The organism is Bradyrhizobium sp. 154 (assembly GCF_023073875.1).
In the GTDB taxonomy this organism is placed as follows: Bacteria; Pseudomonadota; Alphaproteobacteria; order Rhizobiales; family Xanthobacteraceae; genus Bradyrhizobium.
Genome location: NZ_JADPKG010000112.1, coordinates 109941 through 225283 on the forward strand (window position 1 = coordinate 109941; position 115343 = coordinate 225283).

Sequence of the window (115343 nt, forward strand, 5' to 3'; positions counted from 1 at the left end):
TCGACGTCGTCGCGCGCATCATCGGCGATCGCTTAAGCAACAAGCTCGGACAGCCCTTCGTGGTCGAGAACCGCGCCGGCGCCAACGGCATGATCGCGGCCGAAGGCGTCGCGCGCGCGGACGCGGACGGCTACACTATCCTCGCTTGCAATTCGTCCACAATCACGCTCAACAAGACGCTGTTCAGGGATATCCGCTACGATCCGGAGAAAGACTTCGCGCCGCTCACCACCGTGGTCTCGGCGCCGCTCGTGCTCGTCGTCAATCCCGAGAATCCCAAGACGGCGAACATCAAATCGGTGGCCGATCTCGTCGCCGCCGCGAAGGCCGCGCCCGGCGCGCTCGCCTACGGCTCGGGCGGCAACGGCAACCTCGCCCATCTCGCCATGGAGCTGCTCAGCCAGAAGGCCGGCATCAAGATGATCCATGTGCCCTATCGCGGAGGTTCGGCGTCCGAGGTCGGCCTGCTCGCTCAGGAGGTGCTGGCGGTGTTTGATCCGCTCTCCGCGGTGCCGCTGGTGAAGGCCGGCAAGCTGCGCGCCCTCGCGGTGTCCTCAGCCGAGCGGCTGCCGTCGCTGCCTGATGTGCCGACCGTCGCGGAAGCCGGCTATCCCGGCTTCGACATCTCGTTCTGGGTCGGCTTCTTCATGCCGAAGGCGACACCCGCCCCGATCCTTGAGACGCTGCACCGGGAGATCATCACTGCTGCCAAGGATCCGTCGGTCGAGGATAAGCTCGGCTCGCAGGGCGTGGTCTCGGTGCTCAGCCCGACTGAGTACGCCGCCAAGATCGCGAAGGAGACCAAGGAGCTCGCCGACGTCGTGGCGGCCGCGAGCATCAAGGCGGAATAGGGAGGCTTGCGTTTGCGCATGATCGCGCTGCGGGCCTCCCTTAACCGCTTCCGCTTGCTGGAAGGTCGGCGCGTAGCGCCGGGTGAGGGCATTTTCCTCTCGGGGACTCCCAATGCGGAGACACCCTCTCCCCAACCCTCTCCCGCAAGCGACGACAAGCCGGTCTGAGCGGCGCGCCTATTCGCCGCTGGCCAGTCGCTTCAGCCGATCAAGCAGCGGGCGTTGTCCTGCGTTGATCCTCTCCTTCGCCTCTTCGAGCGCGAACCATTCGGCACGGTCGACCTCCGGGAAGGTCTGCCGTTTGCCGCTGCGTGGCGGCCATTCAATCTCGAACGTGTTGCTACGCATGCTGCGCGTGTCGATGTCGAACTCGGCTGCGAACGCGGTGACGAGCTTGCCGCCGCGCTGCCTGACCTCTCCAAGCGCGATCAGCGGCACGGACAGCTCGAGTCCAAGCTCCTCGGCAAACTCCCGCCGCGCGGCGATTTCCGCATCTTCTTCGCCCGCATACTCCCCCTTCGGGATCGACCATGCACCGAGATCCTTGTTGCGCCAGAACGGGCCTCCGGGATGAACGAGGAGAACCTCGAGTCTGCGGCCCTTCCGATAGGCGATGATTCCGGCGCTCTTCGATGGCATCGCAGTTCCGTGGCGGCGGTCTGTCCTTCTCTCGGGAAAAAGTGGAACAGAGCGTTTTAACGCAAGTTAGTAGCCAATGTTCATTTGATAAAATGGAGTGAACCATGATCCGCCTGTTGGCAACCACCGCCTTAGGGCTGGTGCTGGCGAGCGCCGCTCTTGCGCAATCGCCAAGCACGACCACGAAGTCCGAGCAGACACCGCAATCCCAATCAAATTCCACCGCGCCGTCCACCACCTCGCCATCGGGCGCGGCTGACAAGCAGTCGACCACATCGCAACCGCAGCAATCACCGCCGACAGGAAGCTCGGCGCAGAATGCGCAGACAAGCGCACCGCCTTCCGGGTCTGCGAACTCCGGTTCCGGCACCTCAAATGCTGCCAACAGCGCGGACACGTCCACGCGGCCGCAGAGCGGCGCGGCAGGCTCGAACACGGCCGGCAACCAGCCTGCGACGCAGCAGGGCGCCAACCCGCCACCGGCGAACACGAACCAGGCGCAGGATCGGTCCAATCCGCCGCCGGCCAATCAGGCTCAGCAGGCGCCCGCGGCATCTGGGGCCAACCAGGCGCAACAGTCGCCGAATGCGCCAGCCAGCAATCAGGCGCAGGGCGAGCGGTCCGGCACCAATTCACAGGCGGCCGCTCAGACCGACGTCAACCTCAACAAGCAGCAGGAGACCAAGATCAGTACCTCGATCTCGCGCCTGAACGTGCGGCCGCTGACCAGTGTGAATTTCTCGCTGAATGTCGGCACCGTGGTGCCGCGCGACGTGCATCTCTCGACATTGCCGCCTGACGTCGTCGAGATCGTGCCGCAATATCGCGGCTACAGCTTCGCGCTGGTGAAGGATCAGATCGTCGTGGTCGATCCGGCGACCTACAAGATCGTGACGGTGCTGCCATATTCGGGGCAGTCCACCGCAACAACGACGACCACGCGCGAGCGTAGCGCCAGCAAGTTCTCAGATCGCGATCGTGAAGCGATCCGCAAGCATGTGAAGACCCGCACCGAAGGACGGAGCGAACGGCAGACCACCGGCAGCACGGCACGCACCGAGATTCGTGTCGGCGACCGCGTTCCTGAGAGCGTCGAGGTGGAAGAATTTCCGAGCACCGTCTATCACGATGCGCCGGACCTGCGGGAATATCGCTACATCCACCGTGACACGCGCACCTACGTCATCGAGCCGCGCGAGCGTCGCGTGATCGAGGAGATCGACTAGCCTCCCGCCGATCGGAAGTCGCTCTGTCGAGCGACTTCCGAATCAGAGCATCAGCCCGAAGTCCGTTCGCGCGCCGCGAAACGGATAGCGCGGGTCTTCGCGCTCTTTCCGGCCGCGCGTGCTGCAATCATGCTGCGCGCGTTGCCGTGAGCCGAAGTGTTCTTCCGGAGCAAGGTCGCGAACCGCTTGCGGGCGCGGTTCGCGGTCAGCCGTGCGGCAAGCTGTTCGCCCTTGCGAATGATGGTCGTGACCGAAGGCGTCAGGTTGACCGGAACCCAGGCGACATCCCTGGCTTTCGAGAGGCTGCCGACGCCTTCGCACGGCGCTTCGCGCGGCAGGTCGATCCGAATCGCAAGCGCTTCCGCGCGCTCGGTCCAGTCGTCGGCCCTGGTCCCGGTGATGATGCGGACATAGTCGCGTGTCTCTCGCGGCAGCTCGCTCTCCTTCGCAAGCCACTTCTGGATGCGGCCGGGGCCTGCGTTGTAGGCGGCGGCTGCGAGGCCCAGATTGCCGAAATCGTCACGGAGCTTGCGCAGGAATTTTGCCGATGCCGGCAGCGCCTTCATGGGATCGAACGGATCGTCGAGCCCGACTTCGGCGGCGGTCTCGGGCATGAATTGCGCGACGCCCTGCGCGCCGGCGTGGCTAACCTCGTTGGACTTGAAGCGGCTCTCCTGCCAGATGAGGCGCGCGAAGAACGGCACCGGAATGCCGCTGGTTTCGGCTGCCTCACGAAGCGCGTGGCAGAACCGGTCTGTCGGTGAAACGGGCCCCTCGGCGACGGTTTCGCTCGCGCGTGGCGGATCGCTCTTCTCCTCATAGGCCGCGCGTGCATTGGCGAGCTCGATGGCCTGCACGCTGGCAAGGAAGAGCTCGACCACCGGAACAAGTGGCAAGGCATGATTGTTCTGAAGAACAGTGGTGTCGAATGTTGATGTTTGCCGGGACGCCGACGGATCGAGATCGCACATCAGAATTAGAAATGCGGCGCAAGCCGCGACGACAAATCGCATTACTGGGGCAACCTCGAACTGTGGGGTGAGCGGCCAGCGATGCGCCGGCGATAAGGAGTTCTTAACCGCGCGATTGCGGCAAAGCTGCGGTCTTATGGGTTCCGTCGGTGCTACTACGGTGTTCCTGATGAGAAACTCTCCGCGGCTTTGCGGATCGCTGTTGCGAGCTGGGAAGAGCGATCATGGTGCGATGGATGCTTGGCGCGGTGATGTCGCTCTGGTTGCTCTGCCCGGCATTCGCGGGCAATTTCGACGCAGCAGCGGTGAACGATGCTGCGCGTCCTGAAAAGCAGCCGGCGACCGACAAGATCAACGCTTCGGTGTTGAAGCTTCAGATCCTGCTCGATCGTGCCCAATTCTCTCCCGGCCAGATCGACGGCAAATTCGGCGAGAACGCGCAGAAGGCGCTGAAGGCATTCGCCGAGCAGAACGGGATCGCATCCGACGCGGGCATAGCACCGGAGCTCTGGGAGAGGCTGAGCACGGCGAGCGAAGGTCCTGTCGTCGTCGACTACAAGATCACCGAAGCAGATGTGAAGGGGCCGTTCCTCAAAAAGCTGCCGGCCAAGCTCGATGACATGAAGTCGCTGGAGGCGCTGAGCTACACCAGTCCGCTCGAAGGGCTCGCGGAAAAATTCCACATGAGCGAGGAGCTGTTGAAGGCGCTCAATCCAAGAAAGGCCTTCGACAAAGCCGGCGAGACGATTGTCGTGGCCAATGTTCCGGCGCGACGGGAGCTTCCGCGGATTGCGCGGGTCGAGATCGACAAGACGAACGCAACACTGAAGGCGTTCGACGAGACCGGTCGTCTCATCGCGTTCTATCCGGCGTCAATCGGCAGTCCGGACCGCCCGACGCCAACGGGGACGTTGAAGGTAACCGGCACCAACGAGCAGCCGACCTATCACTACAATCCCGAGTACAAGTTCAAGAGTGTCAAATCCAAAAGGCCGTTCGACATCAAGCCGGGGCCGAACAATCCGGTGGGTTCGTACTGGATCGGCTTGTCGGCGCAGGGCTACGGCATTCATGGAACGGCAGAGCCCGACAGGGTCAGCAAGTCCGCGTCTCACGGCTGCATCAGGCTCACCAATTGGGACGCTCGTGTGCTCGGCGAGAACGTGAAGCGCGGTACACCCGTCGTCTTCCTCGATGCGCCGACGGAATCCTCCTCCAAGCAGCGGAGCAGACCGACCGGCGGGCGGACCTCGAACTGATCTTTGGGAAAATCCTTGCGCATCGCGATCTCGGCGGCGTCGCCGGGCCGCAGCACGGTCTGGAAGGCCGGTTGCGGCCTCGTCATGATGTCGTAGAGCGAGGTGGCCTTGATCGGCTTGCCCCTCAACTCGCGGACGCAGTCGGCGAGCGTGCCGCTGTAGACGAGATAGGGCGGGCCTCGGTCCTTCTGCCTCTACCCTTTCGCCGACGGCCACTTCTTCGGCTCGGCCGGCGCGTCATAGGCGATCGCCGATCCCTCTTTGAACATGCGCTTGGACCCTGAACGCTAAAGAATTGGTTCAGATCGGCCGGCAACGAAGGCGAGCAGGGTGCCGTTGGCCTTGGCCGGCGGCACGCAGATGGCGCCCCCGCTGCGCATGGCTGCCGAACCGAGCGCCTTCTCGGTTGCCGCGAGGTCGCCGCTGATGAGCACCAGCGCCGCGCCGCCGCGCTCGGAGAGGCCCGCGAGCGGCACGCCGGGATAGCGTTTGGCGAGCTGGTCCAGCGTCAGGTAGACGAAGTCGGCGCGATCGCCGCCGGAGGGCACGGTGACCGCGCCGTCCGCCTCTGCCTTCGGCTCGCGGTCGATCAGTTGGCCGAGGTGCGCAGCTTCTTTCGCGGGCTCAGGCGTTGCGATCAGCGTCTGCTTGATCCGCCTGGCTGCATTGGCATGCTTCATCAATTCAGGAATCCACACCGTCTCGCGGGTCTTGTGCTGGCAGGCGAAGATGCGGACGCCGCCCGGCGCCTCCACGGTCGGCCACATGAAGGTGCGGAATTTTGCCGCCGAGACCGTGCCATTCGGCAGCGTCACGGGCCGTTCGAAATCGGTCGGGCCGATCGGCTCCAGGCCCCGTGCACGGATCTCTTCGGCACCTGCGGCCGAATCGACCGCGGTGAAGGCGATGCGCTCGATGCCTTCGCCGTGCTTGTCGAGGAAAGCGCGCGCCGGGGCATTGAGCTCGGTCGTAGCGAGCACGCCGAGCAGCTCCATATAGTCGGGATCGAACATGATGGTGTAGTTGCCCGTGCCCATATGGACGCTGTGGGTGCCGCGCGGGGAGACGGTGAAGCCGAGCTGCCGATAGTTCTCGGCGGCCTTGTCGAGGTCCTTCACCATGACCACGGCGTGGTCGATACCGGTGACGTTCTTGAGGGCCACTGTTCTTTCCCCGATTGCGAGCTGAATTGGGCCGCTCCGGCGGCTGCCGGTCATGTCTACGCCTGATAGACGGTCAAGTCATTTTCAATTCAGCGAAACATGCGGAAATTTCATTCTGCGAAATGCTGTCGATGCGCGGCGGCATCAACGGGCCTGCTCGATGTAAGCGGCGAGGATGGCGCGCTCCTCACTGGTCATCTCGGTGATGTTGCCCGGCGGCATCGCATTGGACCAAGCCGCGACGCGGCCGATCAGCCGGATGTTGCGATGGATGTGCTCGGGCGCGTCGAGCAGTATCCCTTTCGGTGCGGCGACGATACCGGCCCAGACCGGCTCGGCGGCGTGGCACATGCTACAGCGGGACATCACGATCTCCTCGACATTGGCGAGCGTCGGCTGCGCCGGCAGGGCGCTGGTCTTGACGTCGCGCGGTCCGGCGGCGGAGAGGAACAGGATCGCGATCACGCCAACCGCTGCCACGCCCCACACCCACCACGGCGATTTGCGCCCCGCATGCCGCGCGTTGAAGAAGTGGCGGATCACGGGGCCGAGTGCCAGGATGATCGCGACGATGATCCAGTTGAAGCGCGTGGCGTAGAGCAGGGGATAGTGGTTGCTGATCATCAGCACGACCACGGGTAGCGTCAGATAGTTGTTGTGGACCGAGCGTTCCTTGCTGGCCTTGCCGAGCCTGGGATCAGGCGCCTGTCCCGCGATCAGGCTGGCTACGATCTTCTTCTGGTTCGGGATGATCAGCGCGAAGACGTTGGCGACCATGATGGTGCCGATGATCGCGCCGATCTGGTTGAAGGCGCCGCGGCCGCTCAGCACATGCGTGAAGGCGTAGGTCAGCGCGACCAGGAACAGATAGCCGCCGATGGCAAAGGGCAGCTCGCGCCGCGCAAGCCCAGTGCGACAGGCAGCCTCATAAAGCAGCCACGCCAGCGCGAGGCTGAAGAAGCTGAACAGGCCCGCCTGGAATGGCGTAAGGTCGAGGATCGATCTGTCGACCAGGAACAAATCGGCCTCGAGATAATACACCACCACCATCAGCGCGAAGCCGGACAGCCAGGTGGTGTAGGCCTCCCATTTGAACCAGGTCAGCTCGTCCGGCATCTGGCTCGGTGCGACCAGATATTTCATGATCCGATAGAAGCCGCCGCCATGGACCTGCCAGGCTTCGCCCTGCACGCCGTCAGGCAGGTCGCCCGGCGGGTCGCTCTTGGGCCTGAGACCGAGGTCGAGGGCGATGAAGTAGAAGGAACTGCCGATCCAAGCAATCGCCGCCACCACGTGCAGCCAGCGCAGCAGCAGGCTCGCCCATTCCGATATGACGGATCCCCACATGATCACCCCGATCAGTCGCGACACCAATGCCGCAGCTTTGAACAACCGGCAATCGCGCCCCACCAATGTGTCGCACCGATCAGCCGCATTTTCCAGTACGATGGGCCGCGGCTGATGCCCATCGTGCGGGCATGAACTGATGTCGGATTCGGCAGGCGCATGACCTGCCGCAGAACGTTTGCGGATCGTCGCATGTTGACGTTGAGACGCGCAGGCCGGGAGAAAGACGTGAAAGACAGAATATGGTCCGTTGCGATGTTCGCGGGATTGCTGGTCGCGGCTGCCACCAGCGCACAAGGTGAGCCGGTGCTGCAGGGCAAGGATGCCTACGGCGATTGGCGGGCCGACAAGCCCGGCACGGTCAGGTTGATCCGGCCACAGGATCTGGTCAGGCCCGGCGCGACGCGCTCCGTTGCGAGCTCGTCGCGTGTGGTGCCGCGCCCACCGGAGGCCGCGCTCCGGGTCCCGGCCGGATTCAAGATCGAGCTGTTCGCCGAAGGCCTGCGCGCGCCGCGCATCGTGCGGGTCGCGCCGAATGGGGATGTCTTTGTCGCGGAGACACGGGCCGGCACCATCCGCGTGCTGCGCGCGGGCGATGGCGGCAAGGCCGCGACCAACGAGGTGTTTGCCGGCGGCCTGAGGCAGCCGTTCGGCATCGCCTTCTTTCCGGACGGTGACAACCCGCAATGGGTCTATGTCGCCAACACCGACAGCGTCGTTCGCTTTCCCTACCAGGCCGGCGATCTCAAGGCACGCGGCAAGGCGGAAACGATCGTGGCAAGCCTGCCGCATGACGGCGGACATTCCACCCGAGACATCGTGTTCACGCCCGACAACAAACGCATGCTGGTGTCGGTTGGCTCACTCAGCAACGTCGCCGAGGGCATGGGCACGCCGCCGGGTGGATTGGAGGCGTGGTCGAAAGCGCAACCGCTTGGCGCTGCCTGGGCCAGCGAGACGGAGCGCGCCGCCGTGCTGGCCTTCAATCCCGATGGCAAGAAGCGGAAGATCTACGCCACGGGCCTCCGCAATTGCGTTGGTCTTGCGATCCAGCCGCAGACTGGCCTGCCCTGGTGCTCGACCAACGAGCGCGACGGCCTCGGCGACGATCTCGTGCCCGATTACGTGACCAGCGTGAAGGAGGGCGGCTTCTACGGCTGGCCCTGGTTCTATATCGGCAACAATGAAGACCCGCGCCACGCCGGCGCGCGGCCGGACCTCAAGGACAAGGTGACCGTCCCCGACGTGCTGATCCAGCCGCATTCGGCCTCGCTCGGCATGACCTTCTATCAGGGCACGCAGTTTCCGCCCGAGTACCAGGGCGACGCCTTCGCCGCCGAGCACGGCTCCTGGAACAGATCGAAGCGCACCGGCTACAAGGTGATCCGCATCCGCATGAAGGACGGCAAGCCGACGGGCGAGTACGAGGATTTCGTCACGGGGTTCGTCGTGAGCGACACTGAAGTGTGGGGACGGCCGGTTGGCGTTGCCGTGGCGAAGGACGGATCGCTGCTGGTGTCGGAGGATGGCAACGGCACGATCTGGCGGGTGACGTATTCGCGCTGAGCGCGCCGCGTGACGCTGCCCCCTCTTCCCTTGTGGGAGAGGGTGGCTCGCCGCGAAGCGGCGTGACGGGTGAGGGGTCTCCATCCTCACGAACGGTTGGGCGATTGGAGAGAACCCCTCATCCGGCGCTTCGCGCCACCTTCTCCCACAAGGGGAGAAGGAGAAAGAGAACCCTACCCCCGTCTCACGCTCGCACCGCCATCCACCGGCAGCGTCACGCCGGTGATGAAGCTCGCTTCATCTGAAGCCAGGAACAGCGCGGCATTCGCGACGTCCCATCCGGTGCCCATCTTCCTGCGCAGCGGCACCTTGCTGTCGCGTTCGGCTTCGACTTCGGCGCGGGTCTTGTGCCATTCGCGGGCGCGGGTATCGACGGCCATCGGCGTGTTCATCAGGCCGGGCAAAATGACATTGGCGCGGATGCCGTATTCGGCATTCTGGTAGGCGAGCTGTTCGGTGAAGGCGATCATCGCCGATTTCGTCGCCTTGTAGGCGACGTAAGGGTAGGTCGTGATCGCCGCCATCGAGGAGATGTTGATGATGGCGCCGCCTCTCTGCGTGCGCATGATCGGGATCACCTCTTTCGCGGCGAGAATGCAGCTCTTCAGATTGATGGCGACGACGCGGTCGAACGCTTCTTCGGTCAGTTGCAGCAATTCTGCATCGCCGCCGGCGAGGCTGACGCCGACATTGTTGTGCAGCACGTCAATCCGGCCCCAGCGCGATTGCGCGTCCGCGACCATCGCCTTGATGTCGGCGGCTTTGGTCACGTCGGCCTTGAAGGCTGCGGCTGTGCCCTGCTTCGCCGTGATCATCGCGACCGTCTCCTGCGCCGAGTCCAGATGATGATCGACGCACAAGACCTTGGCACCCTCCCGCGCGAACGTGAGCGCAGTGGCGCGGCCGTTGCCCATGCCCTCGCCCGGGCTCTGCCCCGCGCCGACGACGATCGCAACCTTGTCCTTCAAGCGCATCTCGGTTTACTCCCGGGCCCGGATCCTGTTGATCCAATATTTTCGTGCAGATTAGCAATCGCCTCGACCGGAGAGAAGGGCGCCGCTCCCGCTTTCATGTCATTGACATCACATGCGATTGCATGTTGCGGCCGGCCGACCGCGCATGGCTGACCCCAGCGGTTCAGGAACCGTTCTGAGGTCGCAGCGTTTGTTGCGGAGCCTTTCCCGCGCTAGGCTCTGTCCCGGGGCTTCCCAACCGCCAGTGGCTTGCCGATGAATCTGCTCGATCCGCAAGGGCCTGTGGCTGCGGCCAACAGCACCATCCTGATCGATTCCGTCTTCATCATGCTCGTGATCGTGGTGCCGACCATCGTTGCGATACTCGGCTTCGCGTTCTGGTTTCGCGCGTCCAATCCGAAAGCGCGCTACCAGCCCGACTTCGTCTATTCCGGGCGCGTCGAGATGGTGGTGTGGGCGATCCCTGCGCTCACTGTCATCCTGCTCGGCGGCGTCGCCTGGATCGGCTCGCATCAGCTCGATCCCGCGGCACCCGTGCCGGGCACCGGCAGCCCGGTGCGCATCCAGGCCGTCTCGCTCGACTGGAAATGGCTATTCATCTATCCGGATCAGCGCATCGCCACCGTCAACACGCTAACGGTACCAGCCGGCGCCGAGCTGAACTTCCAGCTGACGTCGTCGAGCGTGATGAACACGTTCTTTATCCCGCAGCTCGGCAGCATGATCTACACCATGAACGGCATGGTGACGAAGCTGAACCTGCGCGCCGACCACGAGGGCAGGCTCCAGGGCCTGTCGGCGCATTTCTCCGGCGACGGCTTCCCCGACATGATGTTCGACGTCAACGTGATCTCGCCGCTCGCGTTTCCGGATTGGGTGGCGGGCACGGCGAAGACCGATGCCGTGCTGAATGAGGACAGCTACAGGACCCTGATGCAGCAGGGAATCGAGAAGAGCCGGCCGACTTATCGGCTCGAGGATCCGCGCCTGTTCGATCTGATCGCAACCCAGCACATTCCGCCGGGTCCTGGGCCGGAGCTGGCATCCGAAGCCGGCCGGTCGCACAGTGGAGGCCACGATGCTCGGTAAGCTCGATTGGTCCGCCATTCCGTTCGATCAGCCGATTCCGCTCGTCGCCGGCGCGGTGGTGCTGGTCGCCATCCTGGGCGTGCTGGCCTGGGTCGTGGTGAGGGGGCATCTGCCCTATCTCTGGAGCGAATGGATCACCAGCGTCGACCACAAGCGCATTGGCGTCATGTATGTGCTGCTGGCCTCGGTGATGCTGCTGCGCGGCGGCAGCGACGCCATCATGATGCGAATCCAGCAGGCGGTCGCCTACCAATCGCAAGGCTATCTCCCGCCCGAGCACTACAACCAGATTTTTTCCGCGCACGGCACCATCATGATCTTCTTCGTGGCAATGCCGTTCGTGATCGGGCTGATGAACCTGATCGTGCCGCTCCAACTCGGCGTGCGCGATGTCGCGTTCCCGACGCTCAATTCGGTCGGGTTCTGGCTGACCGCGACCGGCGCACTGCTGGTCAATATCTCGCTCGTGGTCGGCGAATTCGCGCGCACCGGTTGGCTCGCCTTTCCGCCGCTGTCGGAACTGTCCTACTCGCCCGGGGTCGGCGTCGATTACTACGCCTGGTCACTCCAGATCTCCGGCGTCGGCACGCTGGTCGCCGGCATCAATCTCGTCACCACCGTGCTGAAGCTGCGCACCAAGGGCATGAACTATCTGCGCATGCCGATGTTCTGCTGGACCACGCTGGCCTCGAACCTCCTCATCGTCGCCGCGTTCCCGATCCTCACCGCCACGCTGGCGATGCTCTTGCTCGACCGTTACCTCGGCTTCCACTTCTTCACCAACGAGGCCGGCGGCAACGTCATGATGTTCATGAACCTGATCTGGGCTTGGGGGCATCCCGAGGTCTACATCCTGGTGCTGCCGGCCTTCGGCATCTTCTCCGAGGTGGTTTCGACCTTCTCCGGCAAGGCGCTGTTCGGCTATCGCTCGATGGTGCTCGCCACCATGGCGATCTGCGTCATCTCCTTCATGGTGTGGTTGCATCATTTCTTCACGATGGGTGCCGGCCCCGACGTCAACGCCATCTTCGGCATCGCTAGCATGATCATCGCGGTGCCGACGGGGGTGAAGATCTACAATTGGCTGTTCACGATGTATGGCGGCCGCATCCGTTTTGCGACGCCGATGCTGTGGGCGGTCGGCTTCATGGTGACGTTCATCGTCGGCGGATTGACGGGCGTCCTGCTCGCGGTGCCGCCGGCCGACTTCATGCTTCACAACAGCATGTTCCTGGTGGCGCACTTCCACAATGTCATTATCGGCGGCGTGCTATTCGGCGCCTTCGCCGGCTTCGAATATTGGTTTCCGAAGGCGTTCGGCTTCCGCCTCGACGAACGCTGGGGCAAGGCTGCGTTCTGGTTCACCTTCCTCGGCTTCTTCATCACCTTCATGCCGCTCTATGTCGCCGGCATGCTCGGCATGACGCGGCGCATGCAGCATTACGATGTCGCGGCCTGGCGGCCCTGGATGCTGGTGGCGGCGGTGGGCATGGCGGTGCTGACGATCGGCGTGATCTGCCAGATCGTGCAGATCGTGGTCAGCATCCGCAACCGCGAGGCCTTGCGTGACCGCACCGGCGATCCCTGGGACGGCCGCTCGCTGGAATGGGCGACCTCGTCGCCGCCGCCGGTGTTCAATTTCGCCTTCCATCCCGACGTGCGCGGCGAGGACGCCTATTGGGAAATGAAGGCGCATGCCAAGCAGCAACTGCTCGAGCACGAAGAGCCGGAATATCAGGACATCGAGATGCCCCGGAATTCTCCCACCGGCTTCGTCTGCGCGTTCTTCGCCACCATCATGGGCTTTGCGCTGATCTGGCACATCTGGTGGATGGTGATCCTGGGCGGCCTGGGTGCCTTCGCGACCTTCGTCGTGTTCGCCTGGCGCGACCATGACGAATACGTCATCCCGGCCGATGAGGTCGCCCGCATCGACCGCACCAATCTCGAGGAGCGGCGCAGCCTCGTCAGCATGGCGGGGGCAGTCTGATGTCGATGACCGCCACGGCCGGCCGCGCCCACGCCGATCCCCATCACATCGGGCTCATCATCGAGCATCCCGGACCCGCGCCGAAGCGGATCGTGACCGCCTACGGCTTCTGGATCTTCCTGCTCTCCGACATCGTGATGTTCTCCTGCTTCTTTGCGGCCTATGCGGTGCTGGCCGGCCAGACCGCCGGCGGCCCGAAGGGCTCGGAGATCTTCGAGCCGAAGAACGTCGCGATCGAAACGGTCTGCCTGTTGCTGTCGAGCTTCACCTGCGGCATGGCCAGCATTGCCGCCGACGTGCGCAACCGGTTCTGGTTCTACCTTGGCATGGCCGTGACCTGTGTGCTCGGCCTCATATTCCTCGCCATCGAGTTCCGCGAATTCGCCGACCTCGTCGCCCGTGGCTATGGCCCATCGCGCAGCGCGTTCCTGACCGCGTTCTTCTCGCTGGTCGGGTGTCATGGCCTGCACGTCTCGGCCGGAGTGCTGTGGCTGCTCACCATGATGGCCCAGGTGTTCGCCAAAGGCTTTCGCGCCGACATATTGCGGCGGATGATGTGCTTTGCGCTGTTCTGGCACGCGCTCGACATCATCTGGGTCGCGGTGTTTTCCGTGGTCTACCTGCTCGGGAGCGCGCCATGAGTGATCAGACCCATGGGTTGGTGAAACACGACCTCGCGCCCGGCGAGGAAGAGCAACACAGTGTCGGCACCCGCATCCTCGGTTACGTCGTCGGTCTTGTCTTGGCCCTGCTGCTCACGGCGACGTCGTTCTTCATCGCCGGTACGGATCTGGTCTGGCAGCCGTCGATTCCTGTTGCGCTGATCGTGCTCGCGATCGCACAGATGGGCGTGCATCTCGTGTTCTTCCTGCACATCACCACAGGTCCGGACAACACCAACAACGTGCTGGCGCTCGCCTTCGGGCTTCTGGTCGTCTTCCTGGTGGTCGGAGGAACGGTCTGGATCATGGCGCATCTGAACGCCAACATGCCACCGATGGACCACATCATGCAGATGCGGAGTTAGGACCCGCCCAAAAAGAAAGAGCCGCTTGGATGGCAAGCGGCCCAAGTCTAGGGAGGAAACGCCCGAGCAAGGCAATCGGACCGAAGCCGGATTGCTGCCAAAGGAAACGCTCGCGCAAGGCGCTTGCGTACGCATACAAATGACGCAACTCCCGATAGACTTCAATTCCGGATCAATACGGTCTTGGACTACTACTCACGGATGTGTGAAGGAATTGTTCACTTCGGCCGACGGCAATTATAGGCCTTGCGGAAGCCGGCGGCCTGGGCGTCGTCCTCCGAGCAGAACCAGCGGTCGGGCTTAGTCGTCGCCGGATAGCTCGGACAGCCCCGCAAATGATAGATGCCGATATTGCCGGTGACGCGTGCGCGCACCGCGAGCTTGCCCTTGATGCTGCAACTCGGCGGCATCGTCAGCTCCTCCGGGAACAGCACGGCGCGGATTTCCTTGTCCCGGTCTGGGCGGCACGCGGCGCCGAGAAGCGCGCCATCCCTCTTGCCGGCGCGGAAATCTTGCGGTGCAACAAAGCAGCCCTTCCAGATCCCAGCGGCCGCCGTCTTGGCCTCGGTGGCCGCCGGTTTGACGTTGGCCTTGATCGGCTCGCGCGCGAGGGCAAAGCCGAGCTTGATCAACTGCTCGTTCAAGCTGGCTTTGTCGCCCTCGGCCGTGCAGATGGCGCGGTGCCGCTTGCCAAAACTCTTTTCCGGTCCGACGTCGTCGCAGCGCACCGTCCGTTTTCCGATCAGTTTCGTCAGCTGGTCGCGGGCCTCGATGCCGCAGCTCCAGGAATCGGCGTGCTCGTCGATGCAGACCTGATCAAGCTCGGGCGCATCAACGCCGTCGAGCCGATAGGTGACGTCGCCGACCTGGATGGAGTTGCCGTCGCGGGCTGTCGCGGCGGCAGTCAGCGCGGAGGCTGGTCCGGGCGAGACCAGAAGTCCGGACAAGGCGAAAAATGAAGCGAGCGCAAAAGCGCGGGCGGGGGCAAAGAAATTTCGGAAGGACATACGATCTCGCTATCGATGGCTCGTGCGGCCCTGTTCCTAGCATCCGGATGTGGCGAGACCAATGGTCTGCGCCCTGCGAAGTGCGACATTCCGGCCTCGCGGCTTTACTCAGCCGTTGCTCTGATCCTATCGTTCGCCGGCCTCGCGGACCGCAGGGCCGAATCGCCCGGAAAGCGGCGAGGGGAGGAAAAGGTTGCAATGAAAGACCCCGTGGACGTCCTGATCATCGGCGCCGGCGCTTCCGGCGCGGCGGTGGCGTGGTCGCTGGCCGAGACCAAGATGCACATTCTCTGCCTGGAGCAGGGCGGCTGGATGAATCCGGCGGAATATCCCAGCACCGGGCGGGACTGGGAAGCCAAGTTCTACGGCGAATGGTCGTCGAGCCCCAACGTCCGCGGGCGGCCCGAGGACTATCCGATCAACGACGACAATTCGCCGATCAAGGTCGTCAACTACAATGCAGTAGGCGGCTCGACGGTCATGTACACCGCGCACTGGCCGCGGCTGCATCCCTCCGATTTCAAGGTGAAGACGCTCGATGGCGTCGCCGACGACTGGCCGATCGACTACGATGCGCTGACCCCGTTCTTCGAGGAGAACGACCGGATGATGGGGACCTCCGGCCTGTCAGGCGATCCGCTTTCGCCGCTGACGCATCCGCCGATGCCGCAACAGCCGCTGGGATTGTCCGGCGCCATCATCGGCAAGGCCATGAACAAGCTCGGCTGGCACTGGTGGCCGTCTGACACGACGGTCGCGACAATGGACTATGAGGGCCGGGCGCGCTGCATCAATCTCGGCCATTGCACGCCGGCCTGCGCGCAAGGCGCAAAGTCTTCCACCGACATCACCTATTGGCCGCATGCGATCCGTGCCGGCGTCGAGCTGCGCACCCATTGCCGCGTGCGTGAGATCACCACCGACGAGACCGGCATGGCCTCGGGCGTGGTCTATTACGACAAGGACGGCATCGAGCAATTTCAGCCCGCCCACGTCGTCATCATCGCCTGCAACGGCGTCGGTACGCCGCGATTGCTGCTGAACTCGGCCTCGGGGCGTTTTCCGAATGGACTTGCCAATTCGTCCGGGCTCGTCGGCAAGAACCTGATGTTTCACCCCTATGCGCAGATCTACGGCTATGTGAAGGAGCCGACGGACAGCAACCGCGCGCCGCCGACCTGCCTGTGGAGCAAGCAGTGGTATGACACGGACCTGTCGCGCGGCTTCGTGCGCGGCTACGGCGTGCAGTTCGTACGCGGGGCAGGACCGGTGTTCGAGGCCGTCGTCAGCGAGCAGAAGGGCATTTTGCCCTGGGGCGCCGACCATCACCGCGTCTTCCGTAAGCTCAATGGCCATCGGCTGGGTTTCTCCGCGATCTGCGAGGACCTGCCCGAAGAGCATAATCGCGTCACGCTCGATCCGGTGCTGAAGGACAGCCACGGCATTCCCGCACCGAAGATCGATTATACGATCAGCGAGAACAGCCGGAAGATGATGGAGCATGCGCTCGCCCGCGGCCGCGAGGTTCTCGAAACGGCGGGCGCGACCGACATCTGCATCAATTCGCCGATCCCGTGGGGCGGCTGGCACCTGCTCGGCACCGCGCGGATGGGCACCGACCCCGAACGCTCGGTCGTCAACGAATGGGGCCGCACCCACGACGTCAAGAACCTGTTCATCGTCGACGGCAGCATCTTCGTCACTTCGGGCGGGGTAAACCCGACCTCCACCATCCAGGCCCTCGCGCTTTATATCGCCGATCAGATGAAGCAGCGCCTCGCCAATTTGTTCGATTGAGGGCCCGTGATGGATGCACTGAACCCGCCACGAATTCGCTGCACCTCTCCCGCTTGCGGGAGAGATCGCCGCGCTCGAAGAGCGCGGCGGGCGAGGGCTCTCCCCTCTCGAGGAGTCTCTCTGCGGAGATACCCTCTCCCCAACCCTCCCCCGCAAGCGGGGGAGGGAGCAGACCTTCATCGCGGCGTTAGAAGAGCGCACAATGACTGATCAACTCTCCCTCACGCCGCGTCAGCGCGGCGACCTCCGCACCATTGCCGCGATGATCATTCCGGCCAGCGAAGAATACCGGGTCCCGGGCGCCGACGATCCCGCGATCCAGGCCGACATGTTGGCCACGCTCGGCCGCGACACCAAACAGGTGGCGGCGGCGCTAGATCATTTGGCGCGGCTCGCCGGAGCGCCGCTCGTCGAGCTCGATGCCGCCAGGCGCGATGCGGTGGCGCAGGATTTTCGCAAACATGGCGGTGTCGCCGCCGCAACGCTCGTCCGCGTCGTGCTGCAATGCTATTACCGCGACGACCGCGTGCTGGGCTCGCTCGGGCTCGAGCTGCGCGCACCATTCCCCAAGGGCCATGTGCTCCCGGATGGAGACTGGTCGCTGCTCGATCCGGTCAAGGCGAGAGGCGGCTCGCTGAGGCGGGCACCCTAGCAGCCCAGCCTTGCGCCGCGGTCGGGCCACTTGCGCGAGAGAGAACAGGCCACCATCTGTGTGAGCCTCAAGGACTCTTGCCATGTTGGACTTCACCTCAGATGTCGCCGATGACGCATCGTCATCGCGAACGACGGCGTCTGCTCCGGTCGATGACCGGGCTCTGCTGGACGCCTATTCCAATGCCGTGATCGACGTGACCGACCGCGTCGGCCCTGCGGTCGTGCGTGTCGAGACCGGGCCGAAAGTGCCGAACGGCCGCGAGCGCGGCGGGCTCGGCTCGGGCACCGTGATCTCGCCTGATGGACTCGTGCTCACCAACAGCCATGTGGTCGGCTCGTCAAAAGAGATTCGGCTGCGCGACGTTGAGGGGCACGTCGGCGACGCCCAGGTGCTCGGTGTCGATCCCGACACTGACCTCGCGCTCTTGCGCGCCAACGGCGTGCGCCATTTGCCTTATGCCGCGCTTGGCAACTCCAAGAGCCTGCGGCGGGGCCAACTCGTGATCGCGATCGGCAATCCGCTCGGCTTCGAGTCGACCGTGACCGCCGGAGTCGTCTCGGCGCTCGGCCGCTCGATCCGCTCGGTCAGCGGGCGCACCATCGAGGATGTGATCCAGACCGATGCCGCGCTCAATCCCGGCAATTCCGGCGGACCACTGGTCTCGTCGAATGCCGAGGTGATAGGCATCAACACCGCCATCATCAACGGGGCGCAGGGCATCTGCTTTGCGGTCGCCAGCAACACTGCGCAGTTCGTGCTGTCGGAGATCATCCGCCACGGTTATGTCCGCCGCGCCTATATCGGCGTTGCCGGGCAGACCGCGCCGGTCCCGCGGCGGCATGCGGTGCTGGCCGGTGTCGAGAACAAGATGGGCGCGCTCTTGATGCAAATCGAGCCGGACGGCCCGGCGGCGAAGGCGGGCCTGTTGCCCGGTGACGTCGTGATCAGGCTCGACGGCATCGAGATCAACGGTGTCGACGATCTGATCCGCGTGCTCGACCGCGACCGGATCGGCCGGCGGTTGTCCATGGACGTGCTGCGGCTCGGCCGCCTGCGGGCGATCGATATCGATCCGATCGAACGCAAGCCAGCGCGCTAGCGCGGTTCCCCTTGGGCGAGGTACGACGGTGTCATGCCTTGTCCTCGGAAGCCCGCCGCATGATGCCGGCACATCAAAGCTACGACATCATCGGCGCCCGTGCCGGCGGCATGACAGCTGCGGCCGTCGCTGCGGGCCGAAGGGCTGCGCGTGGACGCGCGGCCAAACTGTCAGTGATGTGTCCGAACAGGCGTCAGCCATGTCTGCGGTCTAAACACTTCGCGGGCGATGATACTCAGTGTGTGGCGAGGCGCATTCCACCATCTCCGTCGTTGCGAACGTAGCGAAGCAATCCAGAGTCTTTCCGCGGGGGTTAGTCTGGATTGCTTCGTCGCAAGGGCTCCTCGCAATGACGCGGGGCGAGAGCTTCGCGCTCTCGCCACTACTCGGCCGCGGCGGCAAAGCGGCTGTTCTCCAGCTCCGCTTCCAGCCGCGCCGTCTCGGTCGAGGCAAGTTTGATATTTGCTTCCTTGACGTGGCCGAAGCCGCGGATCATTTCCGGCACGCGCGCAAGCCGCACCAGCAGCGGGATCTGCTCTGCCTTCAGTCCCGCGATCCGCTGATCGATCATGCCGAGATAGTCCTCAATCAGCTTGCGCTCTGTCTTGCGCTCATCGGTACGGCCGAACGGATCGAACGTGGTGCCACGCAGGTACTTGAGTTTCGCGAGAACGCGGAAGGCGTGGATCATCCAGCCGCCGAACTCCTGCTTTTGAAGCCGGCCCGTCTTGTCGCGTTTCGCGAAGATCGGTGGGGCAAGATGGTATTTCAGCGTGAAGTCGCCGTCGAATTTTTCCGACACCTTCTTGGCGAAGCTGCCATCAGTGTAGAGCCGTGCGACCTCATACTCGTCCTTATAGGACATCAGCTTGAACAGGTTCTTTGCGACTGCCTCGGTCAGCTCGGTGGAGCCCGGCGTGGCCGCGCTCTCCGCCTTGCGTACCTTGGCGACGGCTGCGAGGTAGCGCTCGGCATATGCCCTATTCTGATAGCCAGTCAGGAACTCGGCGCGGGTCGCGGTGATGTCGTCGAGCGACTTGGTCGGTGCGGCCGCCCTGTTCTTGAACTGGAGCACGCTGCGCACCCGCGACATGTCGTGGGCGGCGAGACGGCCCCAAGTGAAGGCGAGCTTGTTCATCTCGATCGCGGTGCCGTTGATCTCGAAGGCGCGGAGCAGGGCCTCCAGCGACAGCGGGATCGCGCCCTTCTGGAAGGCGAAGCCGAGCATGAAGGGATTGGTGGCGATGCTGTCGCCCATCAGCGCGGCGGCAACGCCCGTCGCGTCGATGATGTCGAGATTCTTGTCCCCGACGGCATCGCGCAGCACCGTCTGCATCGTTCCCATCTCGAAATCGAGATCCGGGTTTTGCACGAAGCTCGCGGTCGGCTGCAGATCGGCGTTGATGTAGGCCTTGGTCACGCCGCGCTCGGCGCGGCTCAGCGCGGTGGCACCGGCCGAGACGATCATGTCGCAGCCGAGGATGACGTCGGCGCCGCCGGTCGTGATGCGGACGGCGGAGATATCCTCCGGCTTCGGCGCGATACGGACATGGCTCATCACCGCGCCGTTCTTCTGCGACAGTCCGGTGAAATCGAGCGCCGAGCAGCCGCGGCCCTCGACATGGGCGGCCATGCCGAGCAGCGCGCCGATGGTGATGACGCCGGTGCCGCCGATGCCCGTAACGAGGATGTTATAAGGGCGGTCCAGCTCGCGCATTGGGGGCAGCGGCAGGTCGGCGAACAGTTGGCCGGAATCGACCGCTGACGTCTTCATGCGCTTCAGGCTGCCGCCATACACGGTCACAAAACTCGGGCAAAAGCCCTCGACGCAGGAAAAGTCCTTGTTGCAGTTCGACTGGTCGATCTGGCGCTTGCGGCCGAACTCGGTCTCCAGCGGCTGCACCGAGACGCAGTTGGAGGCCTGCGAGCAGTCGCCGCAGCCTTCGCAGACGAGCTCGTTGATGAAGGCGCGCTTGGCGGGATCGGGATAGAGCCCGCGCTTGCGGCGGCGGCGCTTTTCTGCCGCGCAGGTCTGGTCGTAGATGATGACCGTGAGGCCCTTGATGTCGCGCAGCTCGCGCTGCACGGCGTCGAGCTCGCGGCGGTGGTGGATGGTCGCGCCTTGCGGGAAGTAATTTCCTGGCGGATACTTGCTCGGATCGTCCGAGACGATCGCGAGGCGCTTGACCCCTTCGGCCCAAACCTGATGCGCGATTTGCGCGACGTTAAAGCTGCCTTCGGCTGGCTGGCCCCCGGTCATGGCGACGGCATCGTTGTAGAGAATCTTGTAGGTGATGTTGATGCCGGCAGCCGAAGCGGCGCGGAGCGCCAGAAGTCCGGAATGCGTATAGGTACCGTCACCGAGATTCTGAAAAATGTGCTTCTCGGTGGTGAAGGGCGATTGGCCGATCCAGTTCACGCCTTCGGCGCCCATATGCGAGATCAGATCGGTGCGGCGCGTCGGCATGCTCAGGGCCATGCCGTGGCAGCCGATGCCGGCCATGGCGCGGCTTCCTTCGGGCACGCGCGTCGAGGAGTTGTGCGGACAGCCCGAGCAGAAGAACGGCGTGCGCGCAAGCTTGATCGGCGTGATGGTGGTAACAGGGTTGTCAAACGCCTCGAGCCGCGCGAGGCGCTGCTCCAGCACCGGGCTGTGATGGCCGAGCTTACGTAACCGCGCCACCAGCGCAGAGGCAACGATGGTGGGCGTCAGCTCGCCCTCGCTCGGCAGCAGCGGCGCGCCGCGCTCGTCGCGCTTTCCCGTGACAGTCGGGCGTTTCGAGGCATCGATGTTGTAGAGGATGCGCATCAGCTGGTCTTCGATGAAGCCGCGCTTCTCCTCGACCACGAGCACGTCCTGAAGACCCTCGGCGAAACGCTTGGCGCCGCTCTCTTCCAGCGGCCAGGTCATCGCAACCTTGTAGATGCGAAGGCCGAGGTCCTGCGCGTCCTTGTCGGTGATCCCTAAGTCGGCGAGCGCTTGGCGCAGATCGAGATAGGCCTTGCCGGTCGCGACGATGCCGAGCCGAGCCGGCTTGGAATCGAGCACGATACGGTCGAGTTGGTTGGCTCGGGCGAAAGCCTGCACCGCTTCCATCTTCGGCCCGAACAGGCGCCTCTCGGCCTCCAGCGGCGGATCAGGCCAGCGGATGTTGAGACCGCTGGCCGGCATCTCGAAATCGTCGGGAAGCCTGATCTGGATGCGCTCGGGGTCGCTATAGATCGAGGCCGAGCTCTCGACAGTTTCGCTGATGGCCTTGAAACCGACCCAGCAGCCGGAGAAGCGCGACAGCGCAAAGCCATAAAGGCCGAGGTCGAGATAATCCTGAAGCGTGGCGGGATTGATCACTGGGATCAGCGCTGCCGCGAACACCTGCTCGCTCTGATGAGCCAGCGTCGAGGACTGGCAGCCATGATCGTCACCGGCCAGCGCCAGCACGCCGCCATTGAGCGAGGTGCCAGCGGCGTTGGCGTGCTTGAGCGCATCGACCGAGCGATCGACGCCGGGGCCCTTGCCGTACCAGATGCCGAACACGCCATCGACCTTGGCGCCGGGAAACAGCCCGACTTGCTGGCTGCCCCAGACCGCGGTCGCCGCGAGGTCCTCGTTCAGGCCGGGCACGAAGGCGATGTCATGCTGCTGCAGATGCGATTTCGCGCGCCACAGCGCGTGGTCATACATCCCGAGCGGGGAACCGCGATAGCCCGAGATGAAACCGCCGGTGTTAAACCCCTGAAGCCGGTCGCGTTCGCGCTGCAACATCGGCAAGCGGACCAGGGCCTGGGTGCCGGACAGGAAGATCCGCTTCGATTCGAGCCGGTATTTATCGTCCAGCTCGACCTGCATTAGCGTCATTTCGGAAGTCCTCGTCTTCTTGCTCGGCGCGGGTCTGTGCTGCGGGAGGGATTGCGCGGCGCGACGCGAATTGTGACAGTCAAAGCATGGGTCGGCGAAGTCAATATCGCTGGCCGCATCCGTGGCGCTCCTGCTAGTCATGGCTACTTGTGGAGAACACCATGGCTGCAAACGCATTCGACACCGAGATCACTGAGACGGCCCAGGCGTTGATCGGACCGTGGCGCCGGCCGCGCCAGATGCTGCAAGCGCAAACTTACGAGGCGCACGCCTCGATCCATGACGACGCCACGGCGCAGAAGCTCGGCTTCAAGGGCGGCACTATCGAGGGGCCCACGCATTTCAGCCAGTTCGCACCGCTCGGCGAACGGCTGTGGGGGCGCGCTTGGTTCGAAACGGGGTGCCTCTCCGCGCATTACCGCAGCGTCTGCTATGAGGGTGAGGAGGTGCAGGCAATCCTGTCGAAGCCGCTGCCGGCTACCCGCCAGTGCCAGATCCAGATGGTCAAGCGCGACGGCACCGAGGTGCTGCGCGGCACCGCCTCGGTCGGCGAGCCGCACGTAGCGACCGCGCTCGAGACGCGCCTTGGCGAGCTCAAGCCGCTGACCGATCCCGTGATCCTGCGCGACGTGAAGGTGGCGCAGACCAGCAAACGGCAGACTGTCCGCATGGCATTTGATCAGAATATGGGCGATCTCTACCCGTTCTCGCTGCGGCAGAAACTCGCGGTCATCACGGAGAGCTCTCCGTACTACTCTGGCGCCGACAATCCATGGCGCAAGCCTATCATCCCGATCGAGATGCTCAGCGTGCTGTTCCAGTACCGCTCCAAGGACGATCCGCTGCCGGCCAAGGGGCCCGCGGTCGGCCTGTTCGCCGATCAGGAGATCCGCCTGCTGCAGGGCCCGCTCTTCGTCGGCGAGGACTATGAGGTGGAGCGCGAGGTGGTCGCACTTTCCGGCAGCCGGCGAACCGAAAGCGCCTGGGTCAAGACGCGCGTGTTCGACAAGGCGAATGCACAGGTCGCCACCATGCTGCTGAACATGGCGACGCTGAAGGAGTCGTACGCGCCATACGAGGACGAGTATCGGCAGCTGTATGGGGCGGGAGGGTAGCGGCGAGCGGTGGCGTCCGCCTCTCCCGTGAGAACGGGAAGCAAGACCAGAGAGCGTCGCTTCGAATGGCACGGCGCTTGCACAAGTTTGCGGCACAGCGTTCGGGCAAGGGGGCATCATGCTGAACTCAACCAAGCCGGCACGGGGAATCATCAATGCCGAGCCCGAGCCGATCGAGCTCGACTGGCTCGTCACCGCGCTCCTCATCATCGACATGCAGCGCGACTTCTTGGAGCCAGGCGGTTTCGGTGAGACGCTGGGAAACAACGTCAGCCAGCTCGCGCGCGCGGTGAATCCGATCGGCGCGGTGCTGAAGGCGGCGCGCGACACCGGCATGCTGGTGATCCACACCCGGGAAGGCCATCTGCCGGATCTCTCCGACGCACCGCCGGCGAAGCTCGAGCGCGGCGCGCCGTCCTTGCGCATCGGCGATCCCGGCCCGATGGGGCGTATTCTCATTCGCGGCGAGGCCGGGCACGATATCATTCCCGAGCTCTATCCGCTTGACAGTGAGATCGTGATCGACAAGCCGGGCAAGGGTGCGTTTTACGCCACCGAGCTCGGCGACGTCTTGGAGAAATACGGCATCGAAAACTTGCTCGTATGCGGTGTCACCACGGAGGTCTGCGTCAACACCACCGTGCGCGAGGCCAATGACCGCGGCTATCGCTGCATCGTGATCTCCGACGGCTGCGCATCTTACTTTCCCGAGTTTCACGAGATGGGCCTAAAGATGATCAAGGCTCAAGGCGGCATCTTCGGCTGGGTCGCGGATTCGGCCGCCATCCTGGTGGCGATGAAGACTTTGACGGGCTAGACGACGGCCAGTTTCAGATTCGTTATGACCTACGGCCGCACCGCCGGCGTCTCCATTGGCAAGCCGCGCGCCCGCGACATCAGATAGAGCTCGAGCGCAACGAGCTCGGGCGAGCCGTAATCATAAGCCTGGGCGCGCACGCCGGTCATGCAGCTGCGCAGCCGTCGCTCCAGTGAACCCAGCGTCTGCCATTCCAGGCGATAGAGTGGATATCCGGTCGGCTGTCCCTGCGTGATCGGCGCACCGGCGAGACGTTTATCGAAATTGTCGTCATGGCAGTTGGAGCAGGCAAGATTGAGCTGGCCCTCGCGCTGCATGAACAGGTCGCGGCCCTGGTCGACGAAGGGTCTTACTTGCGGATCGTCGCCGGCGGTGATCGGAACGCCGCGCGATTGATGGGCGACGAAAGCGGACAACGCCAGCAGGTCGCGGCTCTCGTATGGCAGTGGCGTAGCCTGCTGGTGGTTGCTGCGGCAGAGATTGATGCGTTGGTCGAGCGTGACGGGGCGGCCGAGCGCCTTGTCGAAGGCGGGATAGCGCGCCGCGACGCCCTTCATGCTGCCGCGGGCATCGCCATGGCAGTCGGCGCAGGAGTTCTGCGCACGGCCGGTCTTCTTCCCCCACAGCGCCTCGCCGTCGAGCACGAATAGCATGCCCGGATTGGAGGTGTCGTCATCCTGCATCGCGCGCGTGTCGGGTCCCATGAAGGAATAACCGGAGCGACGCGCCTCGGGCGGGATTTCACCGGCGAGCAGGGCAGGGACCGTGGCGGTCAGCGCCACCGCTATCGCGCGCCAAAACCTCATTCGACTAGGATGGACACCGATGCGGTGGACGAATAGCCGTTGTCGCCGATCCATTCGAATTCGAACTTGCCGCTGTCCTTGGCGACCGTGAAGAACGACAGATAAGGGTTCGCGGCGATCGCCGGGAACAGATCCGCGCGGAAGATCTCGGTGCCGTTGTAGCGGCACGTGAAGCTCTGGATGATGTCGCGCGGCACCAGCGCGCCGGCTGCGGTGTGGCGGAAGCCGGTCTCCATGATGTGTGAAGTCAGCGTGCGGATCTCGATGATCTCGCCGCGTTTGGCCTTGGCCGGAACATTGATGAGCGCTGCCATCAGTTCATCTCCTCTGTGCAGGCGGCCAGCGTCACGACGACGTCGGCGGCGACCTGCCAGAAGGTGTCGTCGGAAAGGCGCGCGATCGCGACCACCTTCTGGCTGTCGGCGAGCCGGATCCGAGTCGAGACCTGGGCGCGGCCGGAGGAGGGACCGAGATGGAAATTGCCAATGTTCGGCTGCGGGTTCTTCTCGTTGAAGACGTGGATGCTCTTGACGTAGTCCGCGTCCGTCATTGGACTTGCGACGCTCACCGTCAACGGCACGGTATTGCCGTTCTCGACCAGCGGCGGGATGTCGAGCTTGATTTTGCCGGTGCGAATCTGTGCCTCACCGACGACGTTGCGGATCGCGGTGTTGAGCATTGGCGGTGTCGCCTCGACTGGCCGCAGCGTGACGATCGGGATCGTGCCGGCGGCCGTCAAGCTGCCGGCGAGGCTTAAGAATTGTCGTCGCGTGGTTGGCATGAGCGATCCTAGTCTCGGAGCGTTGCAAGATAGGCCACGATGTCCTCGATCTCGACGGCCGATAATATCGGCTCGCCGGCGAAATTGCGCCCGACGCGCACAAGCCCGTCATGGCGATAATAGGACGGCATGATGGTCTGCGGGTTGAAGCGCGAGGCATCGACCAGACGAAGCCGCAACTGACTCGCCGTCCACCGGTTCCCGGCACCGGTGAGATCGGGCGCGAGATCGCCCTGGAACGGCGTTTCCGGGAATGGACCGGAATGGCAGAGGATGCATGTCGTCGTGCGCGCCAGCACCAGCGCGCGGCCGCGCACGGCATCGCCGGGCGAGCCGGTGAGCGAAGCCGGAATGCCGTCGCCGATGATTGTGTAGGGCGCGAGGCTTTCGGCTTTCGCAACACCCGCGAGTGCAAGACTTGCTGCGACCAGCGCAGCGACAGTCAAGCGATTGTGTGAAGAGAAATCTAGCCGCGAACCCCTTTTACCTCTCCCGCTTGCGGGAGAGGTCGCGCCGAAAGCGCGGGTGAGGGCTCTTTCCTCTTGGGGGTTCTTGATTGCGGAGACACCCTCTCCCCAGCCCTCCCCCGCAGGCGGGGGAGGGAGCGCACCGTGTTCGTGGCTGGCAAGCGGACCGAATCTCATCCAAAGGTGTCCGCCGTGATGCTTTGAAACCAATGCTCGGCCTCAATCGCCTCGCGCGCACGCAGCTCGCGCGGCGCGTCAACGGGGCTGGTCGCGCCGCCTTCGACCTCCGCAAAGATGTCGCCCTTCGGCTGGTAATTGCCGGCAAGCGAAAAGCCGTAGCCGGGAGCGACAATGTTGTAGCAGACGCCGGTCAGCCGTGGCGTCTCCGGCGCACGGCCGGCAAGGAGGTTCACGATGGCAGCGGCGCAAGCCCTGCCTTGCGCGCTTGCAGCGGAAGCCGATTTGGGAATGCCGCCGCCGAGGCAGGCGTCGCCAATGACGTGGACATTCTTGACGAGCTTTGATTCGAAGGTGACGGGATCAATCGGGCACCAGCCGGTCGCGTCCGCAGCGCCTGCGATTTCGGCAATGCGCCCGGCGCGCTGCGGCGGAATAACGTTGGCAACATCAGGGGTGTAGTTGCCGAATTCGGTGACGATGGTTCTGGTTGCGGCATCGACCGAGGTGACGCGACCGCCTTGCGACAGCGCGACGCGATCGATCATATCGCCGTAGAGCTCCTTCCATGCCTTTTCGAACAGCCGCTGCTGTGAGAAACTGTCCTTGGCGTCGAGGATCAGCACCTTCGAGCGCGGCTTGTTCGTCTTGAGATAATGCGCAATCAGGCTGGCCCGCTCGTAAGGTGCTGGCGGACAGCGCAAGGGATTGGCGGGAATTGCGATCGCGACGGTGCCGCCGTCCGCCATCGCCTCCAATTGCCTGCGCAGCAGCAGGGTCTGCGCACCCGCCTTCCAGCCGTGCGGCATCTTTTCCGATGCGGCGTCGTCGTAGCCGGGCAGCGCTTCGACATGGAAGTCGATGCCTGGGGATAGCACGAGATGGTCATAACCGAACGCTTCCCCATCGGCCGCCGTCACGCTGCGCTTTTGCGTGTCGATGGTCGTCGCAGCCTGGGCGACGACGCTGATGCCCTGGGCGGTGAGCTTGTCGTACCCGAACTGCTGCGCCTCGATCTCGCGCAGGCCCGCGATCACCTCGTTGCTGAAGGGGCAGGAGATGAAGATATTGTTCGGCTCGATCAGGGTCACCTGCAATTTCGTATCGACACGCTTGAGCGCGCGGGCACAGGCCGCGCCGCCAAAGCCGCCGCCGACCACGACGACGCGGCCCGCCGATTGCGCCCGCAGGATCGAAGGTGCGGCGAGCGATGTGGCCGCAGCGGTGATGCCGAGGACGGCATTCCGCCGTGTCACCGGCGCATTCATGAGACTTGTCCGGAAAAATGCTGCGGCTGCCGTTGTGGCAGCCGCAGCGCTCTCTTAGGCGAAGGTGATGTTCTGGTCGCGCAGCGGCACCGAGCGGATGCGCTTGCCCGTTGCCGCGAAGTAGGCGTTGAGCACCGCCGGCGCCGCGACGCCGATGGTCGGCTCGCCGACGCCGCCCCAGAACCCGCCGCTCGGCACCATCACAGTTTCGACCTTCGGCATCTCGTTGATGCGCATCGAGTTGTAGGTGTCGAAGTTGGTTTGCTCGATCTTGCCGTCCTTGACGGTGCAGCCGCCGTAGAACAGCGCGGAGAGGCCATAGACGAAGGAGCCAGCGATCTGCCGCTCCACCTGCGCCGGATTGACGACATAGCCGGGATCGGTGGAGGCGACGATTCGATGCACCTTGATCTTGCTGCCATCGGTCACCGAGATTTCGGCGGCGCCGGCGACATAGCTGCCATAGCCCATGACCTGCGCGATGCCGCGATAGACGCCCTGCGGCGCGGGCGTGCTCCAGCCGATCTTCTCGGCAACGGCGTTAAGCACCGGGAGGTGCTTGGGGTGATTGCCCATCAGCTTGCGGCGGAATTCGAGCGGGTCCTGGCCTGCGGCCTCGGCCAGCTCGTCCATGAAGCATTCCATATAGATCGCGTTGTGATTGACGTTGACGCCGCGCCAGAAGCCGGGCGGGACGTGCGGGTTACGCATCGCGTGCTCGATCAGCAAGTTCGGCACCGAGTAGCCGAACGCGGCCTCGCCGGATTGGGCGACGCCCTGGAATGCGGCCGGATCCATGCCATTCTGCAACGCTTCGGGGCGCAGCGAGAACAGGATCGATTGGCCGGACAGGCGGTAGTGCAGCGCGACCAGATTGTTGTTGGCGTCGAACGCGCCGGTCATCTTGCACTGGGTGATCGGGTGATACTTGCCGTGCGCCATGTCCTCTTCGCGCGACCACAACAGCTTGATCGGTGTGCCCGGCATCTGCTTGGCGATCATGACCGCCTGGCGGACATAGTCGGTCTGGCCGCGCCGGCCGAAGCCGCCGCCGAGCATCACCTTGTGCACGTCGCACTTCTCCGCCGGCAATCCCGACGCCTCCAGCACCGCCGCGAACGCAGCCTCGCCATTCTGCGTGCCGCACCAGACCTCGCATTTGTCCGCGGTGTAGAGCGCCGTGGCGTTCATCGGCTCCATGGTGGCATGGTTCTGGTACGGGTAGCTATAGACGGCCTCGATCTTCTTGGCGGCACCGGCGATTGCCGCTTTGGCGTCGCCGTTCTTGTTGCCGACATAGGCCGGCTGCGCGTCGTCGAGGCCTTCAGCCAGCCATTTCGCAATGGACTCGCTGGAGACCTTGGCGTTGTCGCCCTCGTCCCAGACGATCGGCAGCGCCTCCAGCGCGGTCTTGGCGTGCCACCAGGTGTCGGCAACCACGGCAACCGCGGTATCGCCGACCTTGACGACCTTCTTGACGCCCTTCATGCCGGAGACCTTGGCTTCGTCAAAGCTCTTCAGCTTGCCGCCGAACACCGGGCAGTCCTTGATTGCGGCGTTCAACATGCCCGGCAGCTTGACGTCGATGCCGTAGATCATGGCGCCGGTGGTCTTGTCGGCGGTGTCGAGCCGCTTCACGCCCTTGCCGATCAGCTTCCAGTCCTTCGGATCCTTCAGCTTGACGTCCGCCGGTGGACTAAGCTTGGCCGCAGCCTCGGCGACCTTGCCGTAGGTCGTCGTCCTGCCCGAGGGCGTGTGGGTAATGACGCTGTTCGCGGCCGTGCATTCGGATGCCGGCACTTTCCACGCATCGGCGGCGGCCTGGATCAGCATCACGCGCGCGGTGGCGCCACCCTTGCGGACATAGTCCTGCGAGGAGCGGATGCCGCGGCTGCCGCCGGTCGAGAAATCGCCCCAGACACGCTTGCGGGCGACGCTCTGGCCCGGAGTTGGATATTCGGTCGTGACCTTGGTCCAGTCGCATTCGAGCTCCTCGGCGACGAGCTGGGCGAGGCCGGTCAGCGAGCCCTGACCCATTTCCGAACGGGCGATGCGGATCACGACCGTGTCGTCCGGCCGGACCACGACCCAGGCGCCGACCTCAGGCGAGCCGTCGGCGGCGCGGACCACGGCGGGGCCGCCGAACGGGATGTCGAGGCCGATTGCGAGGCCGGCGCCGACCGCGGCCGTGCCGATGACGAAGGCGCGGCGGTTGAGCCGCGGCGAAACATGCTTATTCATGTGGGATTTCCTTACGCGCTTGCGATCGTGTGAATCGCCTCGCGCACCTGGGCGAAGGTGCCGCAGCGGCAAATGTTGGTGATGGCCTCGTCGATGTCGGCGTCGGTCGGCTTCGGCTTCTCGTTCAAGAGCGCGGCCACCGCCATAATCATGCCGCTCTGGCAATAGCCGCATTGCGGCACGTCCTGGGCGATCCAGGCTTCCTGCACCTTGTGCAGCGAATCTCCGGAGGCGAGCCCTTCGATCGTGGTGATCTTCTTGCCCTCGGCCTCACTGACGGAAACGCCGCAGGAGCGCATCGCCACGCCATCGATGTGAACCGTGCAGGCGCCGCATTGTGCAATGCCGCAACCGTATTTGGTGCCGGTCAGGCCAGCGTTCTCGCGGATCGCCCAGAGCAGCGGCGTATCCGGCTCGACGTCGAGTGTGAAAGTTTTTCCGTTGATTGTTAGATTTGCCATCGCAAGTCCCCTGATTGGCCCAATCCACCGATTGAACTCAGGGACGCAATGTGTCGGGCAAACTGGAACTGTTCAAATCAACAGTCCGAGGGTATCTGTTGCGCTGCCGCTCGAGAGGATGGACCGGAGCGCTGTTTTGCCTCATCCCTTCTCGATCGATTCGGGTTGACGCCTCTTCGGTGGGCGCCAATCCGCGGCTGAAGGCGACGTCCGGCCGTGAACGCCGGTTCCGGGCCGGACCGCCGCCGCACAGCGGCGACAGTTTGTCCCTTTTGCGGGATGCAAGACGCAGGCACTTTGGTACACTGCGCCGCCGCCAACAGGAGTTCCATGAACGTGCCGAGTCCCTGCAACGTACTGATGCTCTACCCGCTGTTCTCGGCAGAGTCCTTCTGGAGCTTTGGCGAATCCTGCAAAGTGCTGGGCGTCAAGCGACCTGCCGCCCCTTTGGGCCTGATCACCGTCGCCGCAATGCTCCCCAAGAGCTGGACGGTCCGGCTGATCGATTGCAACACGGCGCCTTTCAGCGACGACGATCTCGCTTGGGCCGACGTCGTCTTCACCGGCGGAATGCTGCCGCAGCAGGCCGACACGCTGCGCCTGATCGAGCTCTGCCGCGCCGCCGGCAAGCCGGTGGTCGTCGGCGGTCCCGATCCCACCTCGAGCCCCCACATCTATGAGCGGGCCGACTTCCGGGTGCTCGGCGAGGCCGAGAGCGTCATCGACGAATTCATTGCGGCCTGGGACAACGGCGCCCGGTCCGGCGTCTTCACCGCGCCGAAATTCCAGGCCGACGTCACCACGACGCCGGTTCCGCGTTTCGACCTGCTCAAGTTCGAGGACTACCTCTATCTCGGTGTGCAGTATTCCCGCGGATGTCCGTTCACCTGCGAGTTCTGCGACATCATCGAGCTCTACGGACGCGTGCCGCGGACCAAGACCAACGAGCAGATCCTGCGCGAGCTCGATATGCTCTACCAGATGGGCTATCGGGGCCATCTCGACTTCGTCGACGACAACTTCATCGGCAACAAGAAGTCGCTGCGGCTGTTCCTGCCCCAGCTCGCCGAATGGCAGCGCGCCCACGGCTATCCGTTCGAATTCTCCACTGAAGCCTCGGTCAACCTCGCCGACGATCCGGAGCTCCTGGAGCTGATGGGGGCGGCCAATTTCTTTGGCATCTTCGTCGGCATTGAGAGCCCTGATCCGGCGACGCTGGTCGCGATGCGGAAGAAGCAGAACACGCGGCGCAATATCGCCGAGAGCATCCACAAGATCTACGCCGCCGGCATTCTCGTCACCGCGGGCTTCATCGTCGGATTCGACAACGAGAAGGTCTCGATGGCGGAGGCGATGATCGATTTTATCGAAGAGGCAGCGATCCCCGTCAGCATGGTCGGCCTGCTCTATGCCTTGCCGAACACGCAGCTGACGCGCCGCCTGGAGCGGGAAGGCCGGCTACACCCGGGCCACGATGTGGCGCCGACCATCGGCGCCGATCAGTGCACGGCGGGGATCAACTTCGATCCGGTGCGCCCGCTGCGCGACATCCTGACGGATTACAAGCGGGTACTCGAGCACATCTACAGCCCTTCGGCCTATGCAGGACGCGTCGACCGCCTGATGACGCTGCTTGACCGTTCGCGGCAGCGCCACGAGCTCGCGGAAGGCGACAAGCGCGCCAAGCTCGGCGCGATGGAAACGGTGCACCGTGTGGTCACCGCCCTTCCCGAGGCCCGCGGGCCGCTGTGGCAGACCTTCATGAACTGCGCCAAGCGCGATACCTCATCGGCGCGCATCGCCGTGCAGATGATCGCCGCCTACGCCCATCTCGGACCGTTCTCGCGCAAGGTCATCGCTGCCATCGATGAGCGCCTGGCGGCGCTGGACAACGAAACCGTCACTCCGGCGACTGCCGACGTGACGGCGGCTTGACCCCTGGGCTCGGGAGCTTACTTCACCGCCAGACGCAGGAAGCTCATCACGCTGCCGAGCGCGGCAAAGCCTGCGCCGAGCGCCAGCGCCAATGTCGCGCCGTCGTGGCCCGCGAGCGCGAAGCAGGCCGCGGCGAGCGCCGCGCCCGTGGTCTGCCCGGTCAGGCGCGCGGTGGCGACGATGCCGGAGGCGCTACCGCTGCGATGCGGCGGCGCGCTCGACATGACCGCCTTCATGTTCGGCGCCTGGAAGAAGCCGAATCCCATGCCGCAGATCACCATCCGCCAGATGATGTCGGCAATGGCGGGATTGGCCGGCAGCATCGCCAGCAGCGCCATGCCGAGGCCGAGCAGCACGAGGCCGATGCCGCCGAGCAGCCCGACCGCGTGGCGGTCGGACAGGCGCCCGGCGATCGGCGCCATGATGCCGACCACCAGCGGCCATGGCGTCATGAAGAATCCGGTCTCGACCTGCGAGCGCCCGAGCACGTCCTCGAAGTAGAACGGCAGCGAGACGAAGGCGAGGCCCTGCACGGCGAATGAGCACACCGCGGTTGCCGCCGACAGCGCGAACATCGGCCGGCTGAACAGGTCGATCGGCAGCATCGGCGCGGGATGGCCGGCATGGCGGCGCGTCAGGATGATTCCGAGCGCGAGCGCCGAGACCAACTCGATGCCGACGACCACCGGCGACAAATTATGCGCGGCGCTGCCGATCCCGGTGATGAACAGGCCGAGACAGGCGGACGCCAGCATCGCGCCGAGAAAGTCAAAACCGTGGTCGGCGCGCGGAGTCTTCGGCAGCATTGCAAAGCCGATGCCGATCGCGACCAGGCCGAACGGGATATTGACGGCGAACAGCCATGGCCACGGGCCGAGCGCGAGGATCGCCGACGCAATGGACGGCCCGAAGGTGAAGGCGGTCGCAACCACCAGCGCGTTGTGGCCGAAGCCGCGGCCCTGCATCCGGCCGGGATAGACGAAGCGGACCAAGGCAGTGTTGACGCTCATGATGCCGCTGGCCCCTAGGCCTTGCAGCGTGCGCGCGACGAGCAGGCTGTCCAGCGACCAGGCCACCGCGCAGAACAGCGAGGCGATGGTGAACAGGATCAGGCCGCCGAGATAGATGCGCTGGTGCCCGACGATCTCGCCGAGCGCCCCGAGCGGCAGCAGCGTCGCCACCAGCGCGATCTGATAGACGTTGACGACCCAGACCGATTGCTCCGGCGTGACATGCAGGTCGGCGGCAATGGCGGGCAGGGCGATGTTGGCGATCGCGGTGTCGAGCGAGGCCATCGCCAGCGCGGTGAAGATCGCGGCGATGGCCCAGCGCCGCTGCGCGGCCGGCAGGCCATCGGAAATGGTGTGATCGGGCTTGCGCGCTGCGGCAGGTAACGTGATTGTCATTGCGTTATTGTCATTGCCTTGCGCATTGCACCGGCGGCGTGTTGATGGGCTTTCGGCATGTACTACGGCCGGGCCGCCTGCCACAGAGACAAGCACGCATGCTGTGTATGCGCACGCCCGCAGCTGGGCGCTCAGACAAAAAGTGCGAAAACAACCCCATGCACAGTAGGGATGGGTTTGATCGACAAGGGGTTTTCCAACTGCACCGGGACGACATCTGCCGTCGCAGCGACGTTGACACGTCGGGCAAAACACCGGCAGGATGCTATCCTGCCATCGATGGGCACAGGCGCGCATTGGTTCGCTGGAATGCGCGGTCCGCTTCGCGAGCAGCATATCCGATCATCTCGTCGCCATGCGCCCGACTGATCGGATGGTCGCTGTCGTCAGCTGATCCGAACAACCATCTTCCCGAGGGCGGAGCGCGTCGTCATCGCCGCGAAGGCATCCCGGAATTCCTCGAAAGGGAAAACCTTTCCGACAACCGGAATAAGCGTCTTGTTGCTGAGCCAGTCGAACAATTGGGCAACCGAACGGTCTCGTACCTCCGGCTCTCGACGGCCGATCTGGGCCAGGTCCACGCCCAGCAGCGCACCCCCTTTCAGGAGGGGCAGATTGAACCGCAGCGCCGGAATGGTCCCTGAGGCAAAGCCGATCACGAGGTGCCGGCCGTTCCACGCGATCGACCGAAACGCCTGAAGGCTCAGGTCGCCGCCGACCGGATCATAGATGACATCGGCGCCGTGACCGCCTGTCAGCTCGCTGAGCTCGTCGCGCCACCTCTCACCCGTGTAGTCCAGGGCGGCATCCGCGCCGAACCTGATCGCAAACCTTCGCTTGTGATCGGTCGATGCCGCCGCGATCACCCGCGCGCCCAGCAACTTTCCGACCTGAACGGCGGCTATGCCGACGCCGCCCGCAGCACCTAGAACCAGAAGTGTCTCGCCCCTGACCAGCTTGGCCCGCGCACTGAGCGCATAGAGCGCCGTGAGATAGTTGGCAAAGAAGGCGGCTCCCGTTTCTGGATCGATGCCATTCGGCGTCACGAAGAGGTCTGCGGCCCGAACGCAAATATAGTCTGCAAGGCCGCCGTTTCGGACCATCCCGATGACCGGCGTCCCTCGTGCAAAGCCCACCACATCGGAAGCCGCCTCATCGACGACGCCCGCAAATTCCGAGCCGGGCGTAAAGGGCAGAGGGTCCTTGGTCTGGTAGAGGCCCTGCACCTTCAAGCCGTCCACGAACCCGACCGCGGCCGCCTGGACCCGAACCCTGACGTGCCCTGGCGACAGCTCCGGCCTCGCGACCTCCTTGATGGCGATGTTTTCAATGCGATCGTAGTTTTCGACGACAACTGCTCTCATGACTCATTCCCAAACCTGGCGTCGGGCGAGGACGAAGCTCCGCTGCCGCTCGAAAAGCAAATGGTATTGTTCGCTTCCTATTCCGGCAATAGCGCCCATCGCTTGCCTTCGAACTTCATCAAACGGACCTTCTTGATCAGGCGATAATCAGTCTTGCTGTTTTCGAGAGCGATTCCGGGAAGGAGCACGGGAACGCGAAAATCGACGCTCGTCGCTCTCGCCATGATGTTCTTGCGCGTAAGGTGCGGGCCTGCCTGTTCGAGGATCTTCACCAGGCACCAGGCCTGAGCGTAGGCGCAGACGTTGAGGTAATCGTTGACGTCGCCCTGCGGATGGTACTTCGACATCCAAGCCCGCCAGTCCTTCATCTCCTGATCGTGGGCCCATTGCGGGTCGCTGGCGTCCTTGAGATATGCCGAACTCACGATGCCTTGGGCGGCTTCGTAACCCGCCGGCGCCAGGACTCCCGCGACACTGCTCGCCGTCTGAGCGACGAAGGTCGCCGGCTTCCAGCCCAGTTCGTAAATCCCCTGATGATCTGGGCGCATCCGCCGAGACGGACCAGACTTGCGGCAATGCGCTGATGCGATCCGTGCCCGCATGCATGATTTAATTTGACTTTTGTATAGCGTCAAAATTATATGGTTAATACATTTAAATATTTAATAATTATAAGCGGTTATTTCGATCTAAGCGTGTTTTGGGCGAGGACTGAAACCATGCGAACAGGCCGAAGTATTCGCCGCAACGGACTCGCTGTCGAACGAGGCCTGATCCATGCGCCGACCAATTGATACTGCACCGAGGAACGGAGAAGGCATCTGGGTGGAAGATGCGACCGGGGCTGTTGAGGTCGGCCATTGGTCATCGGAGGCGGGCAAATGGGTCTGGCAGGACGGCTCTCCCATCAATCCTGCGCCGACCCATTGGTGTCCGGCGATCGAGGAAGCCGATCCAGAGGAGGAACGATCGGGCAGTTGGCTGGTGGCGGTGGCAATTTTTGTTCCTATCATCCTCGTTGGCGCTTCCCTGCTCGGTGTGTTCGAGCCCTTCAATGCGCAAACGTTTCCGGACATGACGCGCATCGGCAGTGAGAGCGCCCTCAGCCTCGATCAGCGGCCGGAAATCACGACCGGATCGCTAGCTCCCCTTCAGAACGAAACGGCCGGAGCCCTGATGCACGCGGAGCCGGCAAGCGTGGTTCGAGCTCAGCAGCGGCTGGACGAAAACGCTCCGCGCGTTGAAGCACTCGCCAATCAGCTGGCCGAGGCGCACCGAGAGCTCGACGAGACAGTCCAGCGCACGCAGGCGGCGGAAATCGCCGCGGAGGAGCTGCAGAAATCACTTCAACAGGAGCAAGCCCACAGCGCCGCGCTCGTGAACGAACTTGCCGAAGCGCGCCGCGAGATCGATGCTGGTAAGGCACAATCCCGAAAGGCGGACGAAGTGGCCGCGCAGCAGAGAGAGGCGGCGGCGGGCGAGATCGCAGAACTGCAGCAGTCCCTTCAGCAGGAGCGGCAAAGAAGCGGCCTGCTCGTGAAGCAGGCGAACACCGCGCAGGCAGCGGCGGCGAGCGCTGAGCAACAACGCCACGAGGCGCAGGCACGCGCCGCCGCACTCGCGAGCGAACTCGCCGGAATACCTCGCGGATCGCTCATGGCGGAAGCTGCGGCAGCGGAGCAAAGCGAGGCGGCGGAGCGGGAGATTGCGGAGCTGCGGCAGTCTTTGCAAGACGAGCGGCAGAAGAACGCCGACCTCGTCGCCGGGACCAAAGCAGCGCAAGCGATGACGGCCAATGCCGAACAACAACGGCGCGCTCTCGAAGAGGCCCAGGCGCATGCAAGCGCGCTCGCGAGAGAACTTGCGGAAACGCGCCGTGAGATCGAAACGCGGAACGTGCAATTGCGCGAGGCGGCCGATGCGGCCTCGCAGCAGAGACAGGCAGCGACGCGCGAGATTGCCGAGTTGCGGCAGTCGCTGCAACAGGAGCGGAGCGCGGTCGAAGCTCGGGAAAGAGCCGGCGCATCGGCAAGGGGCCTGACCGATGTGCGCCTTCCGGTGGAGCAAACGAATGAAGGCGTCATCTTGCCGGCGAGGCAGAACGTGGAAGTGACCGTACCGGAGCCGCCGACAGCCGCAAATCAAAACGAGGCGGAGGCCCGATTGATCCCGCGCGCCAGGGCATTGCTCGACCAGGGAAATATCGGTGCAGCGCGGATTGTCCTCGAGCTCGCGGCTGAGAAGGACATTGCGCAGGCAAGCTTCATGCTCGCGGAGACATATGATCCGGCGGTCTTATCCGCCTGGGGGACTTATGGAACGCGCGGCGAAGCGGCCAAGGCTCGAGAACTCTACGCGAAGGCACACCGGGGCGGTATTCGCGAAGCGAAGGAACGGCTGGATGCGCTGCGGCGCTGAGAATCGGCCCGTTGCATTTCGGCGGGACAAAAGGTTGCGACAGATGATCCAGAAGGGAACGACATGAACAGGGTGCCAAATTCAACCTCGTTGCTTCTGCTCGCCGCGCTGACGACATTCGCCTCGATGCTTCAGCCGGCTCGCCTGGAAGCGCAAACCGGAAAAAGCGCCAGGGCCGAGGCACAAATGGTCCGACGGCCGCTCCCGCTAGAGAACGAAAAAGACCGGATGAACGCCTGGACGGTCGGGCTCGCCAGCGGCCTGCTCGAGGGCGCGCCGATCCGCCTCGCCGCAGAAATGGCTCGCGTCGTCGATGACGGAGCAGACCTGCATCTCCTGCCGATCGTCACCCGGGGCGCCACCGACAATCTGAATGCGCTGCTCTATTTGCGTGGCGTGGATACCGCCATCATCAATTCCGACGCACTCGAAGAGTACAAGGTTCAGGCACCGCAGATCCGAAGCCGCATCACGTATCTGCTCAATCTCTTCCCATCCGAGCTGCACATTTTCGTGCGACCGGAAATCGCGAGTCTGCAGGATCTTGCCGGCAAGAAAGTGAACTTCAACACTCTGGGCACCGCAGCCGCCTATTCAGGACCACTGATCTTCAGCCGCCTCGGCATCGATGTCGACAAGACATTCATTCCGCATCAGGTTGCCTTGGAACAGATGCGCAAGGGCGAGATGTCGGCCGTCGTGTTCATCACATCGAAACCGGTCGACGCCTTCGTAAAGGGCCGCTGGGAGGCTGGATTCAAGTTCCTCCCGGTCCCTTACGACAGCAAGTTCGAGGACTATTATCTGCCCGCGAGCCTTGACGCCAATGAGTATCCCAATCTGATCAGGCAAGGCGAGCGGGTCTCGACCATCGCGGTGCCAACAGCGCTCGTTGCCTTCAACTGGCCGCAACGTTCGAATCGCTACCAACGCGTGGCGCGCCTTGTCGAGTACCTGTTCTCGCGAATCGACCGCCTGCAGGCTCCAGGCTTCGATCCGAAATGGCAGTCGATCAATCTCGCGGCAGAGGTTCCAGGGCTCACCCGATTCCAAGCTGCGCAGGTATGGCTGGATCGCAAGGCTCGCAGCGTACAGGCGAGGCCATGAAGACTGCCGCTCCTCCGATTGCCCTCGCCCTGAACGTCGCCTGTGGAATCGCTTACGCGCAAAACACGAGCGATCCCATGGAAACACTTCGGGCTTGTTCGGCGATGGAGGGGGCAGCCCGGCTGGAATGTCTACAAGATCTGTCCCGCAAGATTCCGCCGCCCGGCCGGCGGGCGTCGGACGATAGCTGGCTGGTCAGCGAGACCACTTCGCCGGTCGACTATTCACCGATCGTCACCGCCACCACCTCTTCCATTGGCGGCTCGGATGGCGCGGCGATGCAACTCGCAATCCACTGCCGCAAAGGCCGGACGGAAGTCATGGTCGCAGGACCGACGGTGTCGCGCAATGCAAACGAATACGTCGTCTCCTTTCAGCTCAATGCGGAGCCGCCAATGCAACTCACGGCAGCCTCGCCGTCATTCGGCTCTGGCGTTGCTTTCGGCGGCGACGTCGTGCAGTTGCTGAGGTCGCTACCCGATGACGGTTACATCGATGTGCGTCTTTCCACCCGTACTGGCGCGGTGCAAGAGGGACACTTCCTGCTCAGCGGATTCAAGAATGTGCGCAAAAAAATGGGGGCTGCATGCAAATGGCCACATGCCGTCGCCAGACCAGGAAGGTGATGGTCAGGGAACGGGAGACACGAGATGATTAATCCAAAGTTGACGATGGCAGTCATCAGCGGCCTGGCGATGCTGCTTCTGATCGGACCAAGCGCGCAGGCGCAGCAGGACAACCAGTGGCTCCCGCAGGCGAGTGCGAACAGTCACGCGAGCTACCCGAAGCATCCGGCTCGACAGAAGCCGGCGAGAAAGCCGGAGCATAACCACACAAGCAAGCAGGCCGCTGCGAACAACACGATGATGACGCAGGCAACAAAAACCGAGAGCGCCAGCAAGCCGCACCGGCTGATCCTGCAGGTCAATTCCAACGAACCTGCGATGATGAACCTCACACTCAACAATGCGACCAACGTCGCGCAATACTACCGCGATCGCGGTGAACCAGTATCGATCGAGGTTGTCACCTTTGGTCCAGGTCTTCACATGCTGCGTGACGACACCTCGCCGGTGAAGCCTCGGATCGAGGTGCTAGCGATGAGCAATCCCGAAATCGCCTTCAAGGCTTGCGGCAACACGCAGGAAAACATGCGTAAGGCGGAGAACAAGGACATAAGCCTGATTCCACAGGCCACGCTTGTCAAATCCGGTGTCGTCCGCGTCATGGAGCTGCAGGAACAGGGCTGGAGCTACGTCAAACCGTGAGGTCCGCCCGCAACCCAGGGCAATCCCATATGGCAAGCAGCATTCTTTGCGGCCCTTCCTTCGAGACCCCCCGCTTTGGCGGGCTCCTCAGGATGAGGCGGAGTGTGCGGCAGCAGTTTCAACGGGCCCGATGCCAATTAGCCTCATCCTGAGGAGACCGCTGGAAGCGGTCGTCTCGAACGACGAGGCGCTTGCTCAAGCCGCTCCAAGAGATCATATGCGACAGCCCTGCCAGCAAACCGGACCCCGCATGCATTCGCGGGCCGAGCGGATTCAGCAGCCCGCCCTTAAAACTGATATCTCCGCAAGCCCCCGTCCACCGGGATCACCGTGCCCGTGATGTAGCGCGCCACCGGTGATGCCAGGAACACCGCGAGCGCAGCGAGATCTTCCGGCTCGCCCCAATAGCCGACCGGGATCTCTTCCTCGGCAAAGCGCTCGCGATAGTCCGGCGGGTAGTTGCGGCGGATCTGCTCGCTCATGATGCGGCCGGGCGGGATGCAGTTGATGGTGATGCCGTGCGCGCCGATCTCGCGTGACAGGCCCTTGGCCCAGGCATGCACGGCGGCCTTGGCGGCGAAGGCGGCGTTCAGGCCCTCCGGCTCGGACTTGCCGGTGATATTGACGATGCGGCCCCATTTGCGTTCGATCATCTGCGGCAGCAGCGCGTGCGCGATGCGGCGGTAGCTGGTGAAATTCAGCGCGATCGCCTCGTCCCATTTGCTGTCGGGCGCATCAACGGGCAGCGGACGGCTGCCACCGGCATTGTTGACGAGGATGTCGACATGGCCGAGCTCGCTCACGGCGAAGGCCGCGATGTTCTCGGCGGCGTCCTTCGCCATCACGTCCTGCTCGAACGGAGCAATCAACCCGCCGCCGACTTCTTTCACCAGTTCGGCGAGAAGGTCGTTCCGCCGCGCCACGCCCACGACGCGCACGCCTTCGGCAGCAAGGCCCTTGGCGATGGCGCGGCCGATGCCGATGCTCGCGCCCGTGACGACAGCGGTTTTCGATTTGAGCCCGAGGTCCATGGTCACACGCTTTCTTAATTGCTTCTGGCTGTTGCTTTCGTTTCCTGCCCGGTCCTGCGGGCTTTGCGAATTGCCCGACCGGGACGAGCAGTGGTAACCAGAAGCTTCGGCGAAGGAAATACGAAAAAGAAAAGGCGCGAGCGATGGTTTGGGACCCGCAGCAATATCTGAAGTTCTCCGGCCACCGGCTCCGGCCCGCCCTAGACCTGTTGATGCGGATTCCGGATTTCGCTCCGCGCGCGATCGCCGATCTCGGCGCCGGCGCCGGCAACGTGACCAAACTGATTAGGGAGCGTTGGCCTGAGGCCACCGTGACGGGAGTCGAGGGCTCGGCCGAGATGGTCGCGGCCGGCCGCAAGACCGCGCCCGAGGTGGAATGGTCGCATGAGGATCTCGGCCATTGGCGCCCTGCCCAACAATACGACTTGATCTATTCCAATGCCGCACTGCACTGGCTGCCCAATCACGCGGCGCTGTTTCCGTCGGTGATGGAGAAGGTGACCCCCGGCGGCATGCTCGCGGTGCAGATGCCGCGCAACTTCACCGCACCGTCGCACGTGCTGATCGGCGAGACCGCGCTGAATGGTCCCTGGCGGTCCAAGGTCGCGCATCTCGTTACGCCACCGCCGGTCGAAGCGCCGGCCTTCTATCATGATCTGCTTGCACCGATGTCGGCCTATATCGACATCTGGGAGACGGAATATCTGCAGGTGCTCGAAGGCGAGAACCCCGTGAAGGAATGGACCAAGGGGACCTGGCTGACGCGCTATCTCGATGTGTTGCAGGGCGATGAGAAGGCCGCGTTCGAAGCGGCCTATGGGATGCGCGTTGCCAAGGCCTATCCGAAGAATGCGGCGGGGCAGACGCTGTTCCCGTTCCGGCGTCTCTTCATGGTCGCCCAGCGCAAAAGCTGATGGCGCTGCCGCAATGCGGCATAAGCGCTCGTTTCCTTGCACTGTAGCGGCTCCGGGTTGCGCACCCGGCTGCCGTCAAGTTAGCTTGGCTGCGGCAAATTGGGCTTAGGTCTAGTTGTTCGGGTGGCAGATTGCTGCCACTACTGACCTGAAAAACAAAAAGAACCCGGCTTTCGAGGTTGTTGGGAGGTTACTTCATGCGCAAGCTGCTTCTTGCGGTCGCCGCCACGGCCATTCTCGTGGCCTCCGCCGCTGCCCAGGCCCAGAACCCCGTCGTCATCAAGTTCAGCCACGTCGTTGCCAACGATACTCCGAAGGGCAAGGGCGCGCTGAAATTCAAGGAGCTCGCCGAGAAGTACACCAACGGCAAGGTCAAGGTCGAAGTCTATCCGAACTCCACGCTATACAAGGACAAGGAAGAGATCGAGGCGCTCCAGCTCGGCTCGGTGCAGATGCTCGCGCCGTCGACCGCGAAATTCGCGCCGCTCGGCATCAAGGAGTTCGAGGCGCTCGACTTGCCGTGGCTGTTCAAGGACGACCAGACCTATGCCAACGCGATGAAGGGTACGGTCGGCAAGTGGCTGTTCCAGAAGCTCGAGGCCAAGGGCATCACCGGGCTCGCTTATTGGGACAACGGCTTCCACATGGTCTCCGCCAACCGGCCCCTGATGAAGCCGACCGATTTCCAGGGCCTCAAGTTCCGCATCTCGGGATCGAAGATTGCCGACCAGTATTTCCGCCTGGTCGGCTCGATCCCGCAGATCATGGCGTTCTCCGAAGTCTACCAGGCGCTCCAGACCGGCGTGGTCGACGGCTGCGAGAACACGGCGTCCAACTATCTGACGCAAAAGTTTTACGAGGTGCAGAAGGACATCACCGTGTCTTATCACGCGCATCTGCAATATGCCGTCATCGTCAACTCGAAATTCTGGTCGGGCTTGCCGCCCGACATCCGCACCCAGCTCGACAAGGCGATGGCGGAGGCGACCGATTACACCAACTCGATCGCGCGCCAGGAGAACGAGGACGCGCTGGCCGAGATCAAGAAGACGGGCAAGACGACGCTGCATTACCTCAGTGACGCCGATCGCAAGGCGTGGCAGGAGGCGATGCAGCCGACCTACAAATGGGCGAAGGGCCGGGTCGGGCAGGAGGTGCTCGATCTCCTCGCCAAGGAACTCGACGTCAAGATGAACTGACGGCCGCGGCCTAATAAGGACAATAACAACGGTCGGGGGTGATCGCACTCCCGGCCGTTTCGCTCTTGAATGGACGAGCCAATGCTGGGGGGACCAAGTTGCTGCGGGTGCTGAATCGTTTTCTCAACCATCTCGAGGAATGGCTGATCGCGACGATGATCGCGGCTGCGACGTCGCTGATCTTCGTCGCCGTGCTGCACCGCTACGGGGCAGGGCTGTCGATCGATATCGCCAAATGGGCCGAAGCCCGCAACCTGGCTTTCCTCGCCGTACCCGCGCGCGCTGCGTTCGTGTGGCTTGCCTCGCTCGACCTGTCCTGGGCGCAAGAGCTCTGCATCTACATGTTCATCTGGATGGCGAAGTTCGGCGCGGCCTACGGCGTGCGCACCGGCATCCATGTCGGCGTCGACGTGCTCGTCAACATCCTTCCGGGCGGATCGCGCCGTCGCGTTATCACCTTCGGTCTGTTGTGCGGCGCGCTCTTCACCGCCATCGTGGGCTATTTCGGGGCCGCGTTCGTCGGCCAGATGTGGCAGACGGGCCAGCAGTCCAACGATCTCGAAGCGCCGATGTGGATGGTCTATCTCACCATTCCGCTCGGCTCCGGCCTGATGTGCTTCCGCTTCCTGCAAGTGGCGTGGTCGTTCTACCGCACCGGCGAGCTGCCGCATCACGACATGGCGGGCGTCGAGGGCGTCGAAGCGGATCCGGTGCATCCGGCCCCGGTCACCCCCAGCCAGGTCGCCCGGGACGAGCGCAGCCCGCTCGGCTGGATCCTGATGCTGCTGCCGATTCTGATCGTCGCCCTGTGCTTTGCGCATGCCGGCCACATCATCACGCTGCCGCAAGGCCTGCGCGTCGCCATCGTGTTCGCGCTGCTGCTGTCATTGATGCTGACGGGCATGCCGATCTCGATCGCGCTTGGTCTGACCGTGCTCAGCTTCATGTTCACGCTGACCGACGTGCGCACGGAATCGGTGGCGCTGAAGCTGTTCACCGGCATCGAGAATTTCGAGATCATGGCGATCCCGTTCTTCATTCTCGCCGGCAACTTCCTGACCCATGGCGGCGTGGCACGCCGGATGATCACGTTCGCGACCGCGCTGGTCGGCCATTGGTACGGCGGCCTCGCACTCTCCGGCGTGGTCGCCTGCGCGCTGTTCGCGGCGATTTCCGGCTCCTCGCCGGCGACCGTGGTGGCGATCGGCTCGGTGATCCTGCCTGCGATGGTCGCGCAAGGATTTCCCAAGCGGTTCGGGGCGGGGGTGATCACGACCTCCGGCTCGCTCGGCATTCTCATTCCGCCGTCGATCCCGATGGTTCTCTACGCCGTCTCCACCAACAGCTCGGTGGGCAAGCTGTTCATCGCCGGCATCGTGCCGGGGTTGGTGCTGGCCTCGCTGCTTGGGGCGACGACATTCTATCGGGCCTGGCGCAACGACTATCCGCGGATGCCGAAGGCTACGTTCCTTCAGCGTCTCGACGCATTTCGCAAATCGATCTGGGGCATTTTGCTGATCGTCATCGTGATCGGCGGCATCTATAGCGGCCTGTTCACGCCGACGGAAGCTGCCGCCGTCAGCGCGGTCTACGCCTTCATCGTCGCAGTGTTCATCTACAAGGATCTGAAGCTGCGCGATGTGCCGCGGGTGCTGCTGTCGTCGGCGAACCTATCGGCGATGCTGCTCTATATCATCACCAACGCGGTGCTGTTCTCGTTCCTGATGACCTACGAGAACGTGCCGCAGGCGCTGGCACAATGGATGATCGACCAGGGCTTGGGCTGGATCGGCTTCCTGCTGCTCGTCAACCTCCTGCTGCTGCTGGCGGGCAACGTGATGGAGCCGTCCTCGATCATCCTAATCATGGCGCCGATCCTGTTTCCGGTCGCGGTCAAGCTCGGCATCGATCCGATCCATTTCGGCATCCTGATGACGGTCAATATGGAGGTCGGGCTGTGCCATCCGCCCGTCGGCCTCAATCTCTACGTCGCATCAGGTATCGCCAAGATGGGCATCACCGAGCTCACCGTCGCGGTGTGGCCCTGGCTCCTGACCATGTTGGGATTCCTCGTGGTGGTGACGTATTGGCCAGGTCTGTCGTTGTGGCTGCCAAGGCTGCTGGGGATGTAGCTGATAGCCCTCTCCTTGCGGGAGAGGGTGGCTCGCCGCGCAGCGGCGAGACGGGTGAGGGGTCTCTCTGCGCGTGAGGCTCGCGCAATCGAGTTCGCGGAGAGAGACCCCTCATCCGGCGCTTCGCGCCGCGGTCTTTCACACAAGGGACGAAGGGAATGAGGCACCGTCCGGGAGGAGAGCAACATGGCTGAAGCCAACAACGAGTCGAAACACGCTTCTCCCTCTGTCATCGCGCAGCATGACGCCATGCTGAACGCGCTGCCGTTTTCAGACACGCGCGATTTCGACGATGCCGCGCGCGGCTTTCTCGGCACGATCGAGAACGCGACAATCACAAATCCGCAAGGGCGGACGGTCTGGAGCCTGGAGCCTTACGGCTTTCTCTCTGCTGAACGGGCGCCGCCCACCGTCAATCCGAGCCTGTGGCGGCAGTCGCGGCTCAACATGCATCACGGCCTGTTCGAGGTCGTGCCCGGCGTGTATCAGGTGCGCGGGCTCGACATCGCCAACATGACGCTGATCGAGGGCGACAGCGGCGTCATCGTCGTGGATACCCTGACCTCGATCGAGGGCGCGCGCGCCGCGCTCGATCTCTACTTCAGCCATCGTGGCAAGCGCCCGGTCGCGGCCGTCATCTTCACGCACACCCACACCGATCATTGGGGCGGCGCGCGCGGCGTGCTGGAGGAGGAGGCGCTGGCGACTAGCCGCGTGCCGATCATCGCGCCGAACCTGTTCATGGAGCACGCCGTCTCCGAGAACATCATCGCCGGACCGGCGATGCTGCGCCGGGCGCAGTACCAGTTCGGTCCCTTTCTCGCGAAGGGCGTGCGCCGGCAGGTGGATTGCGGGCTCGGCAAGTCGATGGCGGCGGGATCGGTCGCACTGCTGCGCCCGACCGATTTGATCATGGCGACCGGCGAGACGCGTGTCATCGACGGCCTCGAGTTCGAATTCCAGATGGCGCCGAACAGCGAAGCGCCGGCGGAGATGCATTTCTTCGTCCCGCGCTACAAGCTGCTGAACCTTGCCGAGAACTGCACCCACAATTTCCACAATCTGCTGCCGTTCCGTGGCGCCGACGTGCGCGATGCGCTGGCCTGGTCGAAATATCTGGGCGAGGCCCTGCTGCTTTGGGATGACAAGGCGGAGGCGATGTGCGGCCAGCATCACTGGCCGGTGTGGGGGCGGGAGCGCATCGGCACCATGATCCGGCAGCAGCGCGATCTCTACAAATTCGCGCACGACCAGACCATCCGCCTGATGAACCACGGCCTCACCGCCGCCGAGATCGCCGAGACCATCCAGCTGCCGAAGAGCCTTGAGTCCGCCTGGCACGGCCGCGGCTATTACGGCCACATCCGGCACAACGTGAAGGCGATCTACCAGAAATATCTCGGCTGGTACGACGCCAATCCGGTCAATCTCGATCCGCTGCCTCCGGTAGAATCAGGCAAGAAGTATGTCGAATACATGGGTGGCGCGGATGCCATCCTGGCGCGGGCACGGACGGATTTCGACAAGGGCGAGTTTCGTTTCATCGCGCAAGCGCTCGGCCATCTCGTCTTCGCCGAGCCGGACAATCAGCCGGCGCGCGCGTTGCTGGCGGATACGCTCGAGCAGCTCGGCTATGCCGCCGAAAGCGCGACCTGGCGCAACGCCTATCTGTTCGGCGCGCAGGAGCTGCGAAACGGCATGCCGAAGGCGCCCCAGCGCCCGCCAATGCCGCGCGAAACGCTGGCCGCATTGCGCACCTCGCAGCTCTGGGACCTGCTCGGCATCCGCCTCAACGGCCCGAAAGCGGAAGGCAAGCACATCGTGCTGAACTGGAGTGTTTCCGACACCGGCGAGACCTTCGTGCTCAATCTGGAGAACTCTGCGTTGACCTATGCCGAGGGCGTGCAGGCGGAGCGCGCGGATGCCAGCTTCACGCTGGCACGCGCGACGCTCGACGAAGTCATTGCAAAACAGACGAGCTTTCCGGAGGCGGTCGCCGCCGGCAAGATCAAGCTATCAGGCAATCCGATGCGGCTCGCCGAGCTGATGGGCCTGATGGATGAATTCCCGCGCATGTTCGAGATCGTCGAGCCGAAGCGGGCGTTGGTGAGCTAGGCGCGCGGTCTGTTGGCTCTGACCTCTTTCCTTCTCCCCTTGTGGGAGAAGGTGGCGCGAAGCGCCGGATGAGGGGTCCGTTTCCGCGGAGAGATTTTTCCTTGGCGAGGCCAACCCCTCACCCAAGCGAGTGTGCCGCGTGGGTCTTGAGCCCTCTCCCACAAGGGGAGAGGGCACTTCGACCAGCAGCGTTGCTTGAGGCGCTACTCCGCGCTGCTCACCAGCTTGATTCGCGGCGCCTGTGCCTCGGTCAGGCTGCGATACGCCGCGAGATAGTCCAGTGCCATGCGCCGCGCCGTGAAGCGGGTCTCGAACTGCTTGCGGATTGCAGTGCGGTCCAGTTGCGCGAGGCGTTTGACCACTCCCGCTGCGCTGATGACGTCCTCGACGATGAAGCCGGTGAGGCCCTCGTCGATGATCTCCGGCACCGAGCCGCGGTTGAAGGCGACCACCGGCGTTCCGCACGCCATGGCTTCGATCATCACCAGACCGAACGGCTCCGGCCAGTCGATTGGCAGCAAGAGACCGAGCGCGCCGCTCAAAAAGTCCGATTTCTCGTGATCGCTGATCTCGCCGATGAACTCGACCAGCGGATTGTTCTCGATCATCGGCCGGATCAGTTCGTCATAATAATCCTGGTCGGCGCGATCGACCTTGGCGGCGATCTTCAGCGGGATGCCGCAATGCGTCGCGATCTTGATGGCGCGGTCGACGCCCTTCTCGGGCGCGATGCGGCCGAGCACGGCGAGATATTCCTGCTTGACGGGTTTCGGCGTCAGCAGATTCTCTGGCAGGCCGTGATGAATGGTGGTGACCCAGTTCGCCTGCGGCACGGGCCGCCGCTGCGCATTGGAGATCGAAATAACCGGCATTTTCGAGAAAGTGTTGAAGACCGGCTGGTGCTCCGGCAGGTCGAGACGGCCGTGCAGCGTGGTCACGAACGGCGTTGGCTGCCGGTAGAACAGCGACCAAGGATAGTAGTCGAGGTGGAAGTGGAGGAAGTCGAACTCCTCGTCGTCACATTTCTGCCGCACGCGCTCCAGCAACACCATGTGCAGCGCATTGGGATCACGCACGGAACCATCCAGGCGGAGCGCCCGCGGCCATAATGCATCCAGCTTTGCCGAGGTTTGCGAGTCGCCGCTGGCGAACAGCGTCACATCGTGTCCAAGGGCCACCAGCTCTTCCGTCAACCAATGCACCACCCGCTCGGTGCCGCCATACAGTTTGGGTGGAACAGCCTCCGTCAACGGAGCAACCTGCGCGATGCGCATCTCACCATCTCCTCTGTGCGATCATGTATTGAAACCCCCCGCCTGTACGGCACCGGCAATGCCAGACAAAGGAACGTTCCCGCACCTGCGAAGTTCCTCCCTCCGAACGTTACATATTCGACACGTCAGGGGGACGTCTCGATGCTGCCACTACATCTTCTCAGATCGTCCGCATCCGCATGTCGTGATCGCCGGGCCCGGGAACCGAGGCGAAGTGGTCGCTGTTCACTCGACCAGTAACGAATTGAAAATCAGCATAACGGGGCGATAGCCATATGGATCAGCTTTCTGGATACGCGCGCAGGCCATTTGCCTTTGTCTTGCGCTATCTCCGGCGTCGTCTCGCGTCACACCTGGTGATTCTGACCGCTGTCGTGGCAGCGGTTGCCTGCTCCGTGGGCACCCAGTACGGCGTCAAATCCCTGGTCGACAGCCTGTCCGCCGGACCATCTCATGGCGGGAGCGTATGGCTGGCATTCATTCTGCTCATGTCACTGATCGCCGCCGACAACTTTCTGTGGCGGATCGCGAGCTGGACGGCGAGCTTCACCTTCGTCCGGGTCACCGGTGATTTACGCCGCGACATATTTCGTCATCTGACCGGCCACGCGCCGAGCTATTTCTCCGATCGCATGCCGGGCATGCTGACGAGCCGCATCACGGCGACTTCCAACGCGGTGTTCACGGTCGAGAACATGTTCGTCTGGAACGTGCTGCCGCCCTGCATCGCCACAATTGCGGCAATCACCCTGATCGGAACCGTGAGTCCGTATATGGCGCTGGGCCTGATCGTGATCGCCGGCGGCATGGTGGTCGCGATGTTCCACTTGGCCGCCGCCGGCAAGCCGCTGCATGATGATTTCGCCGACAAAGCCGCGGTGGTCGACGGCGAGATGATCGACGTGATCAGCAACATGCCGCTGGTGCGCGCCTTCTGTGGCATCAGCCACGAGCATGAGCGGTTCGATGCGACGGTGAACCGGGAGCTCACCGCGCGGGGCCGCAGCCTGCGGTACCTGGAGAAGCTGCGGATCACACATGCCGGCGTAACCGTCGTGCTGACCGTGGCGCTGATGGCCTGGGCGATCACGCTGTGGCAGAAGGGCGAGGCGACCACCGGCGACGTCGTGCTGGTCTGCACCCTCGGCCTGTCCATTCTCAATGCGACGCGCGATCTCGCGGTGGCGTTGGTCGACGTCACCCAGCACGTCGCGCGGCTGACCGAGGCGATCGCCACCCTGCTGGTGCCGCACGAGCTGCGCGATCACCCCGAGGCCGAGCCTCTGGTCAAGAGCGGCGCCGCGATCGCGTTCAATAACGTCACCTTCGGCTATCCCGGCGGCGAGAAGATTTTCGAGCGGTTCAGTCTACGCTTGCAACCCGGCCAGCGCGTCGGCCTGGTCGGCCAGTCCGGCGGCGGCAAATCGACCCTGTTCACGCTGCTGCAGCGCTTCTACGACGTCGATGAGGGTAACATCACCATCGATGGCCAGGACATTTCCAAGGTGACGCAGCTGAGCCTGCGCGAGGCGATCTCAGTCGTGCCGCAGGACATCTCCCTGTTCCACCGCTCCATCCGCGAGAACATCCGTTATGGCCGGCCGAACGCCACTGACGACGAGGTGCTGCGCGCGGCGATCGCGGCGCGCTGCGATTTCGTCGAGAGCTTGCCGGAAGGTCTCGATACCATGGTCGGCGACCGCGGTGTGAAGATGTCGGGCGGCCAGCGCCAGCGCATCGCGATCGCGCGCGCTTTCCTCAAGGACGCGCCGATCCTGCTGCTCGACGAGGCGACCGCAGCGCTCGACAGCGAGTCGGAGGAGGCTATCCGCGAGGCACTGTCGCGGCTGATGCGCGGCCGCACCGTGGTTGCGATCGCGCATCGCCTGGCGACGCTGCGCAATTTCGATCGCGTGGTCGTGCTCAAGGCCGGCAAGATCATCGAGGATGGCGCGCCCGACCGGCTGATGCAGGGTCACGGCCCCTACCGTGAGCTGGTGACGCAGGAGATGAGCCGGCTCGCGAAGGTCGCCGCGTAGATCGAGCAGTCGCGTTCGCGTTGGTTGCGTTTCGAATCAAGGCGCAGGGGAGCAGCTCATGGCAGCCGAAACCGTAACCCAGATCATTTCCGTGTCCCAGACGGTGGAGGCCGTCGCGGAGCAGACGTTCTACATTCCGATGACGGGACCCGCCGCCCGGCCGCGGCGGTCCCTCAAGCACGACGATACCTTCGTCGTGCTCGACAGCCACGGCGACATCGGCGCTTCGGCGGGCGGGCCGGACGGGCTGTTTCACTACGACACGCGCTACCTGGCGCGGCTGGAGCTCGTGCTCGACGATCTTCAGCCGCTGCTGCTCGGCTCGAACCTCCGCGACGACAATTCGGCGTTGACGGTCGATCTCACCAATCCCGACATCTACCGTCAGGGCCGCCTCGTGTTCCAAAAGGATCTGCTGCACATCGTGCGCACGATCTTCCTGTGGCGCGGTAGCGCTTATCAGCGCATCGGCGTGCAGAACCACGGCGACGCACGCGCCAGCTTCGAGCTGACGCTGCTGTTCGACAACGACTTTGCCGACCTGTTCGAGGTCCGCGGCGAGCGGCGCCCGCGCCGTGGCACCGGTACGAGCCGCTTGTTAGGTCCGACCGACGTGTTGTTCGAGTATCGCGGCCTCGACGAGGCCGAGCGCATCACTGGCCTGCATTTCGATCCGCGTCCGACGCGGCTGTCGGTCAATGCTGCGACTTGGCAGCTCGAGCTCGACCCGCACGAGGCCAGATCGCTGTTCGTTGCCGTCTCCTGCAACCGGCCCGTGACCGAAAAGCCGGCGCGATTCTTCCCCGGCCTCTTGGCGCACCGCCGCGAGATGCGGCAGTCGACCATGGGCGCCGCTAGCATCGAGACCTCCAACAACATCTTCAACGAGGTGCTGTGCCAGGCCATGGCCGACCTCAACATGCTGATGACGGAGACGCCGCAAGGGCGTTATCCCTATGCCGGCATTCCCTGGTACTCGACGACGTTCGGCCGCGACGGCCTGATCACCGCGCTCCAGATGCTCTGGGTCGATCCGCGCGTCGCCAAGGGCGTATTGCGGCGCCTTGCGCACTTCCAGGCGAAGGCGGTCGATCCGCTCGCCGACGCCGCGCCCGGAAAGATCCTGCACGAGATGCGCGGCGGCGAGATGGCAGCGTTGGGCGAGGTGCCGTTCTCCCAATATTACGGCAGCGTCGATTCGACCGCGCTATTCGTCCTGCTCGCGGGAAGCTATTTCGAACGTACCGGCGACGAGGCCACGTTGATCGAGCTGTGGCCGGCGATCGAGGCCGGGCTCGCCTGGATCGACGGCCCCGGCGATCCCGATCAGGACGGTTTCGTCGAATACCAGCGCGCGACGGAGAAAGGACTCGCCAACCAGGGCTGGAAGGATTCCTACGACGCGATCTTCCATGCTGACGGCCAGCTCGCGGAAGGCAACATCGCGCTCGCCGAAGTCCAGGGCTACGTCTACGCGGCCAAGCAGTCGGCGGCGCGCTGTGCTCTGCGGCTCGGCAAGCCGGACCGCGCGCGCCAGCTCGAGGCCGAAGCCAAGGCGCTGGCCGAGCACTTCGAGAAGGCGTTCTGGTGCGAGGAGCTCGGCACCTATGCGCTCGCCCTCGACGGCAAGAAGCGCCCCTGCAAGGTGCGGACCTCGAATGCCGGGCAGGTGTTGTTCAGCGGCATGATCCGCGAGGACCGCGCCCGTCTGGTCGCCGCCGATCTGATGCGGCCGCATTTCTACTCGGGCTGGGGCATCCGCACCGTCGCGCAAGGCGAGGTGCGCTACAACCCGATGTCCTATCATGACGGGTCGATTTGGCCGCACGACAACGCGCTGATCGCGCTCGGGCTCGCGCGCTACGGCCTCAAGCATTCGGTGGCGCATGTCTTCAAGGGGCTGTTCGACGCGGCGACCTATATGGATTTGCGTCGGCTGCCCGAATTGTTCTGTGGCTTCCGGCGTGAGAAGCGGCGCGGTCCGACGCTGTATCCGGTCGCCTGCGCGCCGCAGGCCTGGGCCAGCGCGACGCCGTTCACGTTGCTGGAGGCGGCGCTCGGCATCGAGTTCGACGTGGCGCGCGGGGAGATTCGCCTGCGCAATCCGCATCTGCCGGCGTTCCTGAACGAGGTGATCCTGCGCGATGTGCGGCTGGGCGAGTCCAGCGTGGATCTGCGCGTCAGCCGCCACGCCGATGACGTGGCGCTGGAAGTGTTGCGCACGCGCGGCCAGATCCAGGTCTCGATCGTGCTGGCGCGCTAGCGGCGTGCCGTGAGGAGGGTGTGATGCGTGCCATCGGAGCGCTGATCATGGGCGTAGCCATCGTCGCGGGCCTGGCGGCTGCGCCCTCGCACGCCGCGGAGGATCAGCCCGCGAGCCAGAGCGAAGCGAATGCGCCGCCGCCGGCACAGCCGCCGGCCTCGACCGTTCCGGTCACTCCGAAGGATGCCGCCCCGCCGCCCTCGGTAACCATCATCGGCGCGAGCGAGGCGCATGGCGTCCTCGGCCGCGACGTGCGCAGCGCCGCCGGCGAAGACATGGGCCGTATCGTCGACGTCATCGTCGATCGCACCGGCCATGTGCGCGCGGCGGCGATCGATTTCGGCGGCTTTCTCGGCGTCGGCAGCCGTAAGATCGTGGTGGACTGGAACGCGCTGCGCTTCGGCAAGATCGCCAACAAGAAGGACAGCATCACGCTGGAATTGACCAAAGCGCAGGTCGCGGCCGCGCCGGAATACAAGGAAGACACGCCGATCGTGGTGCTCGGCGCGTCCGGCAGCCTTCAACCGCTGCAAGCGATTCAGTGAGGTGCCCGGAGGGCTGACCGCCTGTGCTGTTGTCGAGCAAGCCGAAACATGCAGATCGCGACGGCCCCGTTGAGCAGGACCACGTCGCCGCGCTACCGGCTGTAGGCCTTCCGGCACCGTCGCGCCAGAGCCTGCGCGGGCTCGACTGGTTCATCTTCTTCCTCGCCGATGTGCAGACCGGATTTGGTCCGTTCATCGCGGTTTACCTCACGACGCAGAAATGGACCCAGGTCGAGATCGGCCTCGTGCTGTCGATCGGCGGCATCGTCGCCCTGATCGGGCAGATGCCGGGCGGGGCAATCATCGATGCGGCGAAATCGGAACGGCTGGTGGCCGCGCTTGCGATTGCCACCATCGGCTGCTGCGCGCTGGCCTACGCCGCGATGCCGATCTTCCCAGTGGTGGTGACCGCCGCCACCCTGCATGCGATGGCGAGCTGCGTGCTGGGGCCGGCGATTGCCGCGATCAGCCTCGGCCTCGTCGGTCCGCTCGCGATCGGCGAGCGTCTTGGCCGCAATGCGCGCTTTGCCTCGCTCGGCAACGGCGTCGCGGCGGCAGTAATGGGCACCGCCGGCTATCTGCTGTCGAGCCGCTCGGTATTCCTGGTCACCTTCCTGCTCGCGATCCCGACCCTGATCGCGCTTTCGCGCATCCGCGAGCACGAGGTCGACATCGCGCGCTGTCACGGTGAGATGCCGCCTGAGGCAGCCGATCGCGGCGACACCAATGTCTGGCACCTGATTCAGCAGCGTCCGCTGATCGTGTTCGCGCTGAGCGTGCTCTTGTTGCAGCTCGCGAACGCGGCGATGATGCCGCTGATGGCGAGCGCGGTGACGGCCCGGTCGAGCCAGTGGGCGACGGTGCTCGTCGCCTTTTGCATCGTCGTCCCGCAGGCGATCGTGGCGCTGCTGTCGCCGACCGTCGGGCGCAAGGCACAACTCTGGGGCCGGCGGCCGCTGCTTCTGATCGGATTCGGCGCGTTGACGATTCGCGGTCTGTTGTTCGCAACCGTGCGCGATCCCTATCTACTCGTGCTGGTGCAGGTGTTCGACGGCCTCACCGCGGCCGTGTTCGCGGTGATGATTCCGCTGATCGTCGCCGACGTTGCCTTCGGCAGCGGTCACTTCAACCTGGCGCAGGGCATCGTCGGCACTGCGACCGGCATCGGTGCGTCCTTGAGCACCGCGCTTGGCGGCTATGTCAGCGACAAGTTCGGCAACGCCACCGCATTCATCGGACTATCCGGGGTCGCCGCGACGGGGCTTCTGCTGATTCTGTTCGTGATGCCGGAGACGCGGCGCGCGGGTATGACTGCAGCACCGGATCGTCCATCCTGGTGATGCTCAATTCGTTGCCGGCGTAGCGCCCACGCCGGCCACGCAAGCGTGCCAGCCGAAAGCGTCGAACAGTCGCCCCAGCACGGCCGTGCCGACCAGTCCGCCACAGAAATAGCAGGCAAGATAGGTGCCGCCGGCGATGCCGCGGTTGTCGGAGGCCGCCTGTCCGACGAAGCCGATATGGACGCACTGCCGATTGCGGCGGACTGAGAGCCTTGTTCGTCATTGTTTTGCGCGATGGCGATTTCGCAGGCGCGCGGTCCGGGCTATTGTCGCCATGTCTTCGTCGCGAGGCTTGCAATTGGTTGGTGAAAAAGATCTGGAGGCGTCGCTCGATAGGCTGCGCGCGAACGCGGCGGGACCGGTCGCAGGCGTGTTCGGTCCGGCCTCACTGACCTGGCAGATCGACCGGGAAGCCGTCATCTTCCTCGGCGCCGGCCGTGCGCTGCTGCTGCAACTGGCGCATCCATGGGTCGCGGCGGCGATCGCCGAGCATTCGCGCACTCTTGCCGATCCGATCGGCCGCTTCCATCGCACTTTCGACGTCGTCTTTACCATGGTGTTCGGCTCGCTGGACCGGGCGCTGCGGTCGTCGCGGCAGTTGCACCGGCGCCACAGCATGATCGTCGGCGAGATGCCCGAGACCGTCGGTCCGTTCGCGGCCGGCTCGCGCTACTGCGCCAACGACATTCCCTCGCTCCGCTGGGTCCATGCGACGCTGGTCGAGACCGCGCTGATGGCGCATGATCTGGTGCTGCCGCCACTCTCGGCGGAGGAGCGCGAGCGCTATTGGAGCGAGGCCCGGCTGTACGGCGCCCTGTTCGGACTGACGGGGGATGATCTGCCGGCGGACTGGTCGGGCTTTGCAGCCTACACCAAGGCGATGGCGCAGTCGGACACGCTGACCGTCAGCCCGGCGGCGCGCGAGATCGCGGAGCAGATCTTCAGCGGCGCCCGTCCCTGGTTGCGGCCGCCGCGATGGTATCGCGCGCTCACGGCGAGGATGCTGCCGGAACGCTTGCGAGCCGGCTTCGGATTTGAGCTCGATGAGCGGGACATCACAACTGCCGATCACGCGCTGAAATGGATACGGCGTGTCTATCCGAGATTGCCCGACAGGCTGCGCTATGTCGGGCCCTATCAGGAGGCGCAGGCGCGGCTGCGCGGCGAGCCGCAGCCCGACTGGCTGACCCGATGCCTCAACAGAGCCTGGATCGGGCGGCCGCAGATGGATGTGCGGGGGAAGTAGAGTCTCAAAGCCAAGTGTGTCCGGTCGTGCCGTTCACGGGGTGCCGTTATTCCTCCGTCATTCCGGCGGTACGATGGATTCCGGGCTGGCGCCAAGAGGCGCGCCCTGGAATGACAGTGTCGCCTCACACCGACGCCAGCTTCCGGTATAGCGCGCTGTAGCTGCCGGCCGAGATGCTCCAGGAGAACGATCGTCCCATCGCGCTGCGACGCATGGTATCGAGCTGGTCCTGCGCCATGAACGCCTCGAACGCGCGGCGGACGCCGCCGAGGAAGGATTCACGCGAGGGTCTTGAGAACAGGAAGCCGGTCTCGCCGTCAGTGATGGTTTCGGCAAGGCCGCCGGTCTGGTGTCCGATCGGCAGCGAGCCGAAGCGCTGCGCGTACATCTGGCTGAGCCCGCATGGCTCGAAGCGTGAGGGCATCAGGGTGAAATCGCTGCCGGCGAAAATACGGCGGGCCTGGGCGTCGTTGAAGCCGATCACGACCCCGATGGCGTCGGGGCGGCGCCGGTGCGCGTCGATCAAGGCTTGCTCGAGCGCCGGCTCACCGGAGCCGGTGACCACGATCTGCCCGCCGGCATCGACGATCTCGTCGGCGGCCGACAGCACGAGGTCGATGCCCTTCTGGTGCACAAGGCGGGCAACGATGCCGAACATGGGACCGCGTGAGACCGCAAGCCCGAACTGCTTGCGCACGTAGTCCGCATTCGCTTTCTTGCCGACCCAGTCGCCCGCGCCGAATTGCTGGGCGAGCTGTGCGCAGGAGCGTGGGTCCCAGCTCTCGTCGATGCCGTTGAGGATGCCGGTGAGCTCGGCCGCGTCGGAGCGGACGCGAAGCAGGCCTTCGAGGCCGCAGCCGTATTCGGCCGTCGTGATCTCGCGCGCATAGGTACCGCTGACCGTGGTGAGGTGAGAGGCATAGACCAGCCCCGCCTTGAGGAACGAGACCTGGTCGTAGAATTCGACGCCGTCAATGTGGAACGAGCTCTCCGGAGCGCCGATCCGCCGCAGCGAGTCCTTCGGGAAGAGACCCTGATAGGCGAGATTGTGGATGGTCAGGATCGACGGCAGCTTGGCGCCGCGCCAGGCGAGATAGGCCGGCACGAGCGAGGCCTGCCAGTCATTGGCATGGATCAGGTCTGCTGCCCAATTCTTGTCCAGCGTGCCCATGGCCAGCTCAGCGGCGGCCGAGGCAAGGCGCGCGAAGCGGATGTCATTGTCGGGCCAGTCGCGCCCGGATTCGTCGCCATAGGGATTGCCGGGCCGGTCGTAGAGCTGTGAGCACAACAGCACGTAGACCGGCAGGCCATCCTTGGTCGCGGCCCGTCCGAGCGAGCAGGCCGGCATCTCCGCAAATGCCGGACAGCGGCCAACGATTTGAATGTGCGTGAGTTGCTCGATGATGTCGCGATAGCCGGGCAGCATGATCCGGATATCGGCAAAGGAGCGAAGGGCGCGAGGAAGGGCCGCGGAAACGGCGCCAAGTCCGCCGACGCGGACGAAGTCGTCCATCTCTGTCGTGACGAACAAGACCCTCAAGAACAGCTGCCCTCTGCCGAGCCCGCTTGCCTCTATGCAAGAACGGGTCCAGTTGCCGTCACACTCAAATCCCCGCCCACGCGGCCTGACCGTTCGGTAAAGACTTTCCTACTCAGCCGCCGCCCTCTAGGGTCGGCGCATCAACAACAAAGAACACTGAAGGTTCCATGGGGCTCCGCGGATGCAGCTAGCAGATAAGCATGAGGGGAAGACGACAAAGGCCTTTGCGGGCCTGCGGGTCCTGGATTTTTCGACCACGATTGCCGGTCCCCATTGCACGCGGATGCTCGCCGATATGGGCGCTGAGGTCATCAAAATCGAGAGCGACGGCGGAGAGACGATGCGGACCCGACCACCGCTCCGCAAGGGTTGCAGCACCACGTTCGGCCAGCTCAATGTCGGCAAGAAGAGCGTGGTGCTCGACCTCAAATCCGAGGACGGCAAGGAGGCGGTGCGCCGGCTGGCCGCGACATCAGACATCCTCGTCGAGAACTTCCGCCCGGGGGTGATGCGCCGGCTGCGGCTCGACTACGACAGCATGCGTCAGATCAACCCAAGGCTGATCTACTGCTCGATCTCCGGCTACGGCCAGACCGGGCCCTCGGCCGAACTGCCGGCCTATGCGCCGGTGATCCATGCGGCCTCGGGCTACGACATGGCGCATCTCGCCTACCAGCCCGGCCGCAGCCGTCCCGACTATTGCGGCATCTACCATGCCGACGTCGTCACTGGCACCTACGGCTTCGGCGCGATCGCGTCCGCGCTCTATCAGCGCACCGTGACGGGCCTTGGCCAGCATATCGACGTTTCCATGCTGGAAACGATGCTGTCGCTGACGCTGACCGAGTTGCAGAGTTCGCAATTCGCCGTGAAGCCGCCGCCGCGCCCGATGTTCGGGCCGACGGAGACGGCCAGCGGCTACGTCATGATCACAATCGCCAGCGAGAAGACCTTTCGGGGTCTGATGGAGGTGATCGGCCGCCCCCAATGGATTTCCGATCCGCGCTTTTCGACCTACGCCGCGCGCCGCGAGAACTGGGCCGAGATGATGGACGGCGTCGAAGCCTGGTCACGGCAGCTCACGACCGATGCATGCCTTGCCGCGCTCGGCGCGGCCGGCGTCCCCGCCTCGGCCTATCGCACCGTGTCCGAAGCGCTGGCTGATCCGCAGCTCGCGCAACGGCAGGCGCTGTCCGAGGTGCGGGATGAAGGCGGCTCCTTCCAGGTGCTCAATTTGCCGTTCCGGATGTCGGGCGCGGACACCGCGCCAGCCGAGACGATGGCCGTGCTCGGCGAGCACACGGATGCGCTGCGCGCCGAGATCGGCCTTGCGAGCGATGCGCCAATTCCGTCAGGCAAAACGGCCGCGACGCGCTGAACGCAACGCGCCGCGGCATGCGGCGCTCGAACCCTCGTGCGTTCCTCTTGCCGTGGCGGACATTTGTCGCCAATCTCGCTCCCGAGTCATTCAACGATCCGAAACATCGGACGAGGGATCCTGGGAGGAATCATGACGAAGGCGGCTGCACTCGCACGCAAGCGCGTGCCGATTTTCCTCGTCGCGGCATTTGCTCTGGCCGCGCCTGCGCAAGCGCAGAAATCGGGCGGCAGCATCACCGTCGGACAGGAGTTGGAAATTGCAGGGTTCGATCCGCTCAAGGTCGGCGTCTACGACACCTCCACCTTCACCGCGGCCGCCGCAATCTTCGACACGCTGACGACGCTCGATGAGAAAGGGGAGGCCGCGCCAAAACTGGCGGTGTCCTGGACCCATTCCGATGATTACAAGAGCTGGACCTTCAAGCTGCGCCAGGGCGTGAGATTCCATGACGGCACGCCGTTCAACGCGCAGGCTTTCAAGGAGAATTTCGACCGGCAGAAGGACCCCGCCAACAAGTGCCGCTGCGCCTTCTACATCACCAACGTCAAGGAGGTGCTGGCGCCCGACGAGTACACCATCGTCTATAATCTCACCGATCCGGCCGTGAACCTGCCGGCGACGATAACCATCCAGAGCCAGAACAACGTCGTGCATTCGCCGACGGCCTGGAAGACCAAGGGCGACGACTATAATCGCAATCCCGTCGGCACCGGCCCCTACATGCTGAAATCCTGGACTGCGGGCGACCGCATGGTGCTGGAAAAGAACCCCGATTACTGGGACAAGGGCCGTCCCTATCTTGACCGCATCATCCTAAAGCCGCTGCCGGACGCGCAGTCGCGCTTCGCCTCGCTGCAATCCGGCGAGGCCGACATCATCTGGGACGACGAGAACGACGCCGACAACATCATGAGGGCGCAGAAGGATCCCAAGCTCACCGTGCACACCTACAAGGGCTCGGGCGCGCAGGTCTATGCCTTCAACACCAAGGTCGCGCCGTTCGACGACGTCCGCGTGCGGCAGGCGCTGGTGATGGCGATCGACCGTCCAAAAATGTCGCAGGCGATCAGCAACGGCCTGAGCCGACCCGCGAGCAATCCCTATGGCGACGGCTCCTGGGTCAAGTGCAAGGACGACGGTGCGCTGCCGTTCGATGTCGAGAAGGCCAAGGCGCTGCTCAAGGATTATGGCAAGCCGGTCGAGTTCAAGATGCTGGTGACCGCAACGCCGCGTGGTCGCATGATCGGCCAGGTGCTCCAGCAGTTCTGGAAGCGCGTCGGCGCCAACATGGAGATTGAGCAGGTCGACCAGGCCACCATTCCGTCGCGCGCCTTCGCCCGCCAGTTCCAGCTGACGCCATGGCGCATCGTCGATCTCGCCGATCCCGATCCGCAGATGTATGCGAATTTCCGCAGCGGCAGCCCACTCGCGCTCGCGGGCTTTTCAGATCCCGAGCTCGACCGGCTGCTCGATCATGCCCGCGTCACCGCTGATCCGGCACAGCGCACAGAGGATTATTGCGCGATCAGCCGCCTGATCAACAAGGAGGCGATCTGGTTCTGGACGTTCCAGAACACCTATTACGCGCTGTCGAGCGCCAAACTGAGAGGCTTTCCAAAAATCTACAACGGCGTGATCGACGTCTCGAGCACCTGGCTGGAATGAAAGCGCGATGCTGAACTTCGTCGTTCGGCGGCTCCTTGCCATCCTGCCGGTTCTGCTGGCCGTCTCGTTGCTGACCTTCCTGATCGCATCGCTGCTGCCGGGCGATCTCGCTTTGGTCATCCTCGGCGACCAGGCGACGCCGGAGAACGTTGCGGCGCTGCGCCGTGACATGGGGCTCGACCAGCCGCTGTGGTGGCGTTACCTGAGCTGGCTCGGTCATGTGTTGCAGGGCGATCTCGGCCGCTCCTTCCGCACCGGACAGACGGTGCTCCAGGCGGTGGCCGAGCGCATCCCGGTCTCGCTCCAGCTGATGCTGATGGCGGAGTTCATCGGGCTCCTGATCGGCGTGCCGCTCGCGATCGCCTGTGCCGCGCGCGCCGGCGGCGCCTTCGACCGCTTCATGACCGGCAGCGCCTTTGCCATGCTGTCGATGCCGTCCTTCCTGACCGCGATCCTCCTGATCTATCTGTTCGCGGTCGAGCTGCACTGGCTGCCGGCGACCGGCTATGTGCCGTTCACGGAGGCGCCGCTGGCCAATCTGCGCTTCTTCGTGCTGCCCGCGCTGACGCTGGCGCTGGCGGAATGGCCGGGCATCATGCGCGTGCTGCGCTCCGACATGATCGCGACCTTGCAGGAGGACTATATCGCGTTGGCCAAGGCCAAGGGCCTCAAGCCAGCGCGCATTCTGTTCGTGCATGCGCTCAAGCCGTCGTCGCTGACGCTGGTGACGGTGACCGGGATCAATATCGGCCGCTTGCTCGGCGGCACGCTGATCGTGGAATCGATCTTTGCGCTGCCTGGCATCGGCCGGCTGCTGGTCGGCGCGATCTATACCCGCGATCTTGTCATTCTCCAGGGCGTGGTGCTGCTGGTCGCCTGCGGCTTCGTGCTCGTGAACTTCATCGTCGACATGCTCTACGCCGTGCTCGACCCCAGGATTCGCCATGGCCACGCTTGAGCTCTCGATGCAGGGGGATGCGACGTCCGCGCCCGCTCGCGGCAGGCATAAGTTCGGCCTGCTGTTTTGGCTCGCGAGCGGCTGGCTCGCGATCGTTCTTGCGCTCGCGATCCTCGCGCCGGTGCTGCCGCTGCAGAACCCGACCGACATGGACATGCTGGAGCGCCGCGCGGCGTTCTCCGGAGAGCACTGGCTCGGCACCGACGGGCTCGGCCGCGACGAGTTCGCTCGCCTGATCTTTGGCGCGCGGGTGTCGCTGACAGTCGGGCTGATCGCGCCGATGATCAGTCTCGTTTTCGGCGGCGCGCTCGGCCTGCTCGCCGGCTATTTCCGCGGCCGGTTCGAGATGCTGGTGGTCGGCAGCATGGACGTGTTGCTGGCCTTTCCGCCGCTGATCTTCGCGCTGGCCGTGACCGCCTATCTCGGCCAATCCGTCCCCAATCTCACCTTGATCCTCGGCGTGCTCGGCATTCCCGCCTTCATGCGGGTGGCACGCGCGGCAACGCTGACGCTGGCGCGGCGGGAATTCGTGATTGCAGCAGAGGCGCTCGGCGCCAGCCATGCCCGCATCATCTTGCGCGAGCTGCTGCCGAACGTGATCCTGCCGCTGCTCGCCTTCTTCCTGCTCGGTGTCGCCGTCACCATCGTGGTCGAGGGCGCGCTGTCCTTCCTCGGTCTCGGCGTGCCGCCGCCGATGGCGAGCTGGGGCAGCATGATCGGCGAAGGACGCGACAGTCTCGACATCGCGCCGCGGCTCGCCTTCCTGCCGGCGGCGGCGCTGTTCCTGACCGTCCTGGCCTTCAACCTTGTCGGCGATACCTTGCGGGCGCTGACCGACCCGCGTCAGGGGGCATTGTGAGCGCGCCGCTCCTGAGCATCGAGCACGTCGCGGTCGAGCTGCCGACACCGCGCGGCAATCTGCGTGCTGTGGATCACGTCGACCTGTCGCTGGCGGCCGGCCGCACGCTCGGCATCGTCGGTGAGTCTGGCTGCGGCAAGACCATGCTGTCGCGCGCGGTGCTCCAGCTGCTGCCGAAGAAGGCGAAGCTCACCGGCCGGGTGATATTCGACGGCGAGGATCTGGTGCGGCTCGATGCGGAACGGCTGCGGCGCTTGCGTGGGCGCGATCTGGCGGTCGTGTTCCAGGATCCGATGACCTCGCTCAATCCGGTGCTCACCATCGGCACCCAGCTGATGGAGACGATCCAGGAGCATCTCGAGCTGGATGCCGCGGCGGCACGGAAGCGCAGCATTGAGCTGCTGGCGGCCGTTGGCATTCCGGCACCGGAGCAGCGGCTCGCGCAATACCCGCATCAATGCTCCGGCGGCATGCGCCAGCGCATCGCGATCGCGATCGCGCTGTCCTGCGAACCGAAGCTGCTGATCGCGGACGAGCCCACCACGGCACTCGACGTGACCATCCAGGCGCAGATTCTCGATCTCCTGGCGCGCGAGCAGCGCCGCCGTCACATGGCGATGATCATCATCACCCATGATCTCGGCGTGGTCGCCGGCCGGGCCGACGAGGTCGCCGTGATGTATGCGGGCAGGGTGGTGGAGCGCGCACCGACGTCGGCGCTGTTCAAGCGCATGCATATGCCCTACACCGAGGCGCTGCTGGCGGCGATTCCGAAGTTGGACACCGCGCCGCATACGCTGCTGCCTGCGATCTCCGGCCGTCCGCCGGACCCGACACGGCCGCTGCGTGGCTGCTCCTTTGCGCCGCGCTGCCGCTATGCCGCGGGGCGCTGTCACGAGGCCAAGCCCGAACTGAAGGGCGCGGAGATGCCGGAGCATCTCTATGCCTGCTTCTATCCGATCCGGATGGCCGAGGGGATCGGCGCATGATGCAGCTTGCCGTGCGCCCCGAGCCGCTGCTGAACGTCGACAATCTCGTCGTCGAATATGGTCTCGGCAACAAGACGGTGCATGCCGTCTCCGGTGTCAGCTTCGAGGTCGCGCGCGGCGAGACGCTGGGGCTGGTCGGTGAATCCGGCTGCGGCAAGTCGACGCTGGGGCGTGCGGTCCTGCAATTGCGTCGCGCCAGGTCCGGGCGCGTGATGTTCGACGGCCAGGATCTGACGGCGATGGAGGGCGAGGCGCTGCGCAAGATGCGCCGCCGCGTGCAGCTGATCTTCCAGGATCCGATCGCCTCGCTCAACCCGCGCCGGCGTATCGGCGACATCGTCGCCGAGCCGCTGATCATCGCCGGCGTCAAGGATGCTGCCGAGCGCAAGCGGCGCGTTCACGAGGTGCTCGTCGCGGTCGGGCTCGATCCCGATATCGTGGCGGGCCGTTTGCCGCATGAATTCTCCGGCGGGCAGTGCCAGCGCATCTGCATCGCGCGGTCGCTGGTGCTCAATCCTGAGTTCATCGTCTGTGACGAGCCCGTCTCGGCGCTCGACGTCTCCATCCGCGCGCAGATTCTCAATCTGCTGGAGGAGATGAAAGCGCGCTTCGGCCTGACGCTGCTGTTCATCGCGCATGATCTCGCGGTGGTCAAAGCGGTCAGCGACCGTGTCGCGGTGATGTATCTCGGCCGGCTCTGCGAGGTCGGGCCGTCGGAGCAATTGTTCGCAAGGCCTGCGCATCCCTACACGGACCTGCTGTTGCGGGCGATCCCGGTGCCGGATCCGGACGTGCGTCCCGCCGAGAGTGTGGCGACCGGCGAGCCGCCATCGCCGATTGCGCCGCCGTCCGGCTGCCGCTTCCGCACCCGCTGTCCGCGCGCCGATCAGCAATGCAGCGCGCAGATACCGGAGTTGCGCGAGGTCGCAATCGGCCAGTTCGCGGCTTGCCATCATCCGCGGGCCTAAACTAAGACGACTTCGGGGTTTGTCTCGTCGCGTCGGCCATGGCATGGTGGCGCGACAACAAGAACATGCCGGGAGGATGTCGATGAAGAGCTTCAAGGTCGCCGATTTCAAGGCGCCGCTGCAGGAGGTCGACGAGCCCACGCCGCAGCCGTCGGGTACCCAGGTTCTGATCAAGGTCAAGGCGGCCGGCGTCTGCCACAGCGACCTCCACATCTGGGAGGGCGGCTACGATCTCGGTCACGGTCGTAAGCCGCTGTCGCTGAAGGACCGTGGCATCAATTTGCCGCTGACGATGGGCCACGAGACGGTCGGCGAAATTTTGGCGTTCGGTCCCGACGTGAAGCCGACCGACCAGGGCGACCTCAAGCTCGGCGATGTCGGCCTGGTCTATCCCTGGATTGGTTGCGGCAAATGCGCCACCTGCCTCGGCGGCGACGAGAACATGTGCCTGACGCCGCGCTCGCTCGGCGTCTATTGCGATGGCGGTTATGCCGATCACATGCTGGTGCCGCATCCGCGCTATCTGCTCAATCTCCGGGGGCTCGATCCCGCGACAACCGCCCCCTACGCCTGCTCGGGCGTCACCACCTACAGCGCGCTGAAGAAGGTCGAGCAGCATTTCGACACGCCGATCGTGATGTTCGGCGCCGGCGGCCTTGGCCTGATGGCGCTGTCGCTCTTGAAAGCGATGGACGGCAAGGGTGCGATCATGATCGACATCGATGCGAAGAAGCGCGAGGCGGCGGAAAAGGCCGGTGCGCTCGCGACCGTCGATCCCAAGGCGTCGGATGCGCTGGAGCAACTCGCCAAGAAGGCGGGCGGTCCGATCCGCGCCGTGATCGACCTCGTCGGCAACGCCGCGACGACGCAGCTCGGCTTCGACTGCCTGACCAAGGGCGGCAAGCTCGTCATCGTCGGCCTGTTCGGCGGCGGCGCGACCTGGGCGCTGCCGCTGATTCCGATCAAGGCCGTGACGATCCAGGGCAGCTATGTCGGCAATTTGCGCGAGACGCAGGAATTGCTCGATCTGGTGCGAACGAAGAAAGTGCCACCGATCCCGGTGACGCCGCTGCCGCTCGCCAGGGCCAACGACGCGCTGGTGCAATTGCAGCAGGGCGCGGTGGTCGGGCGCACCGTGCTGACGCCGTAGTTTCACATCGTCGTTCCGGGGCGATGCAAAGCATCGAACCCGGAACCTCGAGATTCCAGGTTCGGTCCTGCGGACCGCCCCGGAATGACATCCCTGGATCAGGAACGTCCATGTCCGCAAATAACGCCTTCCACATTGCCGTGCTGGCCGGTGACGGCATCGGACCCGAAGTCATGGCGCCGGCGATCGAGGTGCTGCGCAGGATCGAGCAGAAATCGGATTTGAGCTTCCGCTTCACGGAGGCCCCGGCCGGCGCCAACAATTATCTCGCGACCGGAAAGTCGATGCCCGACACCACGATCAAGCTGTGCGAGGAGGCGGACGCGATCCTGCTCGGTGCCTGCGGGCTGCCGTCGGTGCGCTACCCCGACAACACCGAGATTGCGCCGCAGATCGAGCTGCGCTTCATCTTCGATCTCTATGCCGGCGTGCGTCCGGCGCGGCTCATTCCGGGCGTGCCGAGCCCGATCGTCGGCGCCGAGCAACGCGGCATCGATCTCGTCGTGATCAGGGAGTCGACCGAAGGCCTGTTCGCCTCGATGGGCAAGGGCATCGTCACCCATGAGGACGCGCGCGAGACCATGGTGATCACGCGCAAGACGTCCGAGCGACTGTTCGAGTTTTCGTTTCGCCTTGCCGAGCGGCGCAGGGCGCGCGGCAAGCCCGGTGCACTCACCTGCGTCGACAAGGCGAACGTGTTTAAGGCTTTTGCCTTCTTCCGCGGCATCTTCGACGAGATCGCCAAGACGCATCCGGAGGTGAAGACCGACCGGCTCTATGTCGATGCCTGCTCGGCGATGCTGGTGAAGCGTCCCTGGGATTTCGACGTGATGGTGATGGAGAACATGTTCGGCGACATCGTCTCCGACATCACCGCGAGCCTGATCGGCGGCCTCGGCATGGCGCCGTCGGCCGATATCGGCGACAAGTACGCGGTGTTCCAGCCCTGCCACGGTACCGCGCCCGACATTATGGGGCAGGGCAAGGCCAATCCCACCGGCATGATCCTGTCGGCGGCGATGATGCTGGACTGGCTCGCCGACAAGCACGGCATCGAGAGCGCGGCTGAGGCCGGCGAGACGATCGAGCGTGCGGTGGACCAGGTCTATGCCGGCGGCATCAAGCCGATGGAGTTCGGCGGCAGCAACGGCACGGCGGACATTACGAAAGCGGTGCTCGCGGCGCTGTAGCCAAAGAAAGGGCCCCCTTGGGGCCCCTTTGTCGTTCACCAGCGGCGCCAGTGGTGGTGACGCCAGCCCCACGGACGCGGACCGTAGAAGCGCGGACCGCCGTAAAAACCGTAGGCGCGGTAATAGTTCGGACGCCACCAGCAGCGGCCCCAGGGGTTACAGACCCAGCGCACCTGTTCGACTTCAGCGGCCGGGCCGCTCGCAATCTTGTCCGCCTGCGGAATGCCGTTCGGCATTGCCGCGAGCGCGGGGCCCGAGGCGAGCGCCGCACCGCCCAAGGCAGCCAGACCAAGCACAGCAAATTTGAGTGTCATCGCAATCTCCCTCATTGGTGGCGGGAGAACTTTCGACAGATCAACTGGTTGCTGATGCATTGAAAAGCGCGAGGAATTTAATCTTCCTGAACGTCGGTTCAGCTTCAGCGCCCCTGGAACTTGGGCCTGCGCTTTTCCATGAAGGCCTGCCGGCCCTCACGAAAATCCTGGGAGTCCATGCAGGCGTTACCGATCGTCTTGATCGTGTCCATGTCGCGCTGGCTCTCGTCCTTCAGAACTTGCGCGATGGTGATCTTGGCGGCCTTGATTGCGAGCGGCGCGTTTTCGGAAATGGTCTGCGCGATTCCCATGGTCTCGCCCCAGAGTTGATCGTCGGGGATCACGCGCTCGACGAGGCCGATGCGCAGCGCCTCGGAGGAATCGATGCGCATGCTCGTGTACATCAACAGGCGCGCCCAGGACGGGCCGACCAGCGACACCAGGTGCCGCAAGCCTTCATAGCCATAGGCGATGCCGAGCCTGGCCGCGGGAATGCCGAACTGGCTGTCGTGCGAGGCGATGCGGATGTCGGCAAGCATCGCGACCTGCATGCCGCCGCCGAGGCAAAAACCCTGGATGCAGGCGATGGTCGGCTTGGGATAATCAGCGAGCAGCGCGCGCTGGGCGGCGCTGCGCTTGGCGTACTCCTCGGACGCCGCCGCGTTGTGCCGCGTCTTCTCGAACTGGCTGATGTCCGCGCCCGACACGAACGCCTTGCCGCCGGCACCGCGGAGGATCACGACGCGCACGGTCTCGTCGTCGCGCAGGCTGGTCAGCGCCTCGCCAAATCCCTCCCACATCTCCAGCGACATCGCGTTGCGTTTGTCGGGATTGTTGAAGGTGATCACGCCGACGCCGCCGGTCGTGTGCTTGAGGATCTTGCGGTCGGCGTAAGCGGTTTCTGTCGTGTCGGTCATGTCGGACATCGCGCGCTCGCTGTCGTTGGCGAGGCAATGTGCGGCGCGGGCGCCGCCGCGGTCAACCGGGTAGGGCGAGGTGTATTGCATCCGCCTGTGCTGCGATCGCATGGCGCGGCGAGGGGGCAGCAAAACCCGCGGGCGAGTGGCAGTAATTGCATGAAAAAGGAGCGGTCATGCCGCCCCGAGAAGGCCGCGCGCACCCCGCGCGGGCTCAGATACAGCCAATCCGCTCGTTCAATCCGGCCGCGCCCCGTGACGCGACGGATTGAACATCGGCCGTTGAGGCCAGAGCGTCGATCGAATCAGGCTTCGTTCGCTGCGATCGATTCCATCAGCGAGACGAGCTGACGCTGCACCGTCTGGTCCTTGATCTTGCTGTAGGCGCGCAGCAGCCGGAGGCTGAAGGCGCTGTCGAGGAAGAGCAGGCTCTCCACTTCGCGCGCCTTGTTGTCGCCGTCATAGAAGAAGGTCACAGGCACGTCGAGGGCGGTGGCGATCTGCTGAAGCCGCGCCGCACCGACGCGATTGACGCCCTTCTCGTATTTCTGGACCTGCTGGAAGCTGACGCCAAGCTTCTCGCCGAGCTCGGCCTGCGAGATCTTCATCTCGACGCGCCGCAGACGGATCCGCTTGCCAAGCTCAATGTCCGGCTTGCCGGCACTGCGCTGCTTCATTCTCTTCGCCGCTGTTTTCATACTTCTCACCGTTGTTCTTCGGTTGAAAATCCCCCGAAGAGCTGGGTCAGGGGTTCGCCCATATACGAGTCGTTGAATTCATGCGGATGCACGAACTCTTCCTTAAACCACGGGAAGCGAGCCGGATTGAAAGCCTCGATCAGCCAGTCAATCATGTGCCGCACGCGCGGAATCCGGCCGCTACCGGGATGGTAGGACAGCCAGATGTCCAGCGGTCGGTTCAGCTCGACCTCCAGTGGAATCAACTTCCCGCCAAGCGCAATGGCGTAGCTCGGAAATACGCCGATTCCGGCGCCATTCGCGACCGCCCAGTAGTTAGCGCTCGAGACGTTGGTCTTCATGACCAGAAGGTCACGCTCCGACACGCCCGGGAAGAAACTCTCGAAAGATTCCTTGGCGGCGAGCTGGTCGGCGAATTGGAGCACCAAGCGGTGCTTGATCAATTCGGCTGCCGAGCGCGGCGCGCCATGTTTTGCGATGTATTTCTCCGAGGCCCAGAACATCAGATGCATACGGCCGAGCCGCACCAGCTTGACGTCGAGGGCCGAGGGACGCGACAGATGGATGGCGACGTCGGCCTCGTGGCGGGAGACGTCGGCCGAACGCATCGCGCAATGCAGGTCGACCAGGATCTTCGGATAGGCTTGCTGGAATTCAACCAGCCGCGGTGCGAGCCAGAACGTCCCTAGTCCCTCGGTGACGGCGACGCGGACTTCGCCGGACAGGGCATTGGCCGTCGAATCGCTGGTCCGCAGCACGTCGAAGGCCGCCGCCTCCATGCGCTCGACGGCGGAGACCACCGTCGCACCTTCGTCGGTCAGATGGGTGCCGTGGACGTCGCGGGTGAACAGGGTGGTGCCGGTCTGACGCTCGAAATCATCGATCCGGCGACGGACGGCGTTGATCGACAGCGACAGGCGTTCGGCCGCCGAGCGGAAACTTCCACATCGGACGACTTCCAGGAATATGCGGGCCGCGTCCCAATCGGAGAGGCCGCTGATATTTGTTTTTGGGCGTTCTTCCAGCGGAACGCCCCTTTCCGCCAAGGAGTGCATACAATTCCCTTCGGTTTGCTAAACTGGCAGAATCTGGCGCAAACTACAACCACGGCGGGTTGCGGGGTGATGAGTTTTGAACGTCATCCTTACTGCGGCGCGAGCGGTATTTGAGTGCTGCCGGGGTTGGAATCGGGCAGACTGTTGCTCGTTTGAGGGGTCATTGCGTGAGTTCCGTTGCGAGCCTTGAGATGGCTGCGGGATTGTCGGAGCTGTCCGCAATGGACGTTCATGCGCGCGAGCCGTTGCCATCGTCCCGGATGGATCAATCGCTGCACACCAGACGTTTGGTCCCGGATCGCTCCGATGGTTGCCGGTGGCGTCGTGGGACGATGTTGGCGGGAACCGCGGTTTCACCGCAGAGACACACTGAAATCGTGTTCAGAGGCTCAGAGGCCTCATGTTATCCTTGTCGCTCCACGGGGGCCGAAGGGGTCGTCACAACCACGTCTCGCAGGCCGATTTAACGGAAAGAACGCCGGTGTCGCATTCAGACGAACATTTGCAGTCGGTGCTGGAAACGCTCGAGGAGTGCCGCAGGGTTCTCAATGCGAGCAACAGCCGCGAGTCGGCCGAGCTGCTGTCCATTGTCATTCTCGACGTCAGGATGAAGCTAAAAGGCATTGACGATGCCGATCTCAAGGCATTGTGCGACGAAATGCTGCGGAGCGCTGCGAGCGAACCGCCGTCCCCTTCCAAGCAGACGCAGGTCCAGCCCCGGCGTCCGCTGCTCCGCGTGGTGAAGTAGCCGCGCCGCCGAGTCTCGCTTTTCGGCGAGATTTGAGCGCATCCCGATGCCGCATCTGTGATCAGGGGCGGCATCGGGAGGAGCCCTGGATTTCGCGCACCTCTGTTGCGCATTCTTAGCCATCGGTTACACCAGAGCCGGTTCGGTCCGGTCCGCGCGCGTTCCCCGCGCCTCGTGCCGGGCCTGAGATGGCTCCGACTGCATCATGCAAAATGTTTCGATTCCGGCGGCGCTGATTGCCGGCCTGGTCAGCTTCCTCTCGCCGTGCGTCCTGCCTTTGGTCCCGCCCTATCTGATCTATCTTACGGGCGCCACGATCGAGCATGTCGAAAGCGACCAGCCGGCCGCGGCGTCCAAGCGCGCGATCATGATGTCGGCACTCCTGTTCGTGCTTGGCTTCTCGACCGTGTTCGTGGCGCTCGGTGCCAGTGCCTCGCTGATCGGAGGCCTGATCCGCGCCTGGTCGGCCGAGCTGTCGATTCTCGCAGGCATCGTCATCATCATCATGGGCCTGCACTTCCTGGGACTGACGCGGATCGGCCTGTTGATGCGCGAGGGCCGGCTGCCGATCCCGAAGCCCGTCGGGCTCTGGGGCGCCTACATCATGGGGCTCGCCTTTGCGTTCGGCTGGACGCCCTGCATCGGCCCGATCCTCGCCGCGATCCTGTCGATTGCCGCGGCCGAAGCGACGGTCACCAAGGGCGCGGGCCTGCTCGCTGTCTATTCCGCGGGCCTCGGCATTCCCTTCTTGATCGCCGCCCTGATGATCGAGCAGTTCTCCGCGCTGTTCGCACGGATGAAGGGCCAGCTCGTCAACGTCGAGCGCGCCATGGGCGTATTGATGGTGATCACCGGCATCGGCTTCCTCACCGGCGCGGTGTCGAACGTGAGCATCTGGCTGCTGGAGACGTTCCCGGCGTTGCAGACGATCGGGTAGATTGGCTATTTCTCGCTGCAGGTCAGGCAACCGCCCGACTGATGAAAGCCTGACATCAGCTCTGTGAACATGAAGACGGCGCTGAGACGAAGCAAAGACGCTACGGAGTTTGTACGATCCGAGCGTTTTCGTTTTCGCGCTTCTCAGCAGGGGTCGCAACGCTCTGATCAACAGAGCGAGGACGCCCGCCAGGCGGCGAAAGCTTTTGCTTCGAGGATCTGCACATGGTTGATTCTCATCGCCGATGCCCCTTCATTCCGTTCACCGCATCTCATCCAGCGCGCACGTCACCGTGCAGACGACGCCGCGCGGCAGGAAGTCGACGGTTGCCTCGCCGCCGAGCTGGTCGCGCGCGCTGCGCTCGATCAGGCGCGAGCCGAAGCCGCGTTGCACTGGGGCCGTCACCGGCGGTCCGCCGATCTCGGTCCAGATCAGCCGCAGCCGCGGCTTCGGCGCATCGGCGATGACCTCCCAGTCCAGGGTCACCCGGCCGGTCTCGTTGGACAGCGCGCCGTATTTCGCGGCGTTGGTGGCGATCTCGTGCACGATCATCGACAGCACCACGGCGAGCCGCGGCGACAGCGGCACAGCCGGGCCGGCCATGCGGATGCGGTCGGGCTTGGCGAGCAGGAACGGCTGAATTGCGCGGGCAATAACGCCTCTCAGCTCCGAGCCCGCCCACTTCTCCTGGCTCAAGAGATTGTGCGCTTCGGCCAGCGCGCCGAGCCGTCCCTCGAACTTGGTCCGCTCGTCCCGGCTGGCGCTGCGGAAGGTCTGCACCGCGATCGCCTGCATCAGGGCCAGCGTGTTCTTGACCCGGTGGTTGAGCTCCTCAATCAGCAGATTGTGCAGCATCTCACCGCGCGCAATCGTGGTCGCCATCCTGACTGCGAAGGTCAGGCCGGTCAGCAGCAGGATGCCGCCGATCAGGCTGGTGATGGCGATGTTGTGCCAGAGCGGCGCGATCAACGAGCTCTCGGCGACGCCAGCCACGACCGTCCAACCGGTTAGGTGCGACCTGGTAAAAGCTGAGGAGAGCGCGATCCCGTCGAGCGAAACGGTCGAAAGGGCTGCCTCCGACGTCCGAGACATCGCATCGTATAGCGCGCCGGAAGCCTGCTTGCCGACCGTCTCGGCAGGGTTCGGTGCGCGCGCGAATACGACGGCCTTGGTGTCGAGCAGGGCCACTGTCCAAAGCCGGTCGGGGCGCTGCTTCTCCAGCAGCTCCTGAAAGATGCTGATCGGCGGGCTGAAGCAGAGATCGTAGATCACCTCGCCATCGCGCAATACCGGGACCTCGACGGTGAGCACCTGCCGCCCGTTGATCGCGCCGGTGAACAGGTCGGAATATTGCGGCGACCTGGTTGCGAATACCTTTTCGATGATCTCCAGATTGCCGCGCCGCGGCAGGCTCGCGATGTCGTCCGTCGTCGAGGAGAACAACAGCCGGCCCTTGCGGTCGGAGATCAACACGAGACCGCCCTTGCCATACTGGTCGAGGAAGCCGAGCGCGATGCGGCGGAAGTTCTGGAAGTCGTCGTTGCGCAGCGAATTCGTCAGCGCCAGGACCTGCAGGCCGCCGGTCATCCGCTGCACTTCGGAGTCCAGCACAAGGCGCATGCTGCGCACGTTCTCCAGCACGCGGCTGGTCGCGTCAGTTCGATCCTGCTTGTAATTGTAGACGGCGATGCCGACCGCGAAAATGATCAGCGGCAACATCGTTCCCGCGACCAGGAGAGCGAGTCGGACCGGCAGGGTAAGCTTTGACAAACGCGGGCGTCCCGATTCCAGCGCAGCGGCGCTAGATTATGGTTTTGGCAAGACCATAAGGGCAGCACTTCTCCGGCGCCACGATTTTTCGCATCCGCGAGCAGGCCGGGAGATTTTGGGATGCAGCCGGGGCGGGGGTCAGATCATCGCGATCGCGGTCAATAGCAGGCACGTGGCGTAGACAGCCGCCAGACTGAGCCCGGCGATCCGGGCCTCTCGATGCGATTTCATGCGGTCAACTCCAAGTGGGCGGCCGCCGCTGGCGACAGCCGCCGGAGGTCACGTCGTGATCAATCGATTTCCTGAACGACCGTGCGTGAACCCGGATCCACCAGCATCACGCGATCGCCGAAATAGACATAGCGGTACTTCGTCAGCGACGGCCCCCAATCCGCCGGAACGGCCTCAAGCTCGACGTCACCCGGCACCGTCGCGCCGACGACAATCTTTTCCTTCGTCGTCAGCGGACGGACGCGGTGCTCGGTGATGTAGGATTTGATCTTGGTCCGGTATTGCGGCTCGATCTGAACTGTCGCCGCGTGACCGGTTCCGGTGGTGGTCACCACAGTGGACTGCGCGAAAGCGCTGGTCGAAATCAGGACCGCCGCAGCGGACAGCAGGAACAGTTTTTTCATCTCGTTCTCCTCAAAAGAATTAAGTGTGCCACCAACAACTTGGGGTGAGCGAGGTTCCCAGCCCAGGGAACAAGTTGCCGCTTTTTCCCGTTGTAAATTGACCGGGCCAAACTGCCCGGAAGTTGGAGGAGGAAAACATGAAGCTGAAGATTGCGACCGCAGCACTGATGGTTGCTGCTTTCTCCATGCCAGCGTTCGCGGCCGACGAGTTCTACGTCGTCCAGGACGTCAAGACCAAGAAGTGCACTGTCGTCGATAAGAAGCCGACAGACGCCTCCATGACCGTCGTCAGCCCTTCGGGCACGGTCTACAAGACGCGTACCGAGGCTGAGAGCAGCATGAAGACCGTCAAGGTCTGCACATCCAATTAGGGAGAGTGTTGATGCCCGTATTTATTCTCTGGGCCGTGCCGGCGATCGTTGTGATCGGCGGCGGCATCTATCTGATTGGCCACATGCACTAGGCCTCTCGCGGGAGGCGGGCGGACCTCTGCGTGCAGCGCACAGGCCCGCAAGCCTTCCGCTTTTACGAGAGCCGGAAGTGGCGCATGCGGCCTTGCGCCAGCAGGAACGCGAGTTGCAGTGCAACAGATCGCGCAGGCGCAGCTCTGCGACGAAGAGGAGCGACAACGTACGCGAAATGACTTCCGTCCCGCCGTAGTTTTTCATACGCTCCCCGAACGCCGGCCGTAAGCCGGCCGCGCTCACGCCCCGGCCACAGGGGCGGAGCATCAAAGGGAGGGGAGACGATGAAGCGAAGGTCATTTCTCGCTGGTATCGGTGCGACCGCTGCGGCGGCTACGATCGGCATGCCGTCGATCCTCAGGGCGCAAGCACCGATCACGCTGAACGGCGCCGTCCAGTTCAACGACGATCATGCCTTCAACCGGGCGCTGATCCGGTTCGAGGAGCTGGTGAGGAAGTACTACGGCAAGCCCGTCAACTTCACGCTGCACAAGAACTCCTCGCTCGGCCTCGAGAAGCAATATTTCGAGTATATGTCGCAGGGCAAGGCGGTCGATTACGGCATCGTCTCGCCGGCCCATATGTCGACCTTCGCCAAGGCGGCCCCATTCATCGATGCGCCCTTCGTGTTCAAGGGCATCGAGCACATGAACAAGGTCGTCGAGGCCAATATCCTGACACCGATCGCCGACGAGGTCGCGGCGAAGGCCGAGGTCGTTCTGATCGGTTATGCCGGCGGTGGCATCCGCAACATCTTCGCCAACAAGCCGCTCAAGAATCTCGCCGATCTTAGGGGTCTCAAGGTTCGCGTGCAGGGCGCGCCGATCTGGTCGAAGACGTTTGCGGCGGTCGGCATGAGCCCGACGGTGATCGCCTATAACGAGATCTACAACGCGATTCAGAATGGTGTGATATCGGCCGGCGAAAACGAGGCGGCCGGCGTCGAAGCGATGAAGTTCTATGAAGTGGCCCCGCATCTCAGCCTGACGCAGCACGCGGTGTCGATCCGGCCGATCTGCTTCTCGGTGAAGACGCTGAAGACCTTGCCGAAGGATCTGCAGGACGCGATCATGAAGGCCGGCAAGGAGGCAGGCGACTACGGCCGTCAGCTCGAGTCGAGCGAAGAGGTCGTCAAGCTCGACACGCTCGAGAAGGCCGGCAAGCTCAAGCGCGTTCCCTTCGAGGAGCGCGACGCCATGAAGAAGCTCGCCGATCCCGTGATGGCCACCTACGCCAAGGAAATTGGTGCCGAAGCCATTTTCGAGAAGATCAACGTCGTCTGAGGTCGCTCTGTCCGCCGACATTAGTCCGGGCAGGCCCCGCTTCTTGCCCGGAAGGCGGATGAACTGCCGCAGGGAGCCCCAATGTCTGAAATGCCCGTCCCGTCCACACCGTCGTTGTGGCGTCGCGTCACGGCGGCCTATGGGAAGCTGCTGGAATTCCTGCTGGCCGCCAGCGTCGGTATCCTGGTTCTTCCGGTCACGCTGCAAATCATCTCGCGCTACACGCCCTTCATTCCTTCCTACATCTGGACGGAGGAGATGGCGCGGTTTCTCTTCATCTGGACGATCATGATCGGGGCCATGGTCGGTGTGCGGGAAGCGCAGCATTTTGAGGTCGACGTGTGGCCCAATCTGTCGCGGCGATCGGAGGCCGCGGTGCGGATCCTCGCCCGTCTCGGCGTGCTGGCATTGGCGCTGGTGTTCCTATTGGCCGGCATGGAGTTTACCCGCTTCGCCTGGAACAGAACTTCGGAATTGGCCGATCTGCCGCTTTGGTTGATTCACATTGCCTGGCCCGTGACCGGCGCGACGTGGATCGTCTTTGCAGGCGAACAGATCATTGATGAAATGCGCGTTCTGGTTGGGGCGGGGCGATGAGCGGCAATGTACTCTCTGCTGGACAGGCCGCGATGGTGCTGTTCGGGGTTTTCATCGGCCTGCTCATCGTGCGCGTGCCGGTCGCTTTCGCGCTCGGCCTTGCCTGCGTGCCGATCCTGCTGATCGAGCCGCACCTGTCACTGATGACGCTCGCGCAGGAGACCTTCAACGCGTACAATTCATTCATCCTGCTCGCGGTCCCGTTTTTCCTGCTGACGGCGAATCTGATGAGCATCGGCGGCATCACCGACCGCCTGGTGGCGCTATCGCGATCGTTGGTCGGGCACTGGCCGGGATCCCTGGCGCAGATCAACGTCGTGCTGTCGGTGTTCTTTGCAGGAATCTCCGGGTCCTCCACCGCCGACGCGGCGAGCCAATCAAAGATCTTCATCGATGCACAGACCAAGGAAGGCTACGATCTCTCCTTTTCCATCGCCATCACCGCGGTTTCTGCGGTGCTGGCTGTCATCATCCCGCCGTCGATCCTCATGATCGTCTGGGGCGGGCTGATCTCGACCTCGATCGCGGCGATGTATCTGGCCGGCATCGTGCCGGGCCTGCTGATCGCGGGCGCGCAGATGGCAACGGTGCACGTCTATGCCGTGCGCCGCGGCTACCCGACCTATCCGAAGGCGACCTGGGTCGAGATGCGATGCGCCATTTGGCGGTCGATACCAGCGCTGATGACTCCGTTCATCATCGTCGGCGGCATTCTGCTCGGGTGGTTCACTGCAACCGAGTCCGCCTGCGTCGCGGTGCTCTATTCCGTCGCGCTCTCGGCGTTCTTCTATCGCGAGACAGGCCCGCGCGAATTATACAAGGCCCTGCTCGATACCGGGCGCCTTTCCGGCGTGGCGCTGTTTTGCGTCGGCACCGCGAGCGCGTTTGGCTGGCTGCTTGCCTATTACAGGATCCCGCAAGAGCTGCTGGCCAACGTCTCGACATGGGGCATGGGCAGCGTCGGGGCCGGCTTCTTCATCGCCTTCTGCTTCCTGGTGGTGGGCTGCTTCCTCGACGCCATCCCGGCGATCATCATCGTCGGCACGGTGCTGGAGCCGCTGGCTAAATCCGTCGACCTCCATCCGGTCCAGTTCGCGATCATCTCCATCGTCTCGCTGGCCTTCGGACTGGTGACGCCGCCCTATGGTCTATGTCTGATGATCGCCTGTTCGATCGCGGGCGTGCGGCTGCGTTATGCTCTGAAGGACACGGTGATCATGCTGATTCCGATGCTGCTCGTGCTGGCGGCGCTCATCGTTTGGCCGAGCGTGTCGCTGTTCTTGCCGCGTCTGATCGTGCCGGAGATGCTCAAATGAGCGTCTGATGGCGCGATCCCGCGGCCAAGGCCGCGGGATCCATTCCATCCCTTACAGATTGCTCTCGGTGATCGCGGCGTAGACCATGCTGCGCAGCTCGCGACGGATCGGATAGGCGCTCGAGGGCAATACCTGCGTCATGAAGATCGTGATCAGCTCTTCGGCGGGGTCGATCCAGAACGAGGTCGTCGCCGCGCCGCCCCAATTGTATTCGCCGGGGCTGCCGGCGATCAGCGTGTCGGCCGGGCGCATGGTCACGGCAAAGCCAAGGCCGAAGCCGATTCCGTTATAGGCAGCTTCCGAAAACAGCGAGCGTGACACCTCGGGCAGGAAGCGTCCGCCCGGAATGTGGTTGCTCGTCATCAGCGCCAGCGTCTTCGGCCCGATCAGCCTGACGCCGCCGAGCTCGCCACCGTTGAGCAGCGCGCGGCAGAAGGTGAGATAATCGGCGACCGTCGAGCACAGCCCGCCGCCGCCGGAGATGAAGGAGGGCGGCGACAGGAACGAGCTGGTTGCCGGATCATCCTGGAGCGTCAGGCCCTCGCGCCGCTGGCCGGCATGGAACGTCATTCCGCCGCCTGGATCGGCGGAATAGCAGGCCGCGAAACGATGCGCCTTCGAGGCTGGCACGTGGAAGTCGGTGTCGGTCATGCCGAGTGGATCGAGGATGCGCGCTTTCAGGAACTGCTCGAACGGCATGCCTGAAATCTTGGCGACGAGATAGCCGAGCACGTCGGTCGCGACCGAGTAGTTCCAGGCCTCGCCCGGCGAGAACTCCAGCGGGATCTTTGCAAGGCTCTCGATCATGGTCTGGAGCGTGCCGGACTTCTCGACCTCCCCGATCTTCTCGGCGCGATAGGCGGCATCAACATTGGAGCGCTGCTGGAAGCCGTAGGTGAGGCCGGAAGTATGGCGCAGGAGGTCGACGATCAGCATCGGCCGGGACGGCGGCCGGGTCAGGAAGGCCGGGTAGGTGCCGGCGACGAATACGCCGAGATCCTTCCATTCCGGAATGTACTTGGCGACAGGCTCGTCGATCGCGACGAGACCTTGCTCGACCAGCATCATGAAGGCGATGCTGGTGAGCGGCTTCGTCATGGAATAGATGCGGTAGATGGTGTCGTCCTTGACCGGCACTTTGCGCTCGACGTCGGCAAGGCCCTGAACCGAGCTGTGTGCGACCTTGCCGCGGCGGTAGACGAGGAGATGCGCGCCGGGGAACCGGCCCGCGTCGATGTACCGGTTCTTCAGATGCGTATCGACGCGGTCCAGTGCGGTCTTAGACATGCCGACGCATTCGGGCGAGGCGGGTGTGGGCGCGAGCATCTGTTCCTCCGGGCAGTTTTTGTCGCTCCGTTGATAGCCGAAATGGCGGGCTCATTCCAAGCTGGTCGCGCTTAACGCCGGGCGGCCGGTTAGTGTAGGCTCCAACCTGGAACGCCTCCAAGCAGCCCAAGAGATCCCAACGGGCCAACGAGAAAACGCAGGCAAACGCACCATGACCCAGTTCAACGAGACCGAGCTCACCGAAGCCGTCGTCCGGAGCTTTGACCAGACACCCGACCCGCGCGCGAAATTCCTGCTCCAGGAATTGGTGAAGTCGCTGCACGATTACGTGAGCAAGACCGGTCTCACCTTCGAGGAGTGGGAATACGCCATCGATTTCCTGACCCGCACCGGCCAGAAATGCACCGACACCCGCCAGGAGTTCATCCTGCTATCCGACGTGCTCGGCGTCTCCATGCTGGTCGACGCAGTCAATCACCGCGACCGCGAGGGCGCCACCCAGACCACGGTGCTCGGCCCGTTCTACGTCGGCGAGCACAAGGTGACCGCGCACGGCACCGACATCTCGCCGAACAATCAGACCGGCGAACGGATGTTCGTGCAGAGCCGCGTCACCGATCTCAAGGGCAAGCCGCTCGCGAATGTCCCCGTCGACGTCTGGCATGCCGACGATGACGGCTTCTACGATTCACAGAAGCCGAACTATGACGAGGTCGGCGCCTCAGCGCGGGCGCGCTTCATCACCGATGACGACGGCCGGTTCTTCTTTCGCACCATCCTGCCGTGCAGCTACCCTATCCCGACCGACGGTCCGGTCGGCGAGATGATCATGCAGACCAACCGCCACCCGATGCGCCCGGCGCATGTCCATTTCCTGGTCAATGCAAAGGGTTATGAGCCGCTGATCACCCACGTCTTCATGGATGGCGACAAATACCTGGATTCCGACGTGGTGTTCGGTGTGAAGGACGATCTGGTGGCCAAGGTCGAGCCGCGCAACGACCTTGAGATGCCCGACGGCACCAGGGCGAACGGGCAGTGGCACCTGATGAGCTATGAATTCCACCTCAAGCCGGGCGGCGGTATGGCGCCGAAGCCGCTGGGGACGAAGGCGGAGGAGCCGGCCTGACGGTCAGGCGCGAGCAGCGCGCGCCGCCTCTCAGCGCCCGATGAAGGCCGCCAACTCGTCAGGCGTCCCCATCGGAAAGGCTTCTTTCATGAAGTCGAGGAAGGCGGATACGCGCGCGCTCAAGAGCCGCCGCGATGGATAGAGCGTCCACAACGCGATCTCTGGTCCGTCGATGTTGCCCCAATGCACCAGCGTGCCGGCAGCCAGGTCGTGACTGACCAGTGACACGGGAAGGCGCGCGGCGCCGACGCCCGCCCGGACTGCATCGCGGACCATGACGAGCGATGACAGGCGAAGGACCGGATCAACCGTGATGCGCGATCGTCCGCCTGGCACCGTCACCTCCCAGGTTGTTAGCTGGTCGCCCGCTCCGCGCATGACAGCCGGCACAGCGATACCGTCCCGCGGTCGCTTCAAATCCGGGCTCGCCACGACCACTAGCCGGTCGCGCAGAAAGATCCGGCCCACAAGGCTCTCGTCCGGAGCCGGATTGACCCGAATGACGAGGTCATACCCTTCCTCCACCATGTCCACGGAGCGATCTTCCGTCGTGACCTCAAGACGGACCTCCGGATATCTGAGCGCGAACCCGGCCGCGAGATTCCCCATTGCAGTTTGCGAAAACAGCAAAGGCGCGCTGATCCGCAGGCGACCCCGCGGCCTGTCCCCACCCGAAGCGATTGCCGCGGCCGCCTCGTCGAGCTCGACGAGCAATGCCCCCGTCCGCTCGTAAAGGGCGCGTCCTTCCTGCGTGAGTTTCAGGGCGCGCGCGCCGCGCTCGAACAGGCGCAGGTCGAGCGCGGCCTCCAGCTCGGCGACCCGTCGGGACAGGGTGGCTTTCGGGCGCCCGGCGGCCCGTGCGGCGCGTCCGAACCCGCCGTGTCGGGCGACGAGGTTGAAATCGGCGAGTGCGAGCAGGTCCATCGTTCCACCAGTGAGACGGTCAGTCTACATATATCGTCTATCGGTTCAAATGTGGATCACTAATTTCCCTTGTGTCTTCTGCACCCAACCCGGAGTGATCCCATGACCATCCTCGTTACCGGCGCAACCGGCACCATTGGCCGCCACGTCGTCGAACAACTCGTCAAGCGCGGCGCCGATGTCCGTGCTCTCGCCCGCGATCCTGCAAAGGCAAACCTCCCGACAGGCGTCAATGTCGTGCAGGGCGACCTGCTCGATGTCGACGCGCTCCGCGGCGCGTTTAGCGGAGTCTCGACCCTGTTCCTGCTCAACGCAGTGGTGCCGGATGAATTCACGCAGGCGCTGATTGCGCTCAACGTGGCCCGCGAGGCCGGCGTCGAGCGGGTCGTCTACCTCTCGGTGATCCACAGCGATCGCTACGTGAACGTGCCGCACTTTGCCGGCAAGTTCGGTGTCGAGCGGATGATCGAGCAGATGGGCTTCAACGCCACCATCCTGCGCCCCGCTTACTTCATGAACAACGACGTCACGATCAAGGACGTGGTGACCGGATACGGCATCTATCCGATGCCCATCGGGAGCAAGGGACTCGCCATGATCGATGCACGCGACATCGGCGAGATCGCCGCCATCGAACTGATCCGTCGAGAGCGAGCCGCAGCCTCGCTGCCGCTCGACCGCATCAATCTCGTCGGTCCCGAAACGCTGACCGGCGCGAAAGCCGCCGCCGTCTGGTCGGAGGTTCTGGGTCGCACCATCGCCTATCCCGGCGACGATACCGCCGGCTTCGAGAAGAATCTCAGGCAGTTCATGCCGAGCTGGATGGCCTTCGACATGCGGCTGATGAGCGAGCGTTTCCTCACCGAGGGAATGGTGCCCGAGGCCGGCGACGTCGAGCGTCTGACCGCGCTGCTGCGCCGTCCCCTGCGCTCCTATCGCGACTTCGTCTCCGAGATCGCCGCCTCCGCCTGACGATACGGCACGCCCCAATCCTCACAAGGAATTCGATCATGATCGCTTCGACCGGCGCCGTTCCGGCGAATCCGGAGGGCGCAGCGAAGATACTGGTACTTGGCGCCACCGGCGCCACCGGCCGGCTGATCGTCAGCCAGGCGGTGGCGCGGGGGTACGAGGTCACCGTGCTGGTGCGTTCCGCCGAAAAGGCGAGTGACATCACGGGGGCGAGGAGACGCCCGCGACGAAACAGTTTTGCTCGAAGCCCTCGAAGGCCGTGACGCCGTCGTCAGTGCGCTGGGTACACCGGTAAGCCCGTTCCGCAAGGTAACGCTTCTCTCGAGCGCGACGCGCGCGCTCGTGAGCGCGAGTGAAGGCCAAACATGTCTCCCGTCTGGTTTGCATTACGGGGATCGGCGCCGGCGACGGCGCCGGGCACGGCGGCTTTCTCGCCGACAATGTGATCTTTCCGCTCCTCCTGAAGAAGGTGTACGCCGACAAGAACCGGCAGGAAGCCATCGTCAGAGACAGCGGGCTGGACTGGGGTCCTGGTTCCTCCTTCCGCCCTGAACAACAAGCCCGGCCGCGGCTCGGTGCGGGCCCTGACGGATCTTTCGGACTTCCATGGCGGCAGCATAGCGCGCGCAGACGTCGCAAAATTCGTGCTGGATCAGGTGCGCGCCGATGCATGGCTGCATCAGTCTCCGCTGATCACGTGGTGAGCCCTGCGAGGCCACGCCCCTGATCAGCGCGCGTGCAATATCGCCAGCAGCACGACGACCGCGCAGGCGAGCGCCGCCGTGGTCAATTTCCAGAACATCAGCGGACTGCGCTCCAAAAGCGGCGTGATCCGCGTGTCGAGATAGACCGGATTGGGCGTGCGGAGCTCGTAGACGAATTCGGACAGATCCTCGTGCCGCTTGTAGGGATCGGGATGTAGCGCGCGCCTGAGCGCGCCGTCGACCCAGGCCGGCACATTGCGGTCCTCGTCGGCCGGGCGATACTGAAGTCGCCGCACGTCCGCCTTGCGCCGAATTCGGGCAACCTGGGTGCCATAGGGCAACTTCCCCGTCAGCATCTGGTAGCAGATCACAGCCAACGAAAACATGTCGGAGCGCGGCGAGCCGCCTTCGCCGAGAAAGTACTCCGGCGCCGTGTACTGGACCGTTCCCAGGATGTCGTCGGCCTCGTCTCGCGGCGCCGCTTCCGCGACGCCGGCCACCCTGACCGATCCGAAGTCGATGATCTTGGCGGTGCCGGTCTTGTCGATCAGGATGTTGTCCGGCCTGAGGTCCTGATGCAGCATCTCCATGCGGTGGAAGGCGCGTAAGCCCGCGGCGACCTGCTCGATCAGGCCGCGGACGGTTTCGAGATCGGGGCGTGGATTGTCGGTCATCCACTGCTTCAAGGTCTGGCCTTCGACGAATTCGGTCGCGATGTAGAGATAGCTGCGCCGTCTCGACTGTGACCGCGGCTTCAGCACGTGCGGGCTGTCGATCCGGCGCGCGATCCATTCCTCCATCAGGAAGCGCTTGAGATAGGCGGCGTTATCGCGCAGGTCGACCGACGGCAGCTTGAGCGCGACCGGCTCCTCGGTCTCGGTGTCGACGGCAAAGTAGATATGACTGCGGCTGCTGCCGTGGATCTCGCGGATGATCCGGTAGCCGTCGAAGATCGCGCGCGGTTCCGGCAGCGGAGGCAGCGGCAATTGGGACGTCTGATTGAAGATGCCGGCCGGCTCGCGCTGGGGCACTGCATCGATGCGCAGGATCTGGACCGTGATGTTGTCGTCGCTGCCGCGCCGGTAGGCTTCCTCGACGATGGCCTTGGCCGCCGCGTCGAGCTCGCCTGCGTGCTCGTTCAGCGCGCTCGTGACGAAGCGCGCGTCGACGAATTCGTAGGCGCCGTCGGTCGCCAGCAGAAAGGTGTCGCCCGCCTCGATCTCGAAGGCCTGATAGTCGATCTCGAGCTGCGGATTGATGCCGAGTGCGCGGCCGAGATAAGTCTGCTCCGACGACACGATGATCCGGTGATCGTCGGTCAGTTGCTCGAGCGCCTTACCGGCGACGCGGTAGACGCGGCAGTCACCGACATGGAAGATATGCGCGGTGGTCGCCTTGATGACCATGGCGGTGAGGGTGCAGACATAGCCCTTGTCGCGATCATAGGCGTATTGACTCTTGCGCGTCTGCGCGTGCAGCCAGGAATTGGTGGCATCCAGCACGCGGCGGGCAGACGTCTTCACCGTCCAGGATTCCGACGTGCAGTAATAGTCCATCAGGAAGCTCTTGACCGCCGACTCGCTGGCGATCTGGCTCACCGTGCTGCTCGAAATGCCGTCGGCGAGGACGGCGGCGATGCCCTTCAGGCTGAGCAGCGGCTCCTCTGGAATGAGGACGCCGTGAAAATCCTGGTTGAGGGGCTTGCGACCCTTGTCGGAGTGCTGGCCGACCGAAATCAGGAGTCCGGGGGTCATCGTCGTCACCAGGAAAGAGGAGCCTCACCCTGCGCAGGCGAGGCTCCTCTGTCGAGACGTATTCGATCAGGCCGCAACGCGGGGCTTCGTAGCCTTGCCGACCTCGCGCTTCGGCAGGGTCATGACGTGCGTAGCGTAGAGGGTCATGCCGGTGAAGGCCAGGCCGCCGACGAGGTTGCCGAGCACGGTCGGGATCTCGTTCCAGATCAAATAGTCCAGGATCGAGAACTTTGCGCCGAGCAGCAGTCCTGACGGGAACAGGAACATGTTCACGACCGAATGCTCGAACACCATGTAGAAGAACACCAGGATCGGCATCCACATCGCAATAACCTTGCCGGGGACCGAGGTCGAAATCATCGCGCCGACGACGCCGGTCGAGACCATCCAGTTGCAGAGCATGCCGCGCATGAACAGCGTCGCCATTCCGGCCGCACCATGCGCGGCGTAGCCGAGCGTCCGGCTTTCGCCGATGATCCCGATGGCGGTGCCGACCTTGTCAGGCGGCTGTGTGAAGCCGAAGGTCGTGACGAAGGCCATCATGAAGGCGACCGTGAACGCGCCGGCGAAGTTACCGACGAACACCAAGCCCCAATTGCGCAGCACGCCGCCGAGTGTGACGCCGGGACGCTTGTCGATCAGGGCGAGCGGCGAGAGCACGAACACACCGGTCAGGAGATCGAAGCCCAGGAGGTACAGCATGACGAATCCGACCGGAAACAAGAGCGCGCCGACCAACGGCTGGCCGGTGTTGACGTTGATCGTGACAGCGAACCATGCGGCGAGCGTGAGGATGGCGCCGGCCATGTAGGCGCGGATGATGGTATCCCGGGTGGACATGAAGATCTTGGACTCGCCCGCATCCACCATCTTGGTGACGAATTCCGAAGGCGCGAGATACGACATCAATGGATCCTTTTGCTTCGTAAGTGAGATCGACACACCCTCATGGAGAGCGCGCTGAACGTCTTGGCGTCGTGCGGGCTGGCCTGCCGCGCACGAGGGCTATGGAGTTGGAAGCCTTGGGAATCGCGTCACGACGAGCGAGAGGACCGCGAAGCAGTTGAGCTTCCGGAATGCAGCCGCCAGAGGCTGCAACCATGCGGCAAGCCGCAGTCTTCGTTGACGCCCAAGTAAATGCAAGTTGCGTGCCGCTCGTGCGCGGAGGAAAAATGAAGCGATATCAGCGGGATGTGTCTCTGCTCAAACGGTCCCCGAAGCGCCTGTCGGCCTCCTGCTTGAGCTGCTGCACAAGGTTTGTGCGTCGCACAAAGATTGAGCAGATCGCAAGTTTCACATGCGAAGCGGTGATGCGGCAGCCTGCCGCAATTCCAATAACATGTTGATTGTTCTTACCTATTATGGCCATCAGGCTTGGCACGAAGCTTGAATAGTTCCGTGCCGACGCCATTGAAGCCGTCCCGCGAGACTTCTCATCCGACTTGCCGACGCCACCGGACGGGGGTTTCCCCGGTCGTGCGTTCGCATGCGCCAAATACGGCGCCGCCGGACGGACGGGCTGATCGTGTGCACTGAAGCCATCAATTCTGCAACGACGCAAAGGACGACCTGCCTATGACCAAGCGCACCCGCCGGCCCTCGGATAACGGGCTTAGCCGCCGCCAATTGATGAAGGCGACCGGCGCTACCGCCGCACTTCTCGCCGCCGCAAAACTGAATTTTCCCGCCGGCGTCTTCGCGCAGGAGGCAGGCCCTGAGGTCAAGGGCGCCAAGCTCGGCTTCATCGCGCTCAGCGACGCTGGCCCGCTGTTCGTCGCCAGGGACAAGGGGCTGTTCGCCAAGCACGGCATGCCCGACGTCGACGTGCAGAAGCAGGCCTCCTGGGGCACGACGCGCGACAACCTCGTGCTCGGCTCCGAAGGCAATGGCATCGACGGCGCACATATCCTCACCCCGATGCCGTATCTGATCTCGGCCGGCAAGGTGACGCAGAACAACCAGCCGACGCCGATGTACATCCTGGCCCGGCTCAATCTCGATAGCCAGTGCATCTCCGTTGCGAACGAATATGCTGACCTCAAGCTCGGCGTCGATGCGACGCCCTTCAAGGCTGCGCTGGACAAGAAGAAGGCGTCCGGCAAGGCCGTGAAGGCGGCAATGACCTTTCCCGGTGGCACGCATGATCTCTGGATCCGCTACTGGCTCGCCGCCGGCGGCATCGATCCCGACAAGGACATCGAGACCATCGTCGTGCCGCCGCCGCAGATGGTGGCCAACATGAAGGTCGGCACCATGGACTGCTTCTGCGTCGGCGAGCCCTGGAATCTGCAGCTGATCCATCAGAATATCGGCTACACCGCGGTAACGACCGGCGAGCTCTGGAATAAGCATCCGGAGAAATCCTTCGGCATGCGCGCCGCCTTCGTCGACAAATACCCAAAGGCCGCCAAGGCGCTATTGATGGCGGTGATGGAAGCCCAGCAATGGGCCGACAAGGCCGAGAACAAGGCCGAGCTTGCCGCCATCATGGGCAAGCGGCAGTGGATGAACTGCCCGGTCGAGGACGTGCTCGATCGTACCGCAGGCAAGTTCGACTACGGCATCCCCGGCAAGGTGGTGGAGAACTCTCCACACATCATGAAGTACTGGCGCGACTTCGCCTCGTACCCCTTCCAGAGCCACGATCTCTGGTTCCTCACCGAGGACATCCGCTGGGGCAAGTACGAGGCGAATTTCGACACCAAGGCGCTGATCGCCAAGGTCAATCGCGAGGACATGTGGCGCGATGCGGCCAAGACGCTCGGTGTCGCGGCCTCCGAGATCCCGGCCTCCACCTCGCGCGGCAAGGAAACCTTCTTCGACGGCAAGGTATTCGATCCGGAAAATCCGGCTGCTTATCTGAAGTCGCTCGCGATCAAACGTGTCGAAGTCTGATGGGGGCCAGCGGCCGCCTTTGCGCGGCCGCATCGTCTTTTGAAGTCGGAGAGAGATTGCAATGAATATGTCCGCCGCCAAGATTGAGATTGAAACGGCGACGCCTGCGGCCAGCGCCGCGCCGGTCGTCGCGATGACGCCAAAGCGTCCCCCGCGCACCGAAGCTTACGCACGCATGGCGCGGCAGACGGCCGCGCGCGTGATCCCGCCGCTGGTCGTGATCGCGCTGCTGACGCTGGTCTGGGAGCTGGTCTGCCGCCGCGCCGGCTCGGCGCTGCCGCCACCATCAAAGGTGTTCAAGGACACCAAGGAGCTGATCCTCGATCCGTTCTTCGACCATGGCGGTATCGACAAGGGCCTGTTCTGGCATCTCTCCGCAAGTCTCCAGCGCGTCGCCTTCGGCTATTCGCTCTCAGCGATCGCCGGCATCGCGTTGGGCGTGCTGGTCGGACAGTCGGTCTGGGCGATGCGCGGGCTCGATCCGCTATTCCAGGTGCTGCGCACCATCCCGCCGCTCGCCTGGCTGCCGCTCTCGCTCGCCGCCTTTCGCGACGGCCAGCCCTCGGCGATCTTCGTCATCTTCATCACCTCGATCTGGCCGATCATCATCAACACCGCGGTCGGCATCCGCAACATCCCGCAGGACTATCGCAACGTCGCGGCCGTGGTGCAGCTCAATCCGCTCGAGTTCTTCTCCAAGATCATGATTCCGGCGGCCGCGCCCTACATTTTCACCGGCCTGCGCATCGGCATCGGCCTGTCGTGGCTCGCGATCGTCGCCGCCGAAATGCTGATCGGCGGCGTCGGCATCGGCTTCTTCATCTGGGACGCCTGGAACTCCTCGCATATCAGCGAGATCATCCTGGCGCTGTTTTATGTGGGCATCGTCGGCTTCGTGCTGGACCGCCTGATCGCGGGCATCGGCAAGTTCGTCACCCGCGGCACCGCGCAGAATTGAGAGGAGGGCACATGACCGCCTATTTGAAGCTCGACCACATCGACAAGGTCTTCACCCGCGGCGCGGCCACCACGGAGGTGCTCAAGGAGATCAACCTGACGATCGAGAAGGGCGAATATGTCTCGATCATCGGTCATTCCGGCTGCGGCAAGTCGACCCTGCTCAACATCATCGCAGGCCTGACCGGCGCGACCACCGGCGGCGTGCTGCTGGAGAATCGCGAGGTCAACTCGCCGGGGCCCGATCGCGCCGTCGTGTTCCAGAACCACAGCCTGCTGCCGTGGCTGACCGTCTACGAGAACGTCAGGCTCGGCGTCGATAAGGTCTTTTCCAGGACCAAATCCCGCGCCGAACGCGACGCCTGGGTGATGCACAATCTCAGCCTGGTGCAGATGGCCCACGCCAGGGACAAGCGTCCTTCCGAAATCTCCGGCGGCATGAAGCAGCGCGTCGGCATTGCGCGGGCGCTGGCGATGGAGCCGAAGGTGCTGCTGCTCGACGAGCCGTTCGGCGCGCTCGACGCGCTGACCCGAGCGCATCTCCAGGACTCCGTGATGGCGCTGCATCAGAAGCTCGGCAACACCATCCTGATGATTACTCACGACGTGGACGAGGCGGTGCTGTTGTCCGACCGCATCGTCATGATGACAAATGGGCCGAGCGCGCGCATCGGTGAGGTGCTGGAGGTGCCGCTAACGCGGCCGCGCAAGCGGCTCGAGCTTGCGACCAGCGCCACCTACTTGAAGTGCCGGCAGCGCGTGCTCGAATTCCTCTACGAGCGCCATCGCTTCATCGAGGCCGCGTAACCGAAGCGTTAACGCGCGACATGCGCGCGCCTAATTAATTGACATGTCGCTCAATCCTTGTGCGTCGCACAAGGATTGAGCGAATCGCAAATTTAGCGTGCGGAAAGGCCTTGCAAGAAATTCGGGCAATACGAATAACGTACTGAAATCCCTATATTTCCAGCGTGCGCGCAACTGGCACGGAAATTGAAATGTGATTGCGCGACGCCAACGACGACGTCCCTCAACATCATCAATCAGCATCGTGAACTCGCCACCGGGGTGACGCCTCGGAGCGTGCCTCCGTGGCCGGAGGCTGAGCCTGCAACGACGCAGCGGTGAGCCTAGAAGGGATACTCAATGACGAAGAATCCAACCTGGATTTCAGACTGGCGCCCCGAAGATGAGGCGTTCTGGAATACGACTGGCAAGACCATCGCGCGACGCAACCTGATCTGGTCGATCGTGGCCGAGCATATCGGCTTCTCGGTCTGGCTGATCTGGAGCATCGTCGCCACCAAGCTGCCGCAGGCGGGCTTCCACTACACCACCGACCAGCTGTTCCAGCTCGTCGCCGTGCCGGGCCTGATCGGCGCCCTGATGCGCTTCCCCTACACATTTGCCGTGACGACCTTCGGGGGCCGCAACTGGACCGTCTTCAGTGCAGCGATCCTGTTTATTCCGACGCTGTCGCTTGCCTATTTCGTGAGCCAACCCGACACGCCGTTCTGGCTGATGCTGCTGGTTGCCTCGGCCGCGGGCCTTGGCGGTGGCAATTTCGCCTCCAGCATGACCAACATCTCCTTCTTCTTCCCCGACCGGATGAAGGGATGGGCGCTCGGCCTCAACGCCGCCGGCGGCAATATCGGCGTCTCCAGCGTGCAGCTCTTGACCCCGATCTTGATGACGCTCGCGGTCATCAACCTGTTCCAGGCCACGCCCGTCGACGGCGTCTTCCTCCAGAACGCCGGCCTGATGTGGGTGCTGCCGATCGCGATCGCGGTGTTCGGCGCCGTGTTCTTCATGAACAATCTGACCTCGGCGAAATCGTCGGTGAAGAACCAGCTCGCGATCGTCAAGCGCAAGCACACCTGGATCATGGCGTACCTCTATATCGGCACGTTCGGATCCTTCATCGGCTACTCCGCCGCGTTCCCGCTGCTGATCAAGACGCAATTCCCGGCCGTGACGATCTCGATCGCGTTCATGGGACCGCTGGTCGGCTCGCTCTCGCGCCCGCTCGGCGGCTGGCTTGCCGACAAGATCGGCGGCTCGATCATCACCTTCTGGAACTTCATCATGATGGCGGGCGCCACGGTTGGCGTGCTCTACTTCGTGGGACAGAAGGATTTCATCGGCTTCCTGTCGATGTTCCTGATCCTGTTCGTGACGACGGGCATCGGCAACGGCTCGACCTATCGCATGATCCCTTCGATCTTTCGCGAGGAGAATCTGTTCAAGGTGCGCGGCAAGGGTGATACGGCGCGCGCACTCGCGCTGAAGACGGCGAGCATCGAGAGCGGCGCGGCGGTCGGCTTCATCGGTGCGATCGGCGCGGTCGGCGGCTACCTGATCCCGACCGGCTTCGGCAAGTCGATCGCCCTGACCGGCGGACCGCAGCTCGCGCTCGCGATCTATCTCGCCTTCTACGCCTCCTGCCTCGCTCTGACCTGGTGGTTCTACCTGCGTCGCAGCCCGCAGGGTGAAGGCGCGTCGAGCCTTGCGGAAGCAAGAGTGTGACACTCGGTACGAAGCTCGCTTCTCCCCGTACGCGGGGAGAAGCTCCACCGCAGGCTATGGAATAGGGAATTGCCATGAGTGAACCGCTCGTCATTGTCGGTAACGGTATGGCGGCCGCGCGACTGGTCGATGAGCTCGCCAAGACCGCGCTCGGCCGCTACGCGGTCGCCGTCATCGGCGAAGAGCCGCGGCTCGCTTACAACCGCGTGCTGCTCTCATCCGTGCTGGCTGGCGAGACCGGCTCGCACGAGATCGAGCTCCGGCCGGCCGATTGGTGGCGCCATCGCGGCGTCACGGTGCGCTACGGTTATCGGGTCACCGAGATTGATACCGGCCGCCGCGAGCTCAAGATCGCCGGTGAGGAGAGCATGGAATATTCCAAGCTGGTGCTCGCCACCGGCTCGACGCCGCTGCGGCTTAACGTGCCGGGCGCCGATTTAGCCGGCGTGCACACTTTCCGCGATACGCGCGACGTCGATCTGTTGCTGACGCTAGCTGCGGCGAAGAAGCGCGTCATCGTGGTCGGCGGCGGCCTGCTCGGTCTCGAAGCGGCGTATGGACTTGCCAAGGCCGGCGCGCCGGTGACGCTGCTGCATCTGATGGACCGGCTGATGGAGCGCCAGCTCGATGGGCCGGCCGCCGATCTGCTCAAGACGCTGGTCGAGCGCAAGGGCATCCGGATCCTGCTCAATGCCTCGACCGCCCGCATTCATGGCGAGGGCCGTGTCGAGGCCGTCGAGCTTGCCGATGGCAGCCGTATCGAGGCCGACGCCGTGATCTTCGCCGCCGGCATCAAGCCGAACGTTGCACTGGCCGAGGACGCCGGCATCGCTGTCAACCGCGGCGTCGTCGTCAACGATGTGATGCAGACGGCTTCGCCCGACATCTTCGCGCTGGGCGAATGCGCCGAGCATCGCGGCATCTGCTATGGCCTGGTCGAGCCGGCTTACGAGCAGGCGCGGGTGCTGGCGCGGCATCTGGCCGGCCGTCCGGCCGCCTACCAGGGCAGTGTGGTCTCGACCAATCTGAAAGTCTCTGGCGTCGGCGTGTTCTCGGCCGGCGACTTCATGGGCGGCGAGGGCAGCGAGAGCCTCGTGCTCACCGACCGCAGGCGCGGCACCTACAAGAAGCTCGTCATTGCTGACGGCCGGCTCACCGGTGCCGTGCTGATCGGCGATACCGTCGATGCGCTCTGGTATCTCGAACTGATCCGCAATCGCGACAAGGTGGCGGCGATCCGCACCGACATGATGTTCGGCCGCGCGCTAGCGCGTCCCTCCAAGGCGGCTTGACAAGGCGGCTTGATAAGGCAGTTCGATATGACGGCGATCGATCCCGCGCTCCGCACGACCAAGACGACCTGTCCCTATTGCGGCGTCGGCTGCGGCGTGTTGGCGACGCCGGACGGCAAGGGCGGCGCGGCTATCGCGGGCGACCCCGAGCATCCCGCCAATTTCGGCCGGCTGTGCTCGAAGGGCTCGGCGCTGGGCGAGACCGTCGGCCTCGAAAGCCGTCTGCTCTATCCGATGATCCGCTGCAAGGGCGTGCTCGAGCGCGTCGCCTGGAGCGATGCGCTCGATCACGTCGCCCACCGCATGCAGCACATCGTGGCGCGCGACGGCACCGACGCAGTCGCGTTCTATCTCTCCGGCCAATTGCTTACCGAGGACTATTACGTCGCCAACAAGCTGATGAAGGGCTTTGTGGGCACCGCCAATGTCGACACCAATTCGCGGCTGTGCATGTCGTCCTCGGTCGCCGGTCATCGCCGCGCCTTCGGCGCCGACACTGTGCCCGGCTGCTACGAGGATCTCGACCAGGCTGACCTGCTGGTCTTCGTCGGATCGAATGCGGCCTGGTGCCATCCCGTGCTGTTCCAGCGCATGCTGAAGAACCGGCAGGAGCGTGGTGCGCGGATGATCGTGATCGATCCGCGCCGCACCGACACCGCTGATGACGTCGATCTGTTCCTCGGCCTCAAGCCCGGAACCGACACCGCGCTGTTTTCCGGCTTGTTCATCCATCTCGCCGACAACGGCGCGCTGGATCAGAACTACATCGCGAACAACACCTCGGGTTTCGACGATGCGCTGGCTCGCGCGCGCAACATTGCTGGCAGCGTCACTGCGACCGCGCTGGCCACGGGCCTCTCCGAACAGGATGTTGCGGCCTTCTTTCAGATGTTCCGCGACACGCCGCGCGTCGTCACGCTCTATTCGCAGGGCGTCAACCAGTCGGCGCAGGGCACCGACAAGGTCAACGCGATCCTGAACTGCCATCTTGCGACGGGACGCATTGGCAAGCCGGGCGCTTCGCCGTTCTCGCTCACCGGCCAGCCCAACGCCATGGGCGGCCGCGAGGTCGGCGGCCTCGCCAATATGCTTGCCGCCCATATGGGCTTCACGCCGCCCGACATCGATCGTGTCAGACGGTTCTGGAAGGCGCCGCGCATCGCCACCCATGAAGGATTGAAGGCAGTGCAATTGTTCGAGGCGATCGACTGCGGCGAGGTCAAGGCGCTTTGGGTGATGGGCACCAATCCCGCGGTGTCGCTGCCCGATGCCGACTTCGTGCGCGAGGCGCTGAAGAAGCTCGAGCTGTTCGTGGTCTCCGAGAACGTGCTTTCCAACGACACGGTTGAGGCGGGTCCGCATGTGCTGTTGCCGGCGCTCGCCTGGGGCGAGAAGTCGGGCACGGTGACCAACTCCGAACGCCGCATCTCGCGCCAGCGCTCGTTCCTGCCGGCGCCCGGCGAGGCGCGCCCCGATTGGTGGATCCTGAGCGAGACCGCAAAACGTCTCGGCTTCGGCGACAGCTTCAACTACAAATCGGCCGCCGAGATTTTTCGCGAGCACGCGGCGCTCTCGGCCTTCGAGAACGACGGCAGCCGTGATTTCGACATCGGCGCCCTGACCTCGCTGTCGGACGACGCTTTCGATGCCCTCAAGCCGGTGCAGTGGCCGGCGCGCCAAGGCGAGGCGCCCGGCGCGCGCTTCTTCGCGAATGGCGGCTTCTTCACCAATGACGGCAAGGGCCGCTTCGTCGCGCCGGAAGTGCCGGCGTTGCGCAGCGAGACCGGCGCCTCGCGTCCCCTGAGGCTCAATACCGGACGCATCCGCGACCAGTGGCACACCATGACGCGCACGGGCCTCAGCCAGCGGCTCGGCGCGCATCTGCCCGAGCCGTTTGTCGAGATCCACCCGGACGACGCCAGCAAATACGGCATCGTCGATGACGGCTATGCCCGCGTCAGCACTGATTACGGCCAGTGCATTCTGAAGGTCGCTGTCACAGAACGCCAGCAGCGCGGCACGCTGTTTGTTCCGATCCACTGGAGCGCGATGAATGCCTCGCATGGCCGCGTCGGGGCGTTGGTGCAGCCGTTCACGGATCCGTTCTCCGGACAGCCCGAGTCCAAGGCGACCCCAGTCGCGATCGCGCCTTACGAATACGTCTTTCGCGGCTTTGCGCTGTCGCGACAGCAGCTCGATCTGCCGCCGAACCTGTTGTGGACCCGCGTCACGGTCCCCGGCGGTTTCGGCTATCTGTTCGCCGACAATGCGGATCTATCGCGCTGGCCGGCCTGGCTCGACGGCGTCGCCGGCGAGGACGTTGCCGAATATCGCGATTTCGGCGGCGGCATCTATCGCGCAGCCTCGTTCGCGGGCGATCGCATCGAGGCCTGCCTGTTCGTCGGCCCCGGGCATGATGCCGGCGATTGGGAAGTGGTCAGAAATGCCTTTGCCTCCGATCACGTCACCGACGAGCAGCGCCGCATGCTGCTGGCAGGCAAGTCGACGGAGGGCGCGGCCTCGACCGGGCCGATCGTCTGCGCCTGCTTCGGCGTCGGCCGCGGCACCATCTGCGACACCATCGCCGCCGGGGCGCGCACCGCGGCCGAGATTGGCGGCAAGCTCAAGGCCGGCACCAATTGCGGCTCCTGCATCCCCGAGCTGAAGCGGTTGATTGCAACGACGGAAGTGCCGGCGAAGCAGGGCAAGCTTGCGGGGGCGGCGGGGTAGCGGCGCGCTGCTCCCATCTCATCGCGCGCGGAACAGAACTGTCGCCACCGTCTTCTGTAACAACATCTCCCTGTGGTAATGGCTTTCGCCAGGACGACATAGGCAGCGGAGATGAGGATTGCAGATGAAATTAAACTCGTTCGGCACGACCGGCGCCAACGTCTCCGTCATCGGACAGGGCACCTGGTATCTCGACCGTGGCGACCGCAACCGCACCATTGCCGCGCTTCAGCGCGGGCTCGATCTCGGCATGACCCACATCGACACCGCCGAGATGTATGGCGATGCCGAGCTCGTCATTGCGGAGGCGATTGCGGGCCGTCGCGATGAAGTGTTCCTCGTCTCAAAAGTGCTGCCGAGCAACGCCTCGCGCCGCGGCACGATCACGGCGTGTGAGCGTTCGCTGAAACGGCTGAAGACCGATCGGCTCGACTGCTATCTGTTGCACTGGCGCGGCTCCTATTCGCTCGAGGACACCGTCGCCGCGTTCGAAGAGCTGGTGAAGACCGGCAAGATCAAGTCCTGGGGCGTCTCCAATTTCGACGCCGGGGATCTTGACGAAATACTCGAGGTTGCGGGCGAGGGGCGGATCGCATGCAATCAGGTGCTCTATCATCTCAAGGAACGCGCGATCGAGCATGCCGTGATTCCCTGGTGTGAGCGGCATGGTGTCGCCGTGGTCGCCTATTCGCCGTTTGGTCATGACGATTTCCCGGACGCGCGCAGCAAGGGTGGTGCCGTGCTCGGGCGCATTGCGGAGGCGCGTGGCGTGACGCCGCGTCAGGTCGCACTAAGCTTCCTCACCCGTGCAACTACGGTGTTCGCGATTCCGAAAGCCTCGTCCGCGGAACATGCCGGCGAAAATGCGGCTGCCGGCGATCTCGTGCTGACGAAAGACGAGATTGCGGCGCTCGATGCGGCGTTTCCGCGCGGGCCGAAGCCGCGCAGCCTGCCCATGTTGTAATGCACAAACGCTCATTATTAATGGAGTATTGACGCGCGCGGGCGTCAGCGCATATCGGCATCCTGTTTTCGGAAGTTGCGGGCGCGGCGCATTTGTCGTTTTTTACGAGCGTTCTCGATTCGCATTTTCCCGGGTTCCAGCCGTGACACCGCCGCCCGCCGCAGCCGCAAGGCTCGACAATATTCCCATGCCCGTGCCGGAGAAGAAGCAGGAAGTTCGCCGCGCGCCCGCGCGCGTCGATCATCCCTTCAAAGGCATTGCGCTGGTGTTGCTGTCGACGGTGTTTCTCGGCACATCCGACGTCACCGCGAAATATCTCTCGACCAGCCTGCCGTCGATCGAGATCACCTGGATCCGCTTCGTCACCTTCGCGCTGATGTTCACGCCGGTGATGCTGCCGGGCTCGCCGCTGCATGCGATGCGCACCGAGCGCCTCGGCTTGCAATTGATGCGCGGCGCCGCGCTGCTCGGCTCCTCCCTGTTCTTCATCACCGGTCTCCGCTTCCTCCCCATTGCGGAAGCCTCCGCCACCGGCTTCGTCTCACCGCTGTTCGTCACCGCGCTGTCGATCATCTTCCTGAGCGAGAAGGTCGGATTGCGCCGCTGGATCGCCACCGCGATCGGCCTGACCGGCGTGATGATCATCCTGCGCCCGGGCTCCAGCGCATTTCATGCCGCGGCGTTCTTCCCGATCATCTCGGCGTTCTGCTGGGCTGCCGCGCTGATCCTGACGCGCATGATGAGCGGTCGCGAGGCGGTTCTCACCACCATGGCTTACTCGGCGCTGACGGGCGTTGCGATCCTTTCCGTGATGGTGCCGTTCGTCTGGGTCACGCCGAGCTGGACCGCGATCGGGCTTGGCATCGTGATCGGAGTTGCCTCTACCGTCGGCCAGTGGATCATCGTGCTGGCCTATCGCTATGGCGATGCCTCGGTGCTGGCGCCGTTCTCCTACACCCAGCTGCTCTGGGTCAGCATTCTGGGCTTCTTCATCTTCGGTGAGGTGCCTGACCTCTGGACCATCGTGGGCGCGGCCTTCATCGTCGCGAGCGGCCTTTACATCGCCCATCGCGAGCGGGTGCGCCGCGCCCAACTCCTGGTGCTGGAAGAGCGCTCCCCGAACCCCTGAGGCAAGATCGCGCGTCGCGCGTCGTGGTACCAATGGCTCCAACACCACGGGAGGAGCCGGATGCGCGCTGCGATTTTCAGGAACGGTGAGATTGTTGTCGACCGGATGGCGGAGCCGACGCCGGGTCCCGGCCAGGTTCTGGTCAAGACGCTCGCCTGCGGCATTTGCGGGTCCGATCTGCACGCACGCCAGCACGCCCATCGCATGGTGGAGATGGCGCGGAAGACCGGCCGCAAGCCGATGGATCTCAGCCGCGACGTCGTGTTCGGTCATGAGTTCTGCTGCGAGATCGTCGACTACGGACCGGGCACCGAACGCAAGCTTAGGCCGGGGACGCGGGTCTGCTCGCTGCCGGCCCTGGTGACGCCGCAGGGCATTGAGGGCATCGGCTATTCCAACGACAATATCGGCGGCTATGCCGAGGCGATGCTGCTCAGCGAGCCGCTGCTGCTCGAAGTGCCAAACGGCCTTGCGCCGGAACATGCTGCGCTGACCGAGCCGCTCGCCGTCGGCGTCCATGCCGTCGCAAAAGCCAATATCCGTGGCGGCGAGGTGCCGCTGGTGATCGGCTGCGGCCCGGTCGGGCTTGCGGTGATCGCTGCGCTCAAGCTCAAGGGGCTGCATCCGATCGTCGCAGCCGACTATTCGCCGGCGCGGCGCGCGCTTGCGGCCAGGCTTGGCGCGGATATCGTCGTCGATCCCCGGGTGTCGCAGCCTTATGCGACCTGGGCCGAGCACGCCCAGATGTCGGAGGCCGAGAAGGCAGCGCGACCGCCGTTCCAGGCCATGCTGCCCGCGCTGAGGCCTGCGATCATTTTCGAATGTGTCGGCGTGCCCGGCCTGTTACAGCAGGTGTTCGAAGGCGCGCCGCGCGATGCGCGCGTTGTCGTGGTCGGCGTCTGCATGGAAACCGACAAAAGCGAGCCGATGCTAGGCATCATGAAGGAGCTCAACGTCCAGTACGTGCTCGGCTACACCCCGGACGAGTTCGCAGCGTCGCTGCGTCTCATCGCGGAAGGGCAGGTGGATGCGGCGGCGATGGTGACCGCGGAGGTCGGTATAGACGGCGTCGCAAAAGCGTTCGCCGATCTTGCCAATCCCGAGGCGCACACCAAGATCATCGTGCAGCCGTGGCGGTGATACGCTACACCGGCAGCGCAATCGAATACTTCACTTGGCTCAGCGCAAAGCTCGATTCGATCGAAGCGATGCCGTCGAGCCGGGTCAGCTTGGTCTTCAGGAACGTCTCGTAGGAGGCGAGGTCGGCGGCCACCACGCGCAGCAGATAGTCGCGATTGCCGGTCATCAGATAGCATTCCAGCACCTCGTCCCATTTCGAGATCGCGCGGGCGAAGCGGTTGAGGTCTTCCTCCTTCTGCCGCGCCAGCTTGATCGAGATGAAGACGCTGACGTGTAGCCCCAGCGCCTTCTGGTCGACGGTCGCAACGTAGCGCGAGATGACGCCGCGTTCCTCCAGAAGCTTGACGCGGCGGTGGCAGGGCGAGACCGAGAGCCCGACCTTGTCGGCAAGCTCCTGCATGGTCATGCGGCTGTCGGTCTGGAGCAGCGCGAGGATTTTTCGATCGATGGTGTCGAGCTCGGGCATTGGGATCAAACCTGTATATTTGGCCTTCCGTTGGTAAAGTATCCCAAGACAAGCGGGTATGGCGCGAAAAATTGAGAAGTCTGGCGCGGCCGGCAGGCGTATCATCGGCCGACCTGTTTCCGGGAGCATTGCCATGCCCGTTGATTCCGCCCGCCTCGACATCCTGACCGCCCTTAGCCGCAAAGCGCTGTGGCTCTCGTCTTGGACCATCCACCACGCCAACCACATCCGCCCGAGCGGGGACGGCCTCAAGGTCGGCGGCCACCAAGCCTCATCCGCCTCGCTCGCCACCATCATGTCGGCCCTGTATTTCAGCGTGCTGAGACCTGAGGATCGCGTCGCAGTGAAGCCGCATGCGAGCCCGGTGTTCCATGCCATCCAATATCTGTTCGGCCGGCAGACCCGCGAGAAGCTGGAGAATTTTCGCGGCTTCAAGGGCGCGCAGTCCTATCCCTCACGCACCAAGGATGTCGACGACGTCGATTTCTCCACCGGCTCGGTCGGCCTCGGCGTCGCGCAGACGCTGTTCGCCTCGCTGGTGCAGGATTACGTTAAGGCGCATGGCTGGATGAAGGATCGCCGCGAAGGGCGGATGATTGCGCTGGTCGGCGATGCCGAGATGGACGAGGGCAACATCTTCGAAGCCCTTGCAGAAGGCTGGAAGCACGGCCTGCGCAACACCTGGTGGGTGGTCGACTATAACAGGCAGTCGCTCGATGCCGTCGTGCGCGAAGGGCTCTGGGAAAAGTTCGAGACCATGTTCCGCAATTTCGGCTGGGACGTGGTGATCGTGAAATATGGCCGGCTAATGCGCGAGGCCTTTGCCGAGCCGGGTGGCGAGGCGTTGAAGCGCTGGATCGATAATTGTCCGAACGCGCTCTATGCAGCGCTGTGTTTTCAGGGCGGCGCGGCGTTCCGCAAGCATCTGCACGATGAGATCGGCGACCAGGGCCCGATCACCAAGCTGATTGACAAGCGCAGCGACGACGAGCTCTTGGCGCTGATGTCGAATCTCGGCGGCCACGACATGGCGAGCATGCTGGAGGCGTTCGAGTCCATCGACCACGATCACCCGGTCTGCTTCATCGCCTACACCATCAAGGGCGTCGGCCTGCCGTTCCAGGGTCACAAGGACAACCACGCGGGGCTGATGACGGTCGCGCAGATGGAGAAGTTTCGCGACAGCCAGAACATCCGGCCCGGGCATGAATGGGACAAGTTCGAGGGGCTCGCGCAAGACCCGGCCGAACTCGAAGCTTTTCTGGCGCGGGTGCCGTTCAACCAGGATGGCCGTCGCTTGAGCGCACCCGTGGTCGAGGTGCCTCAGCAGCTCGCGTTCAAGCCGTCACCGCAGATGTCGACCCAGCAGGGCTTTGGTCTCGTGCTGAACGAGATCGCGCGCAGCGACAGCGAGCTCGCGAAGCGCATCGTCACGACCTCGCCTGACGTGACCGTCTCGACCAATCTTGGCCCCTGGGTCAATCGCCGCGGCCTGTTCGCCCGCGCGGAGAAGGCGGACTTATTCCGCAGCGAGAAAATTCCTTCGACCTATAATTGGGATGCTTCCCCCAAGGGGCAGCATCTCGAGCTCGGCATCGCCGAGATGAACCTGTTCATCATGCTCTCGGCGCTCGGCCTGTCGCATCAGATCAACGGCGAGCGGCTGCTGCCGGTCGGCACGCTCTACGATCCCTTCATCGAGCGCGGTCTCGATGCGCTGAACTATGCCTGTTATCAGGATGCGCGCTTCATGGTGGCGGCAACGCCATCGGGCATCACGCTTGCGCCCGAAGGGGGCGCACACCAGTCGATCGCAACGCCGTTGATTGGGATGGCGCAGGATGGGCTCGCCTCATTCGAGCCGGCCTTCGTCGACGAGCTCGCGGTCATCATGGCTTTCGGTTTTGAGCACATGCAGCGCGAGGCCGGCGAGGGCGGCTCGATCTATTTGCGGCTGTCGACGCGCAGCATCGAGCAGGCGCAGCGCATCATGACTCCGGAGCTGAGGCAGGGCATCACCGAGGGCGCCTATTGGCTGCGCAAACCGGGGCCGAATGCCGAAGTCGTGATCGCCTATACCGGCGCAGTCGCGCCGGAAGCGATCGAGGCGACCGGCTTCATCGGCGAGAGTCGCCGCGATGTAGGCCTGCTCGCGATCACCTCGGCCGACCGTCTCCACGCTGGCTGGACCGCCGCGCGAAGATTGCGGCGCGACCGCCGCGGCGTGCAGCATCTCAGCCACATCGAGAAACTGCTGGCGCCGTTGCCGCGCGACTGCGGCATCGTGACCGTGATCGACGGCCATCCCGCCGCGCTCGGCTGGCTCGGCAGCGTCCGCGGCCACCGCGTCGAGGCACTCGGCGTCGAGCAGTTCGGTCAGACCGGCACGATCGCCGACCTCTACCGGCACCACGGCATCGATGCCAACGCCATCATCGATGCGGCCGAAAGCCTCACCACCGGCGCACCGGTGCTGCACCGGAAGATGGCGGTATAGTTGAGTTGACTCCGCTGTCATTCCGGGGCGCACGTTAGCGCGAACCTCAGGTGCGCAATTGCGCACCGGGGAATCTCGAGATTCCGGGTTCGGCTCTTCGAGCCGCCCCGGAATGGACGATCGAGAGAACCTTGCCACGTTCCCACCGCCGGCTCATATAGCCTCAGTCCGCCGCAACGCTGGCCCCGCATATGGCGGGTTCAATTGCCGGCGCTTTCGTGCAAGGATGCCTGCCGAAACGCCCCCTCCAAGCCCCCAAGAAGAGGTTAACGATGGTCAATCGCATGCAATTCTATATCGACGGCGCCTGGGTCGATCCCGCCGTCAAGAAGTCCACCGCCGTGGTCAATCCGGCGACGGAAGAGGCGATGTACGAGGTTGCGCTGGGCTCCAAGGCCGACGTCGACAAGGCCGTTGCCGCCGCCAAGCGCGCCTTTGTAACGTTCTCCCAAACCAGCCGCGAGGAGCGCGTCGCGCTGCTCACGAAAATCATTGAGATCTACAAGGGCCGCCTCAAGGAGATCGGCGCCGCCGTCTCTGACGAGATGGGCGCGCCGCTGCCGATGGCAGAGAAGCTCCAGGCCGGCGCCGGCCTCGGCCATCTCATGACCACGCTCGACGTGCTCAAGAACTACCATTTCGAGGAGCCGGTCGGCACCGCCATGGTGCTGCGCGAGCCGATCGGCGTGGTCGGCATGATCACGCCCTGGAACTGGCCGCTGAACCAGATCGCCTGCAAGGTTGCGCCTGCGCTCGCCGCCGGCTGCACCATGATCCTGAAGCCGTCGGAGTTCACACCGACCTCGGCGCTGATCTTCGCGGAGATCCTGCATGAAGCGGGCGTGCCGAAGGGTGTGTTCAATCTCGTCAACGGCCTCGGCCCCGAGGTCGGCGCCGCCATGAGCGAGCACCCCGATATCGACATGATCTCGTTCACCGGCTCGACCCGCGCCGGCATCGACGTGGCGAAACGCGCAGCTCCGACCGTCAAGCGCGTCAGCCAGGAGCTCGGCGGCAAGTCGCCGAACGTCATCCTCGAAGGCGCCGACCTGCAGAAGGCGGTGACCGGCGGCGTGATGCATATGTTCAACAACTCCGGCCAGTCCTGCAACGCGCCCTCGCGCATGATCGTGCCGCTGTCGAAGATGAAGGAAGTCGCCGCGATCGCGAAGGCTGTCGCCGACAAGACCAAGGCAGGCGATCCCCGCGCCGAAGGCACCACCATCGGTCCGGTCGTCAACCGCGGCCAGTGGGACAAGATCCAGGCGCTGATCAAGAAGGGCATCGACGAGGGCGCGACGCTCGTTGCCGGCGGCCCGGGCCTGCCCGAAGGCGTCAACAAGGGCTTCTATGTCCGCCCGACCATCTTCGCCGACGTCACCAGCGACATGACGATCGCCCGTGAGGAAATCTTCGGACCGGTGCTGACCATCATCGGCGCCAAGGACGAGGCGGATGCGGTGAAGATCGCCAACGACACGCCATATGGTCTTGCCGGCTACGTCTCGGGCGCGACCGTCGAGGACGCCAAGCGGGTGGCGCGTCAGATCCGCGCCGGCAACGTCAACCTTCAGGGCGTGCCGAACGACCGCACCGCGCCGTTCGGCGGCTACAAGCAGTCCGGCAACGGCCGTGAGTGGGGCAAGTACGGCCTGGAAGACTTCCTCGAAGTGAAGGCCGTCGCCGGCTTCAACGCGGCGTAACCTTTATCGTCTGAACCAAATTTGACGCCGGAGCGGGAAACCGCTCCGGCGTATTTCGTTTCCGTCATTGGGAGGAGCCCTTGCGACGAAGCAATCCAGGCCGTCTCCGGGGAAACAGTCTGGATTGCTTCGCGGAGCCTGTCATCGGGCCGCGCTGCGCGCGGACCCGTTGGCTCGCAATGACGACCGGAGCACCTATCCCCCGAGCGCACCTTGCGTGTTCACGTACAACGCGTAGATCGACTGGCTCGCCGCCATGAACAGGCGGTTGCGCTTGACGCCGCCGAAGCAGAGATTGGCGCAGCGCTCGGGCAGCGCGATGCGGCCGATCATGACGCCGTCAGGCGCGAACACGACCACGCCGTCGAGCTCGGGATCCCCCATGCCCCAACCGCACCAGAGATTGCCGTCGATGTCGCAGCGCATGCCGTCCGGCGTGCCGGGACCTGCATCGATGTGGACGCGCTTGTTGGCGACCGTGGTGCCGTCCGCCGCGACGTCATAGGCGAGAATCTTTCGATTCGGCACGCCGCGCGATTCCACGACGTACAGAATCTTCTCGTCCGGCGAGAAGCACAGCCCGTTCGGTCCGAGCACGCCTTCTGCGACGATGGTCGCCTTGCCGCTCGCAGGATCGAGCCGGTAGACGTTCGGTTCGATCTCGGGCTCGGCCTTGTAGCCCTCGTAATTACCGAGCAGGCCGAAGGTCGGATCGGTGAACCAGATCGAGCCGTCGGACTTCACCACGACGTCGTTCGGCGAGTTCAGCCGCTTGCCATTGAACGAATCCATCAGCACGGTGATGGTGCCGTCATATTCGGTGCGGGTCACACGGCGGCCGCCATGCTCGCAGGTGACGAGCCGGCCCTGGCGATCCCTGGTGTTGCCATTGGCGAAATTCGAGGGTTTCCGGAACACGCTGACGGTGCCGGTTTCCTCCTCCCATTTGATGATGCGCTGGTTCGGGATGTCGCTGCACAAGAGGTAGCGCCCGTCGCCGAACCACACCGGCCCCTCGGCCCAGCGCAGGCCGGTCGCCAGCCGCTCCACCGCCGAAAGTTTTAGCCAGTATTTTTCGAAGCGGGGATCGAGTGCACGTATTGCCGGATCGGGGTAATAGGTCGCCGGCCGCCAGCCTTGTGTGTGGGACGATGCATCGTTCATGTGCAGGTCTCGTTGTTGCGTTCCCTCTGTGCAAGTCTGCTAGCATCAGATATCTACGGCCGCAAATCGGTCGCTACATACGAGGAACGACATGCCGCGCATTTTGATGACGGGAGCTTCGGGCGGGATTGGTACGCGGCTGCGGAAATTGCTGCCGCCGATCTACCCGGACCTGCTGCTCAGTGACATCCGCAAGCCTGCCGATCTCGGCCCGAATGAGCAGTTCAAGGCCGCCGACCTCTCCGACATTTCGCAGGTCGAGGCGATCTGCGAGGGCGTCGACGGCATCATCCATTTCGGCGGCTATTCGGTCGAAGGCCCCTGGGACGGCATCCTGCAGGCCAACATCATCGGTTGCTACAATCTGTTCGAGGCCGCGTACCGCAAGGGCGTCAAGCGCGTGGTGTTTGCCTCGTCGAACCATGCCGTAGGCTTCTATCCGCGCCACCACAAGATCGGTACCGACGTCACCCCGCGCCCCGACGGCCGCTATGGCGTCAGCAAGGTGTTCGGCGAGGCCGTCGGCGCGCTCTACGCCGACAAGCACGGGCTGAAGGTGACTTGCCTGCGCATAGGCAATTTCGGCGACATGCCGCTCGACCATCGCCGGCTCGCGATCTGGCTCAAGCCCGACGACCTCGTGCAGCTCTGCCAGATCGGGCTCGAGCATCCCGACATCCATTTCGAGATCTTCTACGGCGTGTCCCTGAACGAGCGCGCCTGGTGGGACAACCACCGCGCCTACGAGTTCGGCTATCGCCCCACTGGCCGCTCTGAGGATCATGTGGCGCACGCAATGGCCGAGCAGGCCAAGCTCAAGCCGGATCCGATCGGTGATCACTATCAAGGCGGCGCCTTCTGCAGCAACGAGTTTGACGGCGACGCGAGCCGGATCATCGACTGGAATAAGCGGTAGACGGGTTTCCCATGCCTGACATTTGCTGCAGTCGGACCAAGCGCCCGGCTGCGGCTCAAGGCGGGCAATTGTAGCCGATCAACGCATGTCCGCGAGCGCCGCGGGCAAATCGTTCGTGACGTGCTCGAACAAGGCGGAGCCCGTGTGATCGCATGAGCTGGCCCACGTCATTTTGCAACCCGCGCTTCCTGTTTCTTGGTCACGTGCCAGAGCACCACATGGTAATGCGGCACATCCACGCCGGGGTGACCCGCGTTGAAGTAGAGGCTGACATGATCAACCGGTGCCGCGGACCCCGCCCCGTCCAATGACTTGCGATCTTCGATGTCCTTGTTCGGGACCATGTACACGGTCGCCACCAAGCGATCCCTGCGATCGAAGCACAGGAACGGCCCCAGCGGTAAAGCGTCGGGCTTGACGAAGATGATGCCGAGGCCCGGAAAGAACTTCGGGAAATTCACGAGATCGCTGACCCGCTTGTATCCGTTTTTTTCGGCGACCTTCCGCTGATTTGGCGGCCGACGAACGACTTCGTGCTTCTCTTCGTGCTTCCTATCCGCCTTGCTGCTTCGGTGAGGGGCTGTCCTGGTTTGCTCGGTCGTGTCGGCCGGCGGCGCGGTGGTCGGTGCGAACGTCTGCGGCGCTGGCGGAAAGAAGGGAGCAAATTGCGCTGCAGGATGCCTCACGTCGGCGATCAAGGCGAGCAACGCAGCCAAGGCTGTGCTCACAAGCGCGTTGCGCATCGACACCTCCCGAAATTTGCCTGCCAAATTTTGCTCACTTATCCGGATTGCGTTCTCGCCAGCGCAGGAAATCCCGGAACAATTCTTCGCGGTCTGGCGGATTGGCGGTTGGCTTTCCCTCGAGGAACCGGCCGAACGCCTTGCGAAGCGCGGCCTCGCCGCCGGATTGCTGCTGGAGCCAGCGCTCTGCCGGTCGGAATCGTTGCCATCCAGGGAGGAGCGCGGCCAGGTTGACCTCGCGCCATTTGGGGTGATGTGCGTCGCCGAGAAATTCAGGAAAACGCGTGAACAGTGTCTGGACGAACAATTCCAGCAGCCGAAACCGTTCGCTGCGTGGCGGCCAGTTGTAGGCGAACAGAGCGGATTTGATCGCGATCGTGTCCACAGCTGCATTGACCCCGATGAGATCTGGGTAATCCTCGTGGCGAAGCGTCGATGGCAGATAGTTTTGCTGCAGCAGCTCGTTGGAATAGGGGATGGGCAAGAAGTGAATGCCCTTGGCCTGCCCGGCCCATGCGAGGAAGCTGACTGGTTTTCCTGAGACCAGCAGGGCGGCCGAGATGTCTCCCTTCCGCATCCCCTCCAGCGCGGCGTCCGGCCCCAGGTTGGATTCGCTGATCTTGACGCCCAGACGGTTCAGCACCTCGCGGCCAAGCACGGCGCCCGCACTGCCGTCCTCGCCAAGATTGACCCTCTTCCCCGCAAGATCCGTCAGGCTTGCGATCTCCGGCCGTGCGAGGAGATGGAACTCTTCGACATGGAGCGAGGCAATGTAGGCAAGCTTATCGGAGATGTCTCCGAACGTCTTTGCCTCCCGGAGCCGGTCGACCAGGATAACAGGTGCGATCGCCACGTCGGCACCTGCCAGAGTGAGCACGTCGAGGATGCTGCGGGTGCCGCCGTTTCCCACGATTGGCACGACCCGCAAAGCGACTTCGCCATGCGGACCCGTCTCCTGGCCACTGGCCAGTGTGGTCGCAATGTCCTGAGCTATTGCGAATTCAGTGCATTGCGGCGTACCGGTGACGAAGCCCACCGTAAATGGGTCCGCAGGTCGTCTCGTTTCTTTCCGGGGGGCGCTTTCTTTTCGCGGAGACGCTTTCCCGGATTCACTCGGAGACGCGGAAGGTTGCCGTTGTGCGAGGGACTCCTGGACCTGTCCGCCGAGCCAGGCCGCTGCAATCAGTGCGAAGAACAAACCGGCCCGCATCGCTCCGCAGACCCTTATGTTCAAACCTGTGCGGTAGCCAGCCCTCCCTTGGGCTGACATGTTCCGATCGATCGTCACCCGGCTACGCGCGCGAATGAATCTCGCTCGAGCCTTCCAACGCGCCCCGGCTAGCGGCGTTCCTTTTTGGACGTATACGGCTCGTTCGTGGCAGGTACTTGCTCACCTAGAGTCCGGCCCCATCATCGGCGATGCGCTTGAGGTAATCTTTCTTGCTGAACTGCATGTGATCCACGCAGAGTTGCGCGAGCGCCCAACTGTCGCGGCCCTTGAGCAGCTCGATCATCAGTTCGTGCTGGCGCCGCGATTGTGCGAGGCCCTCGCGATCGGCGAGGTTCTTCGCGCGCATCGGCAGCGTCAGGTTCATGTAGTCCTGGAGCGAGCGCACCAGATAGGGATTGCCGCAGGCCGAGAACAGCGCAAGGTGGAAGGCGTCGTTGGCCTCGTGAATGCCGCGCAGATCCTGCGCGTCGGCCCTTGCGCAGTATTGCCGTTGCAACGCGGAGAGTTCGTCGATCAGGCCTTGCGGCGCGGGCAGGGGGATCATCAGCGCAGCCTGCCGCGTCAGCATCTCCCGCACCTCGTAGATCTGATGGACTTCCTCGGCCGAGTAGAACCGTACGGTGGCGCCGACATTCTTCTCACGACGGATGATGCCGCGCCGCTCCGCATCCAGCAGCGCTTGGCGCACGAAGTGCCGCGAGGTGCCGTAGCGCGACATCAGCGCGTCCTCGGTAAGGCGCGCGCCCGGTGCAAGGCGGCCGAAGATGATGTCCTCTTCCAGGCGCGCGACGACGTCGTCCGGATCGTCGCGCCGGACCGGAATTGCCTCAGGAGTGCGAATGTCGGACATGCCCTTAGCCTCCCGGCGGTCGGCCGGTTCGTCCTGTGGAGCAGGGGAGGCTTGGATTGTCAATAATCTGCACAGCAAGAGACGCCAAAGCCCAGAAAGTGCGACAATATTGGCCAATCTTATTGACAATCGTGGGCGAGAATGTACCACGATGGCAACTCGGAAGGAGTGGCATGATGACGAGTGGCCTGCGCAAGGGTTTGACGAGCTATGGCGATGCCGGCTTCTCGCTGTTCCTGCGCAAGGCGTTCATCAAGGCCATGGGCTATTCCGACGATGCGCTGGAGCGCCCGATCGTCGGCATCACCAACACTTATAGCGACTACAATCCCTGCCACGGCAACGTCCCGCAGATCATCGAAGCCGCCAAGCGCGGCGTGATGCTGTCCGGCGCGATGCCGTTCGTATTCCCGACCATCTCGATCGCCGAGAGCTTTGCCCATCCGACCTCGATGTACTTGCGAAATCTCATGGCGATGGACACCGAGGAGATGATCCGCGCCCAGCCGATGGATGCGGTGATCGTGATCGGCGGCTGCGACAAGACTCTTCCTGCGCAGGTGATGGCGGCGATCAGCGCCGATCTGCCAACCGTGGTCATCCCCGTGGGGCCCATGGTGGTCGGCCATCACAAGGGGGAAGTGCTGGGCGCCTGCACCGATTGCCGCAGGTTGTGGGCAAAATACCGCGCCGGCGACATGGGCGATGCCGAGATCGAAGCAGTCAACGGCCGCCTCGCGCCGTCCGTCGGCACCTGCATGGTGATGGGCACGGCCTCGACCATGGCCTGCATGATCGAAGCCATGGGCCTGTCGCTGCCGATGAGCGCGACGATCCCGGCGCCGCACGCCGAACGTTTCCGTCTTGCGGAGGCCAGCGGCAAAGTCGCCGCCGAGATGGCAAAGACGAAGGGGCCGAAGCCGAGCGAGTTGCTGACGCCGGCCTCGTTCCGGAACGCGCAGGTCGTGCTTCAGGCGATTGGCGGCTCGACCAATGGCCTGATCCATCTGACCGCGATGGCGCATCGCTCGCCGTACCGGCTCGATCTCGAAGTGTTCGACCAGATCGGCCGCGAGGTGCCGGTGCTGGTCGATCTCAAGCCGTCCGGCGAACATTACATGGAGCATTTCCATCACGCCGGTGGCGTGCCGAAACTGCTGGCGCAGCTCGGTGATCTCGTCGATCTCGATGCCGGGACGATCAGCGGCCAGACGCTACGCGACGTCGTGGCGAATGCGGAGCACGTGCCGGGCCAGGACGCGATTCGTTCGCGCGACAATCCGATCAAGAAGGAGGGCGGTCTTGCCGTCCTGCACGGCAATCTCGCGCCGCGCGGTGCGGTCATCAAGCAATCGGCCGCCAGTCCAAAGCTGTTGCAGCACACCGGGCGCGCGGTGGTTTTCGAATCCGTCGAGGACATGACCCTGCGGGTCGACGATCCCGACCTCGATGTCACGGCTGACGACGTGCTGGTGCTGCGCAATGCCGGCCCGAAGGGCGCGCCGGGCATGCCCGAGGCGGGCTATCTGCCGATCCCGAAGAAGCTCGCGCGGACCGGCACCAAGGACATGGTGCGCATTTCGGACGCACGCATGAGCGGCACCGCGTTCGGCACCATCGTGCTGCACATCACGCCGGAATCTTCTGTCGGCGGGCCACTCGCGCTGGTGCAGAACGGCGACATGATCCGCCTCGATGTGGCCAAGCGCAGCATTGAGCTGTTGGTCGATGCCGCCGAACTCGAGCGGCGCCGCGCCGCGTTGAAGCCGGCCGCAGCGCCGGAAGAGGCCCGGCGCGGCTACGCTTGGTTGTTCAATGAGACCATCATGCAGGCCGACGAGGGCTGCGACTTCGATTTCATGCAGAGGACTGGACCAAAGACTGAGAAGGAGTGAGGGACCAGCCCCACGGCAGCTACTTGCCCTTGCTGGTGAACTTCTTCACGGCGGCGCGGAACTCCTCCGTGTTCATCGCCATGATGATCTTGTGCTCCTCGGCATCCAACTGCTGCTTCACCGGCGTGGTCGCGGCCTGGTAGACGAGCGATTTGGTGCCGGTGATCGCCGCCGGCGGGTTTTGCGCGAGACGCTCGGCGAGTTTTTGCGTGGCTGCTTTCAGATCAGCGGCGGGAACGATCTTGGCAACCAGGCCCCACTCGTAAGCCTGCTGCGCGGTAAAATTATCCTCGGACAGGAAGATTTGTAGCGCGCGGCGGGAGCCGACCGTGCCGACGATGCCGACCGTGGAGCCGCCGTCCGGCGACACGCCGATCTTGGCATAGGCCGGCGTGAACTTGGCGTCGTCGGCGGCAATACAGAGATCGGTGACGAAGGCGAGCCCCATGCCGGCGCCGGCGGCAGAGCCGTGGACGCTGGACAGCGAGATCTTGGGCATGCGGCGGATGATCTCGATGAAGGCGTGATAGTGCTTCAAGAGCTCGCCGACCACGGGCGCCACCGTGCCTGCTTCGGCGGCTGCCCCGATCGTCTGAAGATCGCCGCCGGCCGAGAAGGCGCGGCCTTCGCCTTCGAGGACAACGACCTTGATGTCGTCCGCGCCTTCGATATAGGCCGCGAGCTGCTCGAGCTTCTGCGCGATCGCCAGGTTGATGGAGTTGAACGCGGCAGGGCGGTTGAGCGTGATGGTCGCGATCGGGCCTTCGATCCGCAGCAGGGCGGGATCATCGGGCTGGGAGATAGGAGCTGGCATCTGAGAATCCCCGGCAAAAGGTTCGTTGCTGCAACTAAATCGCAGAAGGCGAGGGGTGACAATCCCCGCCCGCCGCTCTTGCGCTGGGCGGAACGATAGGCTCAAATGGGCCCGCCTTCGCCAAGGAACGGACACGAGCGCCGGCTCCTCGTCAGGCCAGCAAACCAAAATCAGCGAGAGAGGAGACGACATGGGTCACGCTCGTGTCTTGCGGAAGTGGGCTGTCCAATGACGGATGGTCCGGTGATCATCGTCGGGGCCGGCCATGGCGGCTATCAGGTCGCGGCATCCCTGCGCCAGGCGGGCTTTTCGCAGCGCATCTGCCTGATCAATGACGAGGCGCATCTGCCCTATCAGCGGCCGCCGCTGTCAAAAGCCTACATCAAGGGCTCGGCCGGGCCGGAGAGCCTGATGTTCCGGCCGGAGAAGTTTTACCAGGACCAGAAGATCGAGCTGATCGCCGGCCGCGCCGTCTCGATCGACCGCGCCGACCGCAAGCTGCATCTGGCCTCGGGCGAGACGCTGCCTTACGGTCACCTCGTGCTGGCCACGGGCGCGCGCAACCGCCTGCTCGACCTGCCCAACGCCAATCTGCCCGACGTGAAATACTTGCGCATCCTCGACGACAGCGAGGCACTGCGCCAGGTCATCCCGTCGAAGGCACGCGTCGTGGTCATCGGCGCCGGCTTCATCGGCCTCGAATTCGCGTCCACCGCGCGGATCAAGGGCCTCGAGGTCGACGTGCTCGAGCTCGCCCCGCGCGTGATGGCGCGCGCGGTGACGGCGGAGGTCTCCGAATATTTTCAGGCGCGGCATCGCGGGGCCGGCATCCGCATCCATCTCGGCGTACAGGCCACTTCCATCGAAGCCGAAGGCGGCAAGGTCACCGGCGTCTCCTTGAGCGACGGACGGCATCTGCCCGCCGATCTCGTCGTGGTCGGCGTCGGCGTGCTGCCGAACATCGAGCTCGCGGCTGAAGCGGGCCTTCCCGTTGCCGCCGGCATCGTCGTCGACGAATATCTTGCGACGGCTGATCCCGATATTTCGGCGATCGGCGACTGCGCGCTGTTCGCAAGCCCGCGCTTCGGCGGTTCGCTGCGGCTGGAATCGGTGCAGAACGCCACCGATCACGCCCGCTGCCTCGCGGCGCGGCTGACCGGCGACAGCAAGCCCTATGACAGCCATCCCTGGTTCTGGAGCGACCAGGGCGAGGACAAGCTCCAGATCGCCGGCCTCACCACCGGTTACGATCGCGTCGTGCTGCGCGGCAACCCCGCGAGCAAGGCGTTTTCGGCGTTCTGCTACAAGGGCGAGACGCTGCTGGGCATCGAGTCGATCAACCGCGCCGGCGACCACATGTTCGGGCGCCGATTGCAGGCCATGGACCGCTCGATCACACCGGAGCAGGCTGCGGACGAGAGTTTTGACCTGAAGAGCGCACTGGCGTGATCAGCTTGCGTCGATCACGGCAGCCACTTCCTTTGCCGTCGGCATCGACGGCCCCGCGCCCATCCGCTGCACGCTGATCGAAGCGGCCGCGTTGGCAAACGTGAGCGCGTCGCGCAGTGTCGCGCCGTCAGCCAGTTGCGCCGCGAGCGCGCCGACGAAGCAATCGCCGGCGCCGGTAGTGTCGACCGCCTTCACCGTGCGCCCCTGCACCGAAATTTCCTCGCGCCCCGCCAGCGCGAGCACGCCGCGCTTGCCGAGCGTGACGCAGATGGTCTGGTCCCGCCGCGCCTGAAGTTGTCGCGCGACGTCGATGATCCGCGCGGCCTCGTTGCCGTCGGAGAGCTCGGTCCCGGCGAGCAAGCCGAGCTCGGTCTCGTTCAGCACGAGGATATCGACCAGCGCGAGCAGCTCGCCGGGCATGGTTTGCGCCGGTGCCGGGTTGAGCAGCGTCGTGGCTCCGGCGGCGCGTGCCCGCTGGAAGAACGCGGCAATCGCCGGCAGCGGAATTTCGAACTGGCTGACCGCAACGTCGCCCTCCAGCAGCGGCACGACGCTGACGTCATCAGCGTCGACCAATGCATTGGCGCCGGGGATGACGACGATGGTATTGTCAGCCTCCGCCACCGTGATGATGGCCGTACCGGTGTGCGCGTCAGCCGTCTGCTGCACGTAGCCGAGATCGATGCCCTGACTGCGAAGGAAAGCCTTCAGCTCGGTCCCAAACGAATCCTTTCCCAGCCGCCCGATCAGCGTGGTCCTGGCGCCAAGCCGCGACGCGGCGACCGCCTGGTTCGCGCCCTTGCCACCCGGAAAATACAGCACCTGCTTGCCAGCAACGGTCTCGCCGACGCGTGGATGGCGGTCGGCTGTTGCCACCACATCCATGTTGATGCTGCCCGCGACGAAGACGCGACCCATGACACACCCTTCGAACGCTAGACCCTGACCTCGAATTCGTGCCTGACCTTGGCGATGTCGACGAGCGTCGGCAGGCCGGCCTCGTTGCCGAGGCGCTGGATCTTGAAGGTGGAGGCGGCGCGGGCGAAATCAAAATGCTCGCGCCAGCTTTTGCCGGGATGGGCGAGGTAGGAATAGACATAGGCGCCGTGGAAGACGTCGCCGGCGCCATTGGTGTCGATCACGCGCTCGCGCGGGATCGGCATCGCCGGCATCACCTGCACCGTCCCGGTCTCGTCGTACCAGAAGAGGCCCTTCTCGCCCATGGTGACGCCGCCGATCTTGCAGCCGCGGCTCTTGAGGTAATCGAGCATCTTCTCCGGCGTCAGGTCCATCTGCTCGCACAGCCGCTCGGCGACGATGGCGACGTCGATGAACTCCAAGAGCTCATGCGTGTTGGTGCGCAGGCCGCCGCCGTCGAGCGAGGTCAGGATGCCGGCCTCGCGGCAGACTTTTGCGTAGTGGATCGCGGCATCCGGCTGATGGCCGTCGACATGCAGCGCGCGGCAGCCGCCGAGATTGAGCATCGGAAACGGATGGATGTGCTCGTCGTCGCGGCAGCGGACGATGGCACGCTTGCCGTCCTTGGGCATGATGAAGGAGAGCGAGGACTGGTTCACCTTCCGCCCGTGCAGCGAGATTGCGTATTTCGCGCACATGTCCTGGAACATGCGCCCCAGCCAGTCATTGGCGACGGTTGCGATGAGATCGGGCACGATGCCGAGCTTGGCGCAGCAGAACGCCGCCGTCACCGCGTTGCCGCCGAACGAAACCGCGTAGTCCGAAGCTACGTGCTTCTCGTCGCCGGTCGGCATGTGGTCGGTGATGAAGACGACGTCGATATAGGTCTGTCCGATGAAGAGAGCCTGCATTGCTTGTCCGTGATGCGCTTGTGGTCCCGGCCGGCGCGTTTACTCTAGCACCGGTTCCGCTCCGGAGGGACGCTGAAATTATTCGCAAATCTGCCGCCCGGAGCGCTTGAGGTCAGCATGGTGCCGGAATACGACCATGACAGGCCAATGCCAAGCCCGGACAAACGCCGTCTTTCGGCCCAGGGGTTCCAGGTCAATTAAGAGTCGATAAAGGGGGGAAGATGATCATCGGGCTCGATCACGTCGTCGTCCTGGTCAGGGATATCGGTGCGGCCAAAGCGGCCTATCAGACGCTGCTCGCCCGCGCGCCGGCCTGGCAGAACTCCGGCGAGGGCGCCGACCGGGTCCTGTTCACATTGGACAACATGACGATCGAATTGATGGCGCCGAGCGGCTTCAGTGTCGCCGCCGACCGCATGCGCGCGCTGCTCGACGATCAGGAGGGCGTGCTCGCCAGCCTGTGCTTTCGCGTCGCAGACATGAGCAAGACGCACCGCCGGCTGGAGCGCGTGGCCCTGAGACCGGATCCGGTCGCGGAGGTCGAAAGCAGCGATGCCGCATCCGATGCCGTGCTGCACTGGAAGCGCACGCGTGCCGCCACGGAGCTCACGCGCGGCGTGCGCATTTTCTTCCTCGAGCTCGCCGACGAGCGCCCCAAGTCCGTTGCGACCGACATCGCGCCGATCGAGGCGCTTGATCACGTCGTGATCACCACGGAAGATTCCGAGCGCGCCGCCGCTCTCTATGGCGCGCGGCTCGGGCTCGATCTGGCGCTCGACCGCTCCCACCAGGATTGGGGCCAGCTGATGTTCTTCCGCTGCGGCGATCTCATCGTCGAGGTGGTGCGCCGCCCGGTGGCAGGCGGCGATGCCGCGCACGACCTGCTCTGGGGCCTGAGCTGGCGGGTGGCCGACATCGACGCCACCCGCGCCCGCCTGATCGCTGCCGGTCTCGAGGTCTCCGAGGTCCGCAACGGCCGCAAGCCGGGCACGCGGGTGATGACGGTGCGGAACGGCACCTGCGGCATCCAGACCGTGCTGCTGGAGCGTTCGCCGAAGCCGGTGGATTGAGGGAGTCTTTCCTCCGTCATTGCGAGCCAACGGGTCCGCGCGAAGCGCGGCCCGATGACAGGCTCCGCGAAGGAATCCAGAAGCCCTCCGCGGCGGCAGTCTGGATTGCTTCGTCGCAAGGGCGCCTCGCAATGACGACTTCCTCGTGGTACACGCTGATCTGAGACCACCCAGCGAGCAACCGGTTTGGCGAAGGCAAAGCGAACTCTGAAATGGCAGCGCGATCCCGAGGGGATGCGGCTGCGTATTCTCGAGGCCGCCAAGCAGGAGTTTGCGGCCCACGGGCTCGCCGGCGCGCGCGTCGACCGCATCGCCGCCAAGGCCGGCGCCAACAAGCGTATGCTCTACTACCATGTCGGCAACAAGGACGAGCTCTATCTCGCCGTGCTTGAAGGTGCCTATGACAAGATCCGCAGCGAGGAGCGCGGGCTCGATCTCGAGCATCTCGACCCGCCCGAGGCGATCCGGCGGCTGATCGAATTCACCTGGAATTACTTCCTGCGCAATCCCGAATTCCTGTCGCTGCTCCAGACGGAGAATCTCGCGCGCGCAAAGCACCTGAAGCGCTCGACCAAGGTCAAGTCGATGCACTCGCCCTTCGTCGAGATGATCCGCACCGTGGTGCGCCGCGGCG

97 protein-coding genes and 3 pseudogenes (2 of these 100 cut by a window edge) are annotated in these 115343 nt (G+C 64.1%); 61 read left to right on the forward strand and 39 right to left on the reverse strand.

Annotation, left to right across the window (positions count from 1 at the left end; genetic code table 11):
- On the forward strand, nt 1-851 hold the 3' portion of the coding sequence (locus tag IVA92_RS27755; protein ID WP_247279228.1) for a tripartite tricarboxylate transporter substrate binding protein. Its footprint begins 124 nt before the window's first position; 851 of the gene's 975 nt are visible here — the last part of the coding sequence; its start codon lies beyond the left edge, outside the window; the stop codon is at nt 849-851.
- Nucleotides 852-1028: 177 nt separating this feature from the next.
- Here the strand turns inward: IVA92_RS27755 and IVA92_RS27760 are convergent, their stop codons facing one another.
- A complete protein-coding gene (locus IVA92_RS27760) occupies nt 1029-1490 on the reverse strand; it encodes an NUDIX domain-containing protein (RefSeq protein WP_247279229.1) in 462 nt (153 codons plus the stop codon).
- Nucleotides 1491-1594: 104 nt separating this feature from the next.
- Between IVA92_RS27760 and IVA92_RS27765 the strand changes: the two genes are divergently transcribed.
- Nucleotides 1595-2716 (forward strand): DUF1236 domain-containing protein, encoded by a 1122-nt coding sequence (locus IVA92_RS27765; protein WP_247279230.1) that lies wholly within the window; start codon nt 1595-1597, stop codon nt 2714-2716.
- Nucleotides 2717-2766: 50 nt separating this feature from the next.
- On the opposite strand, the gene IVA92_RS27770 is transcribed toward IVA92_RS27765, so the two are convergent.
- Nucleotides 2767-3729 (reverse strand): lytic transglycosylase domain-containing protein, encoded by a 963-nt coding sequence (locus IVA92_RS27770; protein ID WP_247279231.1) that lies wholly within the window; start codon nt 3727-3729, stop codon nt 2767-2769.
- Between the two features lie 182 nt (nt 3730-3911).
- Here IVA92_RS27770 and IVA92_RS27775 point away from each other — a divergent pair, with 182 nt between their 5' ends.
- The gene (locus IVA92_RS27775) at nt 3912-4946 is read left to right on the forward strand and encodes a L,D-transpeptidase family protein (RefSeq protein WP_247279232.1); all 1035 of its coding nucleotides are present in this window, start codon (nt 3912-3914) and stop codon (nt 4944-4946) included.
- Between the two features lie 287 nt (nt 4947-5233).
- Here IVA92_RS27775 and IVA92_RS27780 read toward each other — a convergent pair whose 3' ends face one another.
- Together IVA92_RS27780 and IVA92_RS27785 are read right to left on the reverse strand one after the other, a co-directional pair.
- Complete coding sequence (locus IVA92_RS27780; RefSeq protein WP_247279233.1) at nt 5234-6109, reverse strand: VOC family protein; 876 nt, start codon at nt 6107-6109, stop codon at nt 5234-5236.
- A 144-nt stretch (nt 6110-6253) separates the two neighbouring features.
- On the reverse strand, nt 6254-7456 hold the full coding sequence (locus IVA92_RS27785; RefSeq protein WP_247279332.1) for a urate hydroxylase PuuD: 1203 nt from the start codon (nt 7454-7456) through the stop codon (nt 6254-6256).
- Between the two features lie 228 nt (nt 7457-7684).
- Between IVA92_RS27785 and IVA92_RS27790 the strand changes: the two genes are divergently transcribed.
- Nucleotides 7685-9022 (forward strand): sorbosone dehydrogenase family protein, encoded by a 1338-nt coding sequence (locus tag IVA92_RS27790; protein WP_247279234.1) that lies wholly within the window; start codon nt 7685-7687, stop codon nt 9020-9022.
- Between the two features lie 173 nt (nt 9023-9195).
- On the opposite strand, the gene IVA92_RS27795 is transcribed toward IVA92_RS27790, so the two are convergent.
- Complete coding sequence (locus IVA92_RS27795) at nt 9196-9996, reverse strand: SDR family NAD(P)-dependent oxidoreductase (RefSeq protein WP_247279235.1); 801 nt, start codon at nt 9994-9996, stop codon at nt 9196-9198.
- A gap of 255 nt (nt 9997-10251) precedes the next feature.
- Between IVA92_RS27795 and IVA92_RS27800 the strand changes: the two genes are divergently transcribed.
- Genes IVA92_RS27800 through cyoD form a run of 4 tightly spaced genes read left to right on the forward strand, consistent with a single transcriptional unit; the run spans nt 10252 to nt 14102 of the window.
- Entirely contained in the window at nt 10252-11085 is an 834-nt protein-coding gene (locus tag IVA92_RS27800; RefSeq protein WP_247279236.1) for a cytochrome ubiquinol oxidase subunit II, read from the forward strand.
- Nucleotides 11075-13075, forward strand: a complete 2001-nt coding sequence (gene cyoB / locus IVA92_RS27805; protein ID WP_247279237.1) for a cytochrome o ubiquinol oxidase subunit I — start codon at nt 11075-11077, stop codon at nt 13073-13075. Before IVA92_RS27800 ends, cyoB begins: the two co-directional genes overlap by 11 nt.
- Nucleotides 13075-13716, forward strand: coding sequence for a cytochrome (ubi)quinol oxidase subunit III (locus IVA92_RS27810; RefSeq protein ID WP_247279238.1), 642 nt, complete (start codon nt 13075-13077; stop codon nt 13714-13716). The genes cyoB and IVA92_RS27810 overlap by 1 nt, the downstream gene beginning before the upstream one ends.
- Entirely contained in the window at nt 13713-14102 is a 390-nt protein-coding gene (gene cyoD, locus IVA92_RS27815) for a cytochrome o ubiquinol oxidase subunit IV (protein ID WP_247279239.1), read from the forward strand. Before IVA92_RS27810 ends, cyoD begins: the two co-directional genes overlap by 4 nt.
- A gap of 218 nt (nt 14103-14320) precedes the next feature.
- Here the strand turns inward: cyoD and IVA92_RS27820 are convergent, their stop codons facing one another.
- Nucleotides 14321-15109 (reverse strand): thermonuclease family protein, encoded by a 789-nt coding sequence (locus tag IVA92_RS27820; protein ID WP_247279240.1) that lies wholly within the window; start codon nt 15107-15109, stop codon nt 14321-14323.
- A 198-nt stretch (nt 15110-15307) separates the two neighbouring features.
- Between IVA92_RS27820 and IVA92_RS27825 the strand changes: the two genes are divergently transcribed.
- The 3 genes from IVA92_RS27825 to IVA92_RS27835 all read left to right on the forward strand — a co-directional run bounded on the left by IVA92_RS27825 (nt 15308) and on the right by IVA92_RS27835 (nt 18660).
- Complete coding sequence (locus IVA92_RS27825; protein WP_247279241.1) at nt 15308-16906, forward strand: GMC family oxidoreductase; 1599 nt, start codon at nt 15308-15310, stop codon at nt 16904-16906.
- Nucleotides 16907-17108: 202 nt separating this feature from the next.
- Complete coding sequence (locus IVA92_RS27830) at nt 17109-17558, forward strand: gluconate 2-dehydrogenase subunit 3 family protein (RefSeq protein WP_247279242.1); 450 nt, start codon at nt 17109-17111, stop codon at nt 17556-17558.
- Between the two features lie 82 nt (nt 17559-17640).
- Nucleotides 17641-18660, forward strand: a complete 1020-nt coding sequence (locus tag IVA92_RS27835; protein WP_247279243.1) for a trypsin-like peptidase domain-containing protein — start codon at nt 17641-17643, stop codon at nt 18658-18660.
- A 382-nt stretch (nt 18661-19042) separates the two neighbouring features.
- On the opposite strand, the gene IVA92_RS27840 is transcribed toward IVA92_RS27835, so the two are convergent.
- Nucleotides 19043-22516, reverse strand: a complete 3474-nt coding sequence (locus IVA92_RS27840; RefSeq protein ID WP_247279244.1) for an indolepyruvate ferredoxin oxidoreductase family protein — start codon at nt 22514-22516, stop codon at nt 19043-19045.
- Between the two features lie 161 nt (nt 22517-22677).
- Between IVA92_RS27840 and IVA92_RS27845 the strand changes: the two genes are divergently transcribed.
- Together IVA92_RS27845 and IVA92_RS27850 are read left to right on the forward strand one after the other, a co-directional pair.
- Complete coding sequence (locus IVA92_RS27845) at nt 22678-23631, forward strand: hypothetical protein (protein ID WP_247279245.1); 954 nt, start codon at nt 22678-22680, stop codon at nt 23629-23631.
- A 118-nt stretch (nt 23632-23749) separates the two neighbouring features.
- Nucleotides 23750-24448, forward strand: a complete 699-nt coding sequence (locus IVA92_RS27850; RefSeq protein WP_247279246.1) for an isochorismatase family cysteine hydrolase — start codon at nt 23750-23752, stop codon at nt 24446-24448.
- A 29-nt stretch (nt 24449-24477) separates the two neighbouring features.
- Here the strand turns inward: IVA92_RS27850 and soxA are convergent, their stop codons facing one another.
- From soxA to IVA92_RS27885, 7 genes are all read right to left on the reverse strand, one after another.
- Nucleotides 24478-25254 carry a sulfur oxidation c-type cytochrome SoxA gene (soxA, locus tag IVA92_RS27855; protein WP_247279247.1) on the reverse strand — a complete coding sequence of 259 codons (777 nt, stop codon included), beginning with the start codon at nt 25252-25254 and terminating at the stop codon, nt 24478-24480.
- On the reverse strand, nt 25251-25568 hold the full coding sequence (soxZ, locus tag IVA92_RS27860) for a thiosulfate oxidation carrier complex protein SoxZ (RefSeq protein WP_247279248.1): 318 nt from the start codon (nt 25566-25568) through the stop codon (nt 25251-25253). Before soxZ ends, soxA begins: the two co-directional genes overlap by 4 nt.
- Entirely contained in the window at nt 25568-26035 is a 468-nt protein-coding gene (locus tag IVA92_RS27865) for a SoxY-related AACIE arm protein (RefSeq protein WP_247279249.1), read from the reverse strand. The genes soxZ and IVA92_RS27865 overlap by 1 nt, the downstream gene beginning before the upstream one ends.
- Nucleotides 26036-26043: 8 nt before the next feature.
- A complete protein-coding gene (gene soxX / locus IVA92_RS27870) occupies nt 26044-26481 on the reverse strand; it encodes a sulfur oxidation c-type cytochrome SoxX (RefSeq protein WP_247279250.1) in 438 nt (145 codons plus the stop codon).
- Between the two features lie 194 nt (nt 26482-26675).
- Nucleotides 26676-27947: an NAD(P)/FAD-dependent oxidoreductase gene (locus IVA92_RS27875; protein WP_247279251.1), complete on the reverse strand. Its 1272-nt coding sequence runs from the start codon at nt 27945-27947 to the stop codon at nt 26676-26678.
- A gap of 54 nt (nt 27948-28001) precedes the next feature.
- Nucleotides 28002-30188, reverse strand: a complete 2187-nt coding sequence (locus IVA92_RS27880) for a molybdopterin cofactor-binding domain-containing protein (protein WP_247279252.1) — start codon at nt 30186-30188, stop codon at nt 28002-28004.
- 11 nt (nt 30189-30199) lie between these two features.
- Entirely contained in the window at nt 30200-30649 is a 450-nt protein-coding gene (locus tag IVA92_RS27885; RefSeq protein WP_247279253.1) for a (2Fe-2S)-binding protein, read from the reverse strand.
- A gap of 330 nt (nt 30650-30979) precedes the next feature.
- Here IVA92_RS27885 and IVA92_RS27890 point away from each other — a divergent pair, with 330 nt between their 5' ends.
- Complete coding sequence (locus tag IVA92_RS27890; RefSeq protein ID WP_247279254.1) at nt 30980-32584, forward strand: radical SAM protein; 1605 nt, start codon at nt 30980-30982, stop codon at nt 32582-32584.
- 17 nt (nt 32585-32601) lie between these two features.
- Here the strand turns inward: IVA92_RS27890 and IVA92_RS27895 are convergent, their stop codons facing one another.
- The 3 genes from IVA92_RS27895 to IVA92_RS27905 form a co-directional block, all read right to left on the reverse strand.
- Nucleotides 32602-33990: an MFS transporter gene (locus IVA92_RS27895; protein ID WP_247279255.1), complete on the reverse strand. Its 1389-nt coding sequence runs from the start codon at nt 33988-33990 to the stop codon at nt 32602-32604.
- A gap of 386 nt (nt 33991-34376) precedes the next feature.
- Entirely contained in the window at nt 34377-35354 is a 978-nt protein-coding gene (locus IVA92_RS27900) for an NADPH:quinone oxidoreductase family protein (protein ID WP_247279256.1), read from the reverse strand.
- Nucleotides 35355-35431: 77 nt separating this feature from the next.
- A complete protein-coding gene (locus IVA92_RS27905; protein WP_247279257.1) occupies nt 35432-35989 on the reverse strand; it encodes an ABC transporter substrate-binding protein in 558 nt (185 codons plus the stop codon).
- A gap of 190 nt (nt 35990-36179) precedes the next feature.
- Here IVA92_RS27905 and IVA92_RS27910 point away from each other — a divergent pair, with 190 nt between their 5' ends.
- The 4 genes from IVA92_RS27910 to IVA92_RS27925 all read left to right on the forward strand — a co-directional run bounded on the left by IVA92_RS27910 (nt 36180) and on the right by IVA92_RS27925 (nt 40147).
- Nucleotides 36180-37772 (forward strand): hypothetical protein, encoded by a 1593-nt coding sequence (locus tag IVA92_RS27910; RefSeq protein ID WP_247279258.1) that lies wholly within the window; start codon nt 36180-36182, stop codon nt 37770-37772.
- Between the two features lie 63 nt (nt 37773-37835).
- Nucleotides 37836-38879 (forward strand): TAXI family TRAP transporter solute-binding subunit, encoded by a 1044-nt coding sequence (locus IVA92_RS27915; protein WP_247279259.1) that lies wholly within the window; start codon nt 37836-37838, stop codon nt 38877-38879.
- The gene (locus IVA92_RS27920; RefSeq protein WP_247279260.1) at nt 38876-39505 is read left to right on the forward strand and encodes a hypothetical protein; all 630 of its coding nucleotides are present in this window, start codon (nt 38876-38878) and stop codon (nt 39503-39505) included. Before IVA92_RS27915 ends, IVA92_RS27920 begins: the two co-directional genes overlap by 4 nt.
- A 24-nt stretch (nt 39506-39529) precedes the next feature.
- A complete protein-coding gene (locus tag IVA92_RS27925; RefSeq protein ID WP_247279261.1) occupies nt 39530-40147 on the forward strand; it encodes a hypothetical protein in 618 nt (205 codons plus the stop codon).
- Nucleotides 40148-40434: 287 nt separating this feature from the next.
- Here IVA92_RS27925 and IVA92_RS27930 read toward each other — a convergent pair whose 3' ends face one another.
- Nucleotides 40435-41178 (reverse strand): SDR family oxidoreductase, encoded by a 744-nt coding sequence (locus IVA92_RS27930; protein WP_247279333.1) that lies wholly within the window; start codon nt 41176-41178, stop codon nt 40435-40437.
- A 143-nt stretch (nt 41179-41321) separates the two neighbouring features.
- On the opposite strand from IVA92_RS27930, the gene IVA92_RS27935 reads away from it, so the two are divergent.
- From IVA92_RS27935 to IVA92_RS27955, 5 genes and pseudogenes are all read left to right on the forward strand, one after another.
- A complete protein-coding gene (locus IVA92_RS27935; RefSeq protein WP_247279262.1) occupies nt 41322-42092 on the forward strand; it encodes a methyltransferase domain-containing protein in 771 nt (256 codons plus the stop codon).
- Between the two features lie 197 nt (nt 42093-42289).
- Nucleotides 42290-43291 (forward strand): DctP family TRAP transporter solute-binding subunit, encoded by a 1002-nt coding sequence (locus IVA92_RS27940; RefSeq protein ID WP_247279263.1) that lies wholly within the window; start codon nt 42290-42292, stop codon nt 43289-43291.
- A 155-nt stretch (nt 43292-43446) separates the two neighbouring features.
- Nucleotides 43447-43923: pseudogene (locus IVA92_RS36120) on the forward strand (TRAP transporter small permease); the annotation flags it as partial.
- Between the two features lie 219 nt (nt 43924-44142).
- Complete coding sequence (locus tag IVA92_RS36125; protein ID WP_247279334.1) at nt 44143-45423, forward strand: TRAP transporter large permease subunit; 1281 nt, start codon at nt 44143-44145, stop codon at nt 45421-45423.
- A gap of 186 nt (nt 45424-45609) precedes the next feature.
- Nucleotides 45610-47538 carry an alkyl sulfatase dimerization domain-containing protein gene (locus tag IVA92_RS27955; RefSeq protein ID WP_247279264.1) on the forward strand — a complete coding sequence of 643 codons (1929 nt, stop codon included), beginning with the start codon at nt 45610-45612 and terminating at the stop codon, nt 47536-47538.
- A gap of 203 nt (nt 47539-47741) precedes the next feature.
- On the opposite strand, the gene IVA92_RS27960 is transcribed toward IVA92_RS27955, so the two are convergent.
- Nucleotides 47742-48812, reverse strand: coding sequence for a glycosyltransferase family 4 protein (locus tag IVA92_RS27960; RefSeq protein ID WP_247279265.1), 1071 nt, complete (start codon nt 48810-48812; stop codon nt 47742-47744).
- 275 nt (nt 48813-49087) lie between these two features.
- On the opposite strand from IVA92_RS27960, the gene IVA92_RS27965 reads away from it, so the two are divergent.
- From IVA92_RS27965 to IVA92_RS27980, 4 genes are read left to right on the forward strand one after another with little or no spacing between them, the layout of a single operon-like run.
- Nucleotides 49088-50851, forward strand: a complete 1764-nt coding sequence (locus IVA92_RS27965; protein ID WP_247279266.1) for an ABC transporter ATP-binding protein — start codon at nt 49088-49090, stop codon at nt 50849-50851.
- A 58-nt stretch (nt 50852-50909) separates the two neighbouring features.
- Nucleotides 50910-53114, forward strand: a complete 2205-nt coding sequence (locus tag IVA92_RS27970) for an amylo-alpha-1,6-glucosidase (RefSeq protein WP_247279267.1) — start codon at nt 50910-50912, stop codon at nt 53112-53114.
- 23 nt (nt 53115-53137) lie between these two features.
- Entirely contained in the window at nt 53138-53659 is a 522-nt protein-coding gene (locus IVA92_RS27975; RefSeq protein WP_247279268.1) for a PRC-barrel domain-containing protein, read from the forward strand.
- A 23-nt stretch (nt 53660-53682) separates the two neighbouring features.
- A complete protein-coding gene (locus IVA92_RS27980; protein ID WP_247279269.1) occupies nt 53683-54999 on the forward strand; it encodes an MFS transporter in 1317 nt (438 codons plus the stop codon).
- A 3-nt stretch (nt 55000-55002) separates the two neighbouring features.
- Here IVA92_RS27980 and IVA92_RS27985 read toward each other — a convergent pair.
- Nucleotides 55003-55173: pseudogene (locus tag IVA92_RS27985) on the reverse strand (MFS transporter); the annotation flags it as partial.
- Between the two features lie 124 nt (nt 55174-55297).
- Between IVA92_RS27985 and IVA92_RS27990 the strand changes: the two are divergent.
- Nucleotides 55298-56245: an oxygenase MpaB family protein gene (locus tag IVA92_RS27990; protein ID WP_247279270.1), complete on the forward strand. Its 948-nt coding sequence runs from the start codon at nt 55298-55300 to the stop codon at nt 56243-56245.
- Nucleotides 56246-56369: 124 nt separating this feature from the next.
- Here the strand turns inward: IVA92_RS27990 and glgA are convergent, their stop codons facing one another.
- The gene (gene glgA / locus IVA92_RS27995; RefSeq protein WP_247449696.1) at nt 56370-57785 is read right to left on the reverse strand and encodes a glycogen synthase GlgA; all 1416 of its coding nucleotides are present in this window, start codon (nt 57783-57785) and stop codon (nt 56370-56372) included.
- 181 nt (nt 57786-57966) lie between these two features.
- On the opposite strand from glgA, the gene IVA92_RS28000 reads away from it, so the two are divergent.
- The 8 genes from IVA92_RS28000 (at nt 57967) to IVA92_RS28035 (ending at nt 66945) form a co-directional block, all read left to right on the forward strand.
- Nucleotides 57967-59163 (forward strand): CaiB/BaiF CoA-transferase family protein, encoded by a 1197-nt coding sequence (locus IVA92_RS28000; RefSeq protein WP_247279272.1) that lies wholly within the window; start codon nt 57967-57969, stop codon nt 59161-59163.
- Nucleotides 59164-59295: 132 nt separating this feature from the next.
- Entirely contained in the window at nt 59296-60831 is a 1536-nt protein-coding gene (locus tag IVA92_RS28005; protein ID WP_247279273.1) for an ABC transporter substrate-binding protein, read from the forward strand.
- A gap of 7 nt (nt 60832-60838) precedes the next feature.
- On the forward strand, nt 60839-61789 hold the full coding sequence (locus tag IVA92_RS28010) for an ABC transporter permease (protein ID WP_247279274.1): 951 nt from the start codon (nt 60839-60841) through the stop codon (nt 61787-61789).
- Nucleotides 61776-62648, forward strand: coding sequence for an ABC transporter permease (locus tag IVA92_RS28015; RefSeq protein ID WP_247279275.1), 873 nt, complete (start codon nt 61776-61778; stop codon nt 62646-62648). Before IVA92_RS28010 ends, IVA92_RS28015 begins: the two co-directional genes overlap by 14 nt.
- Complete coding sequence (locus tag IVA92_RS28020) at nt 62645-63637, forward strand: ABC transporter ATP-binding protein (RefSeq protein WP_247279276.1); 993 nt, start codon at nt 62645-62647, stop codon at nt 63635-63637. The genes IVA92_RS28015 and IVA92_RS28020 overlap by 4 nt, the downstream gene beginning before the upstream one ends.
- Entirely contained in the window at nt 63634-64605 is a 972-nt protein-coding gene (locus tag IVA92_RS28025) for an oligopeptide/dipeptide ABC transporter ATP-binding protein (protein ID WP_247279277.1), read from the forward strand. The genes IVA92_RS28020 and IVA92_RS28025 overlap by 4 nt, the downstream gene beginning before the upstream one ends.
- An 82-nt stretch (nt 64606-64687) precedes the next feature.
- A complete protein-coding gene (locus IVA92_RS28030; RefSeq protein ID WP_247279278.1) occupies nt 64688-65755 on the forward strand; it encodes an alcohol dehydrogenase in 1068 nt (355 codons plus the stop codon).
- Between the two features lie 110 nt (nt 65756-65865).
- Nucleotides 65866-66945: an isocitrate/isopropylmalate dehydrogenase family protein gene (locus IVA92_RS28035; RefSeq protein ID WP_247279279.1), complete on the forward strand. Its 1080-nt coding sequence runs from the start codon at nt 65866-65868 to the stop codon at nt 66943-66945.
- Nucleotides 66946-66980: 35 nt separating this feature from the next.
- Here IVA92_RS28035 and IVA92_RS28040 read toward each other — a convergent pair whose 3' ends face one another.
- The 4 genes from IVA92_RS28040 to IVA92_RS28055 all read right to left on the reverse strand — a co-directional run bounded on the left by IVA92_RS28040 (nt 66981) and on the right by IVA92_RS28055 (nt 69929).
- Nucleotides 66981-67259, reverse strand: coding sequence for a hypothetical protein (locus IVA92_RS28040; RefSeq protein ID WP_247279280.1), 279 nt, complete (start codon nt 67257-67259; stop codon nt 66981-66983).
- A gap of 104 nt (nt 67260-67363) precedes the next feature.
- Nucleotides 67364-68185, reverse strand: coding sequence for an enoyl-CoA hydratase (locus IVA92_RS28045; protein ID WP_247279335.1), 822 nt, complete (start codon nt 68183-68185; stop codon nt 67364-67366).
- 296 nt (nt 68186-68481) lie between these two features.
- On the reverse strand, nt 68482-68853 hold the full coding sequence (locus tag IVA92_RS28050; protein ID WP_014497036.1) for a helix-turn-helix transcriptional regulator: 372 nt from the start codon (nt 68851-68853) through the stop codon (nt 68482-68484).
- A gap of 26 nt (nt 68854-68879) precedes the next feature.
- Nucleotides 68880-69929 (reverse strand): LysR family transcriptional regulator, encoded by a 1050-nt coding sequence (locus tag IVA92_RS28055; protein ID WP_247279281.1) that lies wholly within the window; start codon nt 69927-69929, stop codon nt 68880-68882.
- Nucleotides 69930-70410: 481 nt separating this feature from the next.
- Here IVA92_RS28055 and IVA92_RS28060 point away from each other — a divergent pair, with 481 nt between their 5' ends.
- Together IVA92_RS28060 and IVA92_RS28065 are read left to right on the forward strand one after the other, a co-directional pair.
- Nucleotides 70411-70677 (forward strand): hypothetical protein, encoded by a 267-nt coding sequence (locus tag IVA92_RS28060; RefSeq protein WP_346015484.1) that lies wholly within the window; start codon nt 70411-70413, stop codon nt 70675-70677.
- A 205-nt stretch (nt 70678-70882) separates the two neighbouring features.
- Entirely contained in the window at nt 70883-71614 is a 732-nt protein-coding gene (locus IVA92_RS28065) for a cytochrome c biogenesis protein CcdA (RefSeq protein WP_247279282.1), read from the forward strand.
- A gap of 261 nt (nt 71615-71875) precedes the next feature.
- Here IVA92_RS28065 and IVA92_RS28070 read toward each other — a convergent pair whose 3' ends face one another.
- Nucleotides 71876-73333: a sensor histidine kinase gene (locus tag IVA92_RS28070; protein ID WP_247279337.1), complete on the reverse strand. Its 1458-nt coding sequence runs from the start codon at nt 73331-73333 to the stop codon at nt 71876-71878.
- Between the two features lie 341 nt (nt 73334-73674).
- Nucleotides 73675-74019: a DUF1236 domain-containing protein gene (locus tag IVA92_RS28075; RefSeq protein WP_247279283.1), complete on the reverse strand. Its 345-nt coding sequence runs from the start codon at nt 74017-74019 to the stop codon at nt 73675-73677.
- A 137-nt stretch (nt 74020-74156) separates the two neighbouring features.
- Between IVA92_RS28075 and IVA92_RS28080 the strand changes: the two genes are divergently transcribed.
- The 4 genes from IVA92_RS28080 to IVA92_RS28095 all read left to right on the forward strand — a co-directional run bounded on the left by IVA92_RS28080 (nt 74157) and on the right by IVA92_RS28095 (nt 77679).
- The gene (locus tag IVA92_RS28080) at nt 74157-74390 is read left to right on the forward strand and encodes a hypothetical protein (RefSeq protein ID WP_247279284.1); all 234 of its coding nucleotides are present in this window, start codon (nt 74157-74159) and stop codon (nt 74388-74390) included.
- A gap of 377 nt (nt 74391-74767) precedes the next feature.
- On the forward strand, nt 74768-75766 hold the full coding sequence (locus IVA92_RS28085) for a TRAP transporter substrate-binding protein (RefSeq protein ID WP_247279285.1): 999 nt from the start codon (nt 74768-74770) through the stop codon (nt 75764-75766).
- An 81-nt stretch (nt 75767-75847) separates the two neighbouring features.
- The gene (locus IVA92_RS28090) at nt 75848-76363 is read left to right on the forward strand and encodes a TRAP transporter small permease (RefSeq protein ID WP_247279286.1); all 516 of its coding nucleotides are present in this window, start codon (nt 75848-75850) and stop codon (nt 76361-76363) included.
- On the forward strand, nt 76360-77679 hold the full coding sequence (locus IVA92_RS28095; protein WP_247279287.1) for a TRAP transporter large permease: 1320 nt from the start codon (nt 76360-76362) through the stop codon (nt 77677-77679). Before IVA92_RS28090 ends, IVA92_RS28095 begins: the two co-directional genes overlap by 4 nt.
- 51 nt (nt 77680-77730) lie before the next feature.
- Here the strand turns inward: IVA92_RS28095 and IVA92_RS28100 are convergent, their stop codons facing one another.
- The gene (locus IVA92_RS28100; protein ID WP_247279288.1) at nt 77731-79005 is read right to left on the reverse strand and encodes a serine hydrolase domain-containing protein; all 1275 of its coding nucleotides are present in this window, start codon (nt 79003-79005) and stop codon (nt 77731-77733) included.
- Nucleotides 79006-79177: 172 nt separating this feature from the next.
- Here IVA92_RS28100 and IVA92_RS28105 point away from each other — a divergent pair, with 172 nt between their 5' ends.
- Nucleotides 79178-80095 (forward strand): intradiol ring-cleavage dioxygenase, encoded by a 918-nt coding sequence (locus IVA92_RS28105; RefSeq protein WP_247279289.1) that lies wholly within the window; start codon nt 79178-79180, stop codon nt 80093-80095.
- A gap of 30 nt (nt 80096-80125) precedes the next feature.
- On the opposite strand, the gene IVA92_RS28110 is transcribed toward IVA92_RS28105, so the two are convergent.
- Nucleotides 80126-81019 carry a LysR family transcriptional regulator gene (locus IVA92_RS28110; protein ID WP_247279290.1) on the reverse strand — a complete coding sequence of 298 codons (894 nt, stop codon included), beginning with the start codon at nt 81017-81019 and terminating at the stop codon, nt 80126-80128.
- A 102-nt stretch (nt 81020-81121) separates the two neighbouring features.
- Between IVA92_RS28110 and IVA92_RS28115 the strand changes: the two genes are divergently transcribed.
- Nucleotides 81122-81991 carry an NmrA/HSCARG family protein gene (locus IVA92_RS28115; protein ID WP_247279291.1) on the forward strand — a complete coding sequence of 290 codons (870 nt, stop codon included), beginning with the start codon at nt 81122-81124 and terminating at the stop codon, nt 81989-81991.
- Nucleotides 81992-82029: 38 nt separating this feature from the next.
- A pseudogene (locus tag IVA92_RS28120) lies at nt 82030-82695 on the forward strand (SDR family oxidoreductase).
- Nucleotides 82696-82718: 23 nt separating this feature from the next.
- Here the strand turns inward: IVA92_RS28120 and IVA92_RS28125 are convergent.
- Together IVA92_RS28125 and IVA92_RS28130 are read right to left on the reverse strand one after the other, a co-directional pair.
- Entirely contained in the window at nt 82719-84449 is a 1731-nt protein-coding gene (locus IVA92_RS28125; RefSeq protein ID WP_247279292.1) for a bifunctional protein-serine/threonine kinase/phosphatase, read from the reverse strand.
- Between the two features lie 66 nt (nt 84450-84515).
- Entirely contained in the window at nt 84516-85355 is an 840-nt protein-coding gene (locus tag IVA92_RS28130; protein ID WP_247279293.1) for a formate/nitrite transporter family protein, read from the reverse strand.
- Nucleotides 85356-86024: 669 nt separating this feature from the next.
- On the opposite strand from IVA92_RS28130, the gene IVA92_RS28135 reads away from it, so the two are divergent.
- The 9 genes from IVA92_RS28135 (at nt 86025) to IVA92_RS28175 (ending at nt 98082) form a co-directional block, all read left to right on the forward strand.
- On the forward strand, nt 86025-87344 hold the full coding sequence (locus IVA92_RS28135; RefSeq protein WP_247279294.1) for a CmpA/NrtA family ABC transporter substrate-binding protein: 1320 nt from the start codon (nt 86025-86027) through the stop codon (nt 87342-87344).
- A 61-nt stretch (nt 87345-87405) separates the two neighbouring features.
- Nucleotides 87406-88302 (forward strand): nitrate ABC transporter permease, encoded by an 897-nt coding sequence (gene ntrB, locus IVA92_RS28140; protein ID WP_247279295.1) that lies wholly within the window; start codon nt 87406-87408, stop codon nt 88300-88302.
- Nucleotides 88303-88313: 11 nt separating this feature from the next.
- Nucleotides 88314-89108, forward strand: coding sequence for an ABC transporter ATP-binding protein (locus tag IVA92_RS28145; RefSeq protein WP_247279296.1), 795 nt, complete (start codon nt 88314-88316; stop codon nt 89106-89108).
- 339 nt (nt 89109-89447) lie between these two features.
- Complete coding sequence (locus IVA92_RS28150) at nt 89448-90827, forward strand: MFS transporter (protein ID WP_247279297.1); 1380 nt, start codon at nt 89448-89450, stop codon at nt 90825-90827.
- A 74-nt stretch (nt 90828-90901) separates the two neighbouring features.
- Nucleotides 90902-92119, forward strand: a complete 1218-nt coding sequence (locus tag IVA92_RS28155; protein ID WP_247279298.1) for an FAD-dependent oxidoreductase — start codon at nt 90902-90904, stop codon at nt 92117-92119.
- Nucleotides 92120-92146: 27 nt separating this feature from the next.
- Nucleotides 92147-94849 carry a nitrate reductase gene (locus IVA92_RS28160; RefSeq protein WP_247279299.1) on the forward strand — a complete coding sequence of 901 codons (2703 nt, stop codon included), beginning with the start codon at nt 92147-92149 and terminating at the stop codon, nt 94847-94849.
- 124 nt (nt 94850-94973) lie between these two features.
- Nucleotides 94974-95813, forward strand: a complete 840-nt coding sequence (locus tag IVA92_RS28165) for an aldo/keto reductase (RefSeq protein WP_247279338.1) — start codon at nt 94974-94976, stop codon at nt 95811-95813.
- A gap of 187 nt (nt 95814-96000) precedes the next feature.
- A complete protein-coding gene (locus IVA92_RS28170) occupies nt 96001-96942 on the forward strand; it encodes a DMT family transporter (RefSeq protein WP_247279339.1) in 942 nt (313 codons plus the stop codon).
- 60 nt (nt 96943-97002) lie between these two features.
- The gene (locus IVA92_RS28175) at nt 97003-98082 is read left to right on the forward strand and encodes a zinc-binding dehydrogenase (protein WP_247279300.1); all 1080 of its coding nucleotides are present in this window, start codon (nt 97003-97005) and stop codon (nt 98080-98082) included.
- Nucleotides 98083-98086: 4 nt separating this feature from the next.
- Here the strand turns inward: IVA92_RS28175 and IVA92_RS28180 are convergent, their stop codons facing one another.
- Nucleotides 98087-98548, reverse strand: coding sequence for an Lrp/AsnC family transcriptional regulator (locus IVA92_RS28180; protein ID WP_247279301.1), 462 nt, complete (start codon nt 98546-98548; stop codon nt 98087-98089).
- 133 nt (nt 98549-98681) lie between these two features.
- Here IVA92_RS28180 and IVA92_RS28185 point away from each other — a divergent pair, with 133 nt between their 5' ends.
- Nucleotides 98682-101045, forward strand: a complete 2364-nt coding sequence (locus IVA92_RS28185) for a transketolase (RefSeq protein WP_247279302.1) — start codon at nt 98682-98684, stop codon at nt 101043-101045.
- Between the two features lie 272 nt (nt 101046-101317).
- Nucleotides 101318-102748 (forward strand): aldehyde dehydrogenase family protein, encoded by a 1431-nt coding sequence (locus IVA92_RS28190; protein WP_247279303.1) that lies wholly within the window; start codon nt 101318-101320, stop codon nt 102746-102748.
- A gap of 195 nt (nt 102749-102943) precedes the next feature.
- On the opposite strand, the gene IVA92_RS28195 is transcribed toward IVA92_RS28190, so the two are convergent.
- Nucleotides 102944-103912: an SMP-30/gluconolactonase/LRE family protein gene (locus IVA92_RS28195; RefSeq protein ID WP_247279304.1), complete on the reverse strand. Its 969-nt coding sequence runs from the start codon at nt 103910-103912 to the stop codon at nt 102944-102946.
- A gap of 91 nt (nt 103913-104003) precedes the next feature.
- Here IVA92_RS28195 and IVA92_RS28200 point away from each other — a divergent pair, with 91 nt between their 5' ends.
- A complete protein-coding gene (locus tag IVA92_RS28200) occupies nt 104004-104828 on the forward strand; it encodes an NAD(P)-dependent oxidoreductase (RefSeq protein WP_247279305.1) in 825 nt (274 codons plus the stop codon).
- A gap of 167 nt (nt 104829-104995) precedes the next feature.
- Here IVA92_RS28200 and IVA92_RS28205 read toward each other — a convergent pair whose 3' ends face one another.
- The 3 genes from IVA92_RS28205 to IVA92_RS28215 all read right to left on the reverse strand — a co-directional run bounded on the left by IVA92_RS28205 (nt 104996) and on the right by IVA92_RS28215 (nt 107652).
- A complete protein-coding gene (locus IVA92_RS28205) occupies nt 104996-105571 on the reverse strand; it encodes a hypothetical protein (RefSeq protein WP_247279306.1) in 576 nt (191 codons plus the stop codon).
- Nucleotides 105572-105605: 34 nt separating this feature from the next.
- Nucleotides 105606-106607: a TAXI family TRAP transporter solute-binding subunit gene (locus tag IVA92_RS28210; RefSeq protein ID WP_247279307.1), complete on the reverse strand. Its 1002-nt coding sequence runs from the start codon at nt 106605-106607 to the stop codon at nt 105606-105608.
- 358 nt (nt 106608-106965) lie between these two features.
- Nucleotides 106966-107652 (reverse strand): GntR family transcriptional regulator, encoded by a 687-nt coding sequence (locus IVA92_RS28215; protein WP_247279308.1) that lies wholly within the window; start codon nt 107650-107652, stop codon nt 106966-106968.
- A 176-nt stretch (nt 107653-107828) separates the two neighbouring features.
- Between IVA92_RS28215 and IVA92_RS28220 the strand changes: the two genes are divergently transcribed.
- A complete protein-coding gene (locus IVA92_RS28220) occupies nt 107829-109547 on the forward strand; it encodes an IlvD/Edd family dehydratase (RefSeq protein WP_247279340.1) in 1719 nt (572 codons plus the stop codon).
- Between the two features lie 19 nt (nt 109548-109566).
- Here IVA92_RS28220 and IVA92_RS28225 read toward each other — a convergent pair whose 3' ends face one another.
- Nucleotides 109567-110361, reverse strand: a complete 795-nt coding sequence (locus IVA92_RS28225) for an enoyl-CoA hydratase/isomerase family protein (RefSeq protein WP_247279309.1) — start codon at nt 110359-110361, stop codon at nt 109567-109569.
- A 228-nt stretch (nt 110362-110589) separates the two neighbouring features.
- On the opposite strand from IVA92_RS28225, the gene IVA92_RS28230 reads away from it, so the two are divergent.
- Complete coding sequence (locus IVA92_RS28230) at nt 110590-111810, forward strand: FAD-dependent oxidoreductase (protein ID WP_247279310.1); 1221 nt, start codon at nt 110590-110592, stop codon at nt 111808-111810.
- Here IVA92_RS28230 and rbsK read toward each other — a convergent pair whose 3' ends face one another.
- Nucleotides 111811-112728, reverse strand: coding sequence for a ribokinase (rbsK, locus tag IVA92_RS28235; RefSeq protein WP_247279311.1), 918 nt, complete (start codon nt 112726-112728; stop codon nt 111811-111813).
- A gap of 17 nt (nt 112729-112745) precedes the next feature.
- Nucleotides 112746-113639 (reverse strand): sugar kinase, encoded by an 894-nt coding sequence (locus tag IVA92_RS28240; protein WP_247279312.1) that lies wholly within the window; start codon nt 113637-113639, stop codon nt 112746-112748.
- A gap of 221 nt (nt 113640-113860) precedes the next feature.
- Here IVA92_RS28240 and IVA92_RS28245 point away from each other — a divergent pair, with 221 nt between their 5' ends.
- Complete coding sequence (locus tag IVA92_RS28245; RefSeq protein ID WP_247279313.1) at nt 113861-114709, forward strand: VOC family protein; 849 nt, start codon at nt 113861-113863, stop codon at nt 114707-114709.
- A gap of 186 nt (nt 114710-114895) precedes the next feature.
- Nucleotides 114896-115343: the 5' portion of a TetR/AcrR family transcriptional regulator gene (locus IVA92_RS28250; protein WP_247279314.1), read on the forward strand. 260 nt of this gene lie beyond the right edge of the window; only the first 448 of its 708 coding nucleotides appear in the window; it begins with the start codon at nt 114896-114898; its stop codon lies off the right edge, out of view.

Excerpts from the sequence above, each read along its gene's own strand:
- IVA92_RS27800 (WP_247279236.1), top strand. The coding sequence starts at position 10,252 with ATGAATCTGCTCGATCCGCAAGGGCCTGTGGCTGCGGCCAACAGCACC.
- IVA92_RS28245 (WP_247279313.1), top strand. The coding sequence starts at position 113,861 with ATGATCATCGGGCTCGATCACGTCGTCGTCCTGGTCAGGGATATCGGT.
- IVA92_RS28125 (WP_247279292.1), bottom strand. The coding sequence starts at position 84,449 with ATGACCCCCGGACTCCTGATTTCGGTCGGCCAGCACTCCGACAAGGGT.
- IVA92_RS27930 (WP_247279333.1), bottom strand. The coding sequence starts at position 41,178 with ATGGACCTCGGGCTCAAATCGAAAACCGCTGTCGTCACGGGCGCGAGC.
- IVA92_RS28155 (WP_247279298.1), top strand. The coding sequence starts at position 90,902 with ATGAGTGAACCGCTCGTCATTGTCGGTAACGGTATGGCGGCCGCGCGA.
- IVA92_RS28110 (WP_247279290.1), bottom strand. The coding sequence starts at position 81,019 with ATGGACCTGCTCGCACTCGCCGATTTCAACCTCGTCGCCCGACACGGC.
- IVA92_RS27820 (WP_247279240.1), bottom strand. The coding sequence starts at position 15,109 with ATGTCCTTCCGAAATTTCTTTGCCCCCGCCCGCGCTTTTGCGCTCGCT.
- IVA92_RS28170 (WP_247279339.1), top strand. The coding sequence starts at position 96,001 with ATGCCCGTGCCGGAGAAGAAGCAGGAAGTTCGCCGCGCGCCCGCGCGC.
- IVA92_RS28095 (WP_247279287.1), top strand. The coding sequence starts at position 76,360 with ATGAGCGGCAATGTACTCTCTGCTGGACAGGCCGCGATGGTGCTGTTC.
- IVA92_RS27825 (WP_247279241.1), top strand. The coding sequence starts at position 15,308 with ATGAAAGACCCCGTGGACGTCCTGATCATCGGCGCCGGCGCTTCCGGC.
- IVA92_RS28040 (WP_247279280.1), bottom strand. The coding sequence starts at position 67,259 with ATGACACTCAAATTTGCTGTGCTTGGTCTGGCTGCCTTGGGCGGTGCG.
- IVA92_RS28150 (WP_247279297.1), top strand. The coding sequence starts at position 89,448 with ATGACGAAGAATCCAACCTGGATTTCAGACTGGCGCCCCGAAGATGAG.
- IVA92_RS27775 (WP_247279232.1), top strand. The coding sequence starts at position 3,912 with ATGGTGCGATGGATGCTTGGCGCGGTGATGTCGCTCTGGTTGCTCTGC.
- IVA92_RS27890 (WP_247279254.1), top strand. The coding sequence starts at position 30,980 with ATGAACGTGCCGAGTCCCTGCAACGTACTGATGCTCTACCCGCTGTTC.
- IVA92_RS27960 (WP_247279265.1), bottom strand. The coding sequence starts at position 48,812 with ATGCGCATCGCGCAGGTTGCTCCGTTGACGGAGGCTGTTCCACCCAAA.
- IVA92_RS28035 (WP_247279279.1), top strand. The coding sequence starts at position 65,866 with ATGTCCGCAAATAACGCCTTCCACATTGCCGTGCTGGCCGGTGACGGC.
- IVA92_RS27830 (WP_247279242.1), top strand. The coding sequence starts at position 17,109 with ATGACTGATCAACTCTCCCTCACGCCGCGTCAGCGCGGCGACCTCCGC.
- IVA92_RS28015 (WP_247279275.1), top strand. The coding sequence starts at position 61,776 with ATGGCCACGCTTGAGCTCTCGATGCAGGGGGATGCGACGTCCGCGCCC.
- IVA92_RS27955 (WP_247279264.1), top strand. The coding sequence starts at position 45,610 with ATGGCTGAAGCCAACAACGAGTCGAAACACGCTTCTCCCTCTGTCATC.
- IVA92_RS27900 (WP_247279256.1), bottom strand. The coding sequence starts at position 35,354 with ATGAGAGCAGTTGTCGTCGAAAACTACGATCGCATTGAAAACATCGCC.
- IVA92_RS28025 (WP_247279277.1), top strand. The coding sequence starts at position 63,634 with ATGATGCAGCTTGCCGTGCGCCCCGAGCCGCTGCTGAACGTCGACAAT.
- IVA92_RS28030 (WP_247279278.1), top strand. The coding sequence starts at position 64,688 with ATGAAGAGCTTCAAGGTCGCCGATTTCAAGGCGCCGCTGCAGGAGGTC.
- IVA92_RS27975 (WP_247279268.1), top strand. The coding sequence starts at position 53,138 with ATGCGTGCCATCGGAGCGCTGATCATGGGCGTAGCCATCGTCGCGGGC.
- IVA92_RS27835 (WP_247279243.1), top strand. The coding sequence starts at position 17,641 with ATGTTGGACTTCACCTCAGATGTCGCCGATGACGCATCGTCATCGCGA.
- soxZ (WP_247279248.1), bottom strand. The coding sequence starts at position 25,568 with ATGGCAGCGCTCATCAATGTTCCGGCCAAGGCCAAACGCGGCGAGATC.
- IVA92_RS27880 (WP_247279252.1), bottom strand. The coding sequence starts at position 30,188 with ATGAATAAGCATGTTTCGCCGCGGCTCAACCGCCGCGCCTTCGTCATC.
- IVA92_RS28055 (WP_247279281.1), bottom strand. The coding sequence starts at position 69,929 with ATGCACTCCTTGGCGGAAAGGGGCGTTCCGCTGGAAGAACGCCCAAAA.
- IVA92_RS28240 (WP_247279312.1), bottom strand. The coding sequence starts at position 113,639 with ATGCAGGCTCTCTTCATCGGACAGACCTATATCGACGTCGTCTTCATC.
- IVA92_RS27965 (WP_247279266.1), top strand. The coding sequence starts at position 49,088 with ATGGATCAGCTTTCTGGATACGCGCGCAGGCCATTTGCCTTTGTCTTG.
- IVA92_RS28230 (WP_247279310.1), top strand. The coding sequence starts at position 110,590 with ATGACGGATGGTCCGGTGATCATCGTCGGGGCCGGCCATGGCGGCTAT.
- IVA92_RS28115 (WP_247279291.1), top strand. The coding sequence starts at position 81,122 with ATGACCATCCTCGTTACCGGCGCAACCGGCACCATTGGCCGCCACGTC.
- IVA92_RS28085 (WP_247279285.1), top strand. The coding sequence starts at position 74,768 with ATGAAGCGAAGGTCATTTCTCGCTGGTATCGGTGCGACCGCTGCGGCG.
- IVA92_RS28090 (WP_247279286.1), top strand. The coding sequence starts at position 75,848 with ATGTCTGAAATGCCCGTCCCGTCCACACCGTCGTTGTGGCGTCGCGTC.
- IVA92_RS27785 (WP_247279332.1), bottom strand. The coding sequence starts at position 7,456 with ATGTGGGGATCCGTCATATCGGAATGGGCGAGCCTGCTGCTGCGCTGG.
- IVA92_RS28000 (WP_247279272.1), top strand. The coding sequence starts at position 57,967 with ATGCAGCTAGCAGATAAGCATGAGGGGAAGACGACAAAGGCCTTTGCG.
- IVA92_RS28010 (WP_247279274.1), top strand. The coding sequence starts at position 60,839 with ATGCTGAACTTCGTCGTTCGGCGGCTCCTTGCCATCCTGCCGGTTCTG.
- IVA92_RS27850 (WP_247279246.1), top strand. The coding sequence starts at position 23,750 with ATGCTGAACTCAACCAAGCCGGCACGGGGAATCATCAATGCCGAGCCC.
- IVA92_RS28130 (WP_247279293.1), bottom strand. The coding sequence starts at position 85,355 with ATGTCGTATCTCGCGCCTTCGGAATTCGTCACCAAGATGGTGGATGCG.
- soxA (WP_247279247.1), bottom strand. The coding sequence starts at position 25,254 with ATGAGGTTTTGGCGCGCGATAGCGGTGGCGCTGACCGCCACGGTCCCT.
- cyoD (WP_247279239.1), top strand. The coding sequence starts at position 13,713 with ATGAGTGATCAGACCCATGGGTTGGTGAAACACGACCTCGCGCCCGGC.
- IVA92_RS27875 (WP_247279251.1), bottom strand. The coding sequence starts at position 27,947 with ATGAATGCGCCGGTGACACGGCGGAATGCCGTCCTCGGCATCACCGCT.
- IVA92_RS27925 (WP_247279261.1), top strand. The coding sequence starts at position 39,530 with ATGATTAATCCAAAGTTGACGATGGCAGTCATCAGCGGCCTGGCGATG.
- IVA92_RS27935 (WP_247279262.1), top strand. The coding sequence starts at position 41,322 with ATGGTTTGGGACCCGCAGCAATATCTGAAGTTCTCCGGCCACCGGCTC.
- IVA92_RS28135 (WP_247279294.1), top strand. The coding sequence starts at position 86,025 with ATGACCAAGCGCACCCGCCGGCCCTCGGATAACGGGCTTAGCCGCCGC.
- IVA92_RS28065 (WP_247279282.1), top strand. The coding sequence starts at position 70,883 with ATGCAAAATGTTTCGATTCCGGCGGCGCTGATTGCCGGCCTGGTCAGC.
- IVA92_RS28195 (WP_247279304.1), bottom strand. The coding sequence starts at position 103,912 with ATGAACGATGCATCGTCCCACACACAAGGCTGGCGGCCGGCGACCTAT.
- IVA92_RS27795 (WP_247279235.1), bottom strand. The coding sequence starts at position 9,996 with ATGCGCTTGAAGGACAAGGTTGCGATCGTCGTCGGCGCGGGGCAGAGC.
- IVA92_RS27840 (WP_247279244.1), bottom strand. The coding sequence starts at position 22,516 with ATGACGCTAATGCAGGTCGAGCTGGACGATAAATACCGGCTCGAATCG.
- ntrB (WP_247279295.1), top strand. The coding sequence starts at position 87,406 with ATGAATATGTCCGCCGCCAAGATTGAGATTGAAACGGCGACGCCTGCG.
- IVA92_RS28215 (WP_247279308.1), bottom strand. The coding sequence starts at position 107,652 with ATGTCCGACATTCGCACTCCTGAGGCAATTCCGGTCCGGCGCGACGAT.
- IVA92_RS28165 (WP_247279338.1), top strand. The coding sequence starts at position 94,974 with ATGAAATTAAACTCGTTCGGCACGACCGGCGCCAACGTCTCCGTCATC.
- IVA92_RS27915 (WP_247279259.1), top strand. The coding sequence starts at position 37,836 with ATGAACAGGGTGCCAAATTCAACCTCGTTGCTTCTGCTCGCCGCGCTG.
- IVA92_RS27810 (WP_247279238.1), top strand. The coding sequence starts at position 13,075 with ATGTCGATGACCGCCACGGCCGGCCGCGCCCACGCCGATCCCCATCAC.
- IVA92_RS28045 (WP_247279335.1), bottom strand. The coding sequence starts at position 68,185 with ATGTCCGACATGACCGACACGACAGAAACCGCTTACGCCGACCGCAAG.
- IVA92_RS28100 (WP_247279288.1), bottom strand. The coding sequence starts at position 79,005 with ATGCTCGCGCCCACACCCGCCTCGCCCGAATGCGTCGGCATGTCTAAG.
- cyoB (WP_247279237.1), top strand. The coding sequence starts at position 11,075 with ATGCTCGGTAAGCTCGATTGGTCCGCCATTCCGTTCGATCAGCCGATT.
- IVA92_RS27865 (WP_247279249.1), bottom strand. The coding sequence starts at position 26,035 with ATGCCAACCACGCGACGACAATTCTTAAGCCTCGCCGGCAGCTTGACG.
- IVA92_RS27885 (WP_247279253.1), bottom strand. The coding sequence starts at position 30,649 with ATGGCAAATCTAACAATCAACGGAAAAACTTTCACACTCGACGTCGAG.
- IVA92_RS28200 (WP_247279305.1), top strand. The coding sequence starts at position 104,004 with ATGCCGCGCATTTTGATGACGGGAGCTTCGGGCGGGATTGGTACGCGG.
- rbsK (WP_247279311.1), bottom strand. The coding sequence starts at position 112,728 with ATGGGTCGCGTCTTCGTCGCGGGCAGCATCAACATGGATGTGGTGGCA.
- IVA92_RS28220 (WP_247279340.1), top strand. The coding sequence starts at position 107,829 with ATGACGAGTGGCCTGCGCAAGGGTTTGACGAGCTATGGCGATGCCGGC.
- IVA92_RS27845 (WP_247279245.1), top strand. The coding sequence starts at position 22,678 with ATGGCTGCAAACGCATTCGACACCGAGATCACTGAGACGGCCCAGGCG.
- IVA92_RS27895 (WP_247279255.1), bottom strand. The coding sequence starts at position 33,990 with ATGACAATCACGTTACCTGCCGCAGCGCGCAAGCCCGATCACACCATT.
- IVA92_RS28050 (WP_014497036.1), bottom strand. The coding sequence starts at position 68,853 with ATGAAGCAGCGCAGTGCCGGCAAGCCGGACATTGAGCTTGGCAAGCGG.
- IVA92_RS28180 (WP_247279301.1), bottom strand. The coding sequence starts at position 98,548 with ATGCCCGAGCTCGACACCATCGATCGAAAAATCCTCGCGCTGCTCCAG.
- IVA92_RS27770 (WP_247279231.1), bottom strand. The coding sequence starts at position 3,729 with ATGCGATTTGTCGTCGCGGCTTGCGCCGCATTTCTAATTCTGATGTGC.
- IVA92_RS28075 (WP_247279283.1), bottom strand. The coding sequence starts at position 74,019 with ATGAAAAAACTGTTCCTGCTGTCCGCTGCGGCGGTCCTGATTTCGACC.
- IVA92_RS27765 (WP_247279230.1), top strand. The coding sequence starts at position 1,595 with ATGATCCGCCTGTTGGCAACCACCGCCTTAGGGCTGGTGCTGGCGAGC.
- IVA92_RS28105 (WP_247279289.1), top strand. The coding sequence starts at position 79,178 with ATGACCCAGTTCAACGAGACCGAGCTCACCGAAGCCGTCGTCCGGAGC.
- IVA92_RS27940 (WP_247279263.1), top strand. The coding sequence starts at position 42,290 with ATGCGCAAGCTGCTTCTTGCGGTCGCCGCCACGGCCATTCTCGTGGCC.
- IVA92_RS28145 (WP_247279296.1), top strand. The coding sequence starts at position 88,314 with ATGACCGCCTATTTGAAGCTCGACCACATCGACAAGGTCTTCACCCGC.
- IVA92_RS28175 (WP_247279300.1), top strand. The coding sequence starts at position 97,003 with ATGCGCGCTGCGATTTTCAGGAACGGTGAGATTGTTGTCGACCGGATG.
- IVA92_RS28185 (WP_247279302.1), top strand. The coding sequence starts at position 98,682 with ATGCCCGTTGATTCCGCCCGCCTCGACATCCTGACCGCCCTTAGCCGC.
- IVA92_RS28190 (WP_247279303.1), top strand. The coding sequence starts at position 101,318 with ATGGTCAATCGCATGCAATTCTATATCGACGGCGCCTGGGTCGATCCC.
- IVA92_RS28005 (WP_247279273.1), top strand. The coding sequence starts at position 59,296 with ATGACGAAGGCGGCTGCACTCGCACGCAAGCGCGTGCCGATTTTCCTC.
- IVA92_RS28225 (WP_247279309.1), bottom strand. The coding sequence starts at position 110,361 with ATGCCAGCTCCTATCTCCCAGCCCGATGATCCCGCCCTGCTGCGGATC.
- IVA92_RS28080 (WP_247279284.1), top strand. The coding sequence starts at position 74,157 with ATGAAGCTGAAGATTGCGACCGCAGCACTGATGGTTGCTGCTTTCTCC.
- IVA92_RS28070 (WP_247279337.1), bottom strand. The coding sequence starts at position 73,333 with ATGTTGCCGCTGATCATTTTCGCGGTCGGCATCGCCGTCTACAATTAC.
- IVA92_RS28160 (WP_247279299.1), top strand. The coding sequence starts at position 92,147 with ATGACGGCGATCGATCCCGCGCTCCGCACGACCAAGACGACCTGTCCC.
- IVA92_RS27970 (WP_247279267.1), top strand. The coding sequence starts at position 50,910 with ATGGCAGCCGAAACCGTAACCCAGATCATTTCCGTGTCCCAGACGGTG.
- IVA92_RS27920 (WP_247279260.1), top strand. The coding sequence starts at position 38,876 with ATGAAGACTGCCGCTCCTCCGATTGCCCTCGCCCTGAACGTCGCCTGT.
- IVA92_RS28205 (WP_247279306.1), bottom strand. The coding sequence starts at position 105,571 with ATGCGCAACGCGCTTGTGAGCACAGCCTTGGCTGCGTTGCTCGCCTTG.
- IVA92_RS27760 (WP_247279229.1), bottom strand. The coding sequence starts at position 1,490 with ATGCCATCGAAGAGCGCCGGAATCATCGCCTATCGGAAGGGCCGCAGA.